This window comes from Mycobacterium sp. DHQP2018-32-09, assembly GCF_058148405.1.
The window spans coordinates 1-115,343 of sequence record NZ_JBYVYK010000005.1 but is presented as its reverse complement, the minus strand read 5'-3'; the positions used below and the strand labels follow the sequence as shown (position 1 = coordinate 115,343).

Sequence of the window (115,343 nt, the reverse complement as noted above, 5' to 3'; positions counted from 1 at the left end):
CTTCTGGACTCCGACCCCGAGGCCTCCTACGACCGCATCGTGTCGATGACGGTCGAGGCGCTCGGGGTGCGGTCGGCGGCCATCTCTCTCGTCGACGACCACCGGCAGTTCTTCAAGAGCGTGCTGGGCCTCGCGCTGCCCGAGGGCGTGCGCGAGACCCCGCTGCCGAACTCGGTGTGCCGCTATGCCGTCGCCGCCGGCGAGCCCTTGATCGTGGAGGACGCCCGCACGGACCCGGTGCTGCACGATCACCCGGCCGTGCTCGACGGCACCGTGGTGGCCTACGCGGGCATCCCGCTGGTGTCGCCGACCGGACTGGCGGTCGGAACGCTGTGCGTGTGGGACGACAAGCCGCGCCAGTGGAGCACGGGCCACGTGCAGATCCTCGACGACCTCGCGGCGATCGTGCGCGAACGCGTATTTCGCACCGATTGACCGCGTCGAAGAATTCTCGTGGACCCGACGCTTCACGCATTTGAATGCCTAGTGCCAGAACTACCGAGCAATTTGCTGTTTGCAATAGTCGACTCACGGTAATTTGACAGCTGTGACGGGCAGTACGGACTAAACGGAATGGCTGCACCAACGATTTCCTCAGCGACGGGCACGGGATCGTCGGCGGCGCCGCTCGGCTTCCGGCGTCCGCCGTCGTCGATGGCGCAGGTCCTGCGCCGCGACCCGTGGCACACCGTGCTCACCGTGGCCATCGACGTGGCGGCCACCGTGCTCGCGGTCGCGATCGCGCTGGCGTGGGCGGCCGCAAGCGACGTCGACTACTCCGCCCACGCCCTGGTGTGGCTCGCGGTGCCCCTGGTCGTCCTGATGCTGGCCACGCAGGCGATGTATCGGCGCAGCCTGCGACGCAACTTCCTCGACGAGTTCGGCCCCGTCGAGGCAGCGGTCGCGGCAGCGGTGCTGCTGTGGCTGAGCCTCAACATCCTCACCGGAGTGCCGGGCAGACCCGGCGAGATCGCCACCCGACTGTGGATCTGCACCGCCGTCACCCTGCCGCTGGCGCGTCTGGTCCGGGCCGTGGTGCAGCGGGTGTTGCGACAGCGTTTCGACGCCGCCGCACCGACGCTCGTCATCGGTGACGGACCCATGAGCCACCAGGTGATCAATCGCATGCAGCAGATGCCGGAATACGGTTTGCTGCCGGTCGGCATCCTGTGCGCAAATCCGGGTTCTTCCCGGCCACGCCCGGACGTTCCGGATTTCCTGGACGTCCCCCGGTTGGGCACGCCACTGGACCTGTCGGCGGTCGCCGAGGCGACCGCCGCCGAGGAACTCATCGTCGGGTTCTGCGACGACGTGCACTTCGACGACATCGTGGCCTCCGTGCGGGCGGCACAGCGCCGCGGGATGCGGGTGTGGGTGGTACCGCGCCTGCACGACGCCGTCGGCGAACGCTCCCGCGTCGAGCACCTCGGCGGTCTTCCCCTGCTGGTGATCCCCCACGTCGATCCGCGCGGCTGGCAGTTCGTGATGAAGGGCGTGACCGACCGCGTACTCGTGGCACTGGGTCTGGTGGTGATCTCGCCGATCTTCCTCACCCTGATGCTGCTGGTGCGCCTCAGTTCCCCCGGGCCCATCTTCTTCAAGCAGAAGCGGGTCGGACGCGACGGAAGACCCTTCGACTGCTACAAGTTTCGCTCCATGCGGCCACCGCGGGAATCCGATGCCCATTTCGAGTTGTCGGCGGGCTCGGCTCCCGGCGGTGTCGAGGGCGTGGACCGACGGACGCGCATCGGCAAGATCATGCGGCAGACGTCACTCGACGAACTTCCCCAGCTGCTCAACGTGATCAAGGGCGACATGAGCCTCGTCGGCCCCCGTCCCGAACGCCCGGAGTTCGTCGAACTCTTCGAAGCGCAGATCCGCCGATACGGTGAACGCCACCGCGTCAAGGCCGGCGTGACGGGCTGGGCGCAGGTGCACGGACTGCGGGGACAGACGTCCATCGCCGACCGTGCCGAGTGGGACAACTACTACATCGAGAACTGGTCCATCTGGCTCGACGTCAAGATCCTCTTCCTCACCGTGCGCGCGGTGCTGAAGAAGGCCGAGGACTGACCGGGTTTCGCGGGTGCTGATCGTCGCCGGATACGTCGTCGCCGGCCTCGTCGCGCTCGCGATCGCCGTAGCCGTCACCCAGCTGATCTACCGCAGGCCCCAGCGCGGCCTGCTCATTCTCGCCGCGCTCACGCCGCTGCACGGACTGCTGGCCATCCTGCCGCTGCCCGGAATCGCCGCCGGCTGGAAGGAGGGGCTGCTGATCCTCACCGCGATCTGCGCGTGGCTGCGCCGCTCCCCCACGCCCAGCAGGCAGCGCACGGCCGTCCCCCTGCACGCCCCATGGTGGCCGGCCGCGGCCCTGTGGTTCGCGTTCGGCAGCGCGTCGGCGCTGATCGCCTTCGGCACCTTGGGATTCGTCGCCATCAAGGTCACGTTCTTCTTCCTCTCGATCGTCGTGATCCTGTGGTTCGCCCCCTTCGACGCCCGCGACCGCGACCACTTCGTGTCCATCCTGATGGGCATGGCCGTGCTGGCCTCGGTCGTCGGCATCGCCCAGCTGATCGTCGGCCCAGGGTTCCTGGTGTCGCTGGGTTACCAGTGGGGACGCGAGGTACGCACCTCCGGCGGCCTGCTGCGGACGTTCAGCACGTTCGTCCAGCCGTTCCCGTTCGGCCTCTACGTCATGCTGGCACTGCTGGTGGGCGGCGCCGTCGCACTGGCCGAGCCACGGCGTCGCCGCAACCGCGTCTTCCTCTGGCTGGCACCGCTGATGGTGGTCGCGATGTCGAGTTCCATCGTGCGGGCCGCCATCCTGGGGCTGGTGCTCGGCATGCTGTGGCTCGCCGTGCTGCGCCATCGCGCCCTGCTGCTGCCCCTGGCGGTCGGAGGTGCGGCCGTCGCGATCGCCGTACCGCTGGTCCCCAGCGTCTCCAAGGTGTTCCTCTCGTCGAGCAGTCTCGGCGAACGCAGCGCGGGCTGGAGCGACATCATCAGCAGCATCCTGGTGCATCCGGTGGGTCTGGGCTTGGGCGCCAGCGGTGCTGCGGCAGATCGGATGTCGACGGCGGCGGGTGCCACGATCTACGGGGTCTCGGCCAACTATCAGCCGGACAACTACTACGTGAAGATGCTCTTGGAACTGGGTCCGGTCGGGCTGTGGCTGGTGCTGGCGCTGTTCCTCACCGCGCTGGCATGGACGACTCGGCTAGCGTGGACCCTCACGGGGCGCGATGCCGCGCTGGCCCTGGGTATCAGCGCATCGCTCGTCGCGGGGATGGCGGCCTGCCTGGTGGCCACCTATCTGGAGATCTTCCCCATCGACGTCTACTTCTGGCTCTTCTTAGGGGTGATTGGATGCGCAGCGGCGCAACACGATTCGGCGCCAGGCGAACGGGAGCGAGCACCGTCTGCTACGGAGCGCTGGCCCTGCGGCCCGGCGGCAGCGGCGTCCAGACCTACATCCGCGAGTTCTTGAGGGAAGCGCCGGCGGCGCTGCCGCAGGCCCGGTTGACCGCCGTGGTGCAGGCCGACGCGGTGCCCGATCTCCCGGCGGCCGTGCGCCCCCGGACCCGTCCGGTCGCCTCCGGCGTGGTGCGCGCGGCGTTCGGTGCGGCACCCGCGTTCTCCTGCGACGTCTTCCACGCCCTCGACGTGGATCTGCCGATCGCCACGAGCGCGTTCACCGTCGCCACCGTGCACGACCTGTCGGTGTTCGACATGCCCTCGGCGTCCAGTCGGTTCCGGGCGGCCGGCGAGCAACGGCTGGTCCGGCACGCCCTGCGCACGGCAGACCTGTTGATCGCGGTGTCGGAGTTCACCGCCGACCGCATCGCCGCGATCAGCGGACGCGAGTCCACGGTGATCGAGCTGGCACCCGCGTCGTGGGCCCACCCACCGGACGCCGGCGCCGAGTCCCGGGTGCGCGCCAAGTACTCGCTGCCGGAGCGCTTCGTCCTGCAGGTCGGCACCGTGGAGCCGCGCAAGGACGTCGCGCTGGTGGCCGCCGCCGCACGCGCACTCGACATCCCGTGCGTGCTGGCCGGGGCCGGCTCCACCGGTCCGGACGCCCCGTCCGGCACCGTGGGACTCGGCTACGTCGACGTGGCGGACCTGCCCGCGCTGTACCGCACCGCCACCGTCACCGCCTATGCCTCGCACTACGAGGGTTTCGGATTGCCCCCGGTGGAGGCCATGGCGTGCGGTGCGGCGGTGGTCGCCAGCGCCGTCGGCGCCCTGCCGCAGGTCGTCGGCGACGGCGCGGTGCTGGTCCGGTCGTCCGACGTCGACGCCTGGGTGGCCGCCGTGCGGCCGCTACTGGGTGACCCCGAGGAGCGGGATGGTCTGCGCGCCAACGCCATCGATGCCGCCGCGGCCATGACCTGGCGGCGCACCGTCGACCGCACGGTGGCGGCCTACCGCGACGCAGGTGTCGCGTGACCGACGACCCCATGGCCGAAGGGGCCGAGCCCGTCGTCGACCATCGCGAGGTGGCCGCCGACCCGAAGGCGGCGGCCCGCGCGACGCTCGCCGTTCTCGCCAGTCGCGTCGTCGTGGCCGCGCTGGGCTGGATCGGCAGCGTGATCGTTGCCCGATCACTCTCGTCGGAGGAGTGGGGGCAGTTCAGCTTCGTCTTCGCCCTACTGGGCGTCATGTCGATCGTCACCGACCTCGGCGTCGGCCGCGTGGTCCTGGCGCACCTGATCGGCGCCGACCGGGACGAGATCGCCCGCACCGCCTCCTCGTTCGTCGCCCTGCGCACGGTGCTCGGTCTCGTCGGCTACGTGTGCGCGGTGGCCTACGTCGTGCTGCTGGGCTATCCGGGCCAGGTGGTGGCCGCCACGGCCGTCGCAGGCCTGGTGGTGGTGCTGGCCACCCCCAGCCATGCGCTGACGGTGCTGTTCCAGAGCAGACACCGCATGCTGCTGGTCGGCGTCGCCGAAGCCGTCGGGCAGCTGCTGCAACTGGCGTTGACCATCGCGGCCGCGATGTTCGCGCCGGTGCTGCTGGTGTTCGTGCTGCCCGTCGTGGCCAACGAACTCTTCAAGCTCGCCGTCAAGGCGTACGGCGTGACGCGGCCCGCCGTCGGGATCGCACCGTCACGGCACCTCGACGTGCACCGGTGGAAACCGATGCTCGTCGAGGCCATCCCGCTGGCCATCGGGTTCGCGCTCACCGTGGCGATGATGAAGATCGACGTCCTGATGCTGAGCCTGATGGACACCTACGAGGCCGTCGGCACCTATTCCATCGGGTACAAGTTCTCCGACGTGCTCGACACGTTCTCCCTGGCGGCCGCCGCCCCCGTCAGCACGCTGCTGGTGGCGGCGTGGCCGGCGAACCCGACCGCATTCCGCGACCGGACGCGCACGGCCGCACTGCTGTTCGCGTTGGGCGGCGCGGTGTGCGTGGTGGGCTTCTGGCCGTCGGCGCACCAGCTGATCACGTTGCTCTACGGCGAGCGCTTCGCCCCCGCGACGTTCTCGGCCCGGCTGCTGGTGGTGGGCGCCGCGCTCACCGCGCTCATCGTGCTCGGCATCTTCCTGTTGGGCGCCGCAGGACTGCAGCGACACTACCCGTGGGTGGCGGTGGGCGGCTTGGCCCTCAACGTGGGGCTGAACCTGGTGCTCATCCCGCGGATGTCCTATGACGGCGCCGCGATCTCCACCGTCGTCACGTGGGCGGTGACGGTGGTGGCCCTCTGGCTGGTGATCCACCGCGCCGTCCCCATCACGGGTCTGCTGCCGCTGCGCCAGCTGGCCACCCTGGTGGTGCTGGCGGCGGCGCTGTGCGCGGGCGGCCACTACGTGGTCGACCGACATCCCGGGGCATGGCCTGCGGTCTCGCTCCTCGGGGTCGGTGTCCTCGTCGGGGTGGCGGCGTCGTGGCGGAAGTGGGCCACCCGGTGAGCGCGATCGTGTTCGTCGGTCACACCGGCAACGTCTCGGGCGCCGAGCGCGTGCTGCTCGACCTGGTGAACGAGGCTCGGCGGCAGGGTCATTCGGTGGCGGTGGCGTGCCCTGCCGGGCCGCTGGCCGACGCGCTGCCGACCGGCGTCGAGCACGTGGCCCTGCCGCCGCTGGGCTTGGGCGGCGAGACGGGCCTGGCCCGGGCCGTCGGCGCGGTTCGGCTGCTGCTGCGGTGGCTGCGCGCCGGGGCGATCCTGCGACGCAGGATGCGGTCGCCGGGCACGCGCACGATCGTCAACTCGATGTACGCGCTGCCCGCGGCGCGCCTCGGCGGGGGTGCGGCTTCGGTGTCCTGGCTGGTGCACGACACCATCGCCAGCGGCAAGCAGCGCGCGGTCACCGCGCTGGGCAGGCCTGCCGTGCGCCGCGCCGTCGCGGTGTCGGAGGCCACCGCCCAGCCGCTGCGCGAACTCGGACTGCCCGTGGTGGTCGCCCACAACGGCGTCCGCTGGCCGGTGCCCGCGCTCGGGACGACGGTGCACACCCCCGCCGTGGTGGGCATGCTGGCGCTGCTCACACCGTGGAAGGGCCACCTCGTCCTGCTCGACGCCATCGCCTCGCTGCCCGGCGTCGAACTCCAACTGGCCGGCGGCAACTTCCCCAGCGACGCCGCCTACGTCGAACGACTGCACGCCAGGGCTCGCCGCGCCGATCTCGACGGCCGCGTCCGCTTCCTGGGGCACGTCGACCCGGCTGCCGCGATGGCAGACTGGGACGTCGTGGTGTCCGCCAGCGTGCTGCCCGAGGCCGGGCCACTCAACGTGCTCGAAGCGATGTCCTACGGCATGCCCGTGGTGGGCAGCGATCACGGCGGCACCAGCGAATTCCTCGCTGGCGGTGCCGGACTGCTGTACCCGCCCGGCGACGCCACCGCACTCGCCGCGGCCATCCGGCGAGTCCTCGACGACGGCGACCTGCGCGCAGCGCTAGGCGCGCGGGCCCGCGCCTACGTCGCCGCCCACCACGACGCGACCGTGACCATCCCGGCGATGCTGCGTGCGCTGGCGTCGTGAGCGCAGCCGCCGGCTCCGCTGCCTGGGGTTGGCGGCCGGAGTGGTCGCGGCATGCGTGATGGCTCCCGCCCCGGCGCACGCCGCAACCGACTGTTCGGCCGCGGCGGGCAAGGGACGCGTCGGCGCGTCACAGGGCTCGGACATCCTGACGCTGTCCGACGACGACCTCGGCGCCCTGCTGGACGACGTCGTGAAGACCGGGATGTGGGCCGTTCGCGTCGACGTCGACTGGACCCGGGTGGAACCGCAACGCGGTCAACGCGACTGGTCGAGCATCGACCGCGTCGTCGACGCCGTCGTCGCCCGCGGACTGTGCCCGCTGGCGCTGGTCACCTATGCGCCGGACTGGGCCGCCAACCATCCCGATGCCACGGGCGGATATTGGGCGCCAACCGATCCCGAGACGTTCGCGGCGTTCGCCGCCGATGCCGCCAGACGGTACGGTCCGCACGTGGGGGTGTGGGAGGTGTGGAACGAGCCCAACACCGTGAAGTTCTTCCACCCCAAGCCGGATCCGGCGGCCTACGGTGCGTTGTTGGCCGCCACGTACCGGGCCGTCAAGGCCGTCGACCCGGACGCGACGATCCTGTCCGGCGGGCTGGCCCCCGCCGAGGACAACGGCAGCGACATCTCACCGCTGACGTTCCTCAAGGCCCTCTACGACCGCGGCGCCAACCACTACTTCGACGCCTTCGCGATCCACCCCTACACCTACCCCGCGCTGCCGAACGACCCCGCCACCTCGTCGTGGAACACCGCTCAACGGATGTGGCAGATGCGCGCGGTCATGGTCGACGGCGGCGACTCGGGGAAGTCGACGTGGATCACCGAGACCGGCGCGCCCACCGGCACGGGGCGACGCGCCGTCAGCGAGCAAGTGCAGGCCGACACGTTGCGAATGACGTTGGCCATGGCCGAGAACACGCCGTGGATCGGATCGGCCTTCGTCTACGCCATGCGCGACAGCGGCACCGACACCGCCGACATCGAGCAGAACTTCGGCATCCTGCGGCACGACTTCACGGCCAAGCTCGCCTACGACGTCGTCGCGCAGTTCGCGGGCTGACGAATGTTTGCCCGACGATCCCACGGGTTGGCCTCGTGACGGGGGTCGGCTCGGTAGTATCGCGGTACGTGTCGACGTCGGGCCGCACGGCGACCGACTCGATCCTGGGTCGCACCAGGCACCCGGGCAAGCCAAGGAGTCCGGTTCGTGACTGTGGATGATCCCGTACACCGCGGCGACGTGCCACCGCCCGTCGACCTGGTGGGCCACCTGCGTGAGTTCGCGCGAGCCCTGGTGCCCGCGCTGCTGGTCGCGGTGGTGGTCGGCATCGCCGTGTTCGGTGTGCGAACGGCGTTCGCGCCGAAGCAGTATGAGGCACGGCTGGTCACCGAGATCACCCCGTCGCGGGACCTGATTCCCGGTGACGCCTTCGTCGAACAGATGCGCGCACCGTTCATGGGACTGGCCGAGGACTCGAACGTCCTCGAGCAGGTGCTCGCCGAGGTGGGCACCGGCTGGGACACCGCCACCCTGAGCCGGCACGTCGAGCTGACCAAGGGCTCCGCGCCGCAGATCCTGGTCTTCACCGCCACGGCGGACTCACCGGAGCTGGCCGAGAAGATCGCCCGCACGATGGTCGTCACCATCGCGCAGGCGGCGTTTGCCAACCACGCCCGCGACCTCGGCAGCCAGGTGGACCAGGTGCAGGCCGCCATCACCGCGGAAGAAGCGCGCACCGCCACGCTGGCACCCGAGGATCCCGCCCGCGCGGAATCCGAACGCCAACTGGCGGGCCTGCGCGCGCAACTGGTCGCCCTGCAGAGTTCCGGCGGCGATCAACTGACCATCCTCGCCTCGCCGCAGGAGAACACCGAACCGGTCTCGCCGCAGCCGGTTTCCGAGGCATTGGTGGCGGCGCTGGCCACCCTCATCGTGGTGGCGGAGGGCATCGTCCTGGTACGCGGCCGGATCGGGTCACGCCCCAACCGCACGTGGGCGCGCCGCATCTCGCGCAAGTACGGCGCACACTTCGACCCGACGCCCACGCGTGCCGGTGAACTGGACCCGTTCACCTCCGCCCGCCTGGTGCAGGCGCTGCGCGACGGTCGACCGGCACTGCTGCTCGTCGGCGAGAACGCCTCCGCGCCAGCGTCGTTGACGAGACAGCCGGGCCGCTTCCGCACGCTGCACGACGCCGCGCTGTCGAGCCACTGGTGGCAGCGGGTCAACGCCGGGCACACCGGCGTCGCCGTGGTCCTGGTGTCGACCGCGGGGCGCGACCGAGCGGCCGCGCAGCGCGCCCTGCGCCAGCTCGCCGATCTGGGCGTGCCACGCAATCTGGTGCTGCAGCACGCTCCCCGGCGGGGCGGCAGGCACGCCACCGGCGACGGATCCGATCCGGTGTCCGAACCGATCCCCGTGCCCGACCGGTTGGCATCGTCGTGACCGGTGAACGCATCGCCATCGTGCAGGAGCGCTTCACCGAGGTGGCCGGGTCCGAGCAGGTCGTCGAGCAGCTGGCGCTGCAGTGGCCCGACGCCGAGGTGTTCGCGTCGATCGTGCGGCCCGAGGGCGTTCCCAAGGCCATGCCACGGCCGCCGCGCGCCACCTGGCTCGATCCGATCTACCATCGCGTGCTGCGGCAGAAGTCCTACGCGCCCTTGATGCCGTTGATGCCCAGCACCTTTCGGCACCTGCCGATACCGAGGGACGTGCAGGCGGTGATCGCCAGCCACCACGCCTTCGCGACGCAGTCGGTCTTCGCGACCGACGCCCCGGTCATCGGCTACGTGCACAGCCCCGCCCGGTGGGCCTGGGACGCGTCGCTGCGGGCAGGCGAGGGCGGAGGCGCGGTGGGTGCGGCCATCCTCGCCGCCCTGTCGACCATCGCCCGCCGTGGCGAGACCGCTGCGGCGCCCCGCCTGCACGCGGTGGTGGCCAACTCGACCACGGTGGCCGAGCGGGTCTCGCAGTGGTGGCACCGCGACGCGACCGTGGTGCACCCGCCCGTGGACACCGAACGGTTCACCCCGGACACGACGGTGGCACGCGAGGACTTCTTCCTGCTGGCCGGCCGGCTGGTGCCCTACAAGCGGCCCGATCTGGCGGTCAGCGCGGCCCGATTGGCCGACGTGCCGCTGGTCGTCGCCGGCGACGGGCGCGCCATGAAGGCCTGCCGCGAGTTGGCGGGCCCCAAGACCACGTTCCTGGGACGCGTCTCGCACGACGACCTGCTGAGCCTGCACCGGCGCGCCCGGGCTCTGGTCATGCCCGGACTGGAGGACTTCGGCATCGTGCCGGTGGAGTCGATGGCCACGGGTACGCCGGTGATCGCGCTGGGCGCCGGTGGCGCCGTCGACACCGTGCTGCCCGGCGTCACCGGACTGCACGTCGACGTCGGCTCCGACGCCCAGGTCACCGACCGGTTCGCCGAGGCCATGCGGAACTTCGACGACGGCCGGTTCGACCCGGTGGCCATCCGACGCTGGGCGGAGGGGTTCTCCCATGCGACGTTCCGGCACCGGATGCAGGGGGTCGTCGATGCCGCGGTCTGAGCATCACCCGTCGGCGCTCGACCGGGCGCTGGCCTCCAGCCGCACCGTCGCCATCGTCGGCCCGGTCGCCGATCTGGACGTCGATACCGCGCGCGCCGTCCTGGCCGCGGCGGCGGCTCATCCTCGCCCGCACCTCGCGCTCGAGCCCTCCGACGGTCGCCGGTGGCGCTACCGCAGCGGCATCGAATCCGCGGTCCTGCGTCGCGACGACCTGGCGACCGACGACCTGGGTGCGCTGCTGACCCGCGTGCGGCACGAACCGGGGTCACCGCCGCTGCGCGCCCTGCTGTGCGGCGACTACGTGGTGGTCGACTACTCGCACGGCATCGGCGACGGGCAGCTCGGCGTGGCGCTGTTGGCCGCGCTCGCCGGGACCGCGGACCCCGCACGCTCGGCCGTGCTGGCGTCCCGGCTGCCCCGGCATGCACTGTCGTCGGCGGTGACGCGGCACCTGCGTGCCCATCCGGCGGCGATCCGCGAGGTGGCGCGGCTGCGCGGCGAGCACAAGAGGGTTCCCGACGACGGGCGCCCCGTCACCTCGGTTTCCCGGTGGCGTGCACGCACTCGCAGTGTCAGCGCGTACCTGCCCGCCGCGGCGGTGACCGAACTGCGCGCCTGGGCGAAGGTGGACGCGCCGGGGGCCAGTACCGCAGCGGTGACCGTGGCACTCTGGCTGGCCGCGCTGCGCGCCCAGGGCGCCGACGTCGACGAGCACGTCCAAATCCTGATGAACTGCCGCCGCTACCTGGATCCGAGACATGCTGCCGCTCAGGGCAACTTCGCGGTGGCGATGCCGGTCGCCCTACCCGCGGGCGCCTCACCCGCGGAGTTGGCGGGCATCACGCGGCGCGTGGCCGAATCCGGCTGGCCGCTGGCGGTGTTGGTGCTCGCCGAGGCCAAGGCCGCGCTGCGCCGGGGCGGCTCGGCACCCGCTGGCGACCAGGCGGAGGCGGGACGGTACGACGCCGCCGGTCGAATCCGCCCGTCCGTCAGCGATCTCGGTCGCCTGCAGATGTTCGACCACGTCACGTGGATCGACGACGGACGCCCTCCGCAGGTGCTCGCCTATCTGGAGCCCGACGGCCCGGACGCGGTGACGCTGTTGGTCAGCGAACTCGACGGGGTGCGCACCTTCACCGTCACGTTCTGCGAGACCGTGGTGGACGGCGATCTGATCCGCGCGGCGCTGGAGCGGATGTGCCGCGATCCGATCGGCCTGCTGGGGACGACGTCGCCGTGAGCACTCCGCGGTGGGCCGCCCTGATCGTCACGCTGACGCTGGTGCTGTCGGCGTGTGCCGACTCGCGGGAACCGGCCTCGCAGGCCCCGGTCGCCGATGCCGCGGCCGGGGCACTGCTCGCCGCGCCGACCGAACTGCCGCTGCTGCCCACGTTGCAGCAGCTGTCGCAGCGGGCGGTCAAGGTCCGGTACCGGTCGACGTCGGGAGTCGACGGCACGCCCACCACGGTGTCCGGAATCGTGCTGACACCCAACGGGAGTCCGCCCGAGGGTGGCTGGCGGATCGCGTCGCTGGGCCATTCGACGTCGGGGCTGGACTCCACGTGTGCGCCGTCGTCGTATGCGGGTCTTCTGGGCAACGCGGGTGTGATCGCGACGTTCGTCACCTACGGCTACGTGGTGGCGATGACCGACTATCAGGGCCTGGGCACGCCGGAGCCGCATCCGTATCTGGAGCCGAAGACGGCTGCCTACAACGTGATCGATGCCGTGCGGGCGGCTCGGCAGGTCGTCGGCGACGCGTCGTCGGCGTGGCTGGGTTACGGGGTGTCCCAGGGCGGGCAGGCCGTGTGGGCCGCCAACGAGTTGGCGGCGGACTACGGTGGCGGGCTGGAGTTGGCGGGCACCATCAGCGTGGCGCCACCCACCGACCTGCGACCGCTGGTGGACGCGATGGAGCAGGGCACGCTGACCGGGGAGCAGCGGGTACTGCTACCGATGATCTTGCGCGGGTTGCAGGTGTCGCATCCGGAGCTGCGTCTGGACGACTATCTGCACGGCGTGATGCTCGACCGGGTGGAGGTGTTCCTGGGGTGCCTGCACGAGAACTCGGAGCTGCGCACGAAGATCGCGATGGAGGCACCGGCGGAGGACTTCCGGCCGTCGAGCGCTCAGGCGGCCGCTCGGTTGCGGGACGCCCTGGGTGCGATCGCGCTGCCGCATACGCCCGCGTCGGCGCCGCTGCTCGTGGCCTACGGTGACGCCGACCAGGTGGTGTTGCCCGCCTGGACCGCCGCCGCCGTGGAGCGGGCCTGCGCCCTGGGTGACGTCGTCGACACCGTGGTCGCGCCGGGCCAGGGTCATGGGCAGGTGAATCTGGGTGCGTTGCCTGCGGATTGGACGCGGGCCCGCTTCGCCGGGGAACCTGCACCGACCACCTGTCCCCCGCCCGCCTGAGCCGGCCCCGATCAGGGTGGCGCCGCCCGCCGAGGGTGATGTTCGGGCGCCCACGGGTCGTCGACGGGTGGTCCGGTGGGGGCGACCGCCGAACTGCCCGTGCTCGCGTCGGTTCCCGCCGCGTCAGCCGTGGTTCGATCCGATCGTCGGCCTGTCGCACGGTCGCTTTCGCCATCACGCGGTGGCGGGTGGAGCCGTTCGGGTCGGTGGTAGGTGTTCACCCGGGTCTGTCCGCGGTCCAGCAGTGGGGGCGGTAGCCATTCGACGTCGTGGCGCTCGTTCATCCGGGTGGTCCAGCCACCCCTCGTGCCGACCAGCCGATTGTCACTGCCACACGCCAGTGCGTTGTCGTTGACGTTGGTGTTCCCGCCGTGGGCGAAGTCCTTCTTGGCATGGTGCACCTGGCAGCCGTAGGCGGGCACGGTGCAGCCGGGTTTGGTGCAGCCCCCGTCACGGGTGATCAGCGCGAGGCGTTGCACGACGGTGGCGGTGCGGCGGGTCTGGAACAGGTCGAGGACCTTGCCGGTCGCGTCGTCGAACAGGGTGAGGAATCCGGTGGTGATGGATTGGGCGGCCAGCTGCAGCATCTCGCGGCGGGTGAGCACGGTGCCGCCGCCGGTGACCCCGACTCCGGCGCGGGACTCGAGGTCGGCGAGGGTGGTGCGGATCAGGATCGCCGTGGGAATCCCGTTGAGCTGCCCCAGATCCCCTTTCTCCAACGCCGTGCGGTGGAGGAACGCCAGCGCGTCGTGGCGCCGCTGGGCCAGCGTGCGGTCATCGGCGTCGATCTGCGCCTGGCTCGGTGTGCCGGAGGTGCAGGGGTGTTCGTCGGCGGGGTTGCACATCCCGGGGGCCGCGAACTTCGCCAACAGGACTTCCAGGGCGGCCCAGGCGGGGGCGGTCATGACGACCGTCATCGCGACGGTGCCGTCGGGGCCCTGCTTGCTTACGGTCATGCCGCGGCGACGAATACCGTCGTCCTCGGTCGGCGGCGGCCCGTCCTGATCGAGGAGGTAGAGCGCACGCTTGAGGTCGGCGGCCAACTGATGCGGCTCCATCGACATCGCGGCCCGCGCCCAGGCGACCTCGAATGCCTCCCGCTGCATCGGGTCGACGTGGGTGGGGATCTTGGCGACGGCGTCGCGGAGCACGGTCACGTGGTCGGCATTGATCACCCCGTGGGACACCGCGATCGCCGTGGCGGGCAGCGTGGGTGGCATCGGCTGTCCGGTCAGGGATCGACGGGGCCCGAGGTCGGCAGCGACGGCGACGCGGCGCTTGGCTTCCCTGGGGTGCAGGTTCAGCCGGGTCTGCAACGCATCGGCAAGACTCTTGGCGCCCAACTGCGATGGCGGGGTATCGGCGTCCAAGGAGGTGATCAGGCGGTGTTCGAGCGCGGGGATGCGGCAGCGGTGGGTTTCCAGGGCGGCCAGGAGTTCCACCCGTTCGGCGGCGTCGAGTGATTCGAGGTCGCAGGCGGCCAGCGCGTCGACGGCGGCACGCAACGCTGCCACCGCCTCTGCCACCGCCCCGCCCACGATCCCCGCCCGCATTCTTCGAACATACATTCGAGGCCTGACACGCCGGAACGCCCACCGAGTGCACAATCGGAGGATGACGCACTACGCCACCGTCGCGGTCGACGGACTCGACGTCTTCTACCGCGAGGCCGGCTCAGCCGACGCACCCGCCGTCCTGCTCCTGCACGGCTTTCCGTCGTCGTCGCGCATGTGGCAGCCGCTGCTGGACCGCCTCGGCGACGAGTTCCGCCTGCTCGCCCCCGACTACCCCGGGTTCGGGCACAGTTCCGCCCCGCCGGCGAGCGCCTTCGACTACACCTTCGACCATCTCGCCGACGTCGTCGCGGGCTTCACCGACGCGGTGGGCCTCGACCGCTACGCCCTGGTGGTGCAGGACTACGGCGGCCCCGTCGGGATGCGCCTGGCGACCCGCAACCCCGAACGACTGACGGGCCTGGTCGTGCAGAACGCCGTCTGCCACGAGGACGGCCTGGGTCCACTGTGGGACACGCGGCGCGCATTCTGGGCCGACCGCACGACGCACGAAGCCGCACTGCGGGAGAACTTCTTCTCCCCCGACGCCACCCGGCTGCGGCACGTCGGCACCAGCCCGCATCCCGAGTGTTACGACCCCGACCTGTGGACCGACGAACTCGCGTTCCTCGATCGTCCTGGGCAGCGGGACATCCAGACCGACCTGTTCTACGACTACCGCACCAACGTGGCGTCCTACCCCGCATGGCAACGCTGGTTGCGCGACCGCCAGCCGCCGCTGCTGGTGGTGTGGGGCCGTTACGACCCGTCGTTCCGGGTGGCCGAGGCCGAGGCGTACCGCCGCGAGGTGCCGGACGCCGAGGTGCACATCCTCGACGCCGGCCACTTCGCCCTGGACGAGGCACCCGACGACGTGGCCGCCCTCACCCGGACGTTCCTGCAGACCCTCTGAGCCCGCTCGGTCTACCTGCTGGCCGCCATCACGGAGTAGGGCTCACCGTGGCGACTCTCGCGCGCTCCGGCGACATGATCGAAGGGTCGGTCACCCGTTCCGAGAGGATCCAGCCATGAAGACCATCGCCCTTGCCGCCCCCGTGATCGCCGCGCTCGCAGGCGGTGTCATCGCACTGGCCCCGGCGGCAGCCGCCGCGCCCGCACCATCCGGTGACACCCCGATCTCGGCCGAGTCGGGCGCCCCGGTCGGGGACCAGGTCGCCGGGACCGATCCGCTGCTGCCGCTGGGCACCGATCCGCAATCCCCCGTCCGGCTCGGCTACGTCGACCGCAATCACGACGAGGGCACCACCAGCAACGGCACGGTGGACGCTCCGTTCTGACGGTCAGGCACCGTCCGGTTCGTGCAACGCCAGCTGCTCGACGGTGCGCCGATCGGTGCGGCGCGCCAGATCGGCCAGCAACCCCTGGTCGCTGAGATCCATGCGCTCCGAGTTCTTCCAATCATGGCGCGCCACCGCGTTCAACGGCGTCGTGACGTGGTGGTCGTCGACCTCGATGGCCAGTTCGCGGCGGTGGTCGAAACTGCCGGGCGACAGGTTGATCGACCCCACGATGGCACGCTCGTGGTCGGCCAGGATCATCTTGGCGTGCAGCTTGAGGTGCATGAGGCGGTGGATCTTGATGCCGACGTCTTCGAGGATGCGCAGCCCGCTGACCCCCTCGAGCAGTTTGTTCGGCTTCAGGTGGTGCGGCGCCCGCGCCATCACGTGCACCTTCACACCGCGGTGGGCGGCCCGCACCAGCCGCTCGATGATCACGGGATCCTGGTACCGCTCGTTCTGCACGAACAGCGTGTGCTGGGCGGTGTCGATGAACTCCGCGATGCGGGTCCGCCCGTTGGTAGGGCACCAGATCAGCTTCGCGCGGTGACCGGGGTCGAAATCCTCACGCGCCCAATCGGCTTCGAAGCAATCGATGACCTCGGTCACCTCGCCGTGGCTGGGCGTGACGACGGCGTAGTCGCGCGTCGCGGTGAAGTTCTCGTCGGTCCAGTTCAGGGATTCGACGAACGCATGCCGCTCGTCGACCACCATCGACTTCTCATGGGTGAGATCGAACGTCGGGCTCGACTCGCGGACCTCGATGCCGAACGCCTGCAGCATGTCTCGGGCCGCGTCGTTGTCGGTCTCGCCGTCGCGGCGCTCCGGGTTGAGCATCACCTTCACCTGAACGCCGCGCCGGTGCGCGGCGACGACGGCGTCGAGTAGCGGTCGATGGCTGAACGCGAACATCTTGATGCGCACCGAGCTGGTGGCGGCGGCGATGGCGTCGACGACCGGCTGTGCCGAATCGTCGGGGAGGATGATCAGCGATCGGCTCACGATTCCTCGTCCTCGTACTGGATGCGATGTAGCTCAGCGTATCGGCCGCCGAGCGCGAGCAGCTGGTCGTGCGGCCCCTCCTCGACCACGCGGCCCTCTTCGAGCACCACGATCTTGTCGGCATCGCGGATGCTGGACAGCCGGTGGGCGATGGTGACGACGGTGCGGTCCTGCATCAACCGCTGCAGCGCGGACATCACCAGGTGCTCGGATTCCGCGTCGAGTGCGGCGGTCGGTTCGTCGAGGATGAGGATGGGGCTGTCGCGCAGGATCGCGCGCGCGATGCCGATGCGCTGCCGCTGACCGCCCGAGAGCGTCATGCCGCGCTCCCCGACCGCGCTGTCGTACCCCGCCGTCATGTCGGAGATGAACTCGTGGGCGTTGGCGAGCTTGGCGGCCTCCACGATCTCCTCGTGGGTGGCGTCGGGCTTGCCGAAGGCGATGTTGTCGCGCACCGTGCCCTGGAACAGCACGGTGTCTTGCAGCACGTAGGCGATCTGCTGGCGCAGTTCGTGCAGCTTGTAGTCGCGCAGGTCGACGCCGTCGATGCGCACCGATCCCACGCTGGGGTCGTAGAACCGCGGGATCAGACTGACCAGACTGGACTTGCCGCTGCCGGTGTGTCCGACGATGCCGACGAGCTGCCCGGGCGCGACGTCGAAGCTGACGTCACGCAGCACGGGTTTGGCGGCGTCGTAACTGAAGGCCACCTTCTCGAACGACAGCGCACCCTTGATCCGCTGGGCGGCAACGGCGTCGGGCTTCTCCTCGATGTCGGTCGTGGCGTCCAGCAGCGCGCTCACCCGTTCGACGCCCACCGACGCCATCGCGATGGTGTTGGTGAGCTTCGCCAAGTCCTGTACCGGTTTGAAGAACGACGCGAGGTAGCTGATGAAGACCGTCAGCGTGCCTGCCGTCATCGCGCCTGCGAGGATCAGCGCCGAGCCGCGCCACAGCACGACGGCCGTGCACAGCGAGACCACCACGGCCACGGTCGGTGACACGATCGACTTGACGCGCCGGGCGTTCAGGGCGGCGTCGACCGCGGCCTGGCCCGCGGCGGCCAACTGCTGCTCCTGCAGCGCCTCCCGGTCGAACGCCTTGACCACGCGGATGGACTGCAGCCCCTCCTCGGCGACGGCCACGATGTCGGACTCACGGCGGCGCACCTCGTGGGTGGCGGCCTTGACCGCCTTGCGGATGCGGGAGACGAACAGCAGCAGCAGCGGCGCGATCGCCAGGGCGATGAGCGTGAAGTCCCACTGCAGCCACAGCATCAGCGACAGCATGCCGACGATGGTCAGCAGGTCGGTGGCGATGCCGAGCGTCGACGCCGACGCGAACTCCTGGATGGTGTCGACGTCGTCGGTCAGCGTCGACAGGATGGGTCCCACCCGGTGGGTGTCGAAGTAGTTCAGCGAGAGCTGCTGCAGATGGTGGTAGGCGCGGGTGCGCAGGTCGTTGCCGACCCGCTGACCGACGGTCTCGGTGAGGTAGTTCGCGACGTAGGTGGCGATGGCGTTGACCACGGCGATCGCGACGAGCATGAGCGCCGCGAGCAGCGCGATGTGCATGCGGCCCTCGCCGCCCAGCAGCGGTTCGAGCAGCCCGTGCAGCCACCCCGGCAGGGGGTGGTCGCCGACGACGCTGTCCAGGACCACCTTCAGCGGCCACGGAGCGGCGAGGTTCGCCGCGATCTGCAGCAGCAGCACGGCGAAGATTCCGGCCACCATCCAGCGATAGGGCCGCAGCAATTCCAGGATCAACCTCATGGATGACCGCCTCCGCCGTCGATTCGGGTGAGCTACGGTACATCGCGAAGGTTGCGGGCGCGTCGGTCGCCGCGCCCGCGGCTCACTGCGAGATCGTGGCCTTCAACCAGTCGTGGAACGCCCCGATGTGGTGCTCGCTGGGCACCAGCACGCCGCCGTCGCGGTAGGTGCGCGAATCCATCGCCGGCTGGCAGCGTTCGCAGGCCTCGAAGTCCTGTTGGTTGACGCGGTGGAACAGCTCGACGGAGCGGCTGACGTCGCGCCCTTCCTCGACGACGTGCGGCAGGTAGAGCCAGTCGCATTCGACGACGGTGTGATCGGCGGCCATGGGGAACATCCGATGCACGATGACGTGGTCGGGTACCAGGTTGACGAACACCTGCGGGCGCACCGTGATGGCGTAGTAGCGCCGGTCCTGATCCTGCGTCACCCCGGGGATGACGTCGAGCCCTGCCGAGCCGTCGATCGTGAAACCTTGGACATCGGAGCCGAATTCGGCGCCGTGACCCACGTAGTACTGGGCGGCGTAGCCGTCGGCGAACTCGGGCAGCACCTCGGTGAGCTCGGGGTGGATCGTGGCGCAGTGGTAGCACTCCATGAAGTTCTCGATGATGAGCTTCCAGTTGGCCTTGACGTCGTAGGTGATGCGGCGGCCCAGCCTCAGGTCGGCGATCGCGTAGTGGTCGATGGACTCGACGTCACCGAGGCGGTCCACCACCTCCTGCATCACGGTGTCCTCGAACACCGGTGGCTCGTCGGCCAGACACACCCAGACGTAGCCCAGCCACTCGCGAACGGCGATGGGTCGCAACCCGTACTCGGTGCGGTCGACGTCGGGCATCTTGGTGAGGTTGGGCGCGGCGATCAGCTTGCCGTCGAGGTCGTAGGTCCAGGCGTGGTACGGGCATTGGAAGGCGCGCTTGACCTCGCCGGAGGTCTCGGTGCACAGCCGCGCGCCGCGGTGGCGGCACACGTTGTAGAACGCGCGCACGTCACCCTTGCGCGACCGGGTGACCAGCACGCTCTCCCGGCCCACCGGAACCGTCTTGAACGCGCCCGGCTTGTCGAGATCAGCCGCGTGCACCACGCAGAACCACATGGCCTCGAACACCTTCTCCTGTTCGAGCGCGAACACCGTGGGGTCGGTGTAGTAGTGACCACCCAAGGTGGGGATCAGACTCTCGGGCAGCGCGGGGGCGGGCGGCACGGCAGCGGTCACGAAAGAGGTCCTCTCGGGAAATCGGGGGCGGGAGTGTGGCGGGAACGGATGGGTCACACGGGGGCTGGGGCACCGACGATCTGGCGGCGCATCCTGGCGAAGAGGCGTGGCTGATTCACACCGAGGACCGCGACCAGCCGCCCGTCGCGGTGGTAGGTCGCCAGGAAGCAGTAGTCCTCGCAGCTGCCCTCGACGATCGTCACGTCGTCGTTGGGGCGGGCGACGCCCGCGAACTGGATGCGCGCGCCGTACTGGTCGGACCAGAAGTAGGGCGCCTTGGCCGGCTGGCCCAGGTGCAGTCCGCCGGCCAACAGCGTCGCCACGGCGGTGGCGGGGCGCTCCAGCGCACCGGTCCAGTGTTCGACACGGTGCGGGGCGCCGACGGCGTCGTCGTGCCACGCGGCGCAGTCGCCGACGGCCACGACGTTGGGGATCGTGGTCTGCCCGCCTGCGCCGCACAGCACGCCGTTGCCGAGTTCCAGACCGCTGCCGCGCAACCATTCGACGTTGGGGATGCCGCCGATGCCGACGACCACGACGTCGGCGGGCACGTGCCTGCCGTCGACCAGATCGACGCCGGTGACGTGACCCATGCCGGATCCGTTGCGCAGCACTCGGTTTCGCCCAGTGAGACCGGCGACGCCGACGCCGCACAGCAGCTGGGTGCCGTTGACGGCGTGCGCGCCGCCGAGCACCGCGCCGAGGCGATCGCCGAGTTGGATCGACAGCGGCGCGGGCGCGGCCTCGATGACGGTGACCTCCAGGCCCAGCGTGCGTGCGGTCGAGGCCACCTCGGCGCCGATGAAGCCCGCCCCGATGACGACCAGCCGGGCGCCGGGCACGAGGTCGGCCCGCAGCGCGAGGGCATCGTCGATGGTGCGCACGACGTGCACGCCCGCCAGTTGCGCGCCCGGCCAGCGCCGGGCACGCGAGCCGGTGGCCACCACCACGCCGTCGACGTCGAGCCAGGTCCCGTCGGCCAGTTCGACGGTGCCCGCGGACGGGCGCAGCGCCGCGGCCGCGGTGCCGAGGACCCAGGTGGCGTCGAGGTCGTCGTCGTCGGCCTCGAGCGCCAGGTCGGCCTCGGTCACGCCGCCGGCGAGGAACTGTTTGGACAGCGGGGGCCGGTCGTAGGGTCTGCGGGATTCGTCGCCGACGACCGTCAGCGCACCGTCGTACCCCTGGGCGCGCAGGGCGCGCGCGGCGGACAGGCCGGCCAGCGAGGCCCCGATGACGGCGACGTGCTTCATCGGCCGGCCCCCTCACCGAGGCGCGAGCGGACGTCGGGCGGGAGGTTGGGCGGGGCCGTGCTCAGTTCGACGCGGATCATGCCGTCGGCGGAGACCTCGACCGCGTGCGTGCGCACCGGCAGCTTGGCCGGCGGGGCGTCGACGGCGCCGGTGCGCAGGTTGAACCGGGAGGCGTGCAGCGGGCATTCCACCTCGCACCCTTCGAGCCAACCGTCGGCCAGCGAGGCGTCCTGATGCGAGCAGGTGTCGTCGATCGCGAACACCTCGCCGTCCTCGGTGTGGAACACGGCGATCGGCGGCTCGGTGGCGACGCGCAGCGCCTCACCGGGGGCCAGTGCGGCAAGGGGACAGATCTCGAGCACGAGGGCTCCTCTCGGCGAGGGCGCGGGGATGGTGTGAATTGTTGACTGCGTGTGTAATGCGCATTACGCAACAAACTTCGTAATACGCAACAGTGTGGGCTCTGCCACAGGGAGTGTCAAGTGGACGGAGCAGACTCACAGACAACTCGGCGCGCACGGCCGTGAACAGCACGAACTGGGCGGTTCCGGCCGTCGGAACCGCCCAGCGCGCCGTCGTCGGCGGGCCGCAGGAGGGCCGGTCAGGTCCGCCGGGGCGGTGCGGGCTCGAGCATCGACGGGTCGCGTTTGACGTCGAGGTACAACGCCACGCACATGCCGATCATCACCACCACGAACGGTGCGGCGACGATGATCGTCATGGTCTGCAGCCCGTTGAGGGCGTCGTTGCCTCCGGCCCACAGCATCAGCACGGCGACCGCACCGGTACTGAGCCCCCAGAACGTCACCGCCCAGCGCGAGGGGTGCAGCGTGCCGCGTTGGGACAGCGTGCCCATCACGAGCGACGCCGCGTCGGCTCCGGAGACGAAGAAGATCGCGACGAGCGCCATGACCAACAGTGACGACAGCGCCGCCAACGGCAGGTGGTCGAGCATCCCGAACAGCGTCGACTCGGGTTCGCCGTCGCCGTACAGGTCGATGCCGTCACGCTGCTGGCCGATGCCCGAACCGCCGAAGATCACGAACCACAGCAGGCTCACCGTGGTGGGGATCAGGATGACGCCGATTACGAACTGCCGGATGGTGCGCCCACGGCTGATGCGGGCCAGGAACATGCCCACGAACGGGGTCCACGAGATCCACCACGCCCAGTAGAAGATGGTCCACGACGACAGCCACGTCTCGGTGTCGGGACCGGCCGCCGCCGACCGGGCCGACATGGACGCCAGGTTGGCGGCGTAGTCGCCGAGCGCGGTCGGAATCAGGTTGAGGATCAACACCGTCGGGCCGGCGACGAAGACGAACACCGCCAGGATGAGGGCAAGCACCATGTTGATGTTGGACAGCCACTGCACGCCCCGTGAGATGCCGGACACCGCCGAGGCGACGAACGCCAACGTCAGCAGCGCGACGACCATCACCAGCAGCAGCGTGCCCGCGGTGTCCACCCAGCCGAGCACCTCGATGCCCGAACCGATCTGCAGCGCGCCCAGGCCCAGCGATGCCGCGGTGCCGAACATCGTCGCGAAGATGGCCAGGATGTCGATCACCTTGCCGACGGGCCCTTCGACGCGCTTGCGCCCGAACAGCGAGGTGAACGCGGAGCTGATGAGTTGCTTGCGGCCCATCCGATAGGTGCCGTAGGCGATCGACAGGCCCACGACGGCGTACATCGACCACGGATGAAAACCCCAGTGGAACAACGCCGTCGCCAACGCGGTGCCCGCCGCGGAGTCCGCGAGGCCCGGTGGCGGCTTGACGAAGTGCGTCAGCGGCTCGGTGACCCCCCAGAAGATGAGGCCGATGCCCATGCCGGCGCTGAACATCATCGCGACCCAGCTGACGGTGTGGAACTCGGGCTTCTCGCCGTCGGCGCCGAGCGGGATGCGCCCGTAGCGGCTGATCGCCAACCACAGGGCGAACAGCACGAACCCGGTGGCCGAGAAGATGAACAGCCATCCGAGGTTCCCGACGACCCAGTTCAGGATCGCCGACATGGTGCCGGCGAAACCGGTGGGGCGTAGGAGGCCCCAGGCCAGGATGGCGACGACGCACGCGGCGGTGACGCCGAACACCACGGGGTCGGTGACGGCCCGGCGCGCGTGCGGGGACTCCGGCGCATCCGGGGTCACGGTGCCGATGGGTGCGGTCCCCGGGGGTGCGGTCCCGGTGGGTGCGGGATTCTCCTGCTGTGCCGTCACTCGCGACTCCTGCCAGGCGGGGCTGTTCAGCCATTGAGGCGGCCCGACGTGATCTACGTCTCATCCGGGCGCGGCTGATATATTAAGCCCATATCTGTTGTCGCGCGAGGGCTGACGCGAAATCGGCGGCCCGGGCTCAGCCCAGGTGGCCCATCCGCTTGCCGATCTCGTCGGCGGCAGCTACCACCATCGGCGTGATGTCACGAGCGCGCTCGGCGGTGAGCCGGTACACCGGGCCCGACACGCTGAGCGCGGCGATCACCTCGCCCGCATGGTCGCGGATGGGAGCCGCGACCGCCGTCAGACCCTCTTCGTACTCCTCGATGGACACCGCGAACCCGTCGTGGGCCACCAGCCGCAGCTGTTGCAGCAATTCCTCGGCATCGGTGATCGTGTGCGTGGTGAAGCGTTCCAGGCCGGCGGACCGGACCAGGTCCTGCCGCGCCCGCGGCGCCATGTGGGCCAGCAGCACCTTGCCGCTCGACGTGGCGTGCAGCGGCGTCATCTCGCCCACCCAGTTGTGCGTGCCGACGGCGGTGGGGCCCCGCACCTGTTCGACGTTCACCGCGAAGTGCGATCGCAGCACCGCGACGTTGACCGTCTCGCCGACGTCGGCGGCCAACTTCTCGCACACCTCGCGGCCCTGTTGCGCGACGTCGAGTTGCCCGGGCACGGCGTGCGCCAGACGCAGGATGCCGAACCCGAGGCGGTACTTGCCGCGATCGTGGGTCTGTTCCACCAGCTCGCGCTCTTCCAGCGCGCCCAGCAACCGGAAGGCCGTCGACTTGTGCACGCCGATCTCGGTGGCGATCTCGCTGACCCCCACCTCGCCGTCGCGGGCGAGGATCTCCAGCACCGACACGGCGCGGTCGACCGACTGGACACCGCCGCTGGAGGGTTCCGAACGCGCGCGGGTCATGGCGCCACAGTATCGGCAAACGGATACGCCCAAGTCGTTACGTCATGCGCAACTCGGTGCGCCACTCGCAACAGTGGCATTGACCTCCGTCGACACCGACGCCTACTGTTGGTATATCAGTTGTCGATCTTTTGCGCCAGACCTGTCGCGCACCCCGAGGAGAAGAACCACATGGGCTCACCGCGTGTCGTGATCATCGGAGCCGGCATCGTCGGCACCAACCTCGCCGACGAACTCACGGCACGCGGCTGGAGCGACGTCACCGTCGTCGACCAGGGGCCCCTTCCCCTGACCGGCGGGTCGACGTCGCACGCCCCGGGCCTGGTCTTCCAGACCAACGCCTCGAAGACCATGACGGCGTTCGCCCGCTACACCGTGGACAAGTTCGCCGGACTCGACGTCGACGGCGCGTGGTGCTTCAACCCGGTGGGCGGCCTCGAGGTCGCGACCACCGAGGCCCGCCTGGCCGAACTGCACCGCAGGCAGGGCTTCGCCACCTCGTGGGGCGTCGAGGGTCGCGTCGTCGACCCCGAGGAATGCGCGAAGCTGCACCCCCTGCTGGATCCCAAGCGCATCCTCGGCGGCTTCTACGTACAGACCGACGGCTTGGCCAAGGCGTCGCGCGTCGTGGTCGCGCTGGCGCGCCGGGCGGGCGGCCGCGGCGCGGTGTTCCTCGGCGACACCCGGGTGGTCGGCATCGAGCAGGCGGGCGGACGGGTCACCGGCGTCACCACCGACACCGGCACCATCCCCGCCGACGTCGTGGTGTCCTGCGGCGGCTTCTGGGGGCCGGCACTGGGAGAACTCGTGGGCATGGACGTGCCGCTGCTGCCGCTGGCCCACCAGTACGCCAAAACCGAGCCGCTGCCCGAACTGGCGGGCCGCAACACCGAACTCGCCGAGGCCGGGCTGCCGATCCTGCGACACCAGGACCGCGACCTCTACTTCCGCGAGCACGTCGACCGGCTGGGCATCGGGTCATACGCCCACCGCCCCATGCCCGTGGACCTGGCACGGCTGCCCGGCGGCGAGATCACGGCCGACGCCATGCCCTCGATGCTGGCCTTCACCGACGCCGACTTCGCCCCCGCGTGGCAGGACTGCCGCGAGCTGCTGCCCTGCCTCGAAACCGCGCGCATCGCAGAGGGTTTCAACGGCATCTTCTCCTTCACCCCCGACGGCGGCCCGCTGATCGGCGAGTCTTCCGACGTCGCGGGATTCTGGATCGCCGAGGCCGTGTGGGTGACCCATTCCGCGGGCGTCGCCCGCGCCGTCGCCCAGGTGCTCACCGAGGGGCACTCCGAACTCGACCTACGCGGCTGCGACGTGCATCGCTTCGAGGACGTCCAACTCGACCCCGACTACGTCAGCGAGACCTCGCAGCAGAACTTCGTCGAGATCTACGACATCCTGCACCCGCTGCAGCCGCGGGAGTCGCCGCGCAACCTGCGGATCAGCCCGTTCCACGCCAGGCAGCGCGAACTCGGCGCAGTGTTCCTGGAGGCCGCCGGCTGGGAACGGCCGCACTGGTACGAGGCCAATGCCGCACTGCTGGCGGATCTTCCGCCCGAATGGCAGCCACCGGCCAGGGACGCGTGGGCCGCGATGTTCCACTCCCCCATCGCGGCGGCCGAGGCGTGGCGCACCCGCACCGCCGTCGCGATGTACGACATGACGCCGCTGAAACGCCTCGAGGTCTCCGGGCCGGGCGCCCTCGACCTGCTCAACGGGCTGGTGACCGGCAACCTCGACAAGTCCGTCGGGTCGGTCACCTACACGCTGATGCTCGACGAGAGCGGCGGCATCCGCAGCGATCTCACCATCGCGCGGCTGGCGCCGCAGCTGTTCCAGGTGGGCGCCAACGGCAACCTCGACCTGGACTACCTGCGGCGGTTGCTTCCCCCCGACGGCAGCGTCACCGTCCGCGACGTCACCGGCGGGACGTGCTGCATCGGCCTGTGGGGACCGCGGGCCCGCGACCTGGTGAGCGCGCTGAGCCGCGACGACTTCGGAAATGACGCGCTGAAGTACTTCCGCGCCAAGGCCGTTCGCATCGCCGGCGTACCCGTCACCGCCATGCGGCTGTCCTACGTCGGCGAGCTGGGCTGGGAGCTGTACGCCTCGGCCGACAACGGCCTGCGCCTGTGGGACGCACTCTGGGAGGAGGGTCAGCGCCACGGCGTGGTCGCCGCAGGCCGGGCCGCGTTCAACAGCCTGCGCATCGAAAAGGGCTACCGGTCGTGGGGTACCGACATGACCACCGAACACGATCCGTTCGAGGCGGGCCTGGGATTCGCCGTGCGCGCACAGAAGCAGGGCTACGTGGGACACGCTGCGCTGCAGGGCAAGTCCGACGACACGGTCTCGCGGCGCCTGGCGTGCGTCACCATCGACGACGGCACCACGGTGCTGCAGGGATCCGAACCGGTCTTCGTCGACGGCGAACCGGCCGGCTACGTCACCAGCGCCGCGTTCGGGCACACGGTGGGCCGCCCCATCGCCTACGCGTGGCTGCCTGCCACCGCGGGTGTCGGCACGGCCGTCGAGATCGGGTACTTCGATCGCCGCGTCTCCGCCACGGTGGCAGCCGAGCCCCTCGTCGACCCGGAGATGACAAAGATCCGCGCCTAGATCGGGGCCCTGAACCGGGCTCGTCACCGGCGCGACACGCGGCCTCGAACGCGGCCCTAAACGCGGCCCTAAACGCGGCCCTAAACGATGGCCCGCACCGACTCCTCGAACCCGATGACGTGCGCCCTGGCGATCTCGGCTGCCCCGTCGCCGTCGCCGGCGGCGATGGCGCGCAGCAGGCTGCCGTGCTCGGCGACGTGGTTCGCCACCGACGGCAGCCGGTCGAGGAACAGGCAGAAAATGCGGGTGGCGAGGTTGTCGTAGCGCACCAGCACGTCTTCCAGGTGCGGGTTGCCCGCCGCCCGGTAGATCGCGCGATGCACCGACAGATCCCACCGCATGAGTTCGCCCCGCGTGATGTCCGCGACGTCCAGCGCGTCGATCTTGTCGGCCAGTTGCTCGAGGTGCATCCGCAACGTCGGCCCCGCCGTCTCGGCGGCGGTGCGCGCCGCGACCGGCTCCAGGTTCACCCGGATCTGCGAGATGTGTCGCAGGTCGGCGACGTCGACCCCGGTGGCGAAGGTGCCCCGGCGCGGGAAGGACACCACCAGCCGGTCGGCCTCGAGCCGCTTGAGCGCCTCCCGCACCGGCGTGCGGCCGAACTGCAGCTCGGCGGCGAGGTCGCTCTCGACGATGGCCTCGTTGGGCCGGATGTCGAGCATGATGAGCTTGTCCCGGATCGCCAGATACGCGCGGTCCGCGAACGACATCCCCTCGGACTCGGCGTCGAACTCCTCGATACCCACCACGGTCACGGTCAACGGTCCCTTCGACGCGTTGCGGCCGCGGCGCAGCACCGGGCCAGACGCAGCGATGATATATCAGTGCGCCGCGTCCGGGTCACGGTCGTCAGAGGACGGCGCGGACGGCTCTCTCGAATCCCGCCACGTGCGCCAGCGTGAGTTCGGCGGCCAGGTCCTCGGCACCGTCGACGATGGCCTCGATCAGCGCCGCGTGTTCGCGGACGTGGCCCGCGACGGTGGGCAAGCGATCGAGGAACGAACACCAGATGCGCGTGGCGTGCCCGTCGAGGTTGACCAGGATCTGCTCCAGATGGGGATTGCCCGATGCCCGGTAGATCTCGCGGTGCACGTGGACGTCCTTGCGTAGCACCTCCCGCGGGTCGTCGCCGTCGGCGATGTCGGCGATGGCCTCACCGAGGGCGGCCAGCCTGCCACGCGCCTCCGCGGTGGCCGATCGTGCGGCACGCGCCGCCGCCATGGGCTCCAGCCGGCTGCGGATCTCGGAGATGTCGGCGAGATCGGTCAGGTCGATGGAGGTGGCGAAGGTGCCGCGGCGCGGATACGCCACCACCAACCGGTCGCGTTCGAGCCGCTTGAGGGCCTCCCGCACGGCCGTGCGTCCCGTGCCGAGATCGGCGGCCAGGCGGTCGTCGTTGAGCGGCTCTCCCGGCTTGATCTCGAGCATGACCAGCCGCTCGCGCACGGCCTCGTAGGCCCGGTCGGCACTGGTCTCGCCCTCGGCGTCCGCGCCGAATACCAGGTCAACCAGGGTCACGGCGACCTCCCATCGGTGCGCCGGCACGGCGCGTAGCTAATCGACGTCTGATATATTAACACCTCGGTACTGGAATGCCAGCCCCGTCCACGCGGCGAGATCCAATCTGACATGCCAGGTGGCGCGCGTCGTATATTCGTCCGGTGCGAGCGAACGGTGACCGACCGGCCGGCAGCCCACTGCTGTCCGACCGTGCCTTCGAGGCCATTCGCGACAAGATCGTCTCGCTGCGGATCCCACCCGGCGCCCCCATCGAAGAGGAGCAACTCGCCGACGAACTCGGCGTGGGCCGCACCCCGGTGCGCGAGGCCATCAAACGGCTCGCCCACCGCAAGCTGGTGGTGATCTACCCCCGCAGCGGCAGCTATGCCGCCGAACTCGACCTCGCCGATCTCGAGGCCCTCTGCGACCTCCGCGAGCGCCTCGAGGGACTGGCCGCGGAACGCGCCGCCACGGCGGCCCGCTACGAGGAACGGCAGGAAGTCGCCGCCCTGCTCGACGAACTCGACGCCACCACCGACCCGGCGGCGCTCTTGGAACTCGACGTCGTGGTCCACCGCGCCGTGCACCGCATGGCGCACAACCCCTATCTGCTCGACGTGCTCGGGCAGAGCCTGGACCTGTCGCTGCGGATGTGGAACCTCGCCAAGGAGCGGCTGCCCGACCTCGACCCCCACGTGCACGGCCAAGGCGAGGTGCTACGAGCGATCCTCGCGCGCGACGCCGTCCGTGCACGCGCACTCGCCGAGGCGCACGTCCGAGAGTTCGAGGACGACATCCGGACGATGTTTTGATCCGGCGGGGTTCTGATCCAGCGGGGTGCTGATCCGGCGGGTGTCAGTTCCCCGCCACCACGCGGTCGAGCATCTCTCGAGCCCGGCACACGGGGTCGCACGATGCCGCCAGGTTCTCGGCGCGATCGATCCGCGTCCAGTCCAAAGTCCATCCCGCACGCACGGCCAGCTCGGCGAGGAACAGCCGCAGCGTGCGCCCGTTGCCCTCCCGGAAGGGGTGCAGGAAGTTGAGGGTGGTGAAGTACTGCTCCAGCCCGTCGACGAACTCCGAACGCGACCGCCCCGCCAGGAACTCGTCGGCACGCAACTCCGCGAAGATCCGCGACGCCATGGCCTCGATGACCCTGGCGGGGGCGAACGGACGCATGGGGTCGCCGACCTTGCGCAGATCGACCCGGCGCACCTCGCACGCGAACGGATAGACGTCGCCGAAGAGGAAGCGGTGCATGGCCCGCAGGTGCTCGAAGTCGAGGTCGCCCGGCAGCGGCTGCTCGGTGAGTTGCACGTGCCGCACGATCACGATGTCGTGTTCGGCGACGGCAAGCCCCTCCTCGGTGCGCGCGCCGAGAAGGTTGCTCAGCACCCCGGTGTCGGCGTCGAGGTACGTGACGCGCTCGCGCACTCAGCCGCCGTCCGGATGTCCCGGCACCGCATGTCGAGCAAGGGTGCGGCGCACCAGCTCGGCCGCGTCCAGCTCACCCCGCCGATAGCGATCGAGGTCTGCGGCCAGCGCCGCCGTCGGGCCGCCCGCCTCCAGGCGTGCGGTGTGCACGGCGGCCGCGACGGCATCATCGCGGCCCATGTGACCTCCAACTGATATTTCTCATGTCGATGACTGATCGACTATTGACAGTGAAGAGTGATCACGATCATATTCGAGATCGGCCGCACGCCTTCCCGGAATCCACCGTCGAACTCGGGTGCGCTGCGGACTCCCAGCAGAAGGGGCGACATGACGTCCACCTCCATCGAACCCGTCCTCTACGTCGACGGCGCGTGGCTTCCCGCAGCCGACGGCGGTGCCCGCGAGATCGTCAACCCCGCCGACGGCAGCGTCGTCGCCGTGGTCGCCGAGGCCGGCCCCGACGACGCCCGAGCGGCCGTCGCGGCCGCGCGCCGGGCGTTCGACGACTCCCCCTGGCCGCACACGCCGGCCTCCGAGCGCGTGGCGATCCTGGCGCGCATCGCCGACCTGCTCGACCGCGATCGCGACGACATCGCGCGCACCGAGACCCTTGACACCGGAAAGACCCTGCGCGAGAGCCACATCGACATCGACGACGTGATCTCGGTGTTCCGCTACTACGCCCACCTCGTCGCCGTCGCCTCCGACCGACTGGTCGACGTGGGCGATCCGACCATCATCAGCCGTGTGGTGCGCGAACCCGTGGGCGTCTGCGTCCTGATCGCGCCCTGGAACTATCCGCTCCTGCAGATCGCCTGGAAGGTGGCACCCGCCTTGGGGGCGGGCTGCACCATGGTGCTCAAGCCCAGCGAGGTGACCCCGCTCAGCACCGTCGCGCTGGTCCGGCTGATCGAGGAAGCCGGCGTCCCCGCGGGCGTGGTCAACCTGATCCAGGGCAGCGGCGCCCACGTCGGTGACGCGCTCACCGACAACGCCGACGTCGACCTCATCTCGTTCACCGGCGGTGCCGCCACCGGTGCCGCCATCGCGCGCGCGGCCGCCCCGCACGTCACCAGGGTCGCCCTGGAGTTGGGCGGCAAGAATCCGCACGTCGTCTTCGCCGACGCCGACCGCGCCAGTGCCATCGACGCCGTGGTGACCGGAGTGTTCCTGCATTCGGGGCAGGTGTGCTCGGCGGGTACCCGGCTCATCGTCGAGGACTCCATCGCCGACGACTTCGTCGCCGCGCTCATTCCGCGGGCCGAGGCCATCCGCTTCGGCGACGGCATGGACCCCGCCAGCCAGACCGGCCCCCTGGTGTCGATGGCCCACCGCGAGAAGGTGGAACGCTACGTCGCCCTCGGCATCGAGGAGGGCGCCACGCTGGTCACCGGCGGCCGGCGGCCGAGCGCTGCCAAGTACGCCGGCGGAAGTTACTATCCACCAACCATCTTCGACCACTGTGACCGGAGCATGCGGGTCGTCACCGAAGAGACGTTCGGCCCCATCCTCACCGTGGAGCGGTTCGGCAGCGAAGCCGAGGCCATCGCGCTGGGGAACGACACCAGCTACGGGCTGGCCGCAGGTGTGCGCACCGGCGATCCGGCCCGCGCCGAGCGCGTCGCCCGCGCGCTGCGCCACGGCACGGTGTGGGTCAACGACTTCGGCGTCTACACCGCAGCAGCCGAATGGGGCGGCTTCGGCCGGTCCGGCAACGGTCGCGAACTCGGACCCACCGGACTGGCGGAATACCAAGAGCAGAAACACATCTGGACCAGTACGGAACAGAAGGAGGTGGGCTGGTTCACCGCATGACCCCGGTGCGCGGCACCGGCGTCGCAGACATCGCCGTCGTCGCTGCTCCCGCGCACCAGTCCATCGAAAGGGCACACCCATGACACCTTCGGTCCCCTCCTCCCCCGACTCCTCAGACACCCACGGCCTCGGCGACTTCGGCTACAAGGAGTCCCTCGACCGCAGCATCGGCAAGTTCGCGAGCTTCGCGGCCGGCGTCAGCTACATCTCGATCCTCACCGGCACGTTCCAGCTGTTCTACTTCGGCTTCGGCACGGGCGGCCCCGCCTACCTCTGGTCGTGGCCCATGGTCTTCGTGGGGCAAATGGCGGTGGCGCTGTGCTTCATGGAACTCGCCGCCAAGTATCCCGTCGCCGGGTCCGTCTACAACTGGAGCAAGAAGCTCGGCAGCCGCCTCGTCGGATGGACGTCGGGCTGGCTGATGCTGACGGCGTCCATCGTGACGATCTCGGCGGTGGTGCTGGCCTACCAGCTGAACCTCCCGCGGCTGTGGAGCGGTTTCCAGATCATCGGTGACGGCACCGGAACCTACGACTTCGCCACCAACGCCGTGGTTCTCGGCACCGTGCTCATCGTGTTCACCACGTTGATCAACGCGCTCGGGGTGAAGCTGATGTCGCTGATCAACAGCGCCGGCGTGTTCATCGAACTGATCGCCGCGGTGCTGATCGTCATCATCCTGGCGATCAACGTCAAGCGCGGGCCGGACGTCTTCTTCTCCACCGAGGGCTACGGCACCGGTGGCAGCCTGGGCTACCTCGGTGTGTTCTTCGTCGCCTCGCTGGCATCGCTCTACGTCATGTACGGCTTCGACACCGCCAGCTCACTGGGCGAGGAGACCGTCGAGCCACGAAAGACCGCACCCAAGGCCATCTTCCGGGCCATCCTTGCGTCGTTCGTCATCGGCGGCGGCATCCTGGTGTTCGCCGTGATGTCGGCCCCGGACCTCTCCGACCCGCAGATCGGCGAGAGCAGCGGTGGCCTGCAGTACATCGTCGAGCAGGTGATGTGGGGCCCGCTGGGCAAGGTGTTCCTGGTCTGCATCGTGGTGGCGGTGACGGTGTGCACCCTGGCCGTGCACACCGCCGCCATCCGGCTGACCTTCGCGATGGCCCGCGACAACGCCCTACCGTTCGGCGAGAAGCTCGCGACGGTCAACCCGAAGACCCAGACGCCCATCGTGCCCGCGGTCACCATCGGGATCATCGCGGCCGTCATCCTCGCCATCAACATCGGCCAGCCCAAGATCTTCACGGTGCTGACGTCGATCGCCATCATCATGATCTACCTGGCCTACCTCATGGTGACCGGCCCGATGCTCAAGAAGCGTCTCCAGGGCCAGTGGCCACCCAAGGATCTCGCCGAGGGCGGGTACTTCACCATGGGCAGGTGGGGTCTGCCCGTCAACGTGTTCGCAGTGCTGTGGGGCGCGACGATGGCCCTCAACCTGGCCTGGCCGCGCGTCGACGTCTACGGCGACCCCTGGTACAACACGTGGGGCGCCTTCGTCTACATCGGCGTGATCCTCGGCTCCGGGCTACTGTGGTACGCCCTCAAGGGCCGCCACCACATCGGGACGTTGAAATCGCATGCCGCGCAGACCAAGGCCGAGGCGGGCCCCGACGAACTGGCAGGAAAGGCCTGATGACGGACACGTCTGACACGACCACCTTCGACTACGTCATCGCCGGCGGCGGTACGGCGGGCTGCGTGCTCGCCGCCCGGCTGTCGGAGGATCCCGACGTCACCGTCTGCCTGGTCGAGGCGGGACCGTCCGACGTCGGCGACGACGCGATCCTGGTCCTGCGTGAGTGGATGCACCTGTTGGATTCGGGCTACGACTGGGACTACCCGGTGGAGCCCCAGGAGCGCGGCAACTCGTTCATGCGGCACGCGAGGGCCAAGGTGCTCGGCGGGTGTTCGTCGCACAACTCGTGCATCGCGTTCTGGCCGCCCGCCGAGGCCCTCGACGAGTGGGTCACCATGGGCGCCTCCGGGTGGGGTGCCGCCGACGTGCTGCCGCTCACCGAACGCCTCACCAAGACGGTGCTGCTGCGCGACGTGCCGCCCGAGGATCCTTGCGGTACCGCGGTTCTCGAGGCCGCCGCGCTGGCGGGACTGCCGACGGTGGCGTTCAACCGCGGCTCGACGGTGCGCAACGGCGCGGGCTGGTTCCAGATCAACGCCGCCGAGGACGGCACCCGCATGTCGACGTCCCACGCCTTCCTGCACCCCATCCTCGGTACCCGGACCAACCTCGAGGTGCGCACCCACTGCTGGGTGTCGGAGATCCTGTTCGACGAGGCCAATGCGGCCACCGGGGTGCGCTACCAACGCCCCGACCTCACCGGCTACGACACCGTCACCGCACGCCGGGAGGTGATCGTCACCGCCGGGGCCATCGACACGCCGAAGTTGTTGATGCTGTCGGGAATCGGGCCCACGGCGCACCTGCGCGAGATGGGCATCCCGGTGCGCGTCGACTCCCCGGGGGTGGGGTCCAACCTGGACGACCACGTCGAAGGCCTGGTGTTCTGGGAAGCCGCCAAGCCCATGGTCACCACGTCCACCCAGTGGTGGGAGATCGGACTGTTCACCACCGTCGACGAGGGCGTCGCACAGCCCGACCTGATGATGCACTACGGCAGCGTGCCGTTCGACATGAACACGCTGCGCCACGGCTATCCCACCACCGATAACGGATTCTGTCTGACGCCCAACGTGACCCAGGGGCGGTCCAGGGGCACGGTGCGCCTGCGCAGCCGGGACTTCCGGGACCGGGCACGGGTGGATCCGCGGTACTTCACCGACCCCGAGGGATACGACGACCGGATCATGCTCGCCGGGCTGCGCCTGGCCCGCACGATCGCCAAGCAGGCGCCGCTACGGCCGTGGATCGCGCGCGAACTGGCACCCGGTCCCGACGCCGTGACCGACGACGAGCTGCTGGACTACGTGCACCGCTGCCACAACACCGTGTACCACCCGGCGGCGACCGCGCGGATGGGAGCTGCCGACGACCCAGTGGCGGTGCTGGATCCGCAGCTGCGCGTCAAGGGCGTCGACCGGCTGCGGGTGGTCGACGCGTCGGCCATGCCCAAGCTGCCCGCGGTGAATCCCAACATCACGGTGATGACGATGGCGGAGAGGTGCGCTGACCTGATCCGCGGACGTTGACCGGCGGTGGTCGACGACGAGGCCGAGATCCGGATCCAGGTCCAGACGCAGGCCCTGGAGAGCTACCTGGGCGCCCGCCCGCCGTTTCACGCGATGGCGGCCGCCGATCGTGCCGCGCTGGCCCGGGCGGCGACGTCGCACGACTTCGCCGCCGGTGAGGTCGTCGTCGACTACGCGGCCGGCGCACCCGCCGAGATCTGGGTGCTGCGGACCGGCCGGGTGGTGCTCACCTCCGACGGCACCGACGAGGCCGAACCGGTCGACGTCGTGGAGCCCGGCGGCGTGTTCGGCTATCTCCCGCTGCTCAGCCACGGCAAGGTGACGTTCGTCGCGCGCACGGTGGAACCCAGCACGGCATTGCGGCTGCCGGGCGAGCTGGTGCGCACGGCGTTCACCAACCCCGACGGCCTGTCCTACCTGGCGTCGTCGGCGTGGGACGTCATCTCGACGCGATCGCGTGCCCAGCAGCCGTCGCTGACCGCCGTCGGGGATCTGGTGCCCGGCCCGCCGGTGTTCACCGATCCGGGAGCCTCGGTGCGGGATGCGGTGCGGCACATGACGGCCCACAAGGCCACCTACGTGCTGGCGCGGCTGCCCGACGGCACGCTGGGCATCTTCACCGATCGCGACCTGCGCAGCCGGGTGGTGGCCGCCGACGTGCCGCTGGACGCGCCCATCGGGTCGGTGATGAGTTCGCCGGCGCGCACGGTGACCGCCGACCGCGCCGCGGCGACCGTGCTGATGGACATGCTCGAGAGCGGGCTGCGGCACCTACCCGTGCTGGATCGCCTCGGCCGCGTCCTGGGCGTGGTCGAGGAGTCCGACGTGGTGGCCTCCGGGACGCGGCAGAGCTTCCTGGTGCGCCGTGCGATCGCGTTGGCGGCCGACGCCACCGAGCTGGCGGCGGCGGCGACGAGGGTGCGGGGCCTCGCGGTGGACCTGTTCCGCGGTGGCACCGACGCGGCGGGCACCAGTGCGGTGCTGTCGGTGGTCACCGACGCGGTGGTGCGACGTGCGCTGGAACTCGAGTGGGCCGACGCGGCACCCCGGTGGCGCCCGCGGGTCGCGTGGCTGACCATGGGCAGCGTCGCCCGACGCGAGGCCATGCCCTCCTCCGACGTCGACAGCGCACTGTCCTGGGCGCAGGATGCCGACCAGCACGCGGCGGCCCTGCGCGGGGTCGCACGGCGGGTGCACGTCACGCTGGATGCATGTGGACTACCGGCGGACACCAACGGTGCGGTGGCCTTCGAGCCGCGGTTCTCCCGGTCGACCGGACAGTGGACCGACGCCGCGGTGGGGTGGCTCACCGAGCCGCTGCGCGACCGGGGCCTGATGATGTCGTCGCTGCTGCTCGACGCCCGGGTGGTGTGGGGCAACGCCGCTTTGCACACCGCCCCGGAGGCGTTCTCGCGGATGCCCGCCGAACACCCCAATGCCCTTCGGCTGCAACTGCTCGACGCGCTCTCGGACAAACCGCGCACGCGCTCGCTGCGCGACGTGGTCGCCCGCCGCGGCGGCACGTTCGACCTGAAGGCGCACGCGCTGACACCGATCGTCAACCTGGCCCGGTGGGGCGGTCTGACGGTCGGCATGGTGTCGGGGTCGACGCCGGCGCGGCTGGCGGCCGCCGCGGGCAACGGCCTGCTGACCGACGCCGACGCGACGGCGCTGCGCGAGGTGTTCGACCTGCTGCAACGGCTGCGCATGGCGCACCAGATCGATCAGCTGGCCGCGGGCGTGCCGCCCGGTGACGTCATCACCCTCGCCGAACTGTCACCGTTGAGCCGCAGCCTGCTCGGCGACGGCCTCCGTCAGATCGCCGCCGTCCAGCGCCGGGTGCGCGGGCAGGCCGCCGCCCGCGCGCTGCAGGGTGGTTGACGCGCTACAGCACCACCACCGACCGCAGCACCGCGCCGGCGTGCATGGTCTCGAACGCCTGCTCCACCTCGTCGAGCTTGACGCGCTCGGACACGAAGCGGTCCAACGGAAGTCGACCCTGAAGGTACAGGTCGACCAGGGTCGGGAAGTCCCGCTCCGGCAGGCAGTCCCCGTACCAGGACGACTTCAGCGCGCCACCCCTGGAGAAGAAGTCGAGCAGCGGCATCTCCAGCGTCATGTCGGGGGTGGGCACGCCGACCAGGACCACCGTGCCTGCGAGATCGCGAGCGTAGAACGCCTGCTGCCACGTCTCGGGTCTGCCGACGGCGTCGATCACGACGTCGGCGCCGAAGCCGCCGGTGAGTTCCCGCACGGCGGCGACGGCGTCGTCGGTGGCGGCGTCGACGGTGTGGGTGGCCCCGAGATCGCGGGCCCACTGCAGCTTCTGGCCGTCACGGTCGATCGCGATGATCGTCCCCGCCCCGGCCAGCCGGGCGCCCATGATCGCGGCGTCGCCGACGCCGCCACAGCCGATCACGGCCACCGAGTCGCCGCGAGACACGTTGCCGGTGTTCACCGCTGCGCCCAGGCCCGCCATCACGCCGCAGCCGAGCAGCCCCACCACCGCGGGGTCGGCGTCCGGATCCACCAGCGTGGCTTGACCGGCGTGCACCAGCGTCTTCTCCGCGAACGCGCCGATGCCGAGCGCCGGCGTCAGCTCGGTGCCATCGTCGAGCGTCATCTTCTGGCGGGCATTGTGCGTGTCGAAGCAGTACTGCGGGCGGCCGCGCTTGCACGCGCGGCACTGCCCGCACACGGCCCGCCAGTTCAGCACGACGAAGTCCCCGACCGCCACCGAGTCGACGCCGGGGCCGATCTGGTCGACGATGCCCGCGGCCTCGTGGCCGAGCAGGAACGGGAACTCGTCGTTGATGCCACCCTCGCGATAGGTGAGATCGGTGTGACAGACCCCGCAGGCCTGCACCCGGACGACGACCTCGCCGGGGCCGGGATCGGGGATGGTGATCGTGGCGACCTCGACGGGTGCGCCCTTGCTGCGGGCGATGACTCCTCGAACCCGTTGCGGCATGGGTGATTCCTCCTGACGGCGTGGGCGTGCTGGTGTGGGACGGGATCAGAGCGTGACGCAGAGCCGGAACGCGTCGTACACGGCGGCGTGGATGTTGCGGCTGGCGACGGCGTCGCCGATGCGGAACAGCTGGTAGGACCCCCCAGAGTGCCGAGTAACGTTCTGGGGCAACAGGTTCAGTAGCGCTTGCTGATCCACTTCGCCCAGATTGGTCGACCCCGGCACCAGCGCGAAGTACAGCTCGTCGGACGGCAGCGTGCCGTGCTCCACGACCACCTGGTCCACCACACGCCGTCGCGTCACGTGGGCGTACTCGTTGTGGAGGTCCACCTCGAGGCGGCCGTCCTTGCGTCGCACCGCCACCAGTCGTTCGTTGAGCGTCACCCGCACGTCGTGTTCGGCGAAGACCTTGAAGTACCCGGGGTAGTTCACCCCGCCGACGTCGGGTGCCAGCGTGCGCTCCGGGGTCACGAACTCCACGGGTGCGCCGCTGCGCGCCAGCATCTCGGCGGCGTCCATGCCGGGATGCCCGCCGTTGTCGTCGTAGCACATCACCTCGCCCTTCGGGCGCACGGCGCCGCACAGCACGTCCCAGGCGTCGGTGACCAAACCGGCTCCTTCGGTGAGGAATTCGGTGTTGGGTACCCCGCCGGTGGCGACGATCACCAGGTCGGGGTGTTCGGCGAGCACGTCGTCGGCCTCGGCGTAGGTGCTGGTGCGGATGTCGACGTCGAGCAGTTTGCACTCGGCGAGCCGCCAGTCGACGATGCTGATCAGATCGCGGCGGCGGGGGGACGAGGATGCCAGCCGGATCTGGCCGCCCGGGGCGTCGGCGGCCTCGAACACCACGACGCGGTGGCCGCGCTCGCCGAGCACGCGGGCCGCCTCCAGCCCCGCAGGCCCGGCGCCGACGACGACGGCGGTGCGGGCGGTCCCGGTGGCGGGTGGGATGCGATGGGGCATGCGGTCTTCGCGGCCCGTCGAGGGGTTGTGGACGCACTTGGCGTCGCGGTTCTGGTAGATCTCGTCGAGGCAGTAGCTGGCGCCGACGCACGGTCGGATCCGTTCCTCCTCGCCTGCGCGGATCTTGGCGACGATGTGCGGGTCGGCCATGTGCGCTCGGGTCATGCCGACGAGATCGATGATGCCGTCGCGGATCGCGTGCCGCGCCGTGGCGACGTCGTTGATCCGCGCCGCATGCATGACGGGGATGTCCAGATCCCGTTTGACGCGACCGGCGAACTCCAGGTGCGGCGCCACCGGGGTGCCCATGGGCGGGATCACCCGCGACAGCGCCTCGTCGCTGGCCATGTAGCCCTTGATGACGCTGATGAAGTCGATGCCCTCGGCGACGATCCGCTTGGCGATCTCGATGCCGTCCTCGTAGCGCAGGCCGCCCGGGGTGTCCTCGTCGAGCGACATGCGGATGCCCACCGCGAAGTCGGGGCCCGCGGCCTCGCGCACGGCGCGGACGACGCGCAGCGGGAAGCGCAGCCGGTCTTCGAGGCTGCCCATGCCGTATTCGTCGTCGCGGTGATTGGTCAGCGGCGACCAGAACGAGTCGAGCAGGTGGGTGTAGGCCTCCAGTTCGACGCCGTCGAGGCCGGCGTCGCGGCAGCGCGCGGTGGCGTCGGCGTAGGCCTTGACGATGCGGTCGAGGTCCCATTCCTCGGCGACCTTGGGGAAGGCGCGGTGGGCGGGCTCGCGGACCGCCGACGGGGCGATGACCGGCAGCCAATCGCCGTCGTAGTTGCTGGTGCGACGGCCCAGGTGGGTGATCTGGCACATCACTGCGGCACCGTGTTCGTGCACGCCGTAGGCGAGTTCGCGCAACCACGGCACGATTTCGTCCTTGTAGACGTGCAGGTTGCCGAAGGCCGCCGGGCTGTCGGGCGCGACCACCGCCGAGCCGCCCATCATCGTCAGACCGATCCCGCCCTTGGCCTTCTCTTCGTGGTAGAGGCGGTACCGCCGCTTGGGCATGCCGTCCTCGGTGTACGACGGTTCGTGCGACGTGCTCACCACGCGGTTGCGCAGTGTCACCTGTCGCACGTCGAAGGGCTGGAGCAGCGGATCGAGCAGCTGATGCGACACGGGACGACCACCTTCTGAAATGTCAGACGTTGGGACTAACACGTCAATTACTTCGTAATGTAGGTCACTCGAGCACGGCGGTCAATGGTTCGAGCGCATCGATATACTAGTCAAGCGCGTCTTGATATATTACGATCGTCGCATGTTGTCGGCGGTTTCCGCGGCGCCCCGGGCCGACGAGGAACTGGCTGCGGCCACCGCCAGCCTCTACCGGTTGCCCCGCGGATCGGACGTGCCCGGCCTGGCTCGCGCCGCGGAGTTCTTCCGACGCCTCGGCAACCCCCAGGACGCGGCACGCACCGTGCACGTCGCCGGGACCGCCGGCAAGGGATCGGTGTGCGCGTTCGTCGCCGCCGTCCTGCGCGCACACGGATTCCGGGTGGGCACCCAGCTGTCGCCGCACGTCCGGTCCATCCTGGAACGGGTCGACGTCGACGGCTCCCCCGTCGCGGCACCCGACTTCGCGGCCGCCGTCGCACGCATCACGCCCGTCGTCGACGCCATGCGGGTCACTCCGCTGGGAACGCCCACGTTCTTCGAGGCGCTCGACGCCGTGGCCTTCACCGAGTTCGCCCGTGCCGCAGTCGACTACGCCGTGATCGAGACCGGGATCGGCGGTCTGCTCGACGCCACCAACACCATCACCAGGCCCGACAAGCTAGGCGTCGTCGGCCGCATCGGACTGGACCACACGCACCTGCTCGGCGGGACCGTCGCCGAGATCGCGCGGCACAAGGCGGGCATCCTGCCCACCGACGGGGTCGGGGTGGTGCTGCGGCACCCACGGCCGGACGTGCGCGCCACCATCCGGCGGATCGCCGACGCGCGAAGGTGCCGCCTCGAGGTGGTGGACCCGCGCGCGATGGCGTGCACGGTCGACGGGTCCGGGACGGTACTGCGCATCGGCGGGCAGGCGTTCCGACTCGGCCTGCAGGGTCGCCACCAGGGCGTGAACGCCGCATTGGCACTGCACGGCCTACGCCACCTGGCGGCCAGGGACGGCTGGACGCTCGACGTCGGCGCCGTGCGTCGCGGGCTCGGCCGGGCGTGGCTGCCCGGACGGTTCGAGCGCCGCGTACTCGGCGGCAGGGAGCTGGTGCTCGACGGAGCGCACAGCGCCGTGAAGCTAAAAGCACTCGTCGACACCGTCCGCGACGTCTACGGCGGACGCCGCGGGGTGTGGGTGCTCGCCGCCAAGGCGGACAAGGACCTGCGCGCCATGGTGGCGGCCGTCGCCCCGATGGCGGCGGCCGTGGTGGCCACCGAGATCCCGCACCGCCCCGGCGAACCCGCCGCCCCCACGATGCCCGCGCGTGCCGTGGCGGCCGTCGCGCGAGCCCACGGGCTGCCGACGCTCGCCGTCGCCGATCCGGGCGAGGCCGTGCTGGCCGCGCTCGACATCCGGGAGTCCTCCCGCGACGTGGCCTGCGCCGAGGCGCCCGTCGTCGTCACCGGGTCGTTCCTGCACCTGGCCGCAGCGGCAGCGGCCGTGCGGTAGGCGCGCCTCAGCGCACCGCCGCGTCCGGGTAGCGACCGCCGGCCACCATGTCGCTGAGCGGCTGCAACTGCTCCAGCGCATCGGCGTCCAACTCGACGTCGACCGCGGCGGCGTTCTGGTCGAGCCGCTCGGACTTCCGGGTGCCCGGGATGGGCACCACCGTGACGCCCAGGCGCGACGCCTGCGCGTAGACCCATGCCAGCGCGACCTGGGCGGGCAGCACGCCGAGGCGCTCGGCGACGTTGCGCACGGTGTCGGCGATGACCTGGTTCTGCTGGCCGGCAGCGCCGGTGAACCGGGGATTGCGGGCCCGGAAGTCCTTGGCGTCCAACCGATCCGTCCGAACCGTTCCGGTGAGGAAGCCGCGGCCCAGCGGCGCGTAGGGCACCAGCCCGATGCCCAGCTCGGCCATCACCGGCGTGACCTGCTCGACGTCGCGCGTCCACAGCGAGTACTCGCTCTGCACGGCGGCGATGGGGTGCACGGCGTGGGCGCGACGCAGCAGATCCCCGCTGACCTCGCTGAGCCCGAGGTGGCGGACCTTGCCCTCGGCGACCAGCTCGGCCATCGCGCCGACGGTGTCCTCGATCTCGGCGTTCTGCGGTGGCCGGTGCAGGTAGTACAGGTCCACGTGGTCGACACCGAGCCGCAGCAGCGACGCCTCGCAGGAACGCTTCACGTAGGGCGGGTCGCCGCGGTGCACCCGCCGGTCGTCGCCGCTACTGCGATCGATGCCGAACTTCGTGGCGATCTGCACGTGGTCGCGCCTGCCCGCGATGCCGCGACCCACCAGCACCTCGTTGTGGCCGGCGCCGTATTGGTCGGCGGTGTCCAACAGCGTGACGCCCACGTCGATGGCGTGGCCGATGGTGGCGATGCTGGTGTCCCAGTCGGTGGCGCCGTAGTACTCGCTCATGCCCATGCAGCCCAGGCCCTGCGCCGAGGTCTCCAGACCCCCAAGGGTGGTGCGCTTCATCGTCGATCCCTTCCGAACGTGGCTCTCGAGTTCGACGGTAACCATCGGCCGCACCGTGACAAGGGGTGCAACACACCCAGGGACGCAGACGTCTGCACGACCCACCAATTCGAGTGTCGCCGAACCCCGTTCGGACGGACACCGCCCCCCAAACGCCGAAACCGCCCTGACCTGCTGACACAGGCGGGCGGTTCGTGGCGGTGGCGGAGGGATTTGAACCCTCGGTGGGGGGTTACCCCACACACGCTTTCGAGGCGTGCTCCTTAGGCCGCTCGGACACGCCACCGTGTGGCAGCTTACCGGGATCGGGCCGCCAGCCATAATCGCCGCCCAACGTGCGGTGATGGCGGGATCGGCGCCGGTTTCGCATCATGGCCGCGCACTCGGCGCAGCCGGGAGCGCGATCACCGCCGGCGCGCGAAGAACCCCTCCAGCAGCGCCGCGCACTCGTCGGCGAGCACCCCGCCGCGCACCTGCGGGCGATGAGTCAGCCGACGGTCACGCACCACGTCCCACAGCGAGCCGACGGCCCCCGTCTTCGGCTCCCACGCCCCGAACACGACGGCAGCCACCCGCGCCATCACCAGTGCGCCCGCGCACATCGTGCACGGCTCCACGGTCACCGCCAGCGTCGTCCCCTCCAGCCGCCAGCCGTCGCCGTACCGCTGCGCGGCCGCCCGCAACGCCAGGATCTCGGCGTGCGCGGTGGGATCACCCAGGCGCTCCCTGGCGTTCGCGGCGCGCGCCAACTCGGTCCCATCCGGGCCGAACACCACGGCACCGATGGGTACGTCGTCGGGTCCGGCAGACGCGGCCGCCGCGAGCGCCTCGCGGATCAGCCCGTCGGGCGTGATCACCTGTCGAGCTTGTCGAGCACCGCCGCCAGCTCGTCGCCGTACCCCATCTCCTGCGCGATGCGGGTCAGTTGTTCGTCGGCGTACTCGTCGTCGGCCAGGATGATGCTCAGCACGCCCTCGGACAACCCGAGATCGGCCAGCACGCCGAGGTCACCCACCTCGAACGGATCCTCGTCCTCGAGGTCGTCGACCTCGGCATCGGCGTCGAGCCGCTTGAACACTTCCTCGGCGAGGTCGTAGTCCAACGCCGCGGTGGCGTCGGACAGGAACAGCCGGGTGCCCGCCGGCGCCGGCCGCACGATCACGAAGAACTCGTCGTCGACGTCCAGCAGCCCGAACACCGCACCCGCACTGCGCAGTTCCCGCAACTCGGTCTCGGCCGCCGACAGGCTGTTCAGCGCCGCGGGCCGCATCAACGTGCAACGCCACTTGCCCTCTTCGCGGACGACGGCCACCCCGAAGCCGTCCGGGAGATCCGCCGCCTGGTCTCGCGCCTGCGCACGCTGTGCTCCCATGAGCTAAACGCTAGTCCCAAAACACACCCTTGACCAGCGGACGAGGCGCAGGTCCCGGCGACCCGACCGCGGGCCCGACGCGGCGACCCGGGAGACCCATGTGCCAACCTGGACGGCATGGCGGTGCCGGTGTGCGTGCTGGGTCTGGGTTTGATCGGCGGATCGCTGATGCGGGCGGCGGCGGTCACCGGACGCGAGGTGTTCGGCTACAACCGCTCCCCCGACGGCGTGGCCGCGGCCAGGGCCGACGGGTTCGACGCCACCGATGCGCTCGACGGGGTGCTGACGCGCGCGGCCGCCACCGATGCGCTCGTCGTGCTCGCCGTGCCGATGCCGGCGCTGCACACCATGCTCGACCACGTCGCCAGGCTCGCCCCGGCGTGCGCGCTCACCGACGTCGTCAGCGTCAAGGGCGCGGTGCTCGACGCCGTGCGCGCGCACGACCTCGCCGGGCGCTTCGTCGGCGGCCACCCCATGACCGGCACGGCGCACTCCGGCTGGACCGCGGGCGACGCCCGGCTGTTCGTGGACGCGCCGTGGGTGCTCAGCGTCGACGACGACGTCGACCCCGGGGTGTGGGCCACCGTCATGCACCTGGCGCTGGACTGCGGCTCGTTCGTGGTGCCCGCGCGCTCCGACGAACACGACGCGGCCGCGGCCGCCATCTCGCACCTGCCGCACCTGATGGCCGAGGCACTGGCGGTCTCGGCGGGCGACGTCCCCCTGGCCTTCGCGCTGGCCGCCGGCTCCTTCCGGGACGGCACGCGCGTCGCAGGCACCGCCCCGGACCTGGTGCGGGCGATGTGCGAGGCCAACGCCGACCACCTACGGACGTCGCTGGACCGCGCCATCGAGCTGCTGGTCCAGGCCCGGGACGGGCTCGCGGTCACCGGCACCGTCGCCGACCTGGTCGAGTCCGGTCACGCCGCCCGGGTGCGCTACGACGACTTCGCCCGACCACGGATCACGACGACGACCATCGGCGCGCCAGGGTGGCGCGCCGAGTTGGCCGCCGCCGGGCGCGCGGGCGGCGTCGTCAGATCCGCTCTGCCAGTCCTGGGTAGTCGAGGATGAAGCCGTCGTCGTCGACCGTGACCACGGTGTCGGCGACGGGCGAGACCACCTTGATGCCGTCCTTGATGTCGACGTCGGCGCTGGAGTAGCTGATGTGCTCCAACTCGACGGACAGATCCGGGAGGCGCAGGTAGACCACCGGCAGCGTCAACGACTCCGGCTGCCGGTAGATCCCGGTGCGCCGGATCGGCAGCGCGTTGAAGAACGGGCTGAACACGACGTCGACGTCCAACGCGCCCTCGAAGGCGGGACGCTTGGTCTGATTCTGGTGGTCCTGGACCAGCCAGGAGTTCTCCTCGCTACGGGCGATCGACAGCTGGCGCTCACGCTCGGCGAGCGTGAGCGTCAGTGACAGTCGCTTCGTGGCGCCGGACTCGTCGGTGACCAGGTCGTAGGACGCGCTGAACGCGGGGTGGGAATCCGTCGCCGCCGCCACGATCCGTCCGTATGCCTTGACGCGGTTGCCCGACAGCAGAACCCGGACCGACTCCATCCGGGTCGTGTCGTGCGCGCGCCAGGTCAGGACGGCCGGGTACGGGCCTTCGGGCTCCTCAGAGCGGGCTGCTGCACTCACCCCTCTACCGTAGGCGACGGACGTCCGCGTTCGTAGCGGGTGGCTGAACTCTGGCCAGATCGAGACACGGACGCCGCGTCGAGCGCCACCTCGTCGCCGAGCAGCGGCTGCGGCAGCCGGCCCGACGACGGACGCCGCCAGCGGTCGGCGCCCGGCTCGGACAGCCACACCGCCAGCGCCAGCAGCGCGTCGAGCAGCAGTGCCAGCACCGTGACCATCAGCGCCCCGACGAGCGCCAGGTAGAACTCACGCACCTTGATGCCGTCGATGAGGTAGCGCCCCAACCCGCCCAGGCTGGCGTAGGCGGCGACGGTCGCCGTCGCCACGATCTGCAGCGTCGCGGTGCGCAGCCCGCCGAGGATCAGCGGCAGCGCGTTCGGCACCTCGACCCGTAGCAGCACGCGCAGTTCGGTCATGCCCATCGACCGGGCGGCGTCCACCACCGTGCGGTCGACGTTCGCGATGCCCGAGTACGTGCCCGCCAGCAGCGGCGGGATGCCGAGCAGCATCAGCGCCACCGTGGGCGGGACCAGGCCCAGGCCCCACAGCAGCACGCCCAGCAGCAGCACGCCCAGCGTGGGGAGCGCGCGCAGGGCGTTCACCCCGGTGACGACGAGGAACGTCCCGCGCCCGGTGTGCCCGATGACCATGCCGATGGGCACGGCGACCACCGCCGACAACACCACGGCGACGGCGGTGTACTGAAGGTGTTCGAGGATGCGGGCGCCCAGACCCGCCGGGCCCGTCCAGTTGGCGCCGGTCGCGATGAACTCGAGCGCCTGCTGCAGGAAGTTCACCTCGCACCCGCCTTGGCGGGACGGCCGATGCGGACCCACGGCGTCGCGAGCTTGCCCGCCAGCATGATGAGCGTGTCGATGACGATGGCCAGGACGAAGATGGCCACGATGCCCGCGATGATCTGATCGCTCTTGTCCGACTGGTAGCCGTCGGTGAACCACGTGCCCAGACCGCCGATGCCGATCACCGAACCCACCGACACCATCGAGATGTTGGTGACCGCCACCACGCGCAAGCTCGCCACCAACACCGGAACGGCAAGGGGCAGCTCGACTTTCAACACTCGCGTCAACGGTCGGTACCCGATGGCCGTGGCGGCGTCGAGCACGGCGACGGGCACCGCGTCGAGCGCCTCCGGCACCGCCCGCACCAGGAGCGCGACGGTGTAGAGCGTCAGCGCGACGATGACGTTGGCCGGCGAGAGGATGGTGGTGGGGATGACCAGCGGGAGCACCACGAACAACGCCAGCGACGGGATGGTGAACACGATGCTGGCGACGATGGTCGTGAGCCGGCGCAACGTCCTGGTGCGCTGCACCAGCGCGCCGACGGGCACCGCGATCACCAACCCGAGCACCAGCGGCAGCAGCGACAGCCACAGGTGGACGACCGTCAGCTCCCAGGCGTCGTCGAGGTGGGTGAACAGGTAGTTCACGGGGCGCTCTCGCCCCACGGATCGCGGGGCCGGGCCCGCAGCGCCACCAGCACGTCGTCGGCCGTGACCCCGCCGAGCACCCGCCGGTCGGCGTCGACGGCCACCCCGAGCCCCGACGGCGACGACAGCGCCGCGTCGAGGGCCAGGCGCAGGGTGCCATCCGGCCCGAACAGCGAACCGCCGGCAATGGTGCTGTCGTACAACGACTTTCCGTCCCGGTACAGCGAGACGCCCGCCTCGTCGATCCACCCGTACGGCGAGCCGTCGGGCTTGGTGACCAGCGCCCACTGCCCCGGCGCGAGCCGCAGCCCGCCGATGCCCTGCTCGTCGACGGTCTCGATGTCGTGCAGCGGCAGCCCGGAGGCGTCGGCGAACTGCAGTCCGCGATACCCGCGGTCGGCGCCGACGAAGCCCGCCACGAAGTCGTTGGCCGGGTTGGACAGCAGCCGCTCGGGCTCGTCGTACTGCTGCAGCTTGCCGCCGCGGCCGAACACCGCGATCTTGTCGCCGAGCCGGATGGCCTCGTCGATGTCGTGCGTGACGAACACGATGGTCTTGCGCAACTCGTCCTGCAGCCGCAGGATCTCGGTCTGCAGTTCCTCGCGGACCACCGGGTCGACCGCACTGAAGGGCTCGTCCATCAGCAGGATCGGCGGGTCGGCCGCCAGCGCCCGCGCCACGCCGACGCGCTGCTGCTGACCGCCCGACAGCTGTGCCGGGTACCGGTTGGCGAGGTTGGGGTCGAGCCCCACGCGCTCCATCACGGCCAGCGCCGCCTTGCGGGCGGCGCGCCGCGACTCGCCCTTGAGCACCGGCACCGTGGCGACGTTGTCGACGACCCGCAGGTGCGGCATGAGGCCGGCGCTCTGGATCACGTAACCGATGCCCAGACGCAGCTTGACCGGGTCCACCTTGGTGACGTCCCTGCCGTCGACGGTCAGCGTGCCCGACGTCGGCTCGATCATCCGGTTGATCATCCGCATGGACGTGGTCTTGCCGCAGCCGGACGGGCCGACGAAGACCGCCAGCGTCCCGTCGGGAACGTCGAGGGTCAGCCCGTCGACGGCCACGGTGCCGTCGGGATAGCGCTTCGTGACCTCGGAGAACGTGATCATCCGACGGGCCTGTCGAATCCGTTTGCCTTGACCCACTTCTCGGCGGCCTCGTCGGGGTCGATGCCGCCGTTGCCGGACGTCTCGGTGTTCATCTCGACGAGCGCCTCCGTGGTGAGTTTGGCCGACACCGCGTCCAGCACGGTCTTGAGTTGGTCGGACATCTTCTGCGAGGCGACCAGTGGCACGACGTTGGCCGCCAGGAAGTTGTTCTTCGGATCCTCCAGCACGACCAGGTCGTTCTGCGGGATCGCGGGCGAGGTGGTGAAGATGTCGGCCGCGGTGACGGTACCGTCGACCAGCGCGCGCACGGTGGCGGGGCCGCCGCCGTCGCTGATCGACACGAAGTTCGCGGGTGCGATGTCCAAGCCGTACTTCGCCTTCAACCCGGGGATGCCCTCGGTGCGGTTCAAGAACTCCGACGGCCCCCCGAACTTGACCTCCGGGGAGTACTTCGCCAGGTCGGCGATGGTCTTGAGGTTCCACCGCTGTGCGGTCTCGGACGTGACCACCACGGCGTCCTGATCGTTGGCCGGCGAGGGCGTCAGGATCGAGAGGTCGCCGGGCAGCGCGCGGTACAGCGCCAGCAGCACCGCGTCGGGATCGGTGGCCTCGACGTCCTTCTGGAAGTACTGCAGCAGGTTGCCGGTGTATTCGGGGATCAGGTCGATCGAGTGATCCTTGAGGGCAGGCACATACGTCTCGCGGCTGCCGATGCCGAACTGCCTGCTGACGTCGAACCCGTTGGCTTCCAACGCCTGAGCGTAGATCTCGGCGATGATCCGGGATTCCGGGAAGTCCGCCGAGCCGACCTTGATCGACTTCAGGTCACCGGAGATCTGCCCTCCGCCGAGCGGATTCGCGCTCCCACACGCCGCGAGGAACAGGGTTGCCAGTACGGCCAGCACGACCGATTTCATGCGACCGTCCTTCCGACGTCACGTGCCAACTAGCGACAGTAGCGGCCGACAGTCGTCGTCGCCCGACTTTGGTACCCGGTCGGTTCCCGTTTCATTCGCCGCCAGTAGGGGCAAGATGATCACCATGAGCACCGACCCGCACGTGCCGGCGAACGATCCGCACTCCTCGTCACCGCTGGATGGCCCGCTGGATCCCGTCACGGGCGGCCCCGGCCATCCCGACACCCTGCCCCACGACCCCGCGGACCACTCCGCGTCGGAAGCGCCACCGCCGCCGGAGAACGCGGTGAAGTTCACGCGCGCGGCGGCGCTGTGGTCGGCGCTGGTGGTGGGCTTCCTCATCCTCATCGTGCTGCTGGTCTTCATCCTGCAGAACACCGACTCCACCACCGTCCACCTGTTCGGCTGGGCCTGGAGCCTGCCGGTGGGGGTCGCCATCCTGCTGGCCGCCGTCGGTGGCGGGTTGGTGACGTTCCTGGCCGGGACGGTGCGCATCATCCAGTTGCGCCGTGCGGCCAAGAAGAACTACAAGGTGGCCACGCGGGCCGTGCGGGGTTAGCCCCCGGACGCGCGCAGTGCCGCCAGGCCGCTCGAGATGCACAGCGGTACGGCCGCGGCGACCTGCGCGCCGTACTCGCTGACGCGCCCGTCGCCGGCCATCCGATCCCGGTACTCGATGCCCGCCGCGATGATGCCCAACTTGAAGTACGCCAGCGCCATGTAGAAGTCCCAGTGTGCGAGCGGCTGATCGGCGGCCAGCGAGTAGCGATGGGCCAGGTCGTCGGCATCGGGGATCAGCTCCGAGGCCCAGGCGGCATCGGCGTGCACGTTGTTGAACGTCGGATCGCGGTATACGCACATCAACGCGGCGTCCGACAGCGGGTCGCCCAGCGTCGACAGTTCCCAGTCGAGCACCGCCCGCACCGTGGCGGGGTCGTCGGCGTCGAGCATCGTGTTGTCGATGCGGTAGTCCCCGTGGACGATCGCGTTGCGGCTCTGCGGCGGGGTGCGCTCGGCGAGCTTGCCGTGCAGCGCCCGGACGTCGGCGTCGCGCGGATCGTCGTCGGTCTTGACCAGATCCCACTGCGAGCCCCAGCGCCGCACCTGCCGTTCCAGGTAGCCGGTGGGCCTGCCGAAGTCACCGAGCCCCACCGCCTCGGGGTCGACGGCATGCAGGGTCGCCAACACCTGGATCAAGCCGTCCACGCACGCGTCGACGGCGTCCTTGCCGCCCAGCGCCTCGAGATCGGCGGTGTAGCGCACCAGCCGCCCCGGCACGAACTCCACCATCTGGAACGTGGTGCCGATCGCGGCGTCGTCGGCGGCCATCGTGACGGCGCGGGCCACCGGCACGTCGGTACCCGCCAGCGCGGCGACGACGCGGAACTCGCGGGCCATGTCGTGTGCCGACGGGGTCAGCCCGTGCAGCGGAGGCCTGCGCAGCACCCACTTCGACGCGTCGTCGAACACCAGGAACGTCAGGTTCGAACGGCCGCCCGCGATGAGTTCCGCGCGCAGGTCGCCCGAGCGGGCGATCCCGATGCCGCGCAGGTGTCGGTCCAGGGCGGCGAGGTCGAGCCCCTCCGGCGAGCTGTAAGACTCCGTCGTCACAGCAGAATGTCTACCACCCCGCGTTTCGCGGCAGCAGATCCCATACGTGCTCGGTGGCGTTGATCGCCGCGACGCCCAGCCTGCCCTCGCGGGAGGCCAGCAGACGCGTGATGCCCGCGTAGTCCACACCGACGCTCAGCAGCCGCTCGGTGCGCATGATCTGGTGCACCAGTCCATTGATCACGCCGCCGTGGCTGAACAGCGCCACGGTCTCGTGGTGTTCGGCGGCGGCGACGATGTCCGCGACGCCCGCGGCGATCCGCTCCAGGAACGCCGCGGTGTCGACACCGCTGGGCAGCGGCCCGGACATCAACCGCTGGATCTCCTCTCGCGACATCTCCTCGGCGGGAACGTACTCGGACAGGTCGCGGTCGTACTCGGCCAACCGATCGTCGACGTCGACCGGCAGGCCGAGGGCTCGGGCCACCGGTTCGGCCGTCTGCCGCGCGCGCCGCTGCGGACTGCTCACCACACGTGAAATGGAGAAGCGCGCCAACGCATCCGGAAGGCGGGCGGCCTGTCGGACGCCCTCGGGCGAGAGGTCGGGATCAGACCCCTGACCGCGTTCACTGCGGAGCGGCAACGCGTGCCGGATGACCAGAAGTTGCATGAGCACCTTTCTCGATCTTGCCGGTGCCAGGGTATGACCCGTGCGAGCATCACCGTGACCGGGACCGGACTGGAGGCCGACATGGGGTATGCCGACGACTTGTTCGACCTGACCGACCGCGTCGTGCTGGTCACCGGCGGTAGCCGCGGGCTGGGACGCGAGATGGCGTTCGCGGCGGCCGAGTGCGGTGCCGACGTCGTGATCGCCAGCCGCGATCTCGAGTCGTGCGTGGTGACGGCCGAGGAGATCGCGGCGTCCACGGGCCGCACCGCGTTTCCCTACCAGGTACACGTCGGCCGGTGGGACCAGCTCGACGGGCTGGTCGACGCGGTCTACGAGCGATTCGGCACGCTCGACGTGCTGATCAACAACGCCGGCGCGTCACCGCTCTACGACTCGCTGCCCGCGGTCACCGAGAAGCTCTTCGACGCGGTGGTGAATCTGAACCTGAAGGGCCCGTTCCGGCTCTCGACGCTGGTCGCCGAGCGCATGGTGGCCGACGGGGGCGGTGCCATCGTCAACGTCAGTTCGGTCGGCTCGATCCGGCCCGAGGCGTACATGCTGCCCTACGCCGCCGCCAAGGCGGGCCTCAACGCGCTCACCGAAGGGCTGGCCAAGGCCTACGGTCCCACCGTCAGGGTGAACACCCTGATGGCCGGGCCGTTCCTCACCGACGTCAGCTCAGCGTGGGACTTCGGGGAGGCGCCGAACCCGTTCGCCCACCTGGCCCTCGGCAGACCCGGACAGCCGGCCGAAATCGTCGGCGCCGCACTGTTCCTCGCCTCCGACGCGTCCAGTTTCACCACCGGCGCCATCCTGCGCGCCGACGGCGGCACCCCGTGACGGCCGTCAGGGCGTGACGATCGCGAACCCGGGATCGGGCCGGTCGATCACCGACACCAGCGACGTCAGCGCGGCGGCGTCCCCCTCGATCCGCACGCCCTGCGAGTCGCCGCCGACGAGCGCCAGCAGCCTGCCCTTGTCCGCCAGCGTCACCGTGGCGTGGGCGGTGTCCGGGTCGGCGGCGGCTCGACGGTGCACCAGCACCCCGTTGCGCAACGTCAGCCGATGCGAGGCGCCGGTATCGGCGAAGACCACGTCGACGGCGAGGTCGAGATCCCACGCCCTGGGACCGTCGACGTTGATCGCCAGGGCATCGAACATCTGCTCGGGCGTCAGCTGCGCCAGCAGCGTCGGTGACGCGGCCTGGGTCGGGGTACCGAAGCCGCCGTCGCGCAACTCGGTGGCCCCGGACAGGAAGAAGTTGCGCCACACCGCGTTCTCGGCCCCGTAGGCCAACTGCTCCAACGTGTCCGCGTACAGCAGACGTGCACCCTGGTGCGCCGTATCGGTGAACGTGGCGTGATCCAGCAATGTTGCCGCCCAACGGAAATCACCGTCGTCGAAGGCGCGCTGGGCGATCTCGACCACGCGGTCCAACCCGCCGATGGCCTCGACGTAGCGCGGGCCGATGGCCTCCGGCGGATGCGCCCACAGCCGGCCCGGGTTGCCGTCGAACCACCCCATGTAGCGCTGATAGACGGCCTTGACGTTGTGGCTCACCGAACCGTAGTAGCCGCGGGCGTGCCACGCCCGCTCCAGCGCGGGCGGCATCGCGAAGTCCTCGGCGATCTCGATGCCGGTGTGCCCCTGGTTGAGCAGCCGCAGCGTCTGATCGTGCAGATACGAGTACAGATCGCGCTGCAGCGACAGGAACTCCACGATGCGGTCCCGACCCCAGGTGGGCCAGTGGTGCGACGCGAACACGACGTCGGCGCGGTCGGCGAAGGCGTCGATGGCCTCGGTGAGGTAGCCCGCCCAGCCGTGCGGATCACGGACCAGCGCGCCGCGCAGCGTCAGCAGGTTGTGCAGATTGTGCGTGGCGTTCTCCGCCATGCACAACGCCCGAAAACCGGGAAAGTAGAAGTGCATCTCGGCGGGAGCCTCGGTACCGGGCGCCATCTGGAACTCGATCTCGACACCGTCGACGACGTGCGTCTCTCCGGTGGCCCGGACGTCGAGCGTGGGCACGATCAGCGCCACCTCGCCCGAGGAGGGCACCTGCCCCAGCCCGCAACCCACCTGCCCCCGCACGCCGCGCGCCAGCGCCGCGCCGTACATGTACCCGGCGCGGCGCGCCATCGCCGTCCCGGCGTACACGTTCTCCTGCACGGCGTGCTGGGTGAAGCCCTCCGGCGCGATCACCACGACGCGGCCGGCGTCGACGTCGGCCTGCGTGGTGACGCCCAGGACACCCCCGAAGTGGTCGACGTGACTGTGGGTGTAGATCACCGCGACCACGGGCCGATCGCCCCGGTGTTCGCGGTACAGCGACAGCGCCGCGGCCGCGGTCTCGGTGCTGACGAGCGGGTCGATGACGATGATGCCGGTGTCACCCTCCACGAACGTGACGTTCGACAGGTCGAGGCCGCGCACCTGGAAGATGCCGGGGGGATCCTCCCCCGTCGCCCCGCTGGCCCTGGTCACCTCGAACAGGCCCTGTTTGGCGGCCAGCGTCGACTGCCGCCACAGGCTGGGGTGCACGCTGACGGGTGCGTCGCCGTCGAGGAACGCGTACGCGTCGTTGTCCCAGACGGTTCTGCCGTCGGCGGCGCGCACCACGCACGGTTGCATGGCCCCGATGAATCCCCGTTCGGCGTCGGCGACGTCGCGGACGTCGTCGAACGGCAGTTCGGCGAGGGCAGCGGCATGGGCACCGGCGATGGCCGCGGTGGGCTGCTTCTGATCCATGCCCCAGAGCGTGCCACTCGCGTGACCGCAACGGGATGAAACGACCACGCGGAAGGTCCCGGGTTCGCTCAGAGACGATGCAGCGTCACGTCGCCCAGCTGCCCGTCGGCAACGGTCGCGGTCATGAAGGTGCAGTGCGGCTGCCTGCGCCGGTCGGTGGGAGAACCCGGGTTGAGCAGCCGCAGCCCGGTCTCGGCCGTGGTGTCCCACGGGATGTGGCTGTGACCGAAGACCAGGACGTCGGTGTCGGGGTAGAGCGCCGCCATCCGTGTCTCGCGGCGCGCCGCCTGACCCGTCTCGTGGACGACGGTGAAGCGCAGGCCACCCAGCGTGGCGTCGGCGCGCTCTGGCAGCCTGCGGCGCACGTCGTCGCCATCGTTGTTGCCCCAGCACGCCACCAGACGGTGTGAGCGGTCCTCCAGCCGGTCCAACAGCTCCACCGACATCCAGTCACCCGCGTGCACCACGACGTCGGCGGCGGCGACCTCGTCCCACACCCGTGCGGGCAGGTCACGCGCCCGCGTGGGCACGTGCGTGTCGGCGATCAGGAGCAGACGCATCGACCTCAGGGTACGGCTCGGGCTCAGCGGACGGCTCGGGGCACGGGCGGTCGCCCCGCAGCCACCCCCGTTCCGTTGCTGGCACCTACCCGCCGGCCGCAGCGACGTTTCGTACCTTTCGCTTGACAGTCCAAGCAAGTGCGCGAACGATGACCAGGGAACTGGGGGTATGTGGTGTTCACACGATCGACGAGGTGGGTGCTGGCCGCGGGAGCGGCGGCGCTGACCGTCCATGCCTCGTGGTTGCTGGCAGGATGGGGAGGCCCTGGCGTCACCCGCGTCGTCGACGCCGTCGGTTCGCTGCTGTTCAGCATCTTCGCCAGCGCGTGCTGCGCCGCGGTCGCCGTCGCCGCCTCGGGCCGTCGGCGCGTGGCGTGGGCGGTGTTCACCTGCGGGCTCCTCGCCTGGGTCGTCGGCGACGCCGTCTGGGCCCACGCGCAACTGACCGCCGGCGCCCCGCCGACGTTCCCCTCCGCCCTGGACGTCGCCTACCTGATGCTGCCCGTGGCGATGTGCGCGGCGTGGATCCTCAACACCCCGACGCGGGCACTGCTGGGATTGCGTGCGGTGCTCGACGGCCTGATCGTGGCCTCGGCGCTGTTCCTGGTGTCGTGGTGGCTGCTGCTGAGCAAGATCGTCGCCCAGCACGACGACGGCGACACGCTGCACCTGCTCACCGCATTCGCCTACCCGGTCGGCGACATCGTGGTGGTCACCGTCGGGCTCGTCGCGCTGTCGGGCGCCGCGGCCGGCCACCGCAGCGGCATCGCGCTCGTCACCTCGGGCACCGTGGCCATCGCCGCCACCGACGGGATGCTGCTCTACCTCGACCTCAGCGACGGCGACCGCACCACGCCCCTCCTCGGAATCGGTTGGGCCACTGGGCTCCTGCTCCTGGCCGCCGGCGCGCTGAACGCGTTGGGATCGTCGTCGGCGCCCGCCATGGAACCGACCCGCCAGCGGGTGTTGTTCTGGCTGCCCTACGCACCCATGCCCCTCGCCGCGGTGGTAGGCGTGCGCGAACTGTGGACCCCGTCGGAGCACGCCCCCGTGCTGATCGCCGGGCTGATCCTGGTGACCGCCGCGCTGACCCGACAGTTCACCGTCCTGATCGACAACCGGAACCTGCTGTGCCGCATCGCCGAAGAAGCCCGACGCGATCATCTGACGGGACTACCCAACCGGATGGCGTTCACCGATCGGCTCGACCGGGCCATGCGGTCGCCTGCCACCACCGGCAACGAGGTGGCCGTGATCGCCCTGGACCTCGACGACTTCAAGTTGGTCAACGACAATCTCGGCCACCCTGCCGGGGACGCCATGCTGTGCGGGGTCGCGCGGCGGCTGGCGCAGGCGGTGCCACCCGAGCACGTCCTGGCGCGGTTCGGCGGCGACGAGTTCGCCGTGCTCGTCGTCGGCGGCCCCCAGGAGGCCCGGCACGTCGCTCAGCGCGTGGTGGAGGCCTTCGACCGCCCGTTCGTGGTCGAGGGCGACGAGATCTACATGCACCCCAGTGTCGGATTGGCCATCACGTCCACTGCGTCCACGTCCACTGCCTCCACGTCCGAGGAAACACCCGTCGACGCCGACGACCTGCTCAAGCGCGCCGACGTCGCGATGTATGCGGCCAAGCGCAGCGGCGTCGGCGGCGTGCACCCGTTCACCCCCGAGTTGCGTCACGCCGATCCTGCGCCGGTGGCGGCCGCCTGGCAGCCCAGCGGCCGACGGCACCGCGGGCCGACACCGAGCATTCAGCTGCTCGGCGACCTACGCCGCGCCATCGACGACGACGCCCTGGTCCTCGTCTACCAACCGAAGGTGAGCCTGAGCACCGGGTCCACGATCGGCGTCGAAGCCCTGGTGCGCTGGCCCCATCCGACGTTGGGCATGCTCACGCCCAACCAGTTCCTGCCGCTGGTCCGCCAGAACGGGCTGATGAACGCGGTCACCGACCTGGTCGTCGATCACGCGGTGCGCGACGCCCGCGGGTGGTACCGCACCGACCATCCGGTACCCGTGGCGATCAACCTCTTCGCCCCGTCACTGAGCGATCGGTCGTTGCCCGACAGGCTGATCGAGGCGCTCGACGCCGCCGGGCTGCCGCCTGCGGCACTCTCGGTGGAGATTACCGAGCACCTGCTCCTGGCCAACATCCGGCGCGCGGCCGATGTCACCGAGCGCCTGCGCGGCAACGGGATTCGCGTCGCCATCGACGACTTCGGCAGCGGTTACTCCACCATGAGCTACCTACGCGATCTCGCGATCGACGAACTGAAGCTGGACCGGCAGTTCATCGCGCCGGTGCTCCGCAGCGAACGGGCCGCCGCGATCGTGCGGTCCGTCATCGACCTGGCGCACGCCCTCGGCATCGCGTGTGTGGCCGAGGGCGTCGAGGACCACCCGACCGCAGACCTGTTGCGCGAGTATGGCTGCGACGTGGCCCAGGGCCACCACTTCGCCCGCCCCATGCCCGCGCGCGCACTGCTCCACGCCTGCCGTCAGCGGTTCGACGAGGTGATCGTGTCCCCGCTGCCGGCCGACGAGAACTTCAGACCACGGCTGTGACGTCTCACCGGTAGACCACGTGGTACCCGAGGTCGGCGAGGACTCCCAGCTCGACGGCGCTGAGCGTCCGCGGGCTGGGCCCGGTCTCGGTGGCGGCGTTCATCATCTTCTCGGCGCCGTTGGCGAAGGTGGCGTCGTCGAGGTGGTTGACCGAACTTCCTTGCTCCCACTCGGCCGGCGTGTACAGCGGAACCCGGCCACCGTACGCCGCCATGGCAGCGGGCCCGCTGAAGTAAAGGCCGCCGTTGGCGCCCAAGAGGTTGTCGTCGAAGTCGGTGTTCCACGTGTAGTCGGCGTCGAACGGGCTGCGACCGTCGGCCGTCGTGAGGTACTCGGCATAGGCTGCCCAGGACGAGATGTCCTCGTTCGTGCCCGGCTCGCCCAACGGGCCCACCAACCAACCGAACGAGTGCACGAGTTCGTGCATGGCCACGGCCTTGAAGTCGAATTCGTCTGCGCCAACCACGCTTCCGAGACCCCAGTTGACGCCCCAGTTCCACCGGATCGTGCCATCGGTCGGTGCGCCCTCGACCTCGCCACCGAACAACTTGTTCTGAACGATGGTCGGCCAGAAGCCGGGTGCGGTACTGACGCGAGCGCTACCCGCGCTGGCGAGCGTGCCCGAGTTGGGATCGTTCGTCCCGATGACGTCGTAGCGCAGGGACACTGCCTCGGTCACCAGGAAGTAGCCGGCCAAGGACTTTGCTGCGGCCACCAGGGCGGCCTTGCGGGCCGCGTCGGCCTCCCAGTACTCACTGCCGCTGGCGTAGGTGAAGTCGAAGGTGATCGCGTTCTGGTTGAGCAGCATGCCCACCGTGGCGGGCGTGCGGAACCAGTCGACCAGGTTGACGTGCAACCCGACGTCGGTCGCCGAGATCACGAACGAATCCACCCCATCGAAACCCTCACCCGGGGTGTAGGTGTAGCTACCGTCGGCGTGCACGACCACCGTGCCCTTGGTGGGACCCTGCACCACGCCGTAGACGATCGCATCCCCTTCGGGATCCACCGCACCAACGTTGCCCGCGATCGGACCACCCTCACCGAACACCTGCACCGGACCACCCACCGTGGGCGCCAGGTTGAACAACCCACGCCGCAACGTCCACAACGTCCCCGACAACGCATGACGCAACTCCGGCGGCAACGGCAACGCATCGATGGTGGCCTGCACCCCCGAGGTGAACGCCGCGATCTGCGCCGACGTGTTCAGCTGCCACAGATTCGGAGCGCCCACCGTGTGCTCCACCGCCCACGGATCGTCGACCGCCGCCTGGCTCACCGCGGCCGCCTGGCCGGGAGCCGCAGCGGAGGCGGACTGCGGCACCGTGGTCAACGACGCGGTCTCGGCCCGGACCTCGGGTTCGTGCTGGCCGGAATCGGGCCGCGGCTCGACCGACGGTGCGTCGGTCTCGTCGGAGTCGTTGGCCCCCTTCACCGTTGCCGACGGTGTCGGTGTCGGTGTCGACGGTGTCTGCGGTGTCGAGGTGGTGCCTGCGGCATCGTCGTCGGGCGTGCCTGCATCCGAGGCCTTCGCGGCCGCGGGCGTGGCGGGCTTGGACTTGGCGGGCTTGGTGTCCGTGGTGCCCAAGGTGTCCTTGGTGTCCTTCGCGCTCGTGGCGCCCTTCGCACTCGCGGCCGACGACCCCGCGGACTTCTTCGGACCGGACACCGCCGACTTGGCGGCACCGCCCTTCGACGAAGGACCTGCCGAAGAACTCGACGACGCACTCGACGAGGCACCCGACGACGAGGCGCCCGCCGACCCAGCATCGTCGGCGAGGGCCACGCCCGCACCCACCAGCGACATCCCCCACATCGCCGCGCCCAGACCTGCTGACGCCGCGCCGATCTGGAGCCAGGTGCGAACCCGGAAGTCCTCCGTGCGCCGTCCCCGACGCGCGCTGACAGTCGACATGCTTACCCCCCGATGCTCGGTCCCCCCGCACCGTCGCGACGAATTATCGACAACGTCAATTGCGGTCGCAAGCACCGTACAACACCCCGGCGGCACCGGGCGCGATTACTCGTGAACCAGCTGAGCGCGACCACGGCCGCGAGGCACGCGGTCACCGATGGACGACGTGGTAGCCGATGTCGGCGAGGATGCCCAGTTCGACGGCGGTCAGCGTGTGCGTCGCCGGTCCCGGGTTGGTGGCGTGGTTCATCAACGCCGGCACGGGCGAAAGGAAGTCCACGTCGTTGAGGTGGCTCGCGGAACTGCCGGGGGCGAAGCTACCGGGCGAGAAGAGCGGCACGCGCCCGCCGTAGGCCGCCATCGCATTGGGTCCGCTGAAGAACACGCCGTCGAAGCCGGACGGGTCGTCGCCACCGGTCAGGGCGTAGTCGTAGTCGGTGTTCCGCACGAAGTCCGGTCCGATGAGCGCCGACCCATCCCGCGTGGTGACGTACTTGGTGAACAGGTGCCAGTTGGTGCGCGTGGCCGGCGACGACGGCGCCGGAATACCCGAGACGAAGCCGAACGAGTGCATCAGCTCGTGCATCGCCACCATCTCGAGATCGAACTCGTCGGGTTCCACCGAACCGTCGAAACTCCAGTCCCTTCCCCAGTTCCACTGGACGATGCCGTCTGGTCGGCCCGCCAGCGAGGCCGCACCGTCCTGCAGCTTGCTGCCGACGACGGTGCGGAAGAATCCGGGGCCCGACTCGTAGAGCACGCTTCCCGCCTGCGCCAGGAGCAGGCTGTTCGGATCGTTGATCGTCGTCACGTCGTAGGTCAACGTCGTCGCCTTGGCGACCATGACGAAGCTGGCGAGCCGCTTGGCGGCCCGTTGCAGGGCCTGCTGGCGGTCGGTCGTCCAATTCGCGTCATCGTGGAAGTCGAACGTGAAGGTCACTGCGTTCTGGTTGAGCAGCATGCCCACCGTGGCGGGCGTGCGGAACCAGTCGACCAGGTTGACGTGCAACCCGACGTCGGTCGCCGAGATCACGAACGAATCCACCCCATCGAAACCCTCACCCGGGGTGTAGGTGTAGCTACCGTCGGCGTGCACGACCACCGTGCCCTTGGCGGGACCCTGCACCACGCCGTAGACGATCGCATCCCCTTCGGGATCCACCGCACCCACGTTGCCCGCGATCGGACCACCCTCACCGAACACCTGCACCGGACCACCCACCGTGGGCGCCAGGTTGAACAACCCACGCCGCACCGTCCACAACGTCCCCGACAACGCATGACGCAACTCCGGCGGCAACGGCAACGCATCGATGGTGGCCTGCACCCCCGAGGTGAACGCCGCGATCTGCGCCGACGTGTTCAGCTGCCACGGATTCGGAGCGCCCACCGTGTGCTCCACCGCCCACGGATCGTCGACCGCCGCCTGGCTCACCGCGGCCGCCTGGCCGGCAGCCGCAGCGGAGGCGGACCCCGGCACCGTGGTCAACGACGCGGTCTGGGCCTGCCCGGTCGCGGGCTGGGTGGTGTCGTGCTGTGTGGTGACGGTCGGCGTGTTCTCGGGCGGCGCCGCGACTCCGGCGACATCAGAGGTCGTCTCACCCTGCGACGCCGACGAACCCGTGTCCGATCCGCCCGCACTCGTCGTCGTGTCATCCGACGGCTTGGCCGTCTTGGTCTCGGCACCGTCGGACTTCGCGGCCGCGGGCTCGGCGGGCGTGGTGCCCTTGGCGGGCGTGGCGCCCTTGGCGGGCGTGGTGTCCTTGATGTCCTTCGCGCTCTTGACGTCCCTCGCGCTCGTGGCGTCCTTCGCACTCGCGGCCGACGACCCCGCGGACTTCTTCGGACCGGACACCGCCGACTTGGCGGCACCGCCCTTCGACGAAGGACCCGCCGACGCACTCGACGAGGCACTCGACGAGGCACCCGACGACGAGGCGCCCGCCGACCCCGCATCGTCGGCGAGGGCCACGCCCGCACCCACCAACGACATCCCCCACATCGCCGCGCCCAGACCTGCTGACGCCGCGCCGATCTGGAGCCAGCGATGGACCTTGAAGTCTTCGGCTTTGCGGCCGCGTGGCGCCATGTTGGTCCTTTCGACGTAGCACGTTAGGGGTGGAGCGCACGAGTAGTGGTTGCGCACGCCCTGCTCAGGACGGCGTGCGGGGTGCGAACATCGGCGAGGCGATGACGGTGTAACCCAAGTCCTTCAACACCGCCCGCTCGATGGCGCTCAGTTCCCGCGGCCCCGTTCCACGCACGAAGACCTGGTTCATCACGAGACGGTTGGCACCCCAATAGACGTTGCCGTCGAGCGACGTCACCGACCTGGTGGGGACGAAATTCGACGGCGTCCAGAGTGGAACGGGAAGACCTCCGTTGGCGGCGACCGCGTTCTCGCCGGAGAAGTACAGCCCCCCGTAATAGCCCGTCAGGTACGGGTCGAACGCCGGGTCGAACGTCAAGCTGCCTTCGCGGATGGGCGACCGGTCGTCGCGAGTGGTCACGTGCTGGTCGAACGTCGACCATGCCGTACCGACGTTGCCGCCGGCGCCCACCATCCACGAGGTCCATCCCATGGTGTTGAGTACGAGCCCCATGGCGGTGGTGACGGCGTCCGCCCTCGTCGGGTCGACGCTGTTGCCCAACCCGTAGCTCAGGGCGGCGTTCCAATTGATCACACCGTCGGCCACGTCGTCGCCGTTGGCGTCGATCCCAGTGAGGAGCTTCTGCTGCACGACCGTACGGTGAAACCCTGGCGCCGCGGACACGAGTGCGCTGGTCGCGTAGGAATCGAAGCCGCCTGGTACGAAGCTGGTGTCGACGTCGTAGATCAGCCGCACCGCTTTCGTCACCATGACGTACGCGCTCGCGCGGTTGGCCGCGTCCCACAGCGCCGCCTGCCAATTGGGTGGCCACGCCTGCAGCTCGTTCAAGAAGCGGAAGCCGAACGTGATGGCACCCTGATTGGCGAGTGCCGACATCGTGGTAGGGCCGCGGAACGGGTCGAGCAGATTGACGTGCAGGCCCTGGTCCGCAGCGGAGATGACGAAGGTGTCGACCCCGTCGAAACCCGCTCCGGCGGTATAGGTATAGCTGCCGTCGACGTTGAGGGTGACGAAACCGGACCGCGGCCCCTGAACCACCCGATACTGGATCTCGTCACCCTCGGGGTCGGTGGCGTCGACGCGACCGACGACGGTTCCCGTTCCGCTGGCGATGGTCACCGTCTGGCTCAGCGTCGGCGCGAGGTTGAAGAAGGTCCGTCGGACGGTCCAGAGGGCGCCATTGAGCGCATCCCGCAGCTGCGGTACGGGCACCCCGTCGAACAGTGCCTGCAGATTCGCCGTGATCGCCGTGATCGACGCATTGACGTTTGCCTGCCACGGATTCTCGTTCACACTCTGCTGCAAGGCCCACGGACTTTGAGCCGTGGGCACCACCGGGGTGACCGCTGCGGCAGCGCTCGGGGGCGGAATCGACACCGACTGCGCTGCAGTCGGTGTCGGTGCAACGTCCGTCGTCGTCTCAGGTCCGGACGTGTCGCCGCGGGCCTGGGATGGGGGCTCGGAGCGATCGATCTCGGCTGAGACGGCATCCGTAGTTTCTGGCTCCTTGACGGCACCCGTGGCGTCGTCCTTGGCGGTCGCGGTCTTTCCCGGTCGCTTCGCGCTCTTCGGCTCGGCCGAGCCCTGGGCGTCCGAGGAACCCTTGGCGTCGCGCTGCGCATTTCGGGTGGTGGCCTTGGCCGCGCCGGCGGTCTTGGTGGCCGCCGACTTCTTCGGGGCCGACGACGCGGACCCGCCCGATGACGCGGACGGATCCGATCCCGACGCAGCGGACGCCGAAGACGAGGCGCCGTCGTCGGCCACCGCCGTACCGAGCTGCGGACCCACCAGCGCCATGCCCCAGAGTGCCGCGCCCACACCCGCGGACGCCGCGCCCAGCCGCAGCCATCGGCGTACCGCAAAGCCATCTGCTCGGTGTCCCACGGTCATGACCTCGTTCGACATGTCGTCCCCCATCGGCTTTCGGTCATCAGGCGGTGATCAACGTCGCGGCCGAATTGGGCAGCTGGCTCGGCACGGGGATGGCGAAGACCGGGTTGGGGAACGCGGGATTGGGAATGACGGTGTAGCCGAGGTCCATCAGCACCCCACGTTCGATGGCGCTCAACGTACGTTCTCCCTGTCCCATCCCACCCGCCGCGGAGTCCATCAGCAAGTGGTTGGTTCCGGAGAACACGGAGTCGTCCAGATGGCTCGCCGAGCTTCCCGGCACCCACGGCGACGGCGTGTACAGCGGCACGGGGCGACCGCCATACGCCGCCATCGCGTTGGGCCCGGAGAAGAAGAGTCCGCCGTCGTACCCGTTCAGGTAAGCGTCGTATGCGTCGTTCCACAGCAGCGTCTCGGAGTTGATCGGCGACTCACCGCGCCGGGTCACGACGTATCGGGCGTATTGCGTCCAGTACTGCTTGCCGGTCGGGCTGGGCTGCCGGAAGTCGGGCGTCCAGCCGAAGGAGTGCAGCATTTCGTGCATCGCCGTCGACGTCATGTCGTAACGGTCGTTCGGCACGAAGGCGCCGTACCCCCACGGGTTCGCCCAATTCCAGTTGATCTGACCGTCGTACTGCGCGCCCGTGGTGCTCTCCCCCGTCATGAGCTTCTTCCCGACCACGGTCGGCCAGAAGCCCGGCTGTCCGCTGGAGTAATTGCTGCTCGCACTCGCAAGGGTCCCCGACTGGCCGTCGTAGTAACTGTTGACGAAATAGGTGACGACCACCCGGTGGTCCACGAGGAGGTACGCCGCCAGTCGTTTCGCGGCATCCATCAGAGTGGCGCGAGCGACGTCGTTGAAGTAGTTGCCCGGATCCTCGTAGGTGAACTCGAAGCCGATGGCGTTCTGGTTGACCAGCGCGCTGGCAGTGACCGCGCCCTGGAACGGTTCGAGCAGGTTGACGTGCAGCCCCGTGTCGGACACCCCGATGACGAATCGGTCGACGCCGTCGAAACCCGCTGTGGGCGTGTAGGTATAGGTGCCATCGGTGTTCAGCGCGACGGTGCCGTAGCGGGGCCCCTGCACCACCCGGTACAGAATCTGGTCGCCCTCGGCGTCGGTGGCCGAGACCTTGCCCGTGACCGTGCCCAGACCACCGGTCAGGGTCACCGCCTCGTCGAGAGTGGGTGCGAGGTTGAAGAACGACCGACGTGCGGTCCACAGCGTGCCGGTCAGCGCGTCACGCAACTGCGGCGGCAGCGGGATCGCATCGATCAGCATCTGCATGTTCGACGTGAACGACGTGATCAGCGTGGCGGTGTTGGCCTGCCAGGGATTCGCCGTGCTGCCCGTGAGCCGCATTCCCCAGGGATCGTCGGGCGCCGGCAGCGCGGCAGGCGCAACGGCCGTGCTCGCAGTGGTGTTGGTGGCCGTGCTGGCGGCGATGGGCGTCGACGCGGGAGTCGGGCTCGTCGTCGGCGCACCGGCTGCACGAGCGTCGGCACCACCCTGCGCGGGCGTGTCGACCGCGGAGGACGCACCGCCCGTCGTGCCGGACCCCGTCTCGGTTGCAGACTCTGGCGTCTTCCCGGCAGACACTTGCGGGCTTGCCGTACCGGCGGTGGCCGACGTGTCGGACTTCTGATCCTTCGAAGACTTGCTCGCCGTGGAGGTGTCGGTGTCCTTCGCGGACTTGACGTCCCGGTCCTTTGCGGCGGTCGAGGACCCCTTGGCGGCCCCGGGAGACTTCGCCGTCGCCGACTTCTTGGGCCCGGCCGCGGAATGCGATTCCGACTTCGAGGGCCCCGAGCCCGACGCGGAATCCGAGGCCGACGACGAACTCGTCGATGAACCCGCGTCATCGGCGAGTGCCACGCCGACCTGCGGGCCCACCAGCGACATCCCCCACATCGCCGCGCCCAGACCCGCCGAGGCTGCGCCTACCTGAAGCCAGCGCCGTACCCCGAAGTCTTCCGTACGCCGCCTGCGAACTGCGCCGACCGTCGCCATGCGTGCCCCCCGTATTCGTTGCCCACGCCACGCGACGACGCCATATTGTCGTCATCGTTAATTGTGGTCGCAAGCAACGTACAACACGAAGCGCCCAAGAGCACGGTTACCCGTGAATCGGCTGAAAATCGACGGTCATTCCACTGCCAGTAACTCGGCCATCTTCGCCATCACGGTCTGCAGCCCCTTGAACGGCCGCAGCATGACCTTGAACTCCACGATCCGGCCGGCATCGTTCCACGTGATCATGTCGACGCCGTTGACGTACATGCCGTCGACCGTGGCCACGAACTCCAGCACCGCGGAGTTCGCGCCCAGCCATTCTCCCTCGTAGTGGAAGTCCGTATCGCCGAACAGCTTTGCGGCCGCCTGCAGGTACATGGCCGTCTTCGCCTTGCCCTGCTGCGCCGCGTAGATCGCGGGCGAGTAGAACACGGCGTCGTCGTCGAGCAGCTCGTCGAGGACGGCCGGGTCGTGCCCACCCTCGATGAAGGAATACCAGCGCGGCAGAACGGCGGGAGTCGTCATCGGTCCATCATCGCAGCGGGCGGGCGGACATCGCGGCCCCACCTCCAGCAGTCAGGCCTGCTCCTGCCGGCGCTTCGCCCGCCGCAGGAAGACGATGCCCACCAGTGCCAGCACGCCCGCCGTCGGGGCGACGGGGGTCGGCACGATGGTGTAGCCGATGTCGGCGAGCACGCCGAGTTCGATCGAACTCAGGTAGCGCTCCCCGGGACGCGTGGCGAACGCGTCCATCAGCTGATGGACGGGACCGCTGAACGAGAAGTCATCCAGGTGTGACAGCGAACTGCCTGGGCGGTAGACCTCGGGCGAATACAGCGGTACGGGCGCGCCACCGTTGGCCGCCATCGCGTGGCTACCCAGGAAGTACATGCCCAGCCCGGTGGTGATGCCGCTGGTGCCGGTGCCGGTGTTGCCGGTCAGGTTGTCACTGACCTGCTGGTTGAACCGCAGGTCCGAGCCCACCAACTTCACACCGGTCCGCGTTCCCACGAAGCTGTCGTAGGTGGTCCAGCGCTGGCCGGCGTAGCCGTCGCTGTAGAACGACAGCCACCCCATCGAGTGCAGCATCTCGTGCATGGCGGTGGACCGCAGGTCGTAGACCGCCGGTCCACCGGGCGCGGGCTGCGTCTCGTCGAGGTTCCAGGTGTACGCCCAGTTCCAGGAGATCCGACCGTCGGCCGTGGCGCCGTTGGGGTCCACCCCGGTCTGCAGCTTCGACTGCACGACGGTGGGCTGGAAGCCCAGACCGGCCACCACGTCGCTGCCGGCACTCGCCAGGGGCCCACCGGCCTGGTCGTAGGACGTCACCGTGTAGGTCAGCGTGACCGGCGCAGGCACCATGAAGTGCACCGCCAGGGCTTGCGCGGCCTCGTTCAGCGCCGCCTTGGCCTCGTCGGACCAGTACACGGTGGTGTCGCCGGTGTCGCGGTTGACGTAGGTGAACGCGAACTGCACCGCGCCCTGGTTGACCAGCATGGCGGTCTGGGCGGGCCCCCGCAGCGGGTCCAGCAGGTTCAGGTGGAACCCACCGTCGACGGCCGAGACCACGAAGTCGTCCACGCCCTGGAAGCTCGCGTTGGGCGTGTAGACGTACGAGCCGTCCGAGAACACCTGCACCGACCCGTATTGCGGGCCTCGGGTCAACGCGTAGGTGATGGGATCACCTTCCGGGTCGACGGCGCTGACCCGGCCCGCGATGGGACCGCTGGTCTGGCTCGCGATGCCCACGGGTGCCACGGTGGGCGCCAGGTTGAAGAACGTTCGACGCACCGTCCACACGGTGCCCAGCAGGGCGTCGCGCAATGGCTGCAGCATCGGCCAGGCGTTGAGCACCGACTGCAGGGAATCCGTGATCCCGGTGATCGGCGCGCTGGAGACCGCGGCCCACGGGTTCACGGTGTTCGTGGACTGCAGTGCCCACGGCACGGTCGCCGCCGCCGCGGTCGCGGTGATGGTCGAGTTCGCCTGCGGCGCTGCATCATTGGCGTTCAGCGACGCGGTGACGGCAGGCGTCGACGCGATCTCGGAGGTCTTCGACGCGACCGGCGTGGCGGTGGTCTCGCCGACGGTGGCGGACTTGGCGGTGGCCGAGGAGCCCGAAGTGGCAGACGTGGCCGAGGCGGCCGAAGTGGCAGGCGCGGCCCCGGCGGTCCCGGTGTCGTCGCCCTCGCCCTCGGCGGGCTGGGAGTCGTCGGCCTTCGTGGCCGAGGACTCGGAGACGCTCGACTGCTTGGCGGCGGCCTTGGGCGCGCCGGCCTTCGAGGCAGCGGTGCTCTTGGCGCTCTTCGAGGTCGACGTGGCGGGTGTCGACGTGGACGGTTCGGTGGTGTTCGCGCCCCCCGACGCGCTGACCGTGCTCACCGGCTTGGAGGCCGCGGTCTCCGCGGCCTTGGCGGCGCCCGAGGTGGACCCGCCCTCGGCGCCGGAGTCGGTCTTGGTCGCGCCCGCCGAGGACGCGGAGGACGCGGAGGACACCGAGGACACAGAGGTCGCGGCAGACGATCCCTCGCCCGCCGAGGACGACGAAGAAGACGCCGAAGATGACGACGAAGAAGACGAAGCGCCGGAGTCGTCGGCGGACGCGGTGCCGACCTGCGGGCCGAGCAGCGAGAACCCGAACAGCGCGGCACCCATGCCCGCGGAGGCCGCGCCGACGCGCAGCCACTCCCGGACACCGAACTCCTCGCTGCGCGCGCGATGCTTGGCCGTCCGTCGGCCGCCGCGGTGATCCGCCATCAGTGTTACCCCTTCGTCAATAAGTGGAAGGAGCGTATACCGCTGCCGCTCCGGCTGCAGCAAACTGTCGCCGAATGGTGGGAAAATGCTCGCGACACCGGCGATGACCGGGCATACGCGGTGCGGTCGGGCGGACGGCCTGCCGCTGGGAGACGGCTGTGAGCTACCGGCCCGCGAGTGCGCGCACGGTGACGATGCCGCGTTCCTCGAACTGGTGCAGGTGCTCGTCGGTGGCGTCGGCATCGGTGACCAGCGTCGCACCCTCGGGCAGTGGCGCCCACGCGTGAAACGGCCTGCGGCCGAGCTTCTCGGCATGCGCCAGCACGTACACCCGATCGGCGCGCTGCATCATCAGTTCCTTGAGCCGGGTCTGCTCCAACTCGGCTTCACAGATGCCCAGTTCGGCGGTCACCGCATCCGCCCCGAGAAAGGCGCGATCGAACGTCAACCGTTCCAACGCGGCCTCCGCGAGCGGACCCACGAAGCCCTGACTGAGATGGCGCAAGGTGCCGCCGACGCATTCGACCCGCACGTCGTCGGCATCGGCCAGCGCCTCCAACGCCGTCAGGCCCGCGGTCACCACGGTGAGATCGGGAACGCGCCCCAGGTATTCGGCCATGGCGCCGACGGTGGTGCCGGCGTCCAACAGGACGGTCTCCCCGGGTTGCACCTGCCGGGCGGCCCACCGCGCGATGGCGTGCTTGGCGTCGTAACCCTGCCGTTCCCGCTGGCGCAGTGACGACTCCGGGTGCCGCTTGAGCGCGATGGCCCCGCCGTACGTTCGGGCGATCAGCCCCTCGTCGGTGAGAACGCTCAGATCCCGGCGGATCGTGGACGCCGTCACGCCGAACTGGGCGGAGAGTTCCTCGACGCTGGCCAGCCCGGTCGAACGTGCCAAGCTGACGATCTCGTCACGCCGGGCCTTCGAACCCCGTGCTGGCATCAACTTCTCCTACTTGAGAACTGCTGCGCTCGAGGCAAGTTCGGTCGCCTGCCGCAAAGCCTCGATCATGCTACCCGCTTCGGCGATCCCCTTGCCCGCGATGTCGAAGGCCGTGCCGTGGTCCACCGACGTCCGGATGACCGGAAGCCCCACGGTGATGTTGACCCCGGCCTCGATGCCGAGCACCTTGACCGGGCCGTGGCCCTGGTCGTGGTACATCGCGACGATCAGGTCGTAATCGCCACGCCCCGCAAGGAAGAACGCCGTGTCGGCGGGCAGGGGTCCGTGCGCGTCGATCCCGTCGGCCACCAGCGCGGCCACCGCGGGAACGATCTTCGCGTCCTCCTCGCCGTAGCCGAACAGCCCGTTCTCTCCGGCGTGCGGGTTGATGCCGCACAACCCGATCTTCGGGTTCTCGTAGCCCGCCCGGACCAACGCCTCGTGCCCGCGACGTACCGTGCGCTCCACGAGACCGGGCTCGATCTTGGCGACCGCGTCGATCAGCCCGATGTGCGTCGTGACGTGGATGACCTTCAACTTGGGCGTCGAGAGCATCATCGACACCTCGGCGGTGCCAGTCAGATCGGCGAGCAGTTCGGTGTGCCCCGGGTACACGTGCCCCGCCGCGTGCAGCGCCTCCTTGTTCAGCGGCGCCGTACAGATGGCCTGCACCTCACCGCGCACCGCGAGTTCTGCAGCGACACGGACGTATTCGTAGGCGGCATGACCGGCGACCGGCGACAGTTCGCCCCACGCCAGATCGGCGGGCAGCAGGTCGAGATCGATGACGTTGATCCGCCCCGGCGCCTGCTGGGCGTCGGCCACCGACCGCACGGTGACGACGTCGCACGGGACGCCGAGGATGGCCGCCGCATCGACGAGCCGTTTGGCGTCGCCGATCACGACGGGGTTGCAACGGCCGGCGGTGGCCTCGTCCAGCAGTGCGGGCACGATCACCTCCGGACCGATGCCTGCGCCGTCGCCCATCGTGACGGCGACGACGGGTCTGCCCTGCGGGGCGGAATGGGTTGTCATGCTGGAGTTCTCCTCGTACTTGATGGTGCGGAGCGGGGGTCCGTGGGGCGTGTCGCCGACGACCGTCGGGCCGTCAGGCGCGCGGTGATGTCGGCGAGGCTGGCCTCGTCGCCGAAACTGCCGGGGCGCGTCACGATTCGGCGTCCCCTGCCGTCCACGCCGACCACGGCACCGTGGTGTACGACGTCGACCGGCCGCAGCGTCCGGATCCCCAGGGCATCGATGACGGCGCGCGCCGTCTCGCCGCCCGTGAGCACCAGGTCGGGCGCAGCGGCAAGGTGCCGGTGGACGTCGGCGACGAAGCGTCCGAGCGCGGCCGCCAACTCCCGTTGCCGGCCGGGGCGCACGGCGCCGGTCACGCTCACCGCGACGTCGCACCGACCGGCCAGCGCCGCCGCCACGCCGGCGGCGTCGGCGGCGCCGTCCAGCAGCAGGTCGGTATCGACGCCCATGCAGCGGACGCCGCGCCGGGCCAACACGGCCAACTGCGCCGTCGCGGTGGATGCGGCCGTGCCGACGACGATCAACACCGCCGCGGTCCGCCCCTCCTCGGCGGGTCGGGTGGCCGCCAGGGGCAGCGTGCGGGCCACCGCCGCGGCGAGCGCCGCCGTACCCACCAACTGGACGTCGGGCACGTCCGTCGCGGCCGCGACGATCGCGTCGAGGTCGGCGTCGACGACGACGTCGCAGACCGCCACCGCACCGGCTGCCAGCGCCTCGCCGATCAGGCGGGGTTCGGCGCACACGACGGCGGGGTGGGTGAACAGTGCGCGGACGTCGTCCGGTGGCGCCACGTCCTCCAGCTGCCAGGCATCGGTGTGCCGCAGCGGCGACCCGTCGACGTAGGGCACCCCGCCGCGGACGTGTCGATCGAGGGCGGGCAGACCGGCGGCCACGACCACGGGTCCGCGGGCGGCCAACACGTCGACGGCACTGCCGACGTGCCCGCGCAACAGCGAGTCGATCTTGAGCAGCACGAGCCGCCCGGGCGTCACCGCGTGCAGCGTGCGCCGCAGCACGGCGACGGCGTCCGGCTCGGCCATCGCGCGGGTGTTGACGTCGACGACGGTGACCGGATCCGAGATCGGCTGCGCGGCATCGAGTTCCAGCACCACGCCGGGTTCTCGATCCAGGAAGGCGGCGGCGGTCTCGGCCGCTCCGGACAGGTCGTCGGCGAGCACGACGATGCCACGGGGGGTCACAGCGACATCCCGGCGCACTGGGTGATGACCTGACCGGTGATGCTGCGGGCGTCGGGTCCCAGCAGGAACGCCACCAGTCCCGCGACCTCGCCGGCCTCGACGAGCCGTCCCATGGGCGGCAGCTTCGGCGGCGTGCCCGCGCGGTTCGGATCGGCGAGCATCGGCGTGTCCGTGGGTCCGGGTGCCACGACGTTGACGGTGATTCCGCGGGCCACGAGTTCGGCGGCCCAGGACCGGGCCATCCCGACGAGCGCGGACTTCGTGGCGGCGTATTGACTCTTGCCCGCGCTACCGGTCATCGTGCGGCTGCCCACCAACACGATTCGCGCACCGTCGGCGAACGTCGGGGACAAGGCGTCGGCCAGCACCTCGGCGGCAGCCACGTGCACGGTCCACATCCGGGCGCCGTGCGCCGTGTCCAGGTGCCCGAGGGGCGCGCTGTACTGCAGCCCCGCCGCGTGCACCATCGCGTCGACCCGCCGCACGCCTGCCACGGCGCCGCGGACCGCAGCGGCGTCGGCCACGTCGACGGCGACCCAGGTGAACCCCTCGTGGTCGACATCGGGTCGGCGCCTGCTGAGGCCGATCACCTCCCAGCCGTGGGCGAGCAACCGTGCGACGACCGCCGCACCGATGCCCGAGCTGGCTCCGGTGACCACCGCCCGCCGGGGCGTCACCAGCCCCGCTCCCGCAGCCAATCCTGCTCCAGGACAATGTGTTCGATGGCCTGGCGAAAGCGGGTGAACGCGACGTGCAGCGCCTCGCCCTGCACGCAGATCGACGGGTAGGAGAGCTCGCGGTTCAACCCGTCGCGGGAGTTGTTCGACAGGCAGTACCCGTCACCGTCCTCGAGCACGTGCCGCAGCGGCCAGGTCATGCCCGCGTCGGCGGACACCGCCAACGTCAGCGGGGCCCGCGGCGCCCCCCAGAACGCCGTGCGCCCGGCCGGTTCGGCGACGGCAGCCGGTGGGGTGGCATCGGATGCGGGGGCGTCGACGATGCCGTCGTCGTCGATCTCGTCGTAGAGCGACAGCCGACGCGCGGTGGCGTCGGCTGCACTGGACTCGTTGTACACCAGCGCAAATCGGTCGTCGGGAAGCACCACGAACTGGATCGACGAGTTGTTGTTGGGCAGCACCGTCGGGGCGGGCACCGACCAGGTCTGGCCGTCGTCGGTGGAGACGCTGCGATGGATGCGATCCGCCCACCGGCTGCGGAACAGTGCCACCAGCGTGCCGTCGGACAGTCGGCCCACGTTCATGTGCACGCACCCAACGCTGTCGGGGACCTCGATCTCGCGCCACGTGGCGCCGTCGTCGTCGGACACCATCACCGCGCTGTAGTCGAGGTTGCCCACCCACTTCTCTCCTGGCACCCGAACGCAATAGAAGATCGGCAGCAAGATCCTGCCGCCGGGCAGTACGACCGGCGGCTGGCGGATGAAGACGCCGGCGTCGCCGGTGGCGGGGATCAGCGTGTGCGGGGATCCCCAGCTGCGGCCGCCGTCAGCCGACACCCGCCGTTGCACGCGGGCGGTGTCCTGGTTGCCGGCGTGCTGAGACGTCCACAGCAGCCACAGCTCCCCGTTGTCGTGCCGGTGCAGCACCGGATTCTGCTCGGAGCGCGTCGGGTCGTCGGACAGGCGTTCCGGCCGGGTCCACGCGTCGGCGCCCACCGGCAGGCGCGACACCCAGACGCCGATGTCCGAGACGCCCTCCTGGGTGCCGGAGAACCACGCGCACGCCAGCGACCCGTCGGCGAGGACGGCGAGGTTGGCCGCGTGGTTCTGCACGTGCGGAGGAGGCAGCAGCGTCTCTCGCCGACCGGCTTCGGCATGGGGACGCAGCACGCCGTCGGCGCGGAGGGTGTCGGTCGTGGCGGTGGCGGCGGTGGTGGTCACGAGTCTCCGTTCATGGTGACGGCGGCAAGGTCGTAGGAGTTCGTGGGGCGCAGGTCGATTCCGTCGATGCGGGTGCGCCGGCCGAGCACGGCCTTCGGGACGAAGGACCACAGCATGGGGCAGGTGTCCCAGATGCGCCGCTGAGCGTCGGCGAGCAGCGCGTCCCGCCGCGTCGGGTCGATCTCCTCGGAGGCCTGGGTGATGACGGCGGTGATGTCGGGGAACAGATAGCCGTGGTAGGTGTCGCGGGTGGCCTCCTTCTCGGCGGTACCGGCGTACATCCCCTGCATGATCGTGAGCGCCAGGCCCGTCGGGCTCGGGTAACCGTTGCCCAGGATGTCCCAGTCCCCGGCCCGGCCCTGCCGCCACTGGGCGATGTCGCCGCCGGGTTCGAACTGCTGCAGGGTGGCAGCGACCCCCGCGGCCGCGAGCATCTGCACCACGGACTCCATGATGTCGGTGTCGGCGGCGAATTCGCCGCTCTCCCAGATGATCTTGACGCGCAGATCCTCCAATCCCAGCGCCCGCAGTTCGGCCTTGGTGCGGCCGGGATCGTAGGTGTAGCTGCCCGTCTCCACGGCCCCGGCCAGGCTCAGCGGGATGACGCCGCGCGACTCGGTGGCCGAGTTCTGCATCACGTTCTCGATGAGGGACTTGCCGTCGATGGCGTGGGTCAGGGCGCGACGGACGCGTGCGTCGGCGAGCGGACTGCCCTGCGGCTTGCGGAAGTTGTAGAACAGCTGGTTGAGCCGGACCCCGTCGGCCTGCTGAACGGCGACGCCGGCGAGGCCCGAGATCTGGTCGGTGGAGTCCGGGGTGATGGAGTCGATCACGTCGAGTTCACCGCTGCGCAGCGCGACCACGCGGCTGGACTCGTCGGGCATGAACCGCACCCGCACGGCCTCCACGTGTGCGGGTGCGCCCCAGTAGTTCTCGTTGCGCGCCAGGGAGAACGTGCCGGATCCGCGATCGGAGGCCGTCACGACGTAGGGGCCGGTGCCGACCCCGTCGGAGAGGTCCTCGGGCCGGTTCGCCGCAGCGGGCGTGATCAGGATGTTCGACATCAGGTAGTCGAGCACCGGCACGGGACGGTTGGTCGTGAGGTAGAAGCTGGTGGCGTCGATCGGTTCGACGCCCGGCCACTCGGGGAAGAACCCGCCGACGAACGACCCGTTCACCCGGGGATACATGGCCAACGCGGTGGCCACGTCGGCGACCTGGACGGGGCTGCCGTCGGAGTACCGGATGCCCGGGCGCAGTCGCACGAACCACCGGGTGGGTTCGATCAAGCGGAACTCGTCGGCCAGCACCAGTCGCGGTTTGAGGTCGGCGTCGATCTCGGTGAGTGCCTGCCGCACGGCGCGCTGCACGGTGAGCGCGGCGTCGTACTGCAACAGCTTGTTGTCCAACGTGTTCAGCGCGCGGTTGAGCCCGAGGCTGATGGCGCCGGGCCCCGGCCTGCCGGTGGGCGTCGCACACGAGACCACCGCGGGCGCCACGGCGAGTCCAGCGGACAGCAGGAGGCCGGAACGCAGCATCGACCTGCGGGACAGGCGTCGATCGAGAAGCGACTCGGTCATCGTCGACCTCCGGGTTGAGCGGGTGGCGCAGCGCGTCGAGCCAACCGTCGTGGCGGCCCCGCAGTTGTGACTGCAGCCACACGAACCATAACCATCTTGCGTAGAACGCGCAATATGGCGATCGGTTCTTGCGCATTTTGCGCGACAGTGCCATTGTGATCTGGACGACAACCCCGTCGCTTTCTGGTCGCGACCACCCGCCGCGGCCGTGGCATGAAAGGTCGACGATGACCCCGACCCAGACGCAGCACCACCTCCAGACCCAGACCCAGACCCAGACCCCGCACCCGACGCCCGCCGCGAGCCGGTGACCGACGTGGCCGACCAGCTCCTCGCCCCCCGCCCGACCGCTCCGCCCGCCGCCGGCGGCGCCGCGCGACGCACCACGTTCGGCAGGCTCCTGGGCCCCATGCCGCGATACGTCCTGCGTCGCCTCGCACAAAGCCTGTTCACGGTGTTCCTGACGCTGACCACCGTGTTCGTGTTGATCCGGATGGCACCCGGGGACCCCGCCTACTCGTTGGCCGGACCGCTGGCCACCACCGACGACCTCGCGCGCATCCGCGCCGACATGGGGCTCGACCAATCGATCGTCGTCCAGTACCTCAAGTACCTCCAGGGCCTGCTGCACCTCGACCTGGGCACGTCCTATTCGTTCCAGGCGCCCGCGTTCGACGTGGTGACGTCCCGCCTGCCCTACACCGTCACCCTCGCGGTGTCGGCGATCCTGCTGACCACCATCGTCGCCATCCCGCTGGGGGTATGGATGGCACGCCGCGCCGACACCCGTCGCGAGTTGGCCGCCAACGCCGTCACCATCGCCGGGCAGTCGATGCCGGACTTCTGGACCGGTCTGATGCTCATCACCATCTTCGCCGTACTGATCCCCGTGCTGCCGCCCGCCGGGTTCACCACGTGGTCGAGCCTGATCCTGCCGACGGTCACCATCGCCGTGCTCCAGGTGGCCCTCATCTCCCGCATGGTGCGACGAGAGATGGTCAACGCCTTCACCTCTCCCTACGTGACCGTCGGGCGCTCGCGCGGCGTGTCGGAACGCGAGCTGATCTGGCGGTACTCCCTGCGCAACTCGGCCATCCCGGTCCTCACCGCACTGGGCACCCGCTTTGCCTCCATGCTCAACGGCGTCGTGGTGGTCGAGGTGGTGTTCGCCTGGCCCGGCGTCGGCTCGTTGGTGGTGCGCGCACTCGAAACGCGGGACTACCCCCTGATCCAGGCCACCGTCCTGGTCACCGCCGTCCTGGCCATCCTGGTCCAGCTGCTGGTGGACCTCTGCTACCCCCTGCTCGACCCGCGGGTCCGGCTCGCAGCCGGACGCACCACCAAGAGGAGCGGCAAGTGAGCACTCCGACCACCACCGTCATCGAGGCACCCGCCGAGCCACGACCCTCGGCAGTGACCGCCCGCGACGTCGCCCGCGCAGGTGCCACCCGCCGCGCCCGAGACAGCCGCATCAAGATCTGGGTCGGCAGCATCGCGGTGCTACTCGTCGTCGCACCCGTGGCCCTGGCGCGCGTCCTGCCCCTGCCCTCCCCCGACGCCACCGAGCTCGCCGGCCGTCGCCTGCCCCCGCTCACCGACGGCCACCTCTTCGGCACCGACCAACTGGGCCGCGACCTGCTGGCCCGCGTGCTCTACGGCGGACAGGTCTCCCTGGCCATCGGGATCCTCGCCGTGCTGGTGTCGGGTCTCATCGGCCTCACGCTCGGCGCGCTCGCCGGCTACCGCGGCGGCGTGATCGACACCATGGTGAGCAGGCTCTTGGAGGCGCAGCTGTCGTTGCCGTTGCTCATGATGCTGCTGCTGGTCGTCGCGCTGTTCGGACCGTCCATCCCCGTCATCACGTTCGTCATCGCCATCGCCCAGTGGCCCGAGATCGCGCGCCTCACACGCTCGTTGACGTTGGTCGAACGCGAGAAGCCCTACATCGCCGCCGCGCACGTGCTGGGCCTCGGGCACGTCGCCATCCTGGTCCGCCACGTCGTGCCCAACATCGTCAAACAGGTCTCGCTCGTGGTGCTGCTGCTGCTCGCGCAAGCCGTGCTGCTGGAGAGCGCACTGAGCTACCTGGGAGCCGGACCGCAGCGCCCCTTCGCCACCTGGGGCCGCATCATCTCCGACGGCCAGGACTACGTCACCACGTCGTGGTGGCTGGTGACGCTTCCAGGCCTGGTGATCGCACTGCTGGTCGTCGGGGTGAACCTCCTGGGCGACGGTCTGCGCGACGGCGCAGGCGGTGTGGGCGGCGTGGGCACCGCCCTGCGGAAACTGTTCACGCGGCGCGGAAGGAACGACTGACATGGCCGACCTGCTCGACGTCGCCGACCTCCAGATCGAGCTCATCACCGCGGGCGGCGTGATCCGCGCCGTCGACGGGGTGTCCTTCCGCATCGGGGCCGGCGAGACCGTCACCATCATCGGCGAATCCGGCTCCGGCAAGTCGACCACCGCGATGGGACTGCTGGGATTGTTGCCCACGGATCTGGCCGTCCTGTCGGGACGCGTCCGGTTCAACGGCCGCGACGTCCTGGGCGACCACGCGGCACTGGCGAAGGTCCGTGGCCGGCACGTCGCGCTGATCCCCCAGGACCCGATGACCGCGCTGAGCCCGGTGCACACCATCGGGTCTCAGCTGCGCGACGCCATCCGGCACGGCGGCGTCACCGGGCGGTCCGCCCAGCGCATCCGCGCGGTGGAGCTGCTGGACCAGGTGCACATCCCCCGTCCCGCAGAACAATTGGCGAAGTATCCCCACCAGCTGTCCGGGGGCATGCTGCAGCGCGTCCTGATCGCCGCCGCGCTGGCCGCCGGACCCGAACTCATCGTCGCCGACGAACCGACCAGCGCGCTGGACGTGACGGTGCAGGCCAGCATCCTCGATCTGCTGCTGGAACTGCAGGAGCGCACCGGTGTGGCGATGCTGCTGATCACCCACGATCTGGGTGTCGCACGGCTGATGTCCGACCGGATCTTCGTGATGAAGGACGGCCGGTTCGTCGAAGGCGGCCGCGCCGACGCCCTGCTGACCAACCCGCAAACCGCCTATTCCAAGCGGCTTCTCGACGCCGTGCCGCGGTTGAGCGCACAACCCGACGTGGAGGTACCGGCATGACCACACCCCTGCTACGCATCGACGACCTCGTGGTCGAGTACCCGGTATCCGGCGGGGTGTTCCGCGCGCTGAACTCGGTGAGCCTGAACGTCGAGAAGGGCTCGTGTCTGGCCGTCGTCGGCGAATCCGGTTGCGGCAAGTCGACGTTGGCGAAGGCGATCGTGCGACTCGTCCGCCCGACCTCCGGGCGGATCCTCGTCGACGGTGTCGACGTCGCCGGGCTGTCGGAGCGCAAGCTGCGCCCGATGCGATCCCGCATCCAGATGGTCTTCCAAGACCCCTACGGCTCGTTGGACCCGCACCTGTGTGCCGTCGACATCGTCGCCGAACCCCTCCGCCTGCGCGGAGTGCGCAGCCGCCGCGACCGCGAGGCCCGCGCCGCACGGCTCATCGATCAGGTGGGCCTGCCCACCAGCGCGCTGCGCCGCAAGCCGGCCGAGTTCTCGGGCGGCCAGCGCCAGCGCATCGGGATCGCCCGCGCGCTGGCCAGCGAGCCCGAACTGCTGGTGTGCGACGAAGCCACCAGCGCACTCGACGTCTCCGTGCAGGCCCAGGTACTCGACCTGTTGCGCGACATCAAGCGGGACACCGGGCTGACCTACGTCTTCATCTCCCACAACCTCGGCGTGGTGCGCGAGATCAGCGACACCATCGTCGTCATGCGCTCCGGCGAAGTCGTCGAATCCGGAGCCACCGCAGACGTATTGGCGCACCCACGGCAGCCGTACACCGTCGCGCTGCGCGCCGCCGCCCTCGATCCCACCACCATGACCGGCATCAAACCGCGCGACGTGGTGTCGCGCCTGGGCGCGAGCCCCCACCTGCAAGGAGCAGCCTGATGTTCGACCTCGACCCGACGCGACCCGTCCTGGGCACCATGACCTTCGGCGACACGGTGTCCCCCGACGTCGCCGCCACCATGGTGGACGTCGCGCTGGCCTCCGGGATCACCCACGTCGACACCGCCAACGGATACGCCGGCGGCGAGGCCGAGAGGATCCTCGCCCGCGTCCTGGCCGGCCGACGCGATCAGGTGACCCTGGCCACCAAGGCCGGCATCCCACACCCCGATGCGGGCGAGCACGCGCCGCTGTCCGCGGCGGGGCTGCGTGCCAGCCTCGAGGGCAGCCTGCGGCGCCTCGACACCGATCGCGTCGACCTGTTCTACCTGCACCAGCCGGACCGGGCCACGCCGCTGCACGAGACGCTGGCCACGGTGGCCCAGCTGGTCGAGGAGGGCAAGATCGGGGCACTCGGGGTCTCGAACTACTCCGCGTGGCAGATCGGCGAGATCAACCGGCTCGCCGACGAGGTGGGAGCGCCGCGGCCCGTGGTGGCCCAGCAGGTCTACAACCTGCTGGCCCGACGCCTCGAAGACGAGTACGCCGAGTTCGCCGACGTCACGGCCCTGATCACCATGGTCTACAACCCCCTGGGCGGGGGGCTGCTCACCGGCAAGCACACCTTCGACGCCGACCCCGCCGCCGGCCGGTTCGGCGATTCCCGACTGGCCGCGATGTATCGCGAACGCTATTGGAACGCCACCATCTTCGACGCCATCGACCGGTTGGCCACCCTGGCCGACAAGGCGGGCATCCCGATGACCGAGCTGGCGCTGCGGTGGCTGGTCAGCAAGCCCGTCGCCGGGCCCATCCTGCTCGGCGGATCGAAGGTGAGCCACCTCGAACACAACGTCGCCGCGATCGCCGCCGGCCCGCTCGAGGCCGACCTGGTCGCCGAGTGCGACGACGTCGGTGCGACGCTGCGCGGCGCCATGCCCAACTACAACCGCTAGGACCACCGTGACCGCCCACGACTTCGCCACCCGCTTGCGCCGCCGGGAACGCCTCCTCGGCTACTGGTCCGTGCTCGACTCCCCCGTGTCCACGGAGTGGCTGGCCCACGTCGGCTACGACTACCTCGCCCTCGACATGCAACACGGGCTCATCGGATACGCCGGCATGCTCGCCGGCCTCACCGCGATCGACGCCGCAGGCGGCCCCGTCGGCCTCGTACGCGTGGAGGCCAACCATCCCACCCCGATCGGCCGCGCCCTCGACGCCGGCGCGGCAGGCGTCATCGTGCCGCTGGTGAACACCGCCGACGAGGCCGCCGCGGCCGTCGCCGCCGCCACCTATCCGCCCTACGGCGTGCGGTCCTACGGTCCGATGCGCTCGCAACTGCGCATCGGCCCCACCCCCGCGACGGCCAACGACGACACCGTGGTGCTGGCCATGATCGAGACCCCCGAGGGGCTGCGCCACGTGGAGCAGATCTGCGCCACCGGCGGCCTGGCGGGCATCTACGTCGGCCCGTCGGACCTGCGCCTCGCGGTCGGCGGGGCGCATCCGCAGGACCCGGCGGTCGACGCCCAGTTCGAAGCCGCCCTGGTAGCCGCACGTGAGGCCGCCGCGGCCGCGGGCATCGCAGCGGGCATCCACACCCCCGACGGCGCGACCGCGGCCCGTCGACTGGCCGAGGGCTTCACCTTCGCGTCGATCGCGTCGGATCTCACCCACCTGCGCGCCGCGGCCACCGCGCACCTCAAGGCCGCCCTCGACGGCGCCTGACGATCCCGACGTGTCGGAGGGGGGCGGCATACTCGGAGACGAGGCCCCGCCGCATCCGGTACGCAGGGTCTGAACGTCGGGATGTGGCGGGACCTCGCCGGGCCAAGCTCAACGATGATCGTGCGTCGACGAGCAGCGGGACCCACTCGTCACATATCCGCATGCCCGCACCCCGAAACCCCGGGCACCCACTGGGTCGCTCACTCCCCCGTCAGGTCGCGAAGGCCTGCGCGGCTGGGTATCAGGGCGGTCACGACAGCTCCCTGACACCGCCCTGACCCCACCCCGGAGACGACGAATGCCGGCTGCAACGCAACCGGCATTCCACGACGAGTGCGCCCGAAGGGATTCGAACCCCTAACCTTCTGATCCGTAGTCAGATGCTCTATCCGTTGAGCTACGGGCGCCGGCTATTCAGTTGTGCGGTCTGGCGCGAGCCAACCGCGGCGGAGGCGAGAGGATTTGAACCTCCGGTCCCCTGTAAGGGGGACAACTCATTAGCAGTGAGTCCCATTCGGCCGCTCTGGCACGCCTCCAAACGATCCGAGGGGAAAGAGTACACACGCCGACGACGGGAAGGCAAAGCGGTACGTGAGCGGCCTGAAACGCAGCCGTCGTCCGCCCCTAGACTGGGGCGCGTGACACCCCGTCTGCGTCCCGTGATGGCCGACCTGCCCGCCTACACCCCGGGGCGCACGGTCCCCGGCGCCATCAAGATCGCCAGCAACGAGACCACCGACGGTCCGCTGCCCAGCGTGCGCGCGGCGGTGGCCACGGCCATGGAGACCATCAACCGCTACCCGGACAACGGCTACGTCGAGTTGCGCGAGAGCCTGGCCAAGACGCTCGACGGCGGTGCGTTCGCCCCCGAGCAGATCGCCGTGGGCTGCGGGTCGGTGAGCCTGTGCCAGCAGCTCATCCAGATCACCGCGTCGGTGGGCGACGAGGTGATGTTCGGCTGGCGCAGTTTCGAGATCTACCCCCTGCAGGTGCGCACCGCGGGAGCCACGCCGGTACCGGTGCCGCTGCGCGACCACACCCACGACCTGGACGCCATGCTCGCGGCCGTCACCGACAAGACGCGGCTGATCTTCGTCTGCAACCCGAACAACCCCACCGGAACGGTGGTCGACCCCGCCGCGCTGGCCCGGTTCGTCGCGGCCGTGCCGTCGGACGTCGTGATCGCCCTCGACGAGGCCTACGTCGAGTACATCCGCGACGACATGCTGCCCGACAGCTTCGGTTTGGTGCGGGAACACTCCAACGTCGTTGTGCTGCGCACGTTTTCGAAGGCCTACGGATTGGCGGGCCTGCGCGTCGGCTACGCCGTCGCCGACCCCGAGATCGTCACCGCCCTCGGCAAGGTCTACGTCCCGTTCTCGGCCACCAGCGTGTCGCAGGCCGCAGCCATCGCCTCGCTGGAGGCCGCCGACGAGCTGCTGGCCCGCACCGACGCCGTCGTCGCCGAACGCGCCCGGGTGACCGCGACCCTGCGCGCGGCCGGCTTCACCGTGCCGCCGGCGCAGGCCAACTTCGTCTGGCTGCCCCTGGCCGAACGCACCGATGCGTTCGTCAACGCGGCCGCCGAGAACCGCATCCTGGTGCGCCCGTATGGTCAGGACGGCGTTCGGGTGACCGTCGCCGCTCAGCACGAGAACGACGCGTTCTTGGAGTTCGCGTCACGGTGGATGGAGAACGCATGACCGCCCGCGACACCTTCGACGCCTTCGTGGCCCGCACCGACCAGATCGCCGACGCCGACCTCGACGCGTTCTGGGAGACCCTGTCGCCCACGACCATCGACTTCATGATCGGCGAGTGGCAGGGCGGCGAGTTCGACACCGGCCACCGCGCCAACGGGTTCATGAAGCGGCTCAACTGGTTCGGCAAGACGTTCGTCTCCGCCTCCGACGCCAAGCCCCTGGTGTGCCTGAACGCCGACGGCGAGAAGTTCTCGAACACCGAGGCCATGAACGGCGAGGCGACGCTGTGGGCCGAGGAGTTCCGCGGCGAGGTGACCGCCACGATGGTCTACGACGGCAAGCCCGTGCACGACCACTTCAAGAAGGTCGACGCCCAGACCGTGGTCGGGATCATGAACGGCAAGGGGGCCCTGGACACCAGTTCCGGCGCGCCGCGTCACCTGTACTTCTACCTGCGCCGGGTCTAGCGCATATCGTGGGGGGCGTGAGGTCCCCCGTCCTGGTCGCCGCCACGGTCCTGATCGCCGTCGGCGCCCTGGCCGGATGCTCCCGCACCGTCGACGGCCAGGTGGCGATGACCACCGAACCCGGCGCGCCGCTCACCTCGACGCGCAGCGCACCCCCGTCGTCGGGGGACGCCCAGAGCGTGACGTGCGGCGAGTTCAACGCGATGTCGCCCGACGATCAGCAGGCCGTCATCGAGGAGATCCTGTCCGAGTTCGGCCCGACCATCGGCGGCGACGACATGAACACCATGCGCATCGCCGCCGATGCGATGTGCCAGTTCCTGCCGAAGGACATCGTGCTGGCGGACGTGCTGATGGGCGGCGGGCCGCCCTGACCGGCGAGCGGTTAGCCTGCTGCCATGGGTGACACCTACGAATCCCTCACCGTCGAGATCGACGGCCACGTGGCACGCGTCACGCTCACCGGCCCAGGCAAGGGCAACGCCATGGGTCCGGCCTTCTGGTCCGAACTCCCCGTGGCATTCGCGACGCTGGACGCCGACCCGGACGTGCGGGCCATCGTGCTCACCGGCTCGGGCGCCAACTTCAGCTACGGCCTGGACCTGGCGGCCATGGGCGACGTGCTCACGCCGGTGCTCTCCGAGGGCGCAATGGCGAAGGCGCGCACGGACTTCCACGCGACGATCAAGCGCATGCAGCATGCCATCACGGCCGTCGCCGACTGCCGGACGCCCGTGATCGCCGCCGTGTCCGGCTGGTGCATCGGCGGCGGCGTCGACCTCATCTCGGCCGTCGACATCCGCTACGCCAGCGCCGACGCCAAGTTCTCGGTGCGCGAGGTCAAGCTCGCGATGGTCGCCGACGTCGGGTCCCTGGCGCGGCTGCCGATGATCCTGTCCGACGGGCACCTGCGCGAACTGGCGCTGACGGGCAAGGACGTCGACGCGGCGCGGGCCGAGCGGATCGGTCTGGTCAACGACGTGTTCCCCGACGCCGAGGCGACGTTGGCCGCGGCCCACGACACCGCGCGCGCCATCGCCGCCAACCCACCGCTGGTGGTCCGGGGCGTCAAGGACGTGCTCGACGAGCAGCGCACGGCCCAGGTGGCGGCGAGCCTGCGCTACGTGGCGGCGTGGAACGCGGCGTTCCTGCCCAGCAAGGACCTCACCGAGGGCATCACCGCGATGTTCGCCAAGCGCCCGCCGGAGTTCACGGGCGAGTAGCCGGCCCGGCGCTACGCGAAGCGCGGGTCGAGCACGCCGGCGAGCTGAGCCTTGGGGATGGTGACCTCTTGCGCGCCCAGGGCGCCGAAGAACGCGTCGCGGTCGAAGAAGAAGACCACCGAATCCCCGGAGAACGCGAAGTTCTCGTAGATCCGCGGGTCGAGGCCGGTGTCGTTCGGGATGTCGAGGTTCTGCCCGGCCTGTCGGTCGAGGTCGCCGCGCACGATGGGCCAGATCTTGGCGACGGCGTCCGTGGCGTTCGGGAAGGCCTCGGCGAACGTCACCGGCGCCTGTGCGGTCAGGTCGTAGTTGAACGCCCGGTACCACGTGGTGGGGTGGGCGCCGCCGGCGCTCTGGAAGACCTTCACCGCCACCGACGTGGTGGCGTGCTGGCCCGGCGCTCCCGACGAGTAGCGCGTGCTGGTGACGTCGAGTTCGTACGGTGGTTGGCCCGCAACGGGATCGGACCCGTCCTGGAACTCGGTGAGGACCCCGTTGACGTAGTCCTGGAGCAGCTGCTCCTCGGGGTAGTCGGCGGGAATGGCGATGTCGACGTTGCGGTAGGGCCCGCTGGCCTGCAGTTGGCACATCTGGTTGGCGTCGACGGTGTCGCACAGTTGCGCGGGCGCTGCCGCCGCGACGCCGCCGCTCAGGCCGCCCAAGCACCCCGCGGCCGCGGCCGCGATCACCGCCATGCCCACCCGTGCGCGTACCGCCATGCCCCTGCCCTCCGTCGTGTCGTCCCACGAACCTAATTGACGAGGGAAGCAATTGCGCGGGGAACGGGGATTCCGATGGCGGTGGCGGAGGGATTTGAACCCCCGGACGGTGTTAGCCGTCTCTCGCTTTCAAGGCGAGTGCATTAGGCCGCTCTGCCACGCCACCGCGGACAATCGTAAGGGATCCCTAGACCCTGCCCAGACGTGCCGGCGGGTCGCTGGCCCGCAGGCCGGCGCCGATGCGCCTGCAGTTCTCCCCCATGGCGGCGATCTGGGTGCGGGACAGCCGGGACAGGAAGTGGTTGCGCACCCCCTCGGAGTACGTCACCAACGCCTGTTTGAGCCGGGCCCGCCCTTCCGGCGTGATGCTGGCGAGGACGCCGCGCCCGTCGTCGGGGCTGGACGTGCGGCGCGCGAGGCCCTGATCCTCCAGCCGATGGATCTGCCGCGTGACGCGGCTGGGCAGCGACATCAGCTCCTCGGCGAGATCCCCCATCCGGGCCGCGCCCGTGGGCGACTTGTCCAGGATCTCGAGCAGCCGGACGTCGTTGAGTGTGAGGTGGTGAGCCTCCACCAGTGACTTGTTCAGGGTCGCGTACAGCCGTAGCGCCGCGTCCAAGAAATTTTGCCACGATCGTTGTTCCGCGATGTCCAGACCGGGCATGGCGCTCGCGGTTCGCCCTGCGATCATCCCCTCCATAGATGTCATGGTAAGACGACAACGCCCGCCGAGTAGCGTTATCGACATGCATGCGATCGTGGCGAATTCCCCAACTGACATGGCCTGGCAAGAGGTTGCCGAACCCACAGCTAACCCAGGTGAAGTCGTACTCGACGTCGTTGCCGCAGGGGTGAACCGCGCCGATCTGCTGCAGGCCGCAGGGAACTATCCCCCTCCCAAGGGAACTAGTTCCATTCTCGGCCTAGAGGTCTCTGGCTACGTCCGCGAGGTCGGCGACGACGTCTCGGAATGGACGGTCGGCCAACCGGTCTGCGCTTTGCTGGCAGGCGGTGGTTACGCCGAACGCGTGGCGGTGCCCGCGGCCCAGGTGATGCCGCTTCCGCCGGGCGTCGACGTGATGGCCGCCGCCGCCCTACCCGAGGTGGCCTGCACGGTCTGGTCCAATCTCGTGATGACGGCCGGACTCACCGCCGGACGGGTGGCTCTAATCCACGGCGGGGCGAGCGGCATCGGTACACATGCGATCCAGGTTGCCCACGCCCTGGGGTGCACGGTGGTGGTCACCGCGGGCAGCGAGGCCAAGTTGGATCTATGTCGCGAACTAGGATCCGACGTAGGCGTCAATTACCGCAAAGAGGACTTCGTCGAGCGGGTGCGCGCCGAGACCGGCGGGGCCGGCGCCGACGTCATCCTCGACATCATGGGGGCGGCCTACCTCGACCGCAACGTCGATGCACTCGCCGCCGACGGCCGTCTGGTCGTCATCGGATTTCAGGGCGGGGTCAAGGCCGAACTGAACATCGGCAAGCTGCTCGCCAAACGGGCCGGCATCATCGCGACCGCACTGCGCTCCCGACCCGTGACCGGGCCGTCCGGCAAGAGCGCCATCGTCGACGCGGTGGTGGCAGGAGTGTGGCCCATGATCGCCGACGGCCGGGTGCGCCCCATCGTCGGCGCCGAGCTGCCGATCACCGACGCCGCCGCGGCGCACCGCCTGCTCGAGTCCGGCGACGTGACCGGCAAGGTGCTGCTGCGCGTGCGGGACTGACCCCAGCGGCCATTCCAGCGAGCGGCTATCCCAGCGAGGCGAGGGCCCGCACCAGCTGATCCACCTCGGCCATCGTGGTGTAGTGCGCCAGCCCGATGGTCACGGCGCCGCCGATGTCGGCGACGCCGATGGCGTCGAGCGCGCGCGACGTCGCGTCGGTCACGGCCAGCACGCCGTTGTCGGCCAACCGCTTGATGACACGTTCGGCGGGCACGCCGTCGAGCGCCAGGCTCAGCACCGGGATCCGCGCCTCCGGCTGCCCCAGCACCATCACCAGCGGCAGCGACCGCAACGAGGCCAGCAGGTAGTCGAAGAGCCGATCCATGTAGGCGGCCGCCGAGCGCATGGACACCGCGAGCCGCTCCCGGCGGGTGCCCGTCGCGGTCTCGTCGAGACCCGCCAGGTACTCGACGCTGGCCACCACGCCGGCGAGCATGCCGTACTGGTGCTGCCCCATCTCGAGCCGTGCGGCGCCGGTGGCCTCGGGATCCAGCGACACCGACCCGAACGCGTCGATCAGCGACGGGTCGCGGAACACCAGCGCCCCGATGGGCGGACCACCCCAGGCGACGGCGTTGACCGCCACCACGTCGGCCTCCACCTCGTTGACGTCGAACAGCCGGTAGGGCGCCGCCGCCGAGTGGTCGACCACCACCAGGCCCGAGTTCTCGTGCACCAGCTTGATCACGGGCCGCAGATCGGTGAGCGTGCCCAGCGTCGACGACGCCGACGCGAGGGCGACCAGCCGCGTCGGCTTGGTGATGAGCGACTCCCACTGCCACGGCGGCAGCTCACCGGTCTCGATGTCGACCTCGGCCCACTTCACCTTGGCGCCGTAGCGGTTGGCCGCCCGCAGCCAGGGCGCGATGTTCGCCTCGTCGTCGAGGCGGCTGACCACCACCTCGTAGCCCAACCCGACGCGCGACGACGACGCGTCGGCCAAGGACGTCAGCAAAATCGCGCGATCGGCGCCCAGCACCACGCCGCGCGGGTCACCACCCACCAGGTCGGCAACCGCCCGCCGGGCGGCGGCGAGGACCGCCGCACTGCGCTGCGCCGACGGATGGGGGCCGACGTCCGTCGTCATCGAGCCGCGAAACGCCGTCGACACCGTCGTGGCGACCGAGTCGGGCAGCAGCATCCCCCGCGGGGCGTCGAAGTGCACCCAACCGTCGCCCAACGAAGGGTGCAGACCGCGCACCCGGGCGACGTCATATGCCATGCCAGCCACCTTCGAGCATCCGAGAACCGCCCCCACAGCGATTTCCATGGACCCACGCTCGTGCCCACGCCGCGCCGAACCGGGTCGTCTGGGCAGCCATACTAGTGCAGTGAGCTTGGCGGCCGGGGTGCTAGTGGCGTGGTTGTTGCTGGTCACCCCGGGAGCTATCGTCGCGCGCGCGGCGCAGCTAACGTGGCCCGTCGCCATCGCCACGGCCGCGCCGCTCACCTACGGCATCGTCGGCATCGCGATCCTGCCGCTGGGCGCGCTGGGGGTCCCGTGGAACGGCTGGAGCGCGCTCGGCGCCCTCCTCGTCGTCGTGATCCTCGTCACGATCCTGCGGGTCGCTCTGGCGCGGTTCGGCGTCCGCGACGCCGCCGCGGGCGCCATGACCATCGGGCCGGCGCTCGTCGTCGCCGCCGGGATCGCGGTCGGTGCGGTGCTCATCGGCTACGCGGCGCTCACCGGGCTGCCGCACTGGCAGAGCATCCCCAGCAACTGGGATTCGGTCTGGCACGCGAACACCATCCGGTGGATCGTCGAGACTGGGCAGGCGTCCCCGACGCACATGGGCGAACTCCGCAACGTCGAGACGCACGACGTCCTGTACTACCCCTCGGTGTTCCACGCGCTGGCCGCGCTGCAGTGTCAGCTGACGGGCGCGGCAGCCACCAGCGCCTACACCCTGAACTCCCTGACCGCGGCCATCTGGCTGTTCCCCACCAGCGCCGCGGTGCTGACCTGGCAGCTGCTGCGGCCCCGCGTCGACGACCAGTGGCGGGTCGCCGGGTGCGCGGCCGCCGCGGCCGCGCTGACGGCGTCGTTCACGGCGGTGCCCTACGTCGAGTTCGACACCGCGTCGATGCCCAACCTCGCCGCCTACGGCGTGGCGGTGCCCGCGGCGGCCTTCATCGTCTCGACCCTGCGGCACCGCGATCGCATACCGCTGGCGGTACTGGCCCTCGTCGGCGTGTTCTCGGTGCACATCACCGGCGGCATGGTGACCGTGACCTTCGTCGCCGCCTGGTGGCTGGCCGAGGGATTGCTGCGGCCGGTGCGCGGGCGCCTGGCCGACGTGGCCACCCTGCTGACGGTGGGCCTGCCCGCGCTGGCGGTGCTGCTGCCACAGTTCCTCGGCGTGCTGCAGCAGGCCGAGATCATCGCCGGGCACGCCTTCGTCACCCACGAGGGGCGCAAGAAGGCGCTGTTCGACGCCGTGTTCGCGCACACCCGCCACCTCAACGACTTCCCGATCCAGAACGCCATCCTGCTGTTGGCCGGTCTGGGCTGGCTGTACCTGGCCTGGCGACGAGTCTGGTGGCCGCTGCTGGTCTGGACCCTGCTGGTGGTGTCGATCGTGCACTCGTCGGCGCCGTTCGGCGGGCCCATCGGAGCCATCACGGGCACGTACAGCGACCTGTTCTACAGCGATCCGCGCAGGCTGTCCGCCGTGGTCGCGATGCTGCTGGCCCCCATGGCCGGCATCGCGCTCTACACGATCACGCGCTGGGTGGTCGACCGATGCCGCGCCCGGCTGCCCACCGTCGACGCGCGGGTGTGGCAGGGTGCGACGGCCGTCGCGCTCGTCGCGGTGTCGGTGGGTCTGGCGTGGCACTACCTGCCGCGGCACCGGTTCCTGCTCGGCGACAAGTACGACTCGGTGATCGTCGACGCCAAGGACCTCGAGGCGTTCGCCTACCTGGCCACGCTGCCCGGCGCGCACGACACGTTGATCGGCAACGCCAACGTCGACGGCACCGCCTGGATGTACGCGGTGGCCGGCCTGCACCCACTGTGGACGCACTACGACTTCCCCCAGCAGCAGGGGCCGGGACCGCAGCGCTTCGTCTTCTGGGCGTACGCCGACGACGCCGACACCGATCCGCGCGTGGCCGCGGCCGTCCGGGCGCTGAACATCCGCTATGTCATCACCAGCACGCCGGTGGTGCGCGGGTTCGTCATGCCCGACGGGCTAGTGTCGCTAGACGCCTCCCGGTCGTGGAAGAAGATCTACGACAACGGTGAGGATCGGATCTACGAATGGCAGGGAAAGCAGACGGCATGACACCCGACGATCCCGATTACGAAATCATCAGCCAGGCGCCCGAGAGCAGGGACAAGGCGCAGGAGGACGACGACAAGTCGCTCACCGACCTGGTGGAGCAGCCCGCCAAGGTGATGCGCATCGGCACCATGATCAAGCAGCTGCTCGAGGAGGTGCGCGCCGCTCCGCTCGACGAGGCCAGCCGCGCCAAGCTGCGCGACATCCACCGCACCAGCATCTCCGAGCTCGAAGACGGTCTGGCGCCCGAACTGCGCGACGAACTCGAACGCCTCACGCTGCCGTTCACCGAGGAGTCCGTGCCCTCGGACGCCGAGCTGCGCATCGCCCAGGCGCAGCTGGTCGGCTGGCTCGAAGGCCTGTTCCACGGGATCCAGACGGCGCTGTTCGCCCAGCAGATGGCCGCGCGCCAGCAGTTGGAGCAGATGCGCCAGGGCGCCCTTCCCCCCGGCGTCGCGGCCCCCGGCACGCGTGGTCCCGGGCACGGGACCGGCCAGTACCTGTAGGTCGCGTGGAACCACACATCTCGACCCGCGACGCGTGGGTCGAATTCCCGATCTTCGACGCCAAGTCACGGTCGCTGAAGAAGGCGTTCCTGGGCAAGGCGGGCGGCGCCATCGGCCGCAACGAGTCGAACGTCGTGGTCATCGAGGCGCTGCGCGACATCACGCTGTCGCTGAAGATGGGTGACCGCGTGGGCCTGGTGGGCCACAACGGTGCGGGCAAGTCGACGCTGCTGCGTCTGCTGTCGGGCATCTACGAACCCACGCGCGGCTCGGCGACCGTGACCGGTCGCGTGGCGCCGGTGTTCGACCTGGGCGTCGGCATGGATCCGGAGATCTCCGGTTTCGAGAACATCCTGATCCGCGGCCTGTTCCTGGGGCAGACGCGCAAGCAGATGCTCGCCAAGGTCGACGAGATCGCCGAGTTCACCGAGCTGGGCGACTACCTGTCGATGCCGCTGCGCACGTACTCCACGGGCATGCGGGTGCGCCTGGCGATGGGGGTCGTCACCAGCATCGATCCGGAGATCCTACTGCTCGACGAGGGCATCGGCGCCGTCGACGCCGAGTTCATGAAGAAGGCCCGCACGCGCCTACAGGACCTGGTGGCGCGATCGGGGATCCTGGTGTTCGCCAGCCACTCCAACGAGTTCCTGGCGCAGCTGTGCAACACCGCGATGTGGGTGGATCACGGCACCATCAAGATGACGGGCGGCATCGAGGAGATCGTGCGCGCCTACGAGGGCGAGGACGCGGCCCGACACGTACGCGAGGTGATCGAGGAGAACGAGCGCCGGGACACCGCACGTGACTGAGCGGGCCGGCGCCGAGCAGGTGACGGACGACGTCCCGGAGAGGATCGTCGCCGTCGTGGTGACGCACCGCCGGGTCGATCTGCTGACCCGCTCGCTAACGGCGGTGTGCAGCCAGCGGCGCGCGCCCGACCACCTGATCGTCGTCGACAACGACGACGATCCCCGCGTGGCCGACGTCGTCGCCGCGACGCCGGTGCCGTCGACCTACGTGGGGTCGGCCCGCAACCTCGGCGGGGCGGGCGGCTTCGCGCTGGGCATGCTGCATGCGCTGGCACTGGGCGCGGACTGGGTGTGGCTCGCCGACGACGACGGTCGCCCGGCCGACGACGAGGTGCTGGGCACGCTGCTGGAGTGTGCGCGCCGCCACCGGCTGGGCGAGGTGTCGCCGATGGTGTGCGACGCCGACGACCCCGACCGGCTGGCGTTCCCGTTGCGGCGCGGTCTGGTCTGGCGGCGCCGGGTGTCCGAGCTGGGCGGCGGCGGCCTGCTGCCGGGCATCGCCTCGCTGTTCAACGGTGCCCTGTTCAGCGCTGCCACCATCGACGCCGTCGGCGTCCCGGACATCCGGCTGTTCGTGCGCGGCGACGAGGTGGACGTGCACCGCAGGCTGGCGCTGTCGGGCGTGCCGTTCGGCACGTGCCTCGACGCCGTCTACCTGCACCCGCAGGGATCCGACGAGTTCAAGCCGATCCTCGGCGGCCGCATGCACACGCAGTATCCGTCCGACGACACCAAGCGCTACTTCACCTACCGCAACCGCGGTTATCTGCAGGCGCAGCGCGGGATGCGCAAGCTGGTGCCGCAGGAGTGGCTGCGGTTCGGCTGGTTCTTCCTGGTGACGCGGCGCGACCCGGCGGGGTTCGCCGACTGGATCCGGTTGCGGCGCATGGGGGCACGGGAGCGGTTCCTGCCGCACGACCGGCGCGATGGGGGATCTGGCGGGGCGAAGGAGGCCAAGCGATGACGTTCACCGATGCCGCGGCGCAGTCGAAGACCTTCGCACGGGCGTGGGGCGATCTGACGGCGGGGTTCGGCAAGCGCGAGCTGTGGCTGCACCTGGGCTGGCAGGACATCAAGCAGCGGTACCGCCGCTCGGTGCTGGGCCCCATCTGGATCACCATCGCCACCGGCACCATGGCGGTGGCACTGGGTGGCCTGTACTCGAAGTTGTTCAAACTCGAACTGTCCGAGCACCTTCCGTACGTGACCCTGGGCCTGATCATCTGGAACCTGATCAATGCCTCGATCCTCGAGGGTGCCGACGTGTTCGTCGCCAACGAGGGGCTGATCAAGCAGCTGCCGACGCCGCTGAGCGTGCACGTCTACCGGCTGGTGTGGCGCCAGGTGCTGCTGTTCGCGCACAACATCGTGATCTTCGTGGTGATCGCGATCATCTTTCCGCAGCACTGGACGTGGACCGATCTGGCGTTCATCCCGGCGCTGGCGCTCATCGTGCTCAACTGCGTGTGGGTGGCGCTGTGCTTCGGCATCCTCGCCACGCGGTACCGGGACATCAGCCCCCTGCTGTTCAGCCTGGTGCAGCTGCTGTTCTACATGACGCCGATCATCTGGAACGACCAGACGCTGCGCGCCCAGGGCGCCGGCGGGTGGGCCAAGGTCATCGAGTTCAACCCGCTGCTGCACTACGTCGACATCGTGCGGGCGCCGCTGCTGGGCGCCGACCAGCAGCTGCATCACTGGGTGGTGGTGATCGCGCTGACCGTCGTCGGGTGGACCGTCACCGCGTTCGCGCTGCGGCAGTACCGGGCGCGTGTGCCGTACTGGGTGTAGCCACGCGCCCGGTGCGTGGTCAGCGCCGCGGCGCCTTCATCCGCGTCGCTACGTTGAAGCGGTTCCACGCGTTGATGGTCACCGCCAGCGCGATCACCTGCGCCAGCTCCCGTTCGCTGAACACGGCGGCGGCCCTGGCGTAGACCTCGTCGGAGACGTGGCCGTGGTGCAGCTCGGTGATGGCCTCGGTGAGTTCCAGTGCGGCGCGCTCCTGCGCGGTGAACAGGGTGCCGGCTTCGTCCCACGCGGCGACCAGCGCCAGGCGCTGCTCGGTCTCGCCGTTCTTGCGGGCGTCGGCGACGTGCATGTCGAGGCAGAACGCGCAGTGGTTGATCTGGCTGGCGCGGATCTTGATCAGTTCGCCGATGGTGGGGTCGACGTCCTTCGCCGACGCCAGCGAGAGCTTCATCATCGCGTCGTACAGCTCCGGGGAGACCTTGTAGATCTGCAGGCGGTCGATCGCGGTGGGGTGTTCGAGTGTCTGGGTCATGGCATCGACGTTAGGGCCAGAAAGGACCAGATACGTGGTGCAATGTCAGCCCACTTTCGTGGGCCAATCCTGCGGTTCAGTCGGTCTGCTTCGACACTCGTGCCATCGCCGCGTCGAGGGTCGGATACACGTCGATGAAGTCCGCGACCCCGGCGATCTCGAGCGGCCTGCTGGTCGCCGGACCGTCGGCGACCACCGCGTAGCCGACGGAGGGCCCGAGCATGCGCATCGTCGTGATCAGCACCTGCATGCCCGCCGACGCCAACAGGGTGACGTCGGTGAAGTCGAAGATCAGCCCCTCCGGCTTCTTCTGCACCGCAACGGCCGCCGCCCCGTACAACGCCGGCGAGGTGAGGGCATCGATCGTTCCCGACACCGTCACGACCACAACGCGACCGTGCCAGGTCTCCGATGTGGTGAAACCGTTGATCGATCCTCCTCGAGCCGTTTCTGGCGGGCTGCGGCAAGTGTCGCAGAACGACCCGTCCGGAAGGCACCACCGATGACCAATCGGGACCGATCGGTGACCTTGGCTGGATGGTCCGGCCGGGCCGTCCGTGCACGTGCTTGAATGCTGCGGTGACGTCCGGTCCGGCCACACCGGGGACCCGCGACCTGCACCTGGAATTGCGGGGGGCACTGATCCCCGGCGCCCGCGGCAGCCGCGATCGGTTGCTGACCGCCCTGCGTGCCGCCGTGCGCAGCGGCCGGCTGACCCCGGGTACGGCGTTGCCGCCGTCGCGCGTCCTGGCAGCGGATCTCGGCGTGGCCCGCAACACCGTGGCCGAGGCGTACGCCGAGCTGGTCGCCGAGGGTCTGCTGGGGGCCCGCCAGGGGGCAGGCACGTGGGTGCTGGGTGGTGCCACCCCGCTGCCCGCCCGTCCCCGCGGCACGCCGGGGACGCCCGTGCACGATCTGATGCCCGGAGCCGGTGACGTGGCCCAGTTCCCGCGCGCGGCGTGGCTGGCCGCCACCCGGCGCGCCCTGACCGACGCCCCCAACGACGCACTGCGCCTTGGCGATCCGCGGGGCCGCATCGAGCTGCGGGCGGCGTTGGCCGACTACCTGACCCGGGCCCGCGGCGTGCGCTGTTCACCGGATTCGATCGTCGTCACCGCGGGCACCCGGCACTCGGTCGAGGCGCTGGGCCGTACGCTCGGCGGACCCGTCGCGGTGGAGGCCTACGGCCTGTTCCTGTTCCGTGAGGCGCTGGCGGCACTGGACGTGCCGACCATCCCGATCGGCATCGACGACCACGGTGCCGTCGTCGCCGACCTCGACCGTCATCCCACTCTGACCGCGGCCCTGCTCACCCCCGCCCACCACTTCCCCCACGGCGTGCCGCTGCACCCCGCGCGCAGGACCGCCGCGCTCGAATGGGCCACGCGCACGGGCACTTACGTCCTCGAAGACGACTACGACGGTGAGTTCCGGTACGACCGCCAACCCGTCGGCGCCCTCCAAGGGCTCGACCCCGACCGCGTCGTCTACCTCGGCTCGGCCAGCAAGGCGCTGGCGCCCGCCCTGCGGCTCGGCTGGATGGTGCTGCCCGACGCGCTGCTGGACGGCGCGCTGGCCGCGCTCGGCGGCCAGCAGTTCCACGTCAACGGCATCGCCGCGCTGACGATGGCCGAGTTCGTCTCGAACGGCAGCTACGACAAGCACATTCGCAAGATGCGCCTGGCCTACCGGCGACGCCGGGACCGGCTGGTGACGGCGCTGGCGCCGCTGCCCGTCGAGATCGTCGGACTCTCGGCCGGTCTGCACCTGCTGCTGCGCCTGCCCGAGGGCACCGAGGCCGAGGCGCTGCGCCGCGCCGGTGAGGCCGGGGTCGCCGTCTCGGGACTGGCGCTGCTGCGCCACCCCGACGCCGACGGACCCGCCGCCGACGGCGTCGTGGTGAACTTCGGGACGCCCACCGAGGGAGCCTTCGATCGCGCCGTCGCCGCGCTGTGTCGCGTGCTGTCCAGCCTGGGCGGCCGGTGACGCCGGGCAACGCCGACGGTGTCCACAGGTCGGCGGTGGCTAAGCTCCCCACCGTGACCGAGCCCCCCATGCCGCCGAATCTGAGCCTGCGCACCCAGGCCTTCCGGTTCGTCGTGACGGGCGGGCTCTCGGCGATCGTCGACTTCGGGCTCTACGTGCTGCTGTACAAGGCGGCCGGCCTGCAACCCGACCTCGCCAAGGTGATCGGCTGGATCGCCGGCACCACCACCGCCTACCTGCTCAACCGCCGCTGGACGTTCCAGGCCGCCCCCAGCACCCGGCGCCTGGTCGCGGTGTGGGCGCTCTACGTGACGACGTTCGTGGTGCAGGTGGGCCTCAACCACCTGTTCCTGCGCCTGTTCGACTACTCCGACACCGGCGTGGTCGTGGCCTTCGTCATCGCCCAGGGCACGGCGACGGTGATCAACTTCGTGGTGCAACGCGCAGTGATCTTCAAGCTCCGCACGTGAGGGGCGCGGGCCGACAGGACGGTACCCTCGTCTCGATGTCCACAACGACGGCCAAGCTGGCCCCCAAGCGCCTGATGGGCTGGGCGCGCACCGCGCCGACGGTCGCGACCGTCCTGTCCACCCCCGATCCCGGCGACATCGTCGACGCCGTGACGAAGGCGGGCGAGCGCGGCGTCATCGCCCGCGGCCTCGGCCGCTCCTACGGCGACAACGCCCAGAACGGCGGCGGCCTCGTCGTCGACATGCCCGCCCTGAACAAGATCCACTCGATGGATCGCGACACCCACGTCGTCGACGTCGACGCGGGCGTGAACCTCGACCAGCTGATGCGGGCGGCGCTTCCGCTGGGCCTGTGGGTACCGGTGCTGCCCGGCACGCGCCAGGTGACGATCGGCGGCGCGATCGCCTGTGACATCCACGGCAAGAACCACCACAGCGCGGGCAGCTTCGGCAACCACGTGCTGTCGCTGGACCTGCTGCTGGCCTCCGGCGAGGTGCGCACGCTGACGCCGGGCGGCGGCAGCCCCGAGGACACCGCGCTGTTCTGGGCCACCGTCGGCGGCAACGGGCTCACCGGCATCATCCTGCGCGCCAAGATCGCCATGACGCCCACCGAGACGGCCTACTTCATCGCCGACGGCGACGTCACCGCGAGCCTCGACGAGACCATCGCGTTCCACAGCGACGGCACCGAGTCCAACTACACCTACTCCTCGGGCTGGTTCGACGCGATGAGCCCGCCCCCCAAGCTGGGTCGGGCCGTGATCTCGCGCGGCTCGCTGGCGACGCTGGATCAGCTGCCGGACAAGCTGGCGAAGGACCCGCTGAAATTCGATGCGCCACAGTTCTTCACCGCACCCGACGTGTTCCCCAACGGCCTGGCCAACAAGTACACGTTCGGCCCCATGACCGAGCTGTGGTACCGCATGGGCAAGACCTACCGCGGCAAGGCGCAGAACCTGACGCAGTTCTACCACCCCCTCGACATGGTGGGAGAGTGGAACCGCGCGTACGGATCCGACGGCTTCGCGCAGTACCAGTTCGTGGTGCCCGTCGAGGCCGTCGAGGAGTTCAAGCGCATCCTCGTCGACATCCAGGCCAGCGGGCACGTCTCGTTCCTCAACGTGTTCAAGCTGTTCGGCCCGGGAAACCAAGCACCGCTGAGCTTTCCGATCCCGGGCTGGAACGTCTGCGTCGACTTCCCCATCAGGGCGGGCCTCAACGAGCTGCTCAAGGGTCTCGACGAGCGCGTGCTCGAGTTCGGCGGCCGGCTCTACACGGCCAAGGACAACCGCACCACCGCCGCGACCTTCCACCGCATGTACCCCCGCATCGACGAGTGGATCTCGGTGCGCCGCAAGGCCGATCCCGACGGCGTGTTCGCCTCGGACATGGCCCGACGTTTGGAGCTGCTGTAAATGGTGTTCGATGCCACGGGCAACCCGCAGGCGATCCTGGTCATGGGCGGTACGTCCGAGATCGGGCTCGCCATCGCCGCCCGCTACCTGCGCGACGCGCCGGCCCGCGTGATCCTGGCCGACCTGCCCGACCACCCGCGCAAGGCCGACGCCGTCGCGGCCATGACGGCCGCCGGGGCGACGACGGTGCGCTGGGTCGACTTCGACGGCGTGGACAGCGCCGCGCACCCCGCGGTGATCGACGAGGCGTGGGCCGACGGTGACGTCGACGTGGCGATCGTCGCGTTCGGCCTGCTCGGTGACGCCGAGGAACTCTGGCAGAACCAGCGCAAGGCCGTCCAGATCGCCGAGATCAACTACACCGCAGCGGTTTCCGTGGGTGTGCTGCTGGGCGAGAAGATGCGCGCCCAGGGATCCGGCCGCATCATCGCGATGAGTTCGGCCGCCGGTGAGCGCGTGCGCCGCTCCAACTTCGTCTACGGCTCCACCAAGGCCGGACTCGACGGGTTCTACCTGGGTCTGGGCGAGGCGCTGCGCGAGTTCGGGGTGCGCGTGCTGGTGATCCGGCCGGGCCAGGTGCGCACGGCGACCACCATCGCCCACTGGAAGGCCACCGGCGCCAAGGAGGCGCCGTTCACGGTCGACAAGGAGGACGTCGCCGAACTGGCGGTCACCGCGTCGGCCAAGGGCAAGGACCTGGTGTGGGCACCGGGCGCCTTCCGCTACGTGATGATGGTGCTGCGCCACGTGCCACGGCCCATCTTCCGCAAGCTGCCGATCTAGCCGGCGGGCTGGAGCGTAGCGACCCGGGATGAACGTCACAGTGCTAGCCACAGCCGGCCGACGGGCGGTCGCGACACTCGGCGCCGTCGCCGTCACGGTGGCGCTGTCCGTCGTCGCACTGACCGCGATCGCACGCGTCGAGTGGCCGGCGTTCAACTCCAGCAATCAACTGCACGCGCTCACCACCGTGGGCCAGTTCGTCGCGTTGGCGGGGCTGCTGGTGGCAGGGCTGCTGTGGCGTCGCGGCCGGCTCTGGGTGGCCCGGGCGTTCGCGGTGACGTTCCTGACGGCCTTCACGGTGGTCACGCTGGGGATGCCGCTGGGTGCCACCAAGCTCTACCTGTTCGGCATCTCGGTGGACCAGCAGTTCCGCACCGAGTACCTGACGCGGCTCACCGACTCGCCCGTGCCGCACGACATGACCTACATCGACCTGCCGCCGTTCTACCCGCCCGGGTGGTTCTGGCTGGGCGGGCGCTTCGCGGCGGCCACCGGCACGCCTGCCTGGGAGGCGTTCAAACCGTGGGCGATCATCTCGATCGCCATCGCGGTGACCGTCGCGTTCCTGCTGTGGGCGGCCATCACGCGGTTCGAGATCGCGCTGGCGGTGACGACGGCGACCACCGCGACCACGCTGGCGTACTCGTCGACCGAACCGTACGCCGCGATCATCAGCCTGCTGCTGCCGCCGATGTTCGTGGTGGCCTGGGCCGGGCTGCGCGCCGTCGACCGGGCGCAGGGCTGGGGCGCGATCGTCGGCGTCGGGGTGTTCCTCGGCGTCGCCGCACTGTTCTACACGCTGCTGCTGGCCTACGCGGCGTTCACGTTCGTGATCATGGCCGTGCTGCTCGCCGCCGTGCGCCGGTCGGTGTGGCCGTTGCTGCGCGTGGCCGCCGTCGCCGCCATCTCCGGTGCCATCGCCCTGCTGGGCTGGGGGCCGTATCTGCTGGCGCACCTGCGGGGCGTCCCCGCGGACTCCGGGACCGCGCTGCACTACCTGCCCGCCGACGGCGCGCAGCTGACGTTCCCCATGCTGTCGTTCACCCTGCTGGGCGCGCTGTGCCTGGTGGGCACGCTGTGGCTGGTGGTGTACGCGGGTAGCTCGTCGCCGACCGCTCCCCCGCTGGCCGTCGGGGTCCTGGCCGTCTACGCGTGGTCGCTGCTGTCGATGCTGACGACACTGCTGGGCACCACGCTGCTGTCGTTCCGGCTGCAGCCGACGCTGACGGTGTTGCTGACCGCAGCCGGCGTGCTCGGCTTCGTCGGCATCACCCAGGCCGTCGCGGCCCGCTACTCGCCCACCGCCGGACGCCGCGTCCTCTTGGGCGCCACGGTCGTCGGCGCCATCGGCGCCATGACGTTCAGCCAGGACGTCCCCGACGTGCTGCGCCCCGACATCACGGTGGCCTACACCGACACCGACGGCGCCGGCCAACGCGCCGACCGCAGGCCTCCGGGCGCGGCGAGCTACTACGCGGAGGTGGACGCGGCGATCCAGGCCGCCACCGGCACGCCCCGCAACCAGACGGTCGTGATGACGGCCGACTACAGCTTCCTGTCGTTCTACCCGTACTACGGCTTCCAGGGTCTGACCTCGCACTACGCCAACCCGCTCGCACAGTTCGACGAGCGTTCGGCGGCCATCGAGGGGTGGGCCACCCTCACGACGCCCGACGAGTTCGTCACGGCGCTCGACACCCTGCCCTGGCAACCGCCCACGGTGTTCCTGATGCGCCACGGCGCCAACGACACCTACACCCTGCGGCTGGCCAGCGACGTCTACCCCAACCAGCCCAACGTGCGGCGCTACCAGGTGAGCCTGGACGCGGCACTGTTCGACGATCCCCGATGGACCAGGACCGACATCGGACCGTTCGTGCTGGCGATCAGGAAATGACCAAGACGAACGCCCGGTTAACATCTAGCCCCGTGAGTCGAGAGGGTGCCGAGCAGGGGCCGGCTGGCGCGACCAACCACCACACCGTGCGCCTGATCGCCATCGTGGCGGGTCTGCTGGGCGCCCTGCTGGCCATCGCCACCCCGCTGCTTCCGGTCACCCAGACCACCGCACAGCTGAACTGGCCCCAGAACGGCGTCCTGGCCAGCGTCGACGCACCGCTCATCGGATACGTGCCGACGAGCCTCGACCTGTCCATCCCGTGCAGCGCGGCCGCCGGCCTGCAGGGCCAACGCACGGTCCTGCTGTCGACGGTGCCCAAGCAGGCCCCCAAGGCGGTGGACCGCGGGCTGCTCATCGAGCGCGTGGGCGACGACCTGCTGGTGATCGTGCGCAACACGCCCGTCGTCAGCGCCCCGCTGCGCGACGTGCTGAGCCCGGCCTGCGAGCGGCTGACGTTCACCGCACACGCCGACAAGGTCACCGGCGAGTTCGTCGGGCTCACCCAGACGTCCGACGGGGGCGAGCAGACCGGCGCCGACGAACCGCTGCGCGGTGAGCGCGGCGGCTACGACTTCCGGCCGCAGATCGTGGGCGTGTTCACCGACCTGTCCGGTCCCGCGCCGCAGGGGTTGAGCTTCTCGGCCGACGTCGACTCGCGCTACAGCACGTCGCCGACGCTGCTCAAGCTCCTGGCGATGGTGGTCGGCGTCGTGATGACCGTGATCGCGCTGGGGGCGCTGCACCGCCTCGACGTCGCCGACGGCGTGCGCCACCGCCGCATCCTGCCGCCGCGCTGGTGGTCCCTGTCGCCGCTGGACGGCCTGGTCACCGCGGTGATGGTGTGGTGGCACTTCGTCGGCGCCAACACCTCCGACGACGGCTACATCCTGACCATGGCGCGCGTGTCCGAGCACGCCGGCTACATGGCCAACTACTACCGCTGGTTCGGCACGCCGGAGGCGCCGTTCGGCTGGTACTACGACCTGCTGGCGCTGTGGGCGCACGTCACCACCGCCAGCGTCTGGATGCGCCTGCCCACGCTGCTGATGGGGCTGGCGTGCTGGTGGATCATCAGCCGCGAGGTCATCCCCCGACTGGGCACGGCGGTCAAGCACAGCACCGCCGCACGGTGGACCGCGGCCGGCATGTTCCTGGCGTTCTGGCTGCCGCTGAACAACGGCCTGCGACCCGAGCCCATCATCGCGCTCGGCATCCTGCTGACGTGGTGCTCGGTGGAGCGCGGCGTGGCCACCAGCAGGCTGCTGCCGGTGGCGATCGCGCTCATCATCGGTGCGCTCACACTGTTCTCCGGGCCCACCGGCATCGCCGCGGTGGGCGCCCTGCTGGTGGCGATCGGACCGCTGAAGACCATCGTGGGCCAACACGTCTCGCGGTTCGGCTACCTCGCGCTGCTGGCACCCGTGCTGGCGGCAGGCACCGTCACGATCTTCCTCATCTTCCGCGACCAGACACTCGCCGCGGCGCTGCAGGCCAGTTCGTTCAAGTCCGACGTGGGCCCCAGCCTGGCGTGGTTCGACGAACACATCCGCTACGAGCGGCTGTTCACCACCAGCCCCGACGGGTCGGTGGCCCGACGCTTCGCGGTGCTCTCACTGCTGCTCGCGCTCGCGGTCTCGGTGGCCATGTCCCTGCGCAAGGGCAAGATCCCCGGCACCGCCCTGGGGCCCAGCAGGCGGATCGTCGGCATCACGATCATCTCGTTCTTGGCCATGATGTTCACCCCCACCAAGTGGACGCACCATTTCGGCGTGTTCGCCGGCCTGGCGGGATCATTGGGGGCGCTGGCCGCCGTCGCCGTCGCCGCGACCGCCATGCGCTCGCGGCGCAACCGCACCGTGTTCACCGCGACCGTGCTGTTCGTCACCGCACTGTCGTTCGCGACCGTCAACGGGTGGTGGTACGTCTCGAACTTCGGTGTGCCGTGGTCGAATTCGTTCCCGTCGTTCGCATTCGGCTTCACCACGATCCTGCTCGGACTTTCGGTTCTGGCGCTGCTGGTGGCCGCGTGGCTGCACTTCAGCGGCCGCGGCGACGCGCCACCCGGCAAGCCTCGCCGCTGGACGCGGATCGCGTCGGCGCCGTTCGCGATCGTCGTCTGGCTCGTCGTGACGTTCCAGGTGGTGTCGCTGACGCTCGGCATGATCGACCAGTACCCGGCGTGGTCGGTGGGCCGCTCCAACCTGGAGGCGCTCACCGGTAAGACGTGCGGCCTGGCGAACGACGTCCTCGTCGAGCAGGACCCCAATGCCGGCCTGCTGCAACCGGTTCGGGTGCCCGCCGCCGTGGCGCTGGGCGCCACCACCACCCAGGGCTTCGACCCCAACGGCATACCCGCCGACCTGTCGGCGGACCCCGTGATGGAACCGTCGGGCAGCGGCAACTTCGCCGACAGCGACGGCTCCCTGATCACCGGTAGCGAACCCGGCACCGAGGGCGGCACCACGGCCGCGGCGGGTGTCAACGGCTCCCGGGCCCGCTTGCCCTACGGTCTGGACCCACGGCTGGTCCCGGTGATGGGCAGTTGGCGCGCGGGCACGCAGCAGCCGTCGCGGCTGCGCTCGGCGTGGTACCGACTGCCCCCGGCCGACCAGCGCGGACCGCTGCTGGTGATCGCCGCCGCGGGCCGCTTCGACTCCGGCGAGGTCACCGTGCAGTGGGCCACCGACGCGCAGGCCGACGCCGACGAACCCGGCGGCAGCGTCACCCTGGCCGACGTCGGCGCCGCACCGGCATGGCGCAACCTGCGGGCGCCGATGGCCGCCATCCCCGACGACGCCACGCAGGTACGCGTCGTCGCCACCGACGAGGACCTGGCACCGCAGCACTGGATCGCCGTCACGCCGCCGCGCATCCCCGAGCTGCGGACGCTGCAGGACGTCGTGGGATCCACCGATCCCGTGCTGCTGGACTGGCTGGTGGGCCTGGCCTTCCCGTGCCAGCGGCCGTTCGGCCACGACTACGGCGTCACCGAGGTGCCCAAGTGGCGCATCCTGCCCGATCGCTTTGGCGCCGAAGCGAATTCGCCGGTGATGGACTACCTGGGCGGCGGCCCGCTGGGCATCACGGAACTGCTGGTGCGCGCCGAGCCGGTGCCGACCTACCTGAAGGACGACTGGTTCCGCGACTGGGGCGCCCTGCAGCAGCTGACACCGTGGTACCCCGACGCGCAGCCCGCCCGCATCGACCTGGGCACCGCCGAGCGCAGCGGGTTGTGGAGCCCGGCGCCGCTGCGGCTGTCCTGACCGACCGGCCTGACCGCTACCGGCTGGTGAGCACCAGCGCGGGCCCGTCGGTGACGGCGACGGTGTGCTCACTGTGCGACGTCCGGGAGCCGTCGGCGGACCGGATGGTCCAGCCGTCGGGGTCGTAGACGATGCGGTCGGTGCCCGCCGCCAGCCACGGCTCGAGGGCCAGCGTCAACCCGGGCCGCAGCTTCATGCCGCGGCCGGCGCGGCCGACGTTGGGGACGTGTGGGTCTTCGTGCATGGTGCGGCCCAGGCCGTGGCCGCCGAACTCCGTGTTGACGCGATAGCCGCGGCCGGTGAGGACGTCGCCGATGGCCGCGGACACGTCACCCAGCCGGTTCCCTGGCCGCGCGGCGGCGATGGCGGCCGCGAGCGCCTCCTCGGTGGCGTCGACGAGCCGCTGGTCCTGTGGCCTCGGGGTGCCCACGATCACCGTGCGGGCGGAGTCGGCGACCCACCCGTCGATGGACACCGCGATGTCGAGCGACAGCAGGTCGCCGTCGGCCAGCACGTAGTCGTGCGGGAGACCGTGGAGCACGGCGTCGTTGACCGACAGACAGATGACGTTGCGGAACGGGCCGCGCCCGAACGATGGGGCGTAGTCCCAGTAGCAGGACTGCGCGCCCCGCTCGGCGATCAGCTCGCGGGCGCGGTGCTCGAGGTCCAGCAGGTTCACCCCGGGCCGGGCGCGGCCGACCAGGTCGTCGAGCAGCCCGGCGATGAAGGCGCCGGTGACCCGCATCTTGGCGATCTCGTCGGGGGTCTTCAGCTCCACCATCGTCGGCAGCCTCCTTCGTGAGCGGTATGAAAATACCAACCTACGCGACGGCGCGGTATTTTCATACCGCGCCACCGCGACCCCGCGCCCGCTAGGGTGGTCGCATGGTGCGCCTGCCGCTGACCCCCGAACAACTCGCCGCGGGCAAGCGTCTCGGCAACCACCTGCGGCACGCCCGCGGCGACCGCACCATCGCCGACGTCGCCCAGGCCGCAGGCATCTCGCCGGAGACCCTGCGCAAGATCGAGACCGGCCGCCTCGCCACCCCGGCCTTCAGCACCATCGCCGCGCTGGCCCGCGTCCTGCCCGTGGCCCTCGACGAGCTGGCCGACAGCTGCCTCGACCCGGCGGCCCTGCGAATCACCGGATAGCACCGCCACACCGCCGCGGGACACGCAACGCCGCCCACACAACTCCGTCGCCTACCCTTGTTCGTCGTGCCCGCTCGGACCTCTCGACTCATCGCGATCATCGCGGGCGTTGCTGGACTCATCCTCTGCGCCCTCACCCCGCTCCTGCCGGTCCGACAGACCACCGCCACCATCGCGTGGCCCCAGGCAGCGGGGTCCGACGGGCTGATCACCGACGTCACCGCGCCGCTGGTCTCCGGCGCACCCCGCGCGCTCGACGTCACCATCCCCTGCCGCGTCGTCGCCAGCCTGCCCCCCGCAGGCGGCGTGGTGGTCTCCACCATCCCGGCAGGCGGCATCGAGGCCGGACGCAACGGCATGTTCGTGCGCGCCAACGCCGACGTCGTCTACGTCGCCTTCCGTGACACCGTCGCCGCCGTCGCACCCCGGGCCGCGGTGAACTCCGGCGCCTGCAGCGAGATCCACGTGTGGGCCAACGTCGGCGCCGTCGGCGCGGACTTCGTGGGCATCCCCGGCGCCACCGGCACCCTGCCCGTCGACAAGCGCCCCCAGGTCGCCGGCATCTTCACCGACCTGCGCGTGGCCCCGCAACCCGGCCTTTCCGCCCGCGTCGACGTCGACACCCGCTTCATCACCTCGCCCACCGTCCTCAAGATGCTGGCCATGGTGCTCGGCGTGCTGTGCGTCGTCGCCTCGGTGGTCGCGCTGGCGCTCCTCGACCGCACCGCCGGCCGCAGGGCGCCACGCCTGCGATGGCGCGTCACACCCGCGCACTGGCTCGCCGACGCCGGCGTCATCGGGGGGCTGCTCGTCTGGCACGTGGTGGGCGCGCCGACCTCCGACGACGGCTACAACGTGACCATCGCCCGCGTGGCAGGCGAGGCCGGCTACACCACCAACTACTACCGCTACTTCGGCGCCACCGAGGCGCCGTTCGACTGGTACCAGAGCGTGCTGGCCCACCTCGCCGCCGTCAGCGCCGACGGCGTATGGCTGCGCCTGCCCGCCACCGCGGCGGCCATCGGCACGTGGCTCCTGGTCAGCCGGGCCATCCTGCCCCGCCTGGGCCGCCGGGTCGCCGCCAACCGGGTCGCCGTGTGGACCGCGGGCGCGGTGTTCCTGGCCGCCTGGCTACCGTTCAACAACGGGCTGCGCCCCGAGCCGATCATCGCGTTCGCCACCGTCGCGGTGTGGCTGCTCGTCGAGAACGCCATCGGCACCCGGCGGCTGTGGCCGGCCGCGCTCGCCATCGTCGTCGCGGCGTTCTCCGTCACCACCGCCCCGCAGGGCCTCGTCGCGCTGGCACCGCTGTTCGTCGGCGCGCGGGCCATCGGCCGGGTGGTGAGCGCCCGCCGTGCCCGCGACGGCCTGGCGGCCGCACTGCTGCCGCTGGCGGCCGCGGCGTCGGCGGTGTTTGTCCTCGTGTTCCGCGATCAGACCCTGGCCACCGTCGCCGAGGCCGTCCGCATCAAGTACGTCGTGGGCCCCACCATCCCCTGGTACCAGGAGTTCCTGCGCTACTACTTCCTCACGGTCGAAGACAGCGTCGACGGCTCCCTGACGCGCCGCTTCGCCGTGCTGGTGCTGCTGCTGTGCGTCTTCGGCCTGATCATGGTGCTGCTGCGCCGCGGCGGCGTGCCCGGCGCGGGCAGCGGGCCGGTGTGGCGGCTCGCCGGATCCACGGCCATCGGACTGCTGCTGCTGACGCTCACGCCCACCAAGTGGGCCATCCAGTTCGGCGTCTTCGCCGGGCTGGCCGGCGCCCTGGGCGGCATCACCGCGTTCGCGTTCGCCCGCGTCGGACTGCACAGCCGACGCAACCTGGCGCTCTACGTCACCGCGCTGCTGTTCATCCTGGCCTGGGCCACGTCGGGCCTCAACGGCTGGTTCTACGTCGGCAACTACGGGGTGCCGTGGTTCGACAAGCAGCCCGTGATCGCCCACTACCCCGTCACCACGATCTTCCTGGTGCTGGCCATCGCCTGCGGCCTGCTCACCGGCTGGCTGCACTTCCGCATGGACTACGCCGGGCACACCGAGGTCGCCGACACCGGCCGCAACCGCGCCCTGGCCTCGACGCCGCTGCTGATCGTCGCCACGATCATGGTGGTGCTCGAGCTGGGCTCGATGCTCAAGGCCACCGCAGGCCGCTACCCCGTCTACACCAACGGCGGGGCCAACCTCGCCGCACTGCAGTCGGGCCTGTCGGCCGACAGCTGCGCCATGGCCGACTCCGTGCTCGTCGAGGCCGACCCCAACCAGGGCATGCTGCAACCCGTTCCGGGCCAGCGGTTCGGCCCCTACGGCCCACTGGGCGGCGAGGACCCCGTCGGGTTCACCCCCAACGGCGTCAGCGACACCCTGGAGCCCGCCGAACCCGTCGCCGCCAACCCCGGCACCCCGAACTCCGACGGGCCCGTCGACAAACCCAACATCGGCATCGGCTACGCCGCGGGAACCGGCGGCGGCTACGGGCCCGAGGGCGTCAACGGCTCCCGCGTGTTCCTGCCGTTCGGCCTGGATCCCAAGCGCACACCGGTGATGGGCAGCTACGCCGAGCCCGGCTCGGACCAGGCCAACGTGGCCGCCAAGGCCACCTCGGCCTGGTACCAGCTGCCCGAACGCAGCCCGGACCGGCCGCTCGTCACCGTCGCCGCCGCCGGCGCCATCTGGTACTACGAGGAAGACGGCTCGTTCAAGTACGGCCAGTCGCTCAAGCTGCAGTGGGGCGTGCACCGGCCCGACGGGTCGTATGAGGCCCTCAACGAGGTGCAGCCCATCGACATCTTCCAGCAGAAGGCGTGGCGCAACCTGCGCTTCCCGCTGACCACCGCGCCGCCGGAGGCCAACGTCGCCCGCATCGTCGCCGACGACCCCAACCTGTCCACCGACCAGTGGTTCGGGTTCACGCCGCCGCGGGTGCCGGTGCTGCAGACCGCTCAGCAGTTCCTGGGCGATCGGACGCCGGTGCTGATGGACATCGCCACCGCCGCCAACTTCCCCTGCCAGCGCCCGTTCGCCGAACACCTCGGCGTCGCCGAACTGCCGGAGTACCGGATCATCCCCAACTTCAAGCAGATGGTCGTGTCGTCCAACCAGTGGCAGGCCGCCGAGGACGGGGGCCCGTTCCTGTTCATCCAGGCACTGCTGCGCACCGAGGCCATCCCCACCTACCTGCGCGACGACTGGTACCGGGACTGGGGGTCGCTGGAGCGCTACATCCGGGTGGTGCCGCAGGACCGGGCACCGAACGCCACCATCGAGGAAGGATCGACGCGAGTGTTCGGCTGGAGCCGGGGCGGACCGATCAGGGCCCTGCCGTGAACGGCGTCGGTGATTCGGCCGTGAAGGACGTGACGATCGCGCGGTGGGTCGCCATCGTCGCGGGCCTGCTGGGATTCGTGATGGCGGTGGCCACCCCCCTGCTGCCCGTCACCCAGACCACCGCGACGCTGAACTGGCCACAGCAGGGCCAACTGGGCAACGTCACCGCGCCGCTCATCACGCAGGCCCCGGTGAGCCTGACGGCCACGGTGCCGTGCGCCGTGGTGCGCGACCTGCCCGCCGACGGCGGCCTCGTCTTCGGTACCGCGCCCGCCGAGGGCCGCGACGCCGCGCTGAACGCCATGCTGGTCACCGCGTCGTCGTCCCGGGTCGACGTGATCGTGCGCAACGTCGTGGTGGCCAGCGTCAGCCGCGCCCGCGTCGCCGACCCGGCCTGCCAGCGCATCGAGATCACCTCGAACACCGACGGCACCTACGCGAACTTCGTGGGCCTCACCCAGACCACCGGCGCCGACGCCGGCCAGCCGCAACGCACCGGCTATCCCGACCCCAACCTGCGACCCGCCATCGTCGGCGTCTTCACCGACCTCACCGGGCCTGCCCCGCAGGGGCTTTCGGTGTCGGCGACCATCGACACCCGCTTCACCAGCCACCCGACGCCGCTCAAGCTCGCGGCCATGGTGTTGGCCGTCGTCGCGACGATCATCGCGCTGCTGGCGCTGCTGCGCCTCGACCGGCTCGACGGCCGCCGCATGCAGCGGGTGATCCCCACCCGCTGGCGCACCCTCACCGCGGTCGACGGCGTCGTCGTGGGCGGGTTCCTGCTCTGGTACGTCATCGGCACCAACTCCTCCGACGACGGCTACATCCTGCAGATGGCCCGCGTCGCCGACCACGGCGGCTACATGGCCAACTACTTCCGCTGGTTCGGCAGCCCCGAGGACCCGTTCGGCTGGTACTACAACGTGCTGGCGCTCATGACCCACGTCGGCGACGCCAGCATCTGGATCCGCCTGCCCGACCTCATCTGCTCGCTGATCTGCTGGCTGCTGCTGTCCCGCGAGGTGTTGCCGCGCCTGGGCCCGGCCGTGGTGGCCAGCCGCCCCGCGCTGTGGGCCGCAGGCTTGGTGCTGCTGGGTGCGTGGATGCCGTTCAACAACGGCCTGCGCCCCGAAGGCCAGATCGCCACCGGCGCCTTGGTGACGTACGTGCTGATCGAGCGTGCGGTCAGCTCCGGCCGGCTCACGCCCGCCGCGTTGGCCATCGCCGCCGCCGCTTTCACCCTCGGCATCCAGCCCACGGGCCTCATCGCCGTCGCCGCGCTGGTCGCCGGCGGCCGCCCCATCCTGCGAATCATCATGCGCCGCCGCCAGCTCGTCGGCACCTGGGCCCTGATCGCGCCGCTGCTGGCCGCGGGCACCGTGATCCTTGCGGTGGTCTTCGCCGACCAGACGTTGGCAACGGTGTTGGAGGCCACCAGGATCCGCACCGCCATCGGCCCCAGCCAGGAGTGGTGGACCGAGAACCTGCGCTACTACTACCTGGTGCTGCCCACCGTCGACGGGGCCATCTCACGCCGGGTGGCGTTCGTGTTCACCGCGATGTGCCTGTTCCCCTCGCTGTTCCTGATGCTGCGCCGCAAGCGCGTGCCGGGCGTCGCGCGGGGTCCGGTGTGGCGGCTCATGGGCATCATCTTCGCCACGATGTTCTTCCTGATGTTCACGCCCACCAAGTGGATTCACCACTTCGGCCTGTTCGCCGCGGTGGGCGCCGCGATGGCGGCCGTCGCCACGGTGCTGGTGTCGCCGGCGGTGCTGCGCTCGGCGCGCAACCGCGTGGCGTTCCTGGCATTGGTGTTCTTCGTGTTGGCCTTCTGCTTCGCGTCGGTGAACGGCTGGTGGTACGTCTCGAACTTCGGTGTGCCGTTCAACAACTCGGTGCCCAAGATCGGCGGCGTGACCGTCAGCACCATCTTCTTCGCCATGTCGGCGCTGTGCATGCTGTGGGCGTTCTGGCTGCACCTGACGCGGCGCGAGTCCAGGCTCGCCGACCGGTTGACCGCTGCCCCGATCCCGCTGGCGGCCGGGTTCATGGTGCTGGTGTTCGTCGCCTCGATGGCCATCGGCGTGGTGCGCCAGTACCCGACGTACTCCAACGGCTGGGCCAACGTGCGGGCCTTCGCCGGTGGCTGCGGGCTGGCCGACGACGTGCTGGTGGAACCGGATTCGAACGCCGGCTTCCTGAACCCACTGCCCGGCACCTACGGCCCGCTGGGCCCCCTGGGTGGCGAGTCGCCCAGCGGGTTCTCCCCCAACGGCGTACCCGACCGCATCATCGCCGAGGCCATCCGGCTCAACAACCCGCAGCCCGGTACCGACTACGACTGGGACCGGCCGGTGAAGCTGTCGCGGCCCGGCGTCAACGGCTCCACGGTGCCGCTGCCCTACGGGCTGGACCCGGCCCGGGTGCCCGTCGCCGGCACGTATTCGACCGGCGCGCAACAGGAGAGCAAGCTGGCGTCGGCCTGGTACGAGCTGCCCGCCGCCGACGCCGCACATCCCTTGGTGGTGGTGACCGCCGCGGGCACCATCGCGGGCACCAGCGTCGCCAACGGCACCTCGTCGGGGCAGACCGTCGACCTCGAGTACGCCGTCCGCGGCCCCGACGGCGCGCCGGTTCCGGCCGGCCGCGTCGCCCCGTTCGACATCGGGCCGACGCCGTCGTGGCGCAACCTGCGCTACCCGCGGGCCGAGATCCCCGCCGACGCCGTCGCCGTGCGCGTCGTCGCCGAGGACCTGTCCTTGAGCCAGGGCGACTGGGTGGCCGTCACGCCGCCGCGCGTACCGGAGGTGCGCTCGGTGCAGGAGTACGTGGGCTCCACCCAGCCGGTACTGCTCGACTGGGCCGTGGGGCTGGCCTTCCCGTGCCAGCAGCCGATGCTGCACGCCAACGGCGTCACCGAGGTGCCGAAGTTCCGGATCTCGCCGGACTACTACGCCAAGCTGCAGAGCACCGACACCTGGCAGGACGGCAAGAACGGTGGCCTGCTGGGCATCACCGACCTGCTGCTGCGCGCCTCGGTGATGTCGACGTACCTGTCCAACGACTGGGGTCAGGACTGGGGCTCGCTGCGCCGCTTCGACACCATCGTCGACGCCACGCCCGCCCAGATCGATCTGGGTTCGCAGACGCACAGCGGGTTGTACAGCCCCGGCAAGATCCGCATCAAGCCATAGCGATTCGTGGCAGGGTGGGGCCATGCGCCACACCGTGCACCTGGGCCGAGCCACCGTCACCCGGGTCGTCGAGACGCGCATCGCCATGCGGACGTCACTGTTCGCGGACACGCCGGCTCGGGCGTCGGCGGACGAGGCCGCGCTGCTGGAGCCCGACTTCTGGGACCGCGCAGCCGAGCAGTGGCGAATCGCGATGCAGTCGTGGGTGATTCGCGTCGACGGCCTGACCGTCGTCGTCGACACCGGCGTGGGCAACGATCGCGACCGTCCGCACATGCCGCCGCTACACCGGCTGTCGACGTCGTTCCTCGCCGATCTCGCCGCGGCGGGCGTCGACCCCGCCGACGTCGACGTGGTGATCAACACCCACCTGCACACCGACCACGTCGGGTGGAACACCCAGCTGGTGGACGGAAGGTGGCGCCCGACGTTCCCCAACGCCCGCTACGTGGTGCCCGCGGCGGACCTGGAGTTCTTCACACCCGGCGGCGCCGGCGAGAACGACGGCATGCGAAGGGTGTTGGCCGACAGCGTGGACCCCGTCGCAGACCAGCTGCAGCCGTGGCGCGACGAGCTGGAGCTGAGCCCGTCGCTGCGGCTGCGGGCCGCACCGGGGCACACGCCGGGATCGTCGGTGGTCTGGCTCGACGCGGGCAGGCTCGCGGCGTTCGTCGGCGATCTGACGCACTGCCCCATCCAGATTCCGCGGCCCGGGGATGCGTGCGCGTTCGACGTGGACCCCATCGCGGCCGCGGCGACCCGCACGCGGGTGTTCACCGAGGCCGCACGGGCCAGGGCCGTGGTGCTGCCCGCGCACTACCCGGGGCGGGGCGGCGCCACGTTGGTCGCGCGCGGCGACCGCTTCGCCGTGGACGACTGGCTCGACCTCGACCGGATCTAGGTGCCGCTCGGCCCCACACCCAGCAGCGGCAGGAACAGGGTGTCGACGATCTCCTCGATTGTGCCGTCCGGCAACGGTTTCAGCGTCATGAGGATCTCGTGGCGGAACAGGTCGACGGGCAAGCGGGCGATGCGCTCGGTCACCCGCTCGGCGGAGATCTCGCCGCGGTCGACGGCACGCTGAATCGCCTGGTCCAGCACCGCGTCTCGGCCACCCTGGACGAACGCGCCGAGGTCGGCCAGGCTGGTGTCCGCGTCGCGGTAGAAACTGCCGAGCTGGGTGAGCAGCAGTGTCGCCAGACCCACGCGGGCTTCGTTGGCGCGGTGCAGTAGCGCGACGACGTCACCGCGCAACGTGCCGGTATCCGGTGCGACCACGGGGTGATCGAGTGCCTCGCGCCGCAGTGCCGCGAGCACCAGTTCCTGCTTGCGCGGCCACCGGCGGTAGACGACCGCGCGGCTGGTGGCCGCCCTCGCGGCGACGCCGTCGATGGTGAAGTCGTCGTAGCCGCGTTCGGTCAGCTCGTCCCAGGCGGCGTCGAGCAGCGCGTGTTCGAGGACCTGGCCGCGACGCCGCTGCGGCGCTGCGCCAGATTTAAGAGACATTGCGTTTCCTAAGCGTGGACCCTAGCCTTTGGATACGGACTGTATCTCAACGAAGGGTGGTCCCCGTGCGCGTCCTCATCTCCGGTGCCGGCATCGCGGGCCTGTGCACCGCGCTCGACCTCGAAGCCCACGGCCACTCGGTGACCCTGGTGGAACGGGCCGACCACCTCCGGGTCAACGGCTCCCCCATCGACATTCGCGGCGAGGCGATCGGCGTCGCCGACCAGATGGGCATCCTGGACGCGATCCGCGACCGCCGGATCGACATGAGCGAGCGCGTGCAGTTCGTCGACGATTCCGGCACCCCGGTGGCCGAACCGCCGTTCGACCAGATCAACGATTCCCCCGACGACGTCGAGATCCCACGCGAGGACCTCTCCAGGATCCTCGTCGACCGACTCTCGTCCCCGGCGGACCTGCGGTTCGGCGAGTCGGTGGCCGCGCTGACGTCGGACGATCGCGGGGTGGACGTGCGGTTCGCCTCGGGTGCGGCCGAGCGCTACGACGTGGTGGTGGGCGCCGACGGGATGCACTCGGCGGTCCGCAGGCTGGTCTTCGGGCCGGAGCGCCAGTTCCTACGGCATCTCGGGTTCTACGTTGCGCTGGCCGCCCTGCCCGGTTACACCCCGCCCGCCGATCGGGTGAACCCGATGTACAACTTTCCGGGCCACATGGCAGGGATTGCCGCGTACGGTTCGACGGCGTTGGCGGTGTTCATGTTTCGCTCGCCGTGGATCGAGTACGACTACCACGACCTCGGCCAGCAGCAGCGAATCCTTGGCGAGGCGTTCGCCGGGACCGACGCGTGGCGGGTGCGTGAACTCGTCGCTGCGGCAGCGGCGGACCCCGAACTCTACTTCGACTCGGTGAGCCAGATCGTCGCACCCGAATGGTCCCGGGGGCGCGTCGTGCTGGTCGGCGACGCCGCGCACTGCGCGTCCAACCTGTCCGGCCGCGGGACCAGCCTGGCGCTCACCGGCGCGTGGTTCCTGACCCGGGCGCTGCACGAGCACCCCGACGCCCCGGCTCGCGCATTCGCGCGGTATGAGCGCGACCAGCGCCCGCACGCGATCCGCTCGCAGGCCACGGCGGGGCCCGGAGGCGACCTGCTGGTGCCTGCCACCCAGGCGGACATCGATGCCCGCAACCGGGCGCTACGCGCCGGTTCTGTTGCACGGCAATGATCTTCGCGGACGATCACTCGCGCGCGGACGGCTCCGGCGCTACGCCGCGCCGTCGACGGCGGGCGGCCGGGGTCGGAACGGGTCGTACCACCACCAGTTGGCGCGCTCACCGGTCGGGCCCGCGTAGGGCGGCACCTGCCGCGGCGTGGTCGTGCGTGGGTGGGCCAGCGATCCGCCGGTGAGGGTGTGCCCATGCGCGTCGGTGACCACCGGGGCGTCGGCCGGACCGGCGATCGTGATGCCGCCGCGGTGATGCAGCCGGTGATGAAACGGGCACACCAGCACCAAATTCGCCAGCTCGGTCTCGCCACCGTCCTCCCAGTGCACCACGTGATGGGCGTGCAGACCCCGGGTGGCCCCACAGCCGGGGACCACGCAGCAGCGGTCGCGGTGCTCCAGCGCCCGCCGCAACCGGCGCCCGATCTGACGCGTGCTGCGCCCGGCGCCGATCGGCTGACCGGCCCGCTCCAGCCACACCTCACACGTCGCATCACAGAGCAGGTACTGACGATCGGCGGCGCCGAGGTGCGCGCCCAGATGCACCGCCGCCGAGGGGGCGTCGAGATCGAGGTGCACCACCACCGTGGTGTGCTGGCCGTGCGGGCGGCGCGCCACCTCGGCGTCCCAGCCCGCCTCGACCAGGCTCAGGAACCCGTCGACGGCATCGGGAAACGGCGCCGTGGTGTCCGACTCCGGGCCACGGGCGCCCTCGGCGTGCACCCGCCTCCACTCGGTGACCAGTGCATCCCGGTGCGCGGCGAGTGCGGCGTCGAACACCGCGGCCTCGACCGTGGGCAGGGTGATCCGCCACGTGGTGCCGTGCTCGCCGACCCGCGCGCTGATCGACCGCCGCGGCTCAGGCTGCGGTGCCGGCTCGGGCCGCGGTTCCAACGCCACCGCCGTCCGCAACTGCGTCACGGTCGCGGTGCCCACCAACTGCGCGTAGTGCTCGTCGGAGCCCGCCGCGGCGCGCTCGGCGACCACGGCGACCTGATCCAACGAGAACCGGCCCTCCCGCAACCCGGCGGCACACCGGGGGAACTCCTCGGCCCGCCGCGCCACGGCGACCACGGTCTCGGCGTTGCGCGGGGACACCCCGGTCTTCCACGCCACCAACGCCGCCAGTGACCGCGCACCGGTGACGCCCCACAGCTCGTCGCGCTCCAGCTCGGCGACCAGATCCACGATCCGCCCGTCGATGGCATTGCGCTGACCCACCAACTCGGCCAACTCGGCGAACACCGGCTCCAGCCGCGCATACGGATTGACCTCGTCGGCCAACGACTCTGCGGCGGACGACATGCCATCATTCTGCCAAGGGGGTCTGACACGTCGGGCGGATCGGCCGGGCGGCGGCCCGACGCACGGACGTGACCGGGCGACGAGAACCAGCCAGCGAACCCGACGGGATGTCGTCGACATTTCCCGGCATGTTGCCCCGCCGTTGTCACGGGATGGTTACAGTGACGTCGAATACTGCTTGGAATGGCAAATACCCGGGGGAACGACGCATGGCTCACCGACACTCGATCGGCTTCTTGTCACTGATCACGACGACCGGTCTACTGGCCGCGAGCATGGGGATCAACGACGCCCATCCTCTGAGCGAAATGCCAACCGCAACAACGGCATCCACGTCGGGCGCCCCTGCCGCCCCGGCATCCGCGGGCGTACCGGCAGCGCCACGACGGGGCCTTGACGCCAGCGCATCCGATACCGGCGCGCAGGCCGCCGCACCCACGCAGGGATCGTCACCGGCGATCACCTGGACGGCGTTCTCGGCGGCCGATCCTGCCATCACCAACGTCACGGCGGACATCGCCGAACGCATCGCCAGTGCAGCGTCGTCGGCGCCCACGGCTACCGACCGCGCCGCCGTGGTCGCCGCCGCGGCATCGGGCATCGAGGTCGGCTCCGGCCACCGTGCCACGACGGCAGCCGCGGGCCCCGTGAGCCTCGCCGGCCCCGTCGGCGTCACGCTGGATCAGAACGGATTCACGATCTCCTTCCTGTTCACGGTCACCATCAACGCCGCCGGCCTCACCGTCGTGGACCCCAACGGCGTGATGTGGATCGGCAACGGCGCCGACGGCGCACCCGGCGAGGACGGCGCACCCGGCGGATTGCTGTGGGGCAACGGCGGCCGCGGCGGTGACGCCCTCGTGGCCGGCGGCAGCGGTGGAAACGGCGGCGCCGCCGGGTTGTTCGGCTCCGGCGGAGCAGGAGGCTCCGGCGGCGCCGGTGGCCAAGGCGGCAACGGCGGAACCGGTGGTCTACTCGCGGGCATGGGCGGGACGGGCGGGGCAGGCGGCAACGGCGACTGGTCCTTCCACGACGGCATCGGCGGAGACGCCGGAAGCGGCGGTGCCGCAGGCCTCTTCGGCAACGGCGGCGCAGGCGGAAGGGGTGGCTCCGGCGCCGTCGGCCGCGACGCCGCCGAGCCCGCTCCGGTCGGACCGGGCGCACCGCAGCCCGCCCCC

General features: G+C 70.3%; 100 protein-coding genes, 4 tRNA genes and 1 pseudogene (1 of these 105 running past the window's edge). 55 read left to right on the top strand and 50 right to left on the bottom strand.

The features are described from left to right. From AC30CM_RS04415 to AC30CM_RS04365, 11 genes are all read left to right on the top strand, one after another. Window positions 1-435, top strand: partial view of a GAF domain-containing protein gene (locus tag AC30CM_RS04415; RefSeq protein ID WP_490115602.1) — the 3' portion only. 267 nt of this gene lie to the left of the window's left edge; only the last 435 of its 702 coding nucleotides appear in the window; its start codon lies off the left edge, out of view; its stop codon occupies window positions 433-435. A gap of 138 nt (window positions 436-573) precedes the next feature. After that, window positions 574-2,073: a sugar transferase gene (locus tag AC30CM_RS04410; RefSeq protein WP_490115601.1), complete on the top strand. Its 1,500-nt coding sequence runs from the start codon at window positions 574-576 to the stop codon at window positions 2,071-2,073. 13 nt (window positions 2,074-2,086) lie between these two features. Further along, the gene (locus tag AC30CM_RS04405) at window positions 2,087-3,490 is read left to right on the top strand and encodes an O-antigen ligase family protein (RefSeq protein WP_490115600.1); all 1,404 of its coding nucleotides are present in this window, start codon (window positions 2,087-2,089) and stop codon (window positions 3,488-3,490) included. Between the two features lie 32 nt (window positions 3,491-3,522). Next, entirely contained in the window at window positions 3,523-4,452 is a 930-nt protein-coding gene (locus tag AC30CM_RS04400; RefSeq protein ID WP_490115628.1) for a glycosyltransferase, read from the top strand. Then, window positions 4,449-5,921: an oligosaccharide flippase family protein gene (locus tag AC30CM_RS04395; RefSeq protein ID WP_490115599.1), complete on the top strand. Its 1,473-nt coding sequence runs from the start codon at window positions 4,449-4,451 to the stop codon at window positions 5,919-5,921. The genes AC30CM_RS04400 and AC30CM_RS04395 overlap by 4 nt, the downstream gene beginning before the upstream one ends. Next, entirely contained in the window at window positions 5,897-6,994 is a 1,098-nt protein-coding gene (locus tag AC30CM_RS04390; RefSeq protein WP_490115598.1) for a glycosyltransferase family 4 protein, read from the top strand. Before AC30CM_RS04395 ends, AC30CM_RS04390 begins: the two co-directional genes overlap by 25 nt. Further along, window positions 6,978-8,060 (top strand): glycoside hydrolase 5 family protein, encoded by a 1,083-nt coding sequence (locus tag AC30CM_RS04385; protein ID WP_490115597.1) that lies wholly within the window; start codon window positions 6,978-6,980, stop codon window positions 8,058-8,060. Before AC30CM_RS04390 ends, AC30CM_RS04385 begins: the two co-directional genes overlap by 17 nt. Before the next feature lie 147 nt (window positions 8,061-8,207). Continuing rightward, window positions 8,208-9,446 (top strand): YveK family protein, encoded by a 1,239-nt coding sequence (locus AC30CM_RS04380; protein ID WP_490115596.1) that lies wholly within the window; start codon window positions 8,208-8,210, stop codon window positions 9,444-9,446. Next, a complete protein-coding gene (locus tag AC30CM_RS04375; RefSeq protein ID WP_490115595.1) occupies window positions 9,443-10,555 on the top strand; it encodes a glycosyltransferase in 1,113 nt (370 codons plus the stop codon). The genes AC30CM_RS04380 and AC30CM_RS04375 overlap by 4 nt, the downstream gene beginning before the upstream one ends. After that, the gene (locus AC30CM_RS04370; protein WP_490115594.1) at window positions 10,542-11,795 is read left to right on the top strand and encodes a hypothetical protein; all 1,254 of its coding nucleotides are present in this window, start codon (window positions 10,542-10,544) and stop codon (window positions 11,793-11,795) included. The genes AC30CM_RS04375 and AC30CM_RS04370 overlap by 14 nt, the downstream gene beginning before the upstream one ends. Then, entirely contained in the window at window positions 11,792-12,970 is a 1,179-nt protein-coding gene (locus tag AC30CM_RS04365) for an alpha/beta hydrolase (protein ID WP_490115593.1), read from the top strand. The genes AC30CM_RS04370 and AC30CM_RS04365 overlap by 4 nt, the downstream gene beginning before the upstream one ends. Before the next feature lie 11 nt (window positions 12,971-12,981). Here the strand turns inward: AC30CM_RS04365 and AC30CM_RS04360 are convergent, their stop codons facing one another. Next, on the bottom strand, window positions 12,982-14,538 hold the full coding sequence (locus AC30CM_RS04360) for an HNH endonuclease signature motif containing protein (RefSeq protein WP_490115592.1): 1,557 nt from the start codon (window positions 14,536-14,538) through the stop codon (window positions 12,982-12,984). A 46-nt stretch (window positions 14,539-14,584) separates the two neighbouring features. Between AC30CM_RS04360 and AC30CM_RS04355 the strand changes: the two genes are divergently transcribed. After that, window positions 14,585-15,436 (top strand): alpha/beta fold hydrolase, encoded by an 852-nt coding sequence (locus AC30CM_RS04355; RefSeq protein WP_490115591.1) that lies wholly within the window; start codon window positions 14,585-14,587, stop codon window positions 15,434-15,436. 115 nt (window positions 15,437-15,551) lie between these two features. After that, window positions 15,552-15,821, top strand: a complete 270-nt coding sequence (locus AC30CM_RS04350) for a hypothetical protein (protein ID WP_490115590.1) — start codon at window positions 15,552-15,554, stop codon at window positions 15,819-15,821. 3 nt (window positions 15,822-15,824) lie between these two features. Here the strand turns inward: AC30CM_RS04350 and AC30CM_RS04345 are convergent, their stop codons facing one another. The 7 genes from AC30CM_RS04345 to AC30CM_RS04315 form a co-directional block, all read right to left on the bottom strand. After that, window positions 15,825-16,823, bottom strand: coding sequence for a phospholipase D-like domain-containing protein (locus AC30CM_RS04345; RefSeq protein ID WP_490115589.1), 999 nt, complete (start codon window positions 16,821-16,823; stop codon window positions 15,825-15,827). Beyond that, on the bottom strand, window positions 16,820-18,595 hold the full coding sequence (locus AC30CM_RS04340; protein ID WP_490115588.1) for an ABC transporter ATP-binding protein: 1,776 nt from the start codon (window positions 18,593-18,595) through the stop codon (window positions 16,820-16,822). Before AC30CM_RS04340 ends, AC30CM_RS04345 begins: the two co-directional genes overlap by 4 nt. A gap of 82 nt (window positions 18,596-18,677) precedes the next feature. Next, complete coding sequence (locus AC30CM_RS04335) at window positions 18,678-19,814, bottom strand: aromatic ring-hydroxylating oxygenase subunit alpha (protein ID WP_490115587.1); 1,137 nt, start codon at window positions 19,812-19,814, stop codon at window positions 18,678-18,680. A 53-nt stretch (window positions 19,815-19,867) separates the two neighbouring features. Beyond that, complete coding sequence (locus AC30CM_RS04330) at window positions 19,868-21,064, bottom strand: NAD(P)/FAD-dependent oxidoreductase (RefSeq protein WP_490115586.1); 1,197 nt, start codon at window positions 21,062-21,064, stop codon at window positions 19,868-19,870. After that, window positions 21,061-21,426 (bottom strand): bifunctional 3-phenylpropionate/cinnamic acid dioxygenase ferredoxin subunit, encoded by a 366-nt coding sequence (locus tag AC30CM_RS04325; RefSeq protein WP_490115585.1) that lies wholly within the window; start codon window positions 21,424-21,426, stop codon window positions 21,061-21,063. Before AC30CM_RS04325 ends, AC30CM_RS04330 begins: the two co-directional genes overlap by 4 nt. 239 nt (window positions 21,427-21,665) lie before the next feature. Continuing rightward, a complete protein-coding gene (locus AC30CM_RS04320) occupies window positions 21,666-23,216 on the bottom strand; it encodes a BCCT family transporter (RefSeq protein ID WP_490115627.1) in 1,551 nt (516 codons plus the stop codon). Window positions 23,217-23,421: 205 nt separating this feature from the next. Then, on the bottom strand, window positions 23,422-24,204 hold the full coding sequence (locus AC30CM_RS04315; protein ID WP_490115584.1) for an IclR family transcriptional regulator: 783 nt from the start codon (window positions 24,202-24,204) through the stop codon (window positions 23,422-23,424). Window positions 24,205-24,375: 171 nt separating this feature from the next. Between AC30CM_RS04315 and AC30CM_RS04310 the strand changes: the two genes are divergently transcribed. Continuing rightward, window positions 24,376-26,835, top strand: coding sequence for a GcvT family protein (locus tag AC30CM_RS04310; RefSeq protein WP_490115583.1), 2,460 nt, complete (start codon window positions 24,376-24,378; stop codon window positions 26,833-26,835). A gap of 80 nt (window positions 26,836-26,915) precedes the next feature. On the opposite strand, the gene AC30CM_RS04305 is transcribed toward AC30CM_RS04310, so the two are convergent. Both AC30CM_RS04305 and AC30CM_RS04300 read right to left on the bottom strand, forming a co-directional pair. Then, entirely contained in the window at window positions 26,916-27,545 is a 630-nt protein-coding gene (locus AC30CM_RS04305; RefSeq protein ID WP_490115626.1) for a GntR family transcriptional regulator, read from the bottom strand. Window positions 27,546-27,684: 139 nt separating this feature from the next. After that, window positions 27,685-28,353: a GntR family transcriptional regulator gene (locus tag AC30CM_RS04300; RefSeq protein ID WP_490115582.1), complete on the bottom strand. Its 669-nt coding sequence runs from the start codon at window positions 28,351-28,353 to the stop codon at window positions 27,685-27,687. Window positions 28,354-28,496: 143 nt separating this feature from the next. Here AC30CM_RS04300 and AC30CM_RS04295 point away from each other — a divergent pair, with 143 nt between their 5' ends. Further along, the gene (locus AC30CM_RS04295; RefSeq protein ID WP_490115581.1) at window positions 28,497-29,147 is read left to right on the top strand and encodes a GntR family transcriptional regulator; all 651 of its coding nucleotides are present in this window, start codon (window positions 28,497-28,499) and stop codon (window positions 29,145-29,147) included. Between the two features lie 43 nt (window positions 29,148-29,190). Here AC30CM_RS04295 and AC30CM_RS04290 read toward each other — a convergent pair whose 3' ends face one another. Both AC30CM_RS04290 and AC30CM_RS04285 read right to left on the bottom strand, forming a co-directional pair. Continuing rightward, window positions 29,191-29,769, bottom strand: a complete 579-nt coding sequence (locus AC30CM_RS04290; protein ID WP_490115580.1) for a Fic/DOC family protein — start codon at window positions 29,767-29,769, stop codon at window positions 29,191-29,193. Then, window positions 29,770-29,949 (bottom strand): antitoxin VbhA family protein, encoded by a 180-nt coding sequence (locus tag AC30CM_RS04285; RefSeq protein ID WP_490115579.1) that lies wholly within the window; start codon window positions 29,947-29,949, stop codon window positions 29,770-29,772. Window positions 29,950-30,099: 150 nt separating this feature from the next. Here AC30CM_RS04285 and AC30CM_RS04280 point away from each other — a divergent pair, with 150 nt between their 5' ends. The 4 genes from AC30CM_RS04280 to AC30CM_RS04265 all read left to right on the top strand — a co-directional run bounded on the left by AC30CM_RS04280 (window position 30,100) and on the right by AC30CM_RS04265 (window position 36,645). After that, on the top strand, window positions 30,100-31,587 hold the full coding sequence (locus AC30CM_RS04280) for an aldehyde dehydrogenase family protein (RefSeq protein WP_490115578.1): 1,488 nt from the start codon (window positions 30,100-30,102) through the stop codon (window positions 31,585-31,587). A 79-nt stretch (window positions 31,588-31,666) separates the two neighbouring features. After that, window positions 31,667-33,232, top strand: coding sequence for an APC family permease (locus tag AC30CM_RS04275; RefSeq protein WP_490115577.1), 1,566 nt, complete (start codon window positions 31,667-31,669; stop codon window positions 33,230-33,232). Continuing rightward, the gene (locus tag AC30CM_RS04270) at window positions 33,232-34,764 is read left to right on the top strand and encodes a GMC family oxidoreductase (protein ID WP_490115576.1); all 1,533 of its coding nucleotides are present in this window, start codon (window positions 33,232-33,234) and stop codon (window positions 34,762-34,764) included. The genes AC30CM_RS04275 and AC30CM_RS04270 overlap by 1 nt, the downstream gene beginning before the upstream one ends. A 93-nt stretch (window positions 34,765-34,857) precedes the next feature. Continuing rightward, entirely contained in the window at window positions 34,858-36,645 is a 1,788-nt protein-coding gene (locus AC30CM_RS04265; protein ID WP_490115625.1) for a putative nucleotidyltransferase substrate binding domain-containing protein, read from the top strand. A gap of 4 nt (window positions 36,646-36,649) precedes the next feature. Here the strand turns inward: AC30CM_RS04265 and AC30CM_RS04260 are convergent, their stop codons facing one another. Both AC30CM_RS04260 and AC30CM_RS04255 read right to left on the bottom strand, forming a co-directional pair. After that, a complete protein-coding gene (locus AC30CM_RS04260; RefSeq protein ID WP_490115575.1) occupies window positions 36,650-37,735 on the bottom strand; it encodes an S-(hydroxymethyl)mycothiol dehydrogenase in 1,086 nt (361 codons plus the stop codon). A 45-nt stretch (window positions 37,736-37,780) separates the two neighbouring features. Continuing rightward, complete coding sequence (locus AC30CM_RS04255; RefSeq protein ID WP_490115574.1) at window positions 37,781-39,829, bottom strand: oxidoreductase; 2,049 nt, start codon at window positions 39,827-39,829, stop codon at window positions 37,781-37,783. Between the two features lie 142 nt (window positions 39,830-39,971). On the opposite strand from AC30CM_RS04255, the gene AC30CM_RS04250 reads away from it, so the two are divergent. After that, window positions 39,972-41,327 carry a bifunctional folylpolyglutamate synthase/dihydrofolate synthase gene (locus AC30CM_RS04250; RefSeq protein WP_490115573.1) on the top strand — a complete coding sequence of 452 codons (1,356 nt, stop codon included), beginning with the start codon at window positions 39,972-39,974 and terminating at the stop codon, window positions 41,325-41,327. Between the two features lie 7 nt (window positions 41,328-41,334). Here the strand turns inward: AC30CM_RS04250 and AC30CM_RS04245 are convergent, their stop codons facing one another. The 4 genes from AC30CM_RS04245 to AC30CM_RS04230 form a co-directional block, all read right to left on the bottom strand. After that, on the bottom strand, window positions 41,335-42,303 hold the full coding sequence (locus AC30CM_RS04245) for an aldo/keto reductase (protein WP_490115572.1): 969 nt from the start codon (window positions 42,301-42,303) through the stop codon (window positions 41,335-41,337). 195 nt (window positions 42,304-42,498) lie between these two features. After that, window positions 42,499-42,589, bottom strand: a tRNA-Ser gene (locus AC30CM_RS04240). 118 nt (window positions 42,590-42,707) lie between these two features. Then, window positions 42,708-43,157, bottom strand: a complete 450-nt coding sequence (locus AC30CM_RS04235) for a nucleoside deaminase (RefSeq protein WP_490115624.1) — start codon at window positions 43,155-43,157, stop codon at window positions 42,708-42,710. Further along, on the bottom strand, window positions 43,157-43,675 hold the full coding sequence (locus AC30CM_RS04230; protein ID WP_490115571.1) for a tRNA adenosine deaminase-associated protein: 519 nt from the start codon (window positions 43,673-43,675) through the stop codon (window positions 43,157-43,159). The genes AC30CM_RS04235 and AC30CM_RS04230 overlap by 1 nt, the downstream gene beginning before the upstream one ends. Before the next feature lie 129 nt (window positions 43,676-43,804). Between AC30CM_RS04230 and AC30CM_RS04225 the strand changes: the two genes are divergently transcribed. Beyond that, on the top strand, window positions 43,805-44,749 hold the full coding sequence (locus AC30CM_RS04225; protein ID WP_490115623.1) for a prephenate dehydrogenase: 945 nt from the start codon (window positions 43,805-43,807) through the stop codon (window positions 44,747-44,749). Here AC30CM_RS04225 and AC30CM_RS04220 read toward each other — a convergent pair. The 5 genes from AC30CM_RS04220 to AC30CM_RS04200 are packed head-to-tail and all read right to left on the bottom strand — an operon-like array spanning window position 44,712 to window position 48,808. Beyond that, window positions 44,712-45,323: a putative glycolipid-binding domain-containing protein gene (locus tag AC30CM_RS04220; protein WP_490115570.1), complete on the bottom strand. Its 612-nt coding sequence runs from the start codon at window positions 45,321-45,323 to the stop codon at window positions 44,712-44,714. The genes AC30CM_RS04225 and AC30CM_RS04220 overlap by 38 nt on opposite strands. Further along, window positions 45,320-46,120, bottom strand: coding sequence for an ABC transporter permease (locus tag AC30CM_RS04215; protein WP_490115569.1), 801 nt, complete (start codon window positions 46,118-46,120; stop codon window positions 45,320-45,322). The genes AC30CM_RS04220 and AC30CM_RS04215 overlap by 4 nt, the downstream gene beginning before the upstream one ends. Beyond that, entirely contained in the window at window positions 46,117-46,776 is a 660-nt protein-coding gene (locus AC30CM_RS04210; protein WP_490115568.1) for an ABC transporter permease, read from the bottom strand. The genes AC30CM_RS04215 and AC30CM_RS04210 overlap by 4 nt, the downstream gene beginning before the upstream one ends. Next, window positions 46,773-47,891: an ABC transporter ATP-binding protein gene (locus AC30CM_RS04205; RefSeq protein WP_490115567.1), complete on the bottom strand. Its 1,119-nt coding sequence runs from the start codon at window positions 47,889-47,891 to the stop codon at window positions 46,773-46,775. The genes AC30CM_RS04210 and AC30CM_RS04205 overlap by 4 nt, the downstream gene beginning before the upstream one ends. Continuing rightward, on the bottom strand, window positions 47,888-48,808 hold the full coding sequence (locus AC30CM_RS04200; RefSeq protein WP_490115566.1) for an ABC transporter substrate-binding protein: 921 nt from the start codon (window positions 48,806-48,808) through the stop codon (window positions 47,888-47,890). The genes AC30CM_RS04205 and AC30CM_RS04200 overlap by 4 nt, the downstream gene beginning before the upstream one ends. A gap of 124 nt (window positions 48,809-48,932) precedes the next feature. Here AC30CM_RS04200 and AC30CM_RS04195 point away from each other — a divergent pair, with 124 nt between their 5' ends. Beyond that, a complete protein-coding gene (locus tag AC30CM_RS04195) occupies window positions 48,933-49,367 on the top strand; it encodes a LapA family protein (protein WP_490115565.1) in 435 nt (144 codons plus the stop codon). On the opposite strand, the gene AC30CM_RS04190 is transcribed toward AC30CM_RS04195, so the two are convergent. Next, complete coding sequence (locus AC30CM_RS04190; protein WP_490115564.1) at window positions 49,364-50,419, bottom strand: phosphotransferase family protein; 1,056 nt, start codon at window positions 50,417-50,419, stop codon at window positions 49,364-49,366. The two genes, AC30CM_RS04195 and AC30CM_RS04190, sit on opposite strands and share 4 nt — an antisense overlap. Window positions 50,420-50,429: 10 nt before the next feature. Continuing rightward, window positions 50,430-51,029 (bottom strand): histidine phosphatase family protein, encoded by a 600-nt coding sequence (locus AC30CM_RS04185; protein ID WP_490115563.1) that lies wholly within the window; start codon window positions 51,027-51,029, stop codon window positions 50,430-50,432. Window positions 51,030-51,110: 81 nt separating this feature from the next. Between AC30CM_RS04185 and AC30CM_RS04180 the strand changes: the two genes are divergently transcribed. Then, a complete protein-coding gene (locus tag AC30CM_RS04180) occupies window positions 51,111-51,872 on the top strand; it encodes an SDR family NAD(P)-dependent oxidoreductase (RefSeq protein WP_490115622.1) in 762 nt (253 codons plus the stop codon). Between the two features lie 6 nt (window positions 51,873-51,878). Here the strand turns inward: AC30CM_RS04180 and AC30CM_RS04175 are convergent, their stop codons facing one another. Next, the gene (locus tag AC30CM_RS04175; protein WP_490115562.1) at window positions 51,879-53,780 is read right to left on the bottom strand and encodes an alkyl/aryl-sulfatase; all 1,902 of its coding nucleotides are present in this window, start codon (window positions 53,778-53,780) and stop codon (window positions 51,879-51,881) included. Window positions 53,781-53,848: 68 nt separating this feature from the next. Then, a complete protein-coding gene (locus AC30CM_RS04170; protein WP_490115561.1) occupies window positions 53,849-54,340 on the bottom strand; it encodes a metallophosphoesterase family protein in 492 nt (163 codons plus the stop codon). A gap of 174 nt (window positions 54,341-54,514) precedes the next feature. Between AC30CM_RS04170 and AC30CM_RS04165 the strand changes: the two genes are divergently transcribed. After that, on the top strand, window positions 54,515-56,905 hold the full coding sequence (locus AC30CM_RS04165; RefSeq protein WP_490115560.1) for a putative bifunctional diguanylate cyclase/phosphodiesterase: 2,391 nt from the start codon (window positions 54,515-54,517) through the stop codon (window positions 56,903-56,905). Window positions 56,906-56,909: 4 nt separating this feature from the next. Here AC30CM_RS04165 and AC30CM_RS04160 read toward each other — a convergent pair whose 3' ends face one another. The 4 genes from AC30CM_RS04160 to AC30CM_RS04145 form a co-directional block, all read right to left on the bottom strand. Further along, entirely contained in the window at window positions 56,910-58,823 is a 1,914-nt protein-coding gene (locus AC30CM_RS04160; RefSeq protein WP_490115559.1) for an Ig-like domain-containing protein, read from the bottom strand. A gap of 151 nt (window positions 58,824-58,974) precedes the next feature. Further along, on the bottom strand, window positions 58,975-60,912 hold the full coding sequence (locus AC30CM_RS04155; RefSeq protein WP_490115558.1) for an Ig-like domain-containing protein: 1,938 nt from the start codon (window positions 60,910-60,912) through the stop codon (window positions 58,975-58,977). Between the two features lie 64 nt (window positions 60,913-60,976). Then, complete coding sequence (locus AC30CM_RS04150) at window positions 60,977-62,839, bottom strand: Ig-like domain-containing protein (RefSeq protein ID WP_490115557.1); 1,863 nt, start codon at window positions 62,837-62,839, stop codon at window positions 60,977-60,979. A gap of 25 nt (window positions 62,840-62,864) precedes the next feature. After that, window positions 62,865-64,187, bottom strand: coding sequence for an Ig-like domain-containing protein (locus AC30CM_RS04145; RefSeq protein WP_490115556.1), 1,323 nt, complete (start codon window positions 64,185-64,187; stop codon window positions 62,865-62,867). Between AC30CM_RS04145 and AC30CM_RS04140 the strand changes: the two genes are divergently transcribed. After that, the gene (locus AC30CM_RS04140) at window positions 64,177-64,470 is read left to right on the top strand and encodes a hypothetical protein (protein ID WP_490115555.1); all 294 of its coding nucleotides are present in this window, start codon (window positions 64,177-64,179) and stop codon (window positions 64,468-64,470) included. The genes AC30CM_RS04145 and AC30CM_RS04140 overlap by 11 nt on opposite strands. Window positions 64,471-64,503: 33 nt before the next feature. Next, window positions 64,504-64,773, top strand: a complete 270-nt coding sequence (locus AC30CM_RS04135) for a hypothetical protein (protein WP_490115554.1) — start codon at window positions 64,504-64,506, stop codon at window positions 64,771-64,773. A gap of 197 nt (window positions 64,774-64,970) precedes the next feature. Here AC30CM_RS04135 and AC30CM_RS04130 read toward each other — a convergent pair whose 3' ends face one another. After that, entirely contained in the window at window positions 64,971-65,363 is a 393-nt protein-coding gene (locus AC30CM_RS04130; protein ID WP_490115553.1) for a nuclear transport factor 2 family protein, read from the bottom strand. A 51-nt stretch (window positions 65,364-65,414) separates the two neighbouring features. Continuing rightward, window positions 65,415-66,755: an Ig-like domain-containing protein gene (locus tag AC30CM_RS04125; RefSeq protein ID WP_490115552.1), complete on the bottom strand. Its 1,341-nt coding sequence runs from the start codon at window positions 66,753-66,755 to the stop codon at window positions 65,415-65,417. On the opposite strand from AC30CM_RS04125, the gene AC30CM_RS04120 reads away from it, so the two are divergent. Continuing rightward, window positions 66,709-67,587 carry a hypothetical protein gene (locus tag AC30CM_RS04120; RefSeq protein ID WP_490115551.1) on the top strand — a complete coding sequence of 293 codons (879 nt, stop codon included), beginning with the start codon at window positions 66,709-66,711 and terminating at the stop codon, window positions 67,585-67,587. The genes AC30CM_RS04125 and AC30CM_RS04120 overlap by 47 nt on opposite strands. 171 nt (window positions 67,588-67,758) lie before the next feature. Here AC30CM_RS04120 and AC30CM_RS04115 read toward each other — a convergent pair whose 3' ends face one another. Genes AC30CM_RS04115 through AC30CM_RS04090 form a run of 6 tightly spaced genes read right to left on the bottom strand, consistent with a single transcriptional unit; the run spans window position 67,759 to window position 74,255 of the window. Next, window positions 67,759-68,538: a DeoR/GlpR family DNA-binding transcription regulator gene (locus AC30CM_RS04115; protein ID WP_490115550.1), complete on the bottom strand. Its 780-nt coding sequence runs from the start codon at window positions 68,536-68,538 to the stop codon at window positions 67,759-67,761. Between the two features lie 9 nt (window positions 68,539-68,547). Beyond that, window positions 68,548-69,573, bottom strand: a complete 1,026-nt coding sequence (gene pdxA / locus AC30CM_RS04110; RefSeq protein ID WP_490115549.1) for a 4-hydroxythreonine-4-phosphate dehydrogenase PdxA — start codon at window positions 69,571-69,573, stop codon at window positions 68,548-68,550. After that, window positions 69,570-70,775, bottom strand: coding sequence for a four-carbon acid sugar kinase family protein (locus tag AC30CM_RS04105; RefSeq protein WP_490115548.1), 1,206 nt, complete (start codon window positions 70,773-70,775; stop codon window positions 69,570-69,572). Before AC30CM_RS04105 ends, pdxA begins: the two co-directional genes overlap by 4 nt. Next, window positions 70,772-71,473 carry an SDR family NAD(P)-dependent oxidoreductase gene (locus AC30CM_RS04100; RefSeq protein WP_490115547.1) on the bottom strand — a complete coding sequence of 234 codons (702 nt, stop codon included), beginning with the start codon at window positions 71,471-71,473 and terminating at the stop codon, window positions 70,772-70,774. The genes AC30CM_RS04105 and AC30CM_RS04100 overlap by 4 nt, the downstream gene beginning before the upstream one ends. After that, a complete protein-coding gene (locus tag AC30CM_RS04095; RefSeq protein WP_490115546.1) occupies window positions 71,449-72,675 on the bottom strand; it encodes a sialidase family protein in 1,227 nt (408 codons plus the stop codon). The genes AC30CM_RS04100 and AC30CM_RS04095 overlap by 25 nt, the downstream gene beginning before the upstream one ends. Next, window positions 72,672-74,255 carry an ABC transporter substrate-binding protein gene (locus AC30CM_RS04090; protein ID WP_490115545.1) on the bottom strand — a complete coding sequence of 528 codons (1,584 nt, stop codon included), beginning with the start codon at window positions 74,253-74,255 and terminating at the stop codon, window positions 72,672-72,674. Before AC30CM_RS04090 ends, AC30CM_RS04095 begins: the two co-directional genes overlap by 4 nt. A 316-nt stretch (window positions 74,256-74,571) precedes the next feature. Between AC30CM_RS04090 and AC30CM_RS04085 the strand changes: the two genes are divergently transcribed. Genes AC30CM_RS04085 through AC30CM_RS04060 form a run of 6 tightly spaced genes read left to right on the top strand, consistent with a single transcriptional unit; the run spans window position 74,572 to window position 79,955 of the window. Next, window positions 74,572-75,615, top strand: a complete 1,044-nt coding sequence (locus AC30CM_RS04085) for an ABC transporter permease (RefSeq protein ID WP_490115544.1) — start codon at window positions 74,572-74,574, stop codon at window positions 75,613-75,615. Further along, on the top strand, window positions 75,612-76,571 hold the full coding sequence (locus AC30CM_RS04080) for an ABC transporter permease (RefSeq protein WP_490115543.1): 960 nt from the start codon (window positions 75,612-75,614) through the stop codon (window positions 76,569-76,571). The genes AC30CM_RS04085 and AC30CM_RS04080 overlap by 4 nt, the downstream gene beginning before the upstream one ends. Before the next feature lies 1 nt (window position 76,572). After that, window positions 76,573-77,385, top strand: coding sequence for an ABC transporter ATP-binding protein (locus tag AC30CM_RS04075; protein WP_490115542.1), 813 nt, complete (start codon window positions 76,573-76,575; stop codon window positions 77,383-77,385). Then, window positions 77,382-78,224 (top strand): ATP-binding cassette domain-containing protein, encoded by an 843-nt coding sequence (locus tag AC30CM_RS04070; protein WP_490115541.1) that lies wholly within the window; start codon window positions 77,382-77,384, stop codon window positions 78,222-78,224. The genes AC30CM_RS04075 and AC30CM_RS04070 overlap by 4 nt, the downstream gene beginning before the upstream one ends. Continuing rightward, entirely contained in the window at window positions 78,224-79,180 is a 957-nt protein-coding gene (locus tag AC30CM_RS04065; protein WP_490115540.1) for an aldo/keto reductase, read from the top strand. Before AC30CM_RS04070 ends, AC30CM_RS04065 begins: the two co-directional genes overlap by 1 nt. A 7-nt stretch (window positions 79,181-79,187) precedes the next feature. After that, complete coding sequence (locus tag AC30CM_RS04060) at window positions 79,188-79,955, top strand: HpcH/HpaI aldolase family protein (protein ID WP_490115539.1); 768 nt, start codon at window positions 79,188-79,190, stop codon at window positions 79,953-79,955. Window positions 79,956-80,289: 334 nt separating this feature from the next. On the opposite strand, the gene AC30CM_RS04055 is transcribed toward AC30CM_RS04060, so the two are convergent. Together AC30CM_RS04055 and AC30CM_RS04050 are read right to left on the bottom strand one after the other, a co-directional pair. Then, a tRNA-Arg gene (locus AC30CM_RS04055) sits at window positions 80,290-80,362 on the bottom strand. Between the two features lie 40 nt (window positions 80,363-80,402). Continuing rightward, window positions 80,403-80,491 (bottom strand) — tRNA-Ser (locus tag AC30CM_RS04050). Between the two features lie 102 nt (window positions 80,492-80,593). Here AC30CM_RS04050 and hisC point away from each other — a divergent pair. The 4 genes from hisC to AC30CM_RS04030 are packed head-to-tail and all read left to right on the top strand — an operon-like array spanning window position 80,594 to window position 83,348. Continuing rightward, the gene (gene hisC, locus AC30CM_RS04045; RefSeq protein ID WP_490115538.1) at window positions 80,594-81,658 is read left to right on the top strand and encodes a histidinol-phosphate transaminase; all 1,065 of its coding nucleotides are present in this window, start codon (window positions 80,594-80,596) and stop codon (window positions 81,656-81,658) included. Further along, window positions 81,655-82,125: a DUF4334 domain-containing protein gene (locus AC30CM_RS04040; protein WP_490115537.1), complete on the top strand. Its 471-nt coding sequence runs from the start codon at window positions 81,655-81,657 to the stop codon at window positions 82,123-82,125. Before hisC ends, AC30CM_RS04040 begins: the two co-directional genes overlap by 4 nt. 17 nt (window positions 82,126-82,142) lie before the next feature. Continuing rightward, window positions 82,143-82,499, top strand: a complete 357-nt coding sequence (locus AC30CM_RS04035; RefSeq protein WP_490115536.1) for a hypothetical protein — start codon at window positions 82,143-82,145, stop codon at window positions 82,497-82,499. 24 nt (window positions 82,500-82,523) lie between these two features. After that, window positions 82,524-83,348 carry a crotonase/enoyl-CoA hydratase family protein gene (locus AC30CM_RS04030; RefSeq protein ID WP_490115535.1) on the top strand — a complete coding sequence of 275 codons (825 nt, stop codon included), beginning with the start codon at window positions 82,524-82,526 and terminating at the stop codon, window positions 83,346-83,348. Window positions 83,349-83,359: 11 nt separating this feature from the next. On the opposite strand, the gene AC30CM_RS04025 is transcribed toward AC30CM_RS04030, so the two are convergent. The 3 genes from AC30CM_RS04025 to AC30CM_RS04015 form a co-directional block, all read right to left on the bottom strand. Beyond that, window positions 83,360-84,067: an RsiV family protein gene (locus AC30CM_RS04025; RefSeq protein ID WP_490115534.1), complete on the bottom strand. Its 708-nt coding sequence runs from the start codon at window positions 84,065-84,067 to the stop codon at window positions 83,360-83,362. A 76-nt stretch (window positions 84,068-84,143) separates the two neighbouring features. Beyond that, window positions 84,144-84,233 (bottom strand) — tRNA-Ser (locus tag AC30CM_RS04020). A gap of 21 nt (window positions 84,234-84,254) precedes the next feature. Further along, on the bottom strand, window positions 84,255-84,767 hold the full coding sequence (locus tag AC30CM_RS04015; protein ID WP_490115533.1) for a MarR family winged helix-turn-helix transcriptional regulator: 513 nt from the start codon (window positions 84,765-84,767) through the stop codon (window positions 84,255-84,257). Window positions 84,768-84,813: 46 nt separating this feature from the next. On the opposite strand from AC30CM_RS04015, the gene AC30CM_RS04010 reads away from it, so the two are divergent. Then, window positions 84,814-85,797, top strand: coding sequence for an NAD(P)H-quinone oxidoreductase (locus AC30CM_RS04010; protein WP_490115621.1), 984 nt, complete (start codon window positions 84,814-84,816; stop codon window positions 85,795-85,797). 25 nt (window positions 85,798-85,822) lie between these two features. Here AC30CM_RS04010 and AC30CM_RS04005 read toward each other — a convergent pair whose 3' ends face one another. Further along, entirely contained in the window at window positions 85,823-87,019 is a 1,197-nt protein-coding gene (locus AC30CM_RS04005; RefSeq protein WP_490115532.1) for a cysteine desulfurase-like protein, read from the bottom strand. Window positions 87,020-87,128: 109 nt separating this feature from the next. Between AC30CM_RS04005 and AC30CM_RS04000 the strand changes: the two genes are divergently transcribed. From AC30CM_RS04000 to wzm, 5 genes are read left to right on the top strand one after another with little or no spacing between them, the layout of a single operon-like run. After that, window positions 87,129-89,084: a DUF6541 family protein gene (locus AC30CM_RS04000; protein WP_490115531.1), complete on the top strand. Its 1,956-nt coding sequence runs from the start codon at window positions 87,129-87,131 to the stop codon at window positions 89,082-89,084. Continuing rightward, window positions 89,060-89,587 carry a bacterial proteasome activator family protein gene (locus AC30CM_RS03995; protein ID WP_490115530.1) on the top strand — a complete coding sequence of 176 codons (528 nt, stop codon included), beginning with the start codon at window positions 89,060-89,062 and terminating at the stop codon, window positions 89,585-89,587. Before AC30CM_RS04000 ends, AC30CM_RS03995 begins: the two co-directional genes overlap by 25 nt. Window positions 89,588-89,592: 5 nt before the next feature. Beyond that, window positions 89,593-90,399 carry a galactan export ABC transporter ATP-binding subunit Wzt/RfbE gene (gene wzt, locus AC30CM_RS03990; protein ID WP_490115529.1) on the top strand — a complete coding sequence of 269 codons (807 nt, stop codon included), beginning with the start codon at window positions 89,593-89,595 and terminating at the stop codon, window positions 90,397-90,399. Then, window positions 90,392-91,363: a galactofuranosyltransferase GlfT1 gene (gene glfT1, locus AC30CM_RS03985; protein WP_490115528.1), complete on the top strand. Its 972-nt coding sequence runs from the start codon at window positions 90,392-90,394 to the stop codon at window positions 91,361-91,363. The genes wzt and glfT1 overlap by 8 nt, the downstream gene beginning before the upstream one ends. Then, window positions 91,360-92,190 carry a galactan export ABC transporter permease subunit Wzm/RfbD gene (gene wzm / locus AC30CM_RS03980; protein ID WP_490115527.1) on the top strand — a complete coding sequence of 277 codons (831 nt, stop codon included), beginning with the start codon at window positions 91,360-91,362 and terminating at the stop codon, window positions 92,188-92,190. Before glfT1 ends, wzm begins: the two co-directional genes overlap by 4 nt. A 19-nt stretch (window positions 92,191-92,209) precedes the next feature. On the opposite strand, the gene AC30CM_RS03975 is transcribed toward wzm, so the two are convergent. Further along, complete coding sequence (locus AC30CM_RS03975) at window positions 92,210-92,680, bottom strand: carboxymuconolactone decarboxylase family protein (RefSeq protein WP_490115526.1); 471 nt, start codon at window positions 92,678-92,680, stop codon at window positions 92,210-92,212. 76 nt (window positions 92,681-92,756) lie between these two features. Beyond that, the gene (locus AC30CM_RS03970; protein ID WP_490115525.1) at window positions 92,757-93,068 is read right to left on the bottom strand and encodes an STAS domain-containing protein; all 312 of its coding nucleotides are present in this window, start codon (window positions 93,066-93,068) and stop codon (window positions 92,757-92,759) included. A 191-nt stretch (window positions 93,069-93,259) separates the two neighbouring features. On the opposite strand from AC30CM_RS03970, the gene pdxR reads away from it, so the two are divergent. From pdxR to AC30CM_RS03940, 6 genes are all read left to right on the top strand, one after another. Further along, the gene (gene pdxR / locus AC30CM_RS03965) at window positions 93,260-94,666 is read left to right on the top strand and encodes a MocR-like pyridoxine biosynthesis transcription factor PdxR (RefSeq protein ID WP_490115524.1); all 1,407 of its coding nucleotides are present in this window, start codon (window positions 93,260-93,262) and stop codon (window positions 94,664-94,666) included. 68 nt (window positions 94,667-94,734) lie between these two features. Continuing rightward, on the top strand, window positions 94,735-95,136 hold the full coding sequence (locus AC30CM_RS03960) for a GtrA family protein (RefSeq protein ID WP_490115620.1): 402 nt from the start codon (window positions 94,735-94,737) through the stop codon (window positions 95,134-95,136). A 35-nt stretch (window positions 95,137-95,171) separates the two neighbouring features. Beyond that, entirely contained in the window at window positions 95,172-96,554 is a 1,383-nt protein-coding gene (gene dprE1, locus AC30CM_RS03955) for a decaprenylphosphoryl-beta-D-ribose oxidase (RefSeq protein ID WP_490115523.1), read from the top strand. Beyond that, the gene (dprE2, locus tag AC30CM_RS03950; RefSeq protein ID WP_490115522.1) at window positions 96,555-97,337 is read left to right on the top strand and encodes a decaprenylphospho-beta-D-erythro-pentofuranosid-2-ulose 2-reductase; all 783 of its coding nucleotides are present in this window, start codon (window positions 96,555-96,557) and stop codon (window positions 97,335-97,337) included. A 28-nt stretch (window positions 97,338-97,365) separates the two neighbouring features. Beyond that, complete coding sequence (locus tag AC30CM_RS03945; RefSeq protein WP_490115521.1) at window positions 97,366-99,234, top strand: galactan 5-O-arabinofuranosyltransferase; 1,869 nt, start codon at window positions 97,366-97,368, stop codon at window positions 99,232-99,234. Beyond that, the gene (locus tag AC30CM_RS03940) at window positions 99,231-102,500 is read left to right on the top strand and encodes an arabinosyltransferase domain-containing protein (RefSeq protein ID WP_490115520.1); all 3,270 of its coding nucleotides are present in this window, start codon (window positions 99,231-99,233) and stop codon (window positions 102,498-102,500) included. Before AC30CM_RS03945 ends, AC30CM_RS03940 begins: the two co-directional genes overlap by 4 nt. Window positions 102,501-102,516: 16 nt before the next feature. Here AC30CM_RS03940 and map read toward each other — a convergent pair whose 3' ends face one another. After that, complete coding sequence (gene map / locus AC30CM_RS03935; protein WP_490115519.1) at window positions 102,517-103,281, bottom strand: type I methionyl aminopeptidase; 765 nt, start codon at window positions 103,279-103,281, stop codon at window positions 102,517-102,519. 104 nt (window positions 103,282-103,385) lie between these two features. Here map and AC30CM_RS03930 point away from each other — a divergent pair, with 104 nt between their 5' ends. The 4 genes from AC30CM_RS03930 to AC30CM_RS03915 all read left to right on the top strand — a co-directional run bounded on the left by AC30CM_RS03930 (window position 103,386) and on the right by AC30CM_RS03915 (window position 111,074). Beyond that, entirely contained in the window at window positions 103,386-103,652 is a 267-nt protein-coding gene (locus tag AC30CM_RS03930; protein WP_490115518.1) for a helix-turn-helix domain-containing protein, read from the top strand. A gap of 66 nt (window positions 103,653-103,718) precedes the next feature. Next, complete coding sequence (locus AC30CM_RS03925) at window positions 103,719-106,976, top strand: arabinosyltransferase domain-containing protein (RefSeq protein ID WP_490115517.1); 3,258 nt, start codon at window positions 103,719-103,721, stop codon at window positions 106,974-106,976. 80 nt (window positions 106,977-107,056) lie between these two features. Beyond that, the gene (locus AC30CM_RS03920) at window positions 107,057-110,173 is read left to right on the top strand and encodes an arabinosyltransferase domain-containing protein (RefSeq protein WP_490115619.1); all 3,117 of its coding nucleotides are present in this window, start codon (window positions 107,057-107,059) and stop codon (window positions 110,171-110,173) included. A gap of 22 nt (window positions 110,174-110,195) precedes the next feature. Next, a complete protein-coding gene (locus AC30CM_RS03915) occupies window positions 110,196-111,074 on the top strand; it encodes an MBL fold metallo-hydrolase (protein ID WP_490115516.1) in 879 nt (292 codons plus the stop codon). On the opposite strand, the gene AC30CM_RS03910 is transcribed toward AC30CM_RS03915, so the two are convergent. Further along, the gene (locus AC30CM_RS03910; protein ID WP_490115515.1) at window positions 111,071-111,679 is read right to left on the bottom strand and encodes a TetR/AcrR family transcriptional regulator; all 609 of its coding nucleotides are present in this window, start codon (window positions 111,677-111,679) and stop codon (window positions 111,071-111,073) included. The two genes, AC30CM_RS03915 and AC30CM_RS03910, sit on opposite strands and share 4 nt — an antisense overlap. A gap of 65 nt (window positions 111,680-111,744) precedes the next feature. On the opposite strand from AC30CM_RS03910, the gene AC30CM_RS03905 reads away from it, so the two are divergent. Beyond that, window positions 111,745-112,863: an FAD-dependent oxidoreductase gene (locus AC30CM_RS03905; protein ID WP_490115514.1), complete on the top strand. Its 1,119-nt coding sequence runs from the start codon at window positions 111,745-111,747 to the stop codon at window positions 112,861-112,863. A 39-nt stretch (window positions 112,864-112,902) separates the two neighbouring features. Here the strand turns inward: AC30CM_RS03905 and AC30CM_RS03900 are convergent, their stop codons facing one another. Further along, window positions 112,903-114,165: an HNH endonuclease signature motif containing protein gene (locus AC30CM_RS03900; protein WP_490115513.1), complete on the bottom strand. Its 1,263-nt coding sequence runs from the start codon at window positions 114,163-114,165 to the stop codon at window positions 112,903-112,905. 770 nt (window positions 114,166-114,935) lie between these two features. Here AC30CM_RS03900 and AC30CM_RS03895 point away from each other — a divergent pair. After that, a pseudogene (locus tag AC30CM_RS03895) lies at window positions 114,936-115,343 on the top strand (PGRS repeat-containing protein); the annotation flags it as partial.

Bases quoted from the DNA above. Each gene is read 5' to 3' on its own strand.
- AC30CM_RS04410 (WP_490115601.1), top strand. From the start codon at position 574: ATGGCTGCACCAACGATTTCCTCAGCGACGGGCACGGGATCGTCGGCG.
- AC30CM_RS04370 (WP_490115594.1), top strand. From the start codon at position 10,542: ATGCCGCGGTCTGAGCATCACCCGTCGGCGCTCGACCGGGCGCTGGCC.
- AC30CM_RS04360 (WP_490115592.1), bottom strand. From the start codon at position 14,538: ATGTATGTTCGAAGAATGCGGGCGGGGATCGTGGGCGGGGCGGTGGCA.
- AC30CM_RS04355 (WP_490115591.1), top strand. From the start codon at position 14,585: ATGACGCACTACGCCACCGTCGCGGTCGACGGACTCGACGTCTTCTAC.
- AC30CM_RS04350 (WP_490115590.1), top strand. From the start codon at position 15,552: ATGAAGACCATCGCCCTTGCCGCCCCCGTGATCGCCGCGCTCGCAGGC.
- AC30CM_RS04340 (WP_490115588.1), bottom strand. From the start codon at position 18,595: ATGAGGTTGATCCTGGAATTGCTGCGGCCCTATCGCTGGATGGTGGCC.
- AC30CM_RS04330 (WP_490115586.1), bottom strand. From the start codon at position 21,064: ATGAAGCACGTCGCCGTCATCGGGGCCTCGCTGGCCGGCCTGTCCGCC.
- AC30CM_RS04315 (WP_490115584.1), bottom strand. From the start codon at position 24,204: ATGACCCGCGCGCGTTCGGAACCCTCCAGCGGCGGTGTCCAGTCGGTC.
- AC30CM_RS04310 (WP_490115583.1), top strand. From the start codon at position 24,376: ATGGGCTCACCGCGTGTCGTGATCATCGGAGCCGGCATCGTCGGCACC.
- AC30CM_RS04305 (WP_490115626.1), bottom strand. From the start codon at position 27,545: ATGTCGTTCGCGGACCGCGCGTATCTGGCGATCCGGGACAAGCTCATC.
- AC30CM_RS04285 (WP_490115579.1), bottom strand. From the start codon at position 29,949: ATGGGCCGCGATGATGCCGTCGCGGCCGCCGTGCACACCGCACGCCTG.
- AC30CM_RS04280 (WP_490115578.1), top strand. From the start codon at position 30,100: ATGACGTCCACCTCCATCGAACCCGTCCTCTACGTCGACGGCGCGTGG.
- AC30CM_RS04275 (WP_490115577.1), top strand. From the start codon at position 31,667: ATGACACCTTCGGTCCCCTCCTCCCCCGACTCCTCAGACACCCACGGC.
- AC30CM_RS04270 (WP_490115576.1), top strand. From the start codon at position 33,232: ATGACGGACACGTCTGACACGACCACCTTCGACTACGTCATCGCCGGC.
- AC30CM_RS04265 (WP_490115625.1), top strand. From the start codon at position 34,858: ATGGCGGCCGCCGATCGTGCCGCGCTGGCCCGGGCGGCGACGTCGCAC.
- AC30CM_RS04260 (WP_490115575.1), bottom strand. From the start codon at position 37,735: ATGCCGCAACGGGTTCGAGGAGTCATCGCCCGCAGCAAGGGCGCACCC.
- AC30CM_RS04250 (WP_490115573.1), top strand. From the start codon at position 39,972: ATGTTGTCGGCGGTTTCCGCGGCGCCCCGGGCCGACGAGGAACTGGCT.
- AC30CM_RS04245 (WP_490115572.1), bottom strand. From the start codon at position 42,303: ATGAAGCGCACCACCCTTGGGGGTCTGGAGACCTCGGCGCAGGGCCTG.
- AC30CM_RS04230 (WP_490115571.1), bottom strand. From the start codon at position 43,675: ATGGGAGCACAGCGTGCGCAGGCGCGAGACCAGGCGGCGGATCTCCCG.
- AC30CM_RS04205 (WP_490115567.1), bottom strand. From the start codon at position 47,891: ATGATCACGTTCTCCGAGGTCACGAAGCGCTATCCCGACGGCACCGTG.
- AC30CM_RS04200 (WP_490115566.1), bottom strand. From the start codon at position 48,808: ATGAAATCGGTCGTGCTGGCCGTACTGGCAACCCTGTTCCTCGCGGCG.
- AC30CM_RS04195 (WP_490115565.1), top strand. From the start codon at position 48,933: ATGAGCACCGACCCGCACGTGCCGGCGAACGATCCGCACTCCTCGTCA.
- AC30CM_RS04185 (WP_490115563.1), bottom strand. From the start codon at position 51,029: ATGCAACTTCTGGTCATCCGGCACGCGTTGCCGCTCCGCAGTGAACGC.
- AC30CM_RS04180 (WP_490115622.1), top strand. From the start codon at position 51,111: ATGGGGTATGCCGACGACTTGTTCGACCTGACCGACCGCGTCGTGCTG.
- AC30CM_RS04175 (WP_490115562.1), bottom strand. From the start codon at position 53,780: ATGGATCAGAAGCAGCCCACCGCGGCCATCGCCGGTGCCCATGCCGCT.
- AC30CM_RS04170 (WP_490115561.1), bottom strand. From the start codon at position 54,340: ATGCGTCTGCTCCTGATCGCCGACACGCACGTGCCCACGCGGGCGCGT.
- AC30CM_RS04160 (WP_490115559.1), bottom strand. From the start codon at position 58,823: ATGTCGACTGTCAGCGCGCGTCGGGGACGGCGCACGGAGGACTTCCGG.
- AC30CM_RS04155 (WP_490115558.1), bottom strand. From the start codon at position 60,912: ATGGCGCCACGCGGCCGCAAAGCCGAAGACTTCAAGGTCCATCGCTGG.
- AC30CM_RS04150 (WP_490115557.1), bottom strand. From the start codon at position 62,839: ATGTCGAACGAGGTCATGACCGTGGGACACCGAGCAGATGGCTTTGCG.
- AC30CM_RS04145 (WP_490115556.1), bottom strand. From the start codon at position 64,187: ATGCGGCTCACGGGCAGCACGGCGAATCCCTGGCAGGCCAACACCGCC.
- AC30CM_RS04130 (WP_490115553.1), bottom strand. From the start codon at position 65,363: ATGACGACTCCCGCCGTTCTGCCGCGCTGGTATTCCTTCATCGAGGGT.
- AC30CM_RS04115 (WP_490115550.1), bottom strand. From the start codon at position 68,538: ATGCCAGCACGGGGTTCGAAGGCCCGGCGTGACGAGATCGTCAGCTTG.
- pdxA (WP_490115549.1), bottom strand. From the start codon at position 69,573: ATGACAACCCATTCCGCCCCGCAGGGCAGACCCGTCGTCGCCGTCACG.
- AC30CM_RS04090 (WP_490115545.1), bottom strand. From the start codon at position 74,255: ATGACCGAGTCGCTTCTCGATCGACGCCTGTCCCGCAGGTCGATGCTG.
- AC30CM_RS04075 (WP_490115542.1), top strand. From the start codon at position 76,573: ATGGCCGACCTGCTCGACGTCGCCGACCTCCAGATCGAGCTCATCACC.
- AC30CM_RS04070 (WP_490115541.1), top strand. From the start codon at position 77,382: ATGACCACACCCCTGCTACGCATCGACGACCTCGTGGTCGAGTACCCG.
- AC30CM_RS04065 (WP_490115540.1), top strand. From the start codon at position 78,224: ATGTTCGACCTCGACCCGACGCGACCCGTCCTGGGCACCATGACCTTC.
- AC30CM_RS04040 (WP_490115537.1), top strand. From the start codon at position 81,655: ATGACCGCCCGCGACACCTTCGACGCCTTCGTGGCCCGCACCGACCAG.
- AC30CM_RS04030 (WP_490115535.1), top strand. From the start codon at position 82,524: ATGGGTGACACCTACGAATCCCTCACCGTCGAGATCGACGGCCACGTG.
- AC30CM_RS04025 (WP_490115534.1), bottom strand. From the start codon at position 84,067: ATGGCGGTACGCGCACGGGTGGGCATGGCGGTGATCGCGGCCGCGGCC.
- AC30CM_RS04015 (WP_490115533.1), bottom strand. From the start codon at position 84,767: ATGGAGGGGATGATCGCAGGGCGAACCGCGAGCGCCATGCCCGGTCTG.
- AC30CM_RS04010 (WP_490115621.1), top strand. From the start codon at position 84,814: ATGCATGCGATCGTGGCGAATTCCCCAACTGACATGGCCTGGCAAGAG.
- AC30CM_RS04005 (WP_490115532.1), bottom strand. From the start codon at position 87,019: ATGGCATATGACGTCGCCCGGGTGCGCGGTCTGCACCCTTCGTTGGGC.
- AC30CM_RS03995 (WP_490115530.1), top strand. From the start codon at position 89,060: ATGGCAGGGAAAGCAGACGGCATGACACCCGACGATCCCGATTACGAA.
- wzm (WP_490115527.1), top strand. From the start codon at position 91,360: ATGACGTTCACCGATGCCGCGGCGCAGTCGAAGACCTTCGCACGGGCG.
- AC30CM_RS03975 (WP_490115526.1), bottom strand. From the start codon at position 92,680: ATGACCCAGACACTCGAACACCCCACCGCGATCGACCGCCTGCAGATC.
- AC30CM_RS03960 (WP_490115620.1), top strand. From the start codon at position 94,735: ATGCCGCCGAATCTGAGCCTGCGCACCCAGGCCTTCCGGTTCGTCGTG.
- dprE1 (WP_490115523.1), top strand. From the start codon at position 95,172: ATGTCCACAACGACGGCCAAGCTGGCCCCCAAGCGCCTGATGGGCTGG.
- dprE2 (WP_490115522.1), top strand. From the start codon at position 96,555: ATGGTGTTCGATGCCACGGGCAACCCGCAGGCGATCCTGGTCATGGGC.
- AC30CM_RS03945 (WP_490115521.1), top strand. From the start codon at position 97,366: ATGAACGTCACAGTGCTAGCCACAGCCGGCCGACGGGCGGTCGCGACA.
- AC30CM_RS03940 (WP_490115520.1), top strand. From the start codon at position 99,231: ATGACCAAGACGAACGCCCGGTTAACATCTAGCCCCGTGAGTCGAGAG.
- map (WP_490115519.1), bottom strand. From the start codon at position 103,281: ATGGTGGAGCTGAAGACCCCCGACGAGATCGCCAAGATGCGGGTCACC.
- AC30CM_RS03930 (WP_490115518.1), top strand. From the start codon at position 103,386: ATGGTGCGCCTGCCGCTGACCCCCGAACAACTCGCCGCGGGCAAGCGT.
- AC30CM_RS03920 (WP_490115619.1), top strand. From the start codon at position 107,057: ATGGCGGTGGCCACCCCCCTGCTGCCCGTCACCCAGACCACCGCGACG.
- AC30CM_RS03915 (WP_490115516.1), top strand. From the start codon at position 110,196: ATGCGCCACACCGTGCACCTGGGCCGAGCCACCGTCACCCGGGTCGTC.
- AC30CM_RS03910 (WP_490115515.1), bottom strand. From the start codon at position 111,679: ATGTCTCTTAAATCTGGCGCAGCGCCGCAGCGGCGTCGCGGCCAGGTC.
- AC30CM_RS03900 (WP_490115513.1), bottom strand. From the start codon at position 114,165: ATGTCGTCCGCCGCAGAGTCGTTGGCCGACGAGGTCAATCCGTATGCG.